Source organism: Aureimonas sp. AU12, assembly GCF_001463705.1.
GTDB lineage: Bacteria > Pseudomonadota > Alphaproteobacteria > Rhizobiales > Rhizobiaceae > Aureimonas.
Genome location: NZ_BBWH01000040.1, coordinates 1 through 112,659, shown reverse-complemented (window position 1 = coordinate 112,659; position 112,659 = coordinate 1). Strand labels below are relative to the sequence as shown.

At 68.6% G+C, this 112,659-nt stretch carries 108 protein-coding genes (1 of these 108 only partly in view); 54 read left to right on the top strand and 54 right to left on the bottom strand.

Annotated elements, in window-relative coordinates:
• The 7 genes from ccmA to AUL33_RS16105 form a co-directional block, all read left to right on the top strand.
• On the top strand, positions 1–244 hold the 3' portion of the coding sequence (gene ccmA, locus AUL33_RS16130; protein ID WP_244492287.1) for a heme ABC exporter ATP-binding protein CcmA. 437 nt of this gene lie to the left of the window's left edge; only the last 244 of its 681 coding nucleotides appear in the window; its start codon lies off the left edge, out of view; its stop codon occupies positions 242–244.
• A complete protein-coding gene (gene ccmB / locus AUL33_RS16125; protein WP_062210381.1) occupies positions 244–903 on the top strand; it encodes a heme exporter protein CcmB in 660 nt (219 codons plus the stop codon). The genes ccmA and ccmB overlap by 1 nt, the downstream gene beginning before the upstream one ends.
• A 20-nt stretch (positions 904–923) precedes the next feature.
• Positions 924–1,364 carry a GNAT family N-acetyltransferase gene (locus tag AUL33_RS16120; RefSeq protein WP_062210376.1) on the top strand — a complete coding sequence of 147 codons (441 nt, stop codon included), beginning with the start codon at positions 924–926 and terminating at the stop codon, positions 1,362–1,364.
• An 87-nt stretch (positions 1,365–1,451) separates the two neighbouring features.
• Positions 1,452–2,204: a heme ABC transporter permease gene (locus tag AUL33_RS16115; RefSeq protein WP_062210372.1), complete on the top strand. Its 753-nt coding sequence runs from the start codon at positions 1,452–1,454 to the stop codon at positions 2,202–2,204.
• Complete coding sequence (gene ccmD, locus AUL33_RS21715) at positions 2,204–2,371, top strand: heme exporter protein CcmD (RefSeq protein ID WP_082652658.1); 168 nt, start codon at positions 2,204–2,206, stop codon at positions 2,369–2,371. Before AUL33_RS16115 ends, ccmD begins: the two co-directional genes overlap by 1 nt.
• A complete protein-coding gene (locus AUL33_RS16110; protein WP_062210369.1) occupies positions 2,368–3,003 on the top strand; it encodes a DsbE family thiol:disulfide interchange protein in 636 nt (211 codons plus the stop codon). The genes ccmD and AUL33_RS16110 overlap by 4 nt, the downstream gene beginning before the upstream one ends.
• A gap of 77 nt (positions 3,004–3,080) precedes the next feature.
• A complete protein-coding gene (locus tag AUL33_RS16105) occupies positions 3,081–3,647 on the top strand; it encodes an NUDIX hydrolase (RefSeq protein WP_062210367.1) in 567 nt (188 codons plus the stop codon).
• Positions 3,648–3,760: 113 nt separating this feature from the next.
• Here AUL33_RS16105 and AUL33_RS16100 read toward each other — a convergent pair whose 3' ends face one another.
• From AUL33_RS16100 to AUL33_RS16080, 5 genes are all read right to left on the bottom strand, one after another.
• Positions 3,761–4,309: a hypothetical protein gene (locus AUL33_RS16100; protein ID WP_062210364.1), complete on the bottom strand. Its 549-nt coding sequence runs from the start codon at positions 4,307–4,309 to the stop codon at positions 3,761–3,763.
• A complete protein-coding gene (locus AUL33_RS16095; RefSeq protein WP_062210361.1) occupies positions 4,306–4,524 on the bottom strand; it encodes a hypothetical protein in 219 nt (72 codons plus the stop codon). Before AUL33_RS16095 ends, AUL33_RS16100 begins: the two co-directional genes overlap by 4 nt.
• Before the next feature lie 98 nt (positions 4,525–4,622).
• Entirely contained in the window at positions 4,623–4,841 is a 219-nt protein-coding gene (locus tag AUL33_RS16090) for a hypothetical protein (protein ID WP_062210359.1), read from the bottom strand.
• Positions 4,842–5,121: 280 nt separating this feature from the next.
• Entirely contained in the window at positions 5,122–5,367 is a 246-nt protein-coding gene (locus tag AUL33_RS16085; protein WP_062210356.1) for a hypothetical protein, read from the bottom strand.
• Positions 5,368–5,549: 182 nt separating this feature from the next.
• A complete protein-coding gene (locus tag AUL33_RS16080; RefSeq protein ID WP_062210353.1) occupies positions 5,550–6,890 on the bottom strand; it encodes an MFS transporter in 1,341 nt (446 codons plus the stop codon).
• Between the two features lie 179 nt (positions 6,891–7,069).
• On the opposite strand from AUL33_RS16080, the gene cyoA reads away from it, so the two are divergent.
• Genes cyoA through AUL33_RS16045 form a run of 7 tightly spaced genes read left to right on the top strand, consistent with a single transcriptional unit; the run spans position 7,070 to position 14,174 of the window.
• Positions 7,070–8,323 (top strand): ubiquinol oxidase subunit II, encoded by a 1,254-nt coding sequence (gene cyoA / locus AUL33_RS16075; protein ID WP_062210350.1) that lies wholly within the window; start codon positions 7,070–7,072, stop codon positions 8,321–8,323.
• Between the two features lie 39 nt (positions 8,324–8,362).
• A complete protein-coding gene (cyoB, locus tag AUL33_RS16070; RefSeq protein WP_062210347.1) occupies positions 8,363–10,366 on the top strand; it encodes a cytochrome o ubiquinol oxidase subunit I in 2,004 nt (667 codons plus the stop codon).
• Between the two features lie 3 nt (positions 10,367–10,369).
• On the top strand, positions 10,370–11,005 hold the full coding sequence (gene cyoC, locus AUL33_RS16065) for a cytochrome o ubiquinol oxidase subunit III (protein WP_062210344.1): 636 nt from the start codon (positions 10,370–10,372) through the stop codon (positions 11,003–11,005).
• Complete coding sequence (gene cyoD, locus AUL33_RS16060; protein ID WP_082652657.1) at positions 11,002–11,460, top strand: cytochrome o ubiquinol oxidase subunit IV; 459 nt, start codon at positions 11,002–11,004, stop codon at positions 11,458–11,460. Before cyoC ends, cyoD begins: the two co-directional genes overlap by 4 nt.
• The gene (locus AUL33_RS16055) at positions 11,457–12,272 is read left to right on the top strand and encodes an SURF1 family protein (RefSeq protein ID WP_062210341.1); all 816 of its coding nucleotides are present in this window, start codon (positions 11,457–11,459) and stop codon (positions 12,270–12,272) included. The genes cyoD and AUL33_RS16055 overlap by 4 nt, the downstream gene beginning before the upstream one ends.
• Positions 12,269–13,651, top strand: coding sequence for an ATP-binding protein (locus AUL33_RS16050; protein ID WP_244492285.1), 1,383 nt, complete (start codon positions 12,269–12,271; stop codon positions 13,649–13,651). Before AUL33_RS16055 ends, AUL33_RS16050 begins: the two co-directional genes overlap by 4 nt.
• Positions 13,641–14,174, top strand: a complete 534-nt coding sequence (locus tag AUL33_RS16045; RefSeq protein ID WP_062210338.1) for a response regulator transcription factor — start codon at positions 13,641–13,643, stop codon at positions 14,172–14,174. Before AUL33_RS16050 ends, AUL33_RS16045 begins: the two co-directional genes overlap by 11 nt.
• 2 nt (positions 14,175–14,176) lie before the next feature.
• On the opposite strand, the gene AUL33_RS16040 is transcribed toward AUL33_RS16045, so the two are convergent.
• From AUL33_RS16040 to AUL33_RS22255, 4 genes are all read right to left on the bottom strand, one after another.
• A complete protein-coding gene (locus tag AUL33_RS16040; RefSeq protein ID WP_062210336.1) occupies positions 14,177–16,015 on the bottom strand; it encodes a PAS domain S-box protein in 1,839 nt (612 codons plus the stop codon).
• A gap of 107 nt (positions 16,016–16,122) precedes the next feature.
• A complete protein-coding gene (locus AUL33_RS16035; protein ID WP_062210332.1) occupies positions 16,123–16,662 on the bottom strand; it encodes a TadE/TadG family type IV pilus assembly protein in 540 nt (179 codons plus the stop codon).
• Positions 16,659–17,192, bottom strand: a complete 534-nt coding sequence (locus AUL33_RS22260; protein WP_062210328.1) for a TadE/TadG family type IV pilus assembly protein — start codon at positions 17,190–17,192, stop codon at positions 16,659–16,661. Before AUL33_RS22260 ends, AUL33_RS16035 begins: the two co-directional genes overlap by 4 nt.
• The gene (locus AUL33_RS22255; RefSeq protein WP_062210325.1) at positions 17,192–18,535 is read right to left on the bottom strand and encodes a TadE/TadG family type IV pilus assembly protein; all 1,344 of its coding nucleotides are present in this window, start codon (positions 18,533–18,535) and stop codon (positions 17,192–17,194) included. The genes AUL33_RS22260 and AUL33_RS22255 overlap by 1 nt, the downstream gene beginning before the upstream one ends.
• Before the next feature lie 189 nt (positions 18,536–18,724).
• Here AUL33_RS22255 and AUL33_RS16020 point away from each other — a divergent pair, with 189 nt between their 5' ends.
• Positions 18,725–19,246: a gamma carbonic anhydrase family protein gene (locus AUL33_RS16020; protein WP_062210322.1), complete on the top strand. Its 522-nt coding sequence runs from the start codon at positions 18,725–18,727 to the stop codon at positions 19,244–19,246.
• 53 nt (positions 19,247–19,299) lie between these two features.
• Here AUL33_RS16020 and AUL33_RS16015 read toward each other — a convergent pair whose 3' ends face one another.
• From AUL33_RS16015 to AUL33_RS15985, 7 genes are all read right to left on the bottom strand, one after another.
• Positions 19,300–20,082 (bottom strand): DeoR/GlpR family DNA-binding transcription regulator, encoded by a 783-nt coding sequence (locus AUL33_RS16015; protein ID WP_062210319.1) that lies wholly within the window; start codon positions 20,080–20,082, stop codon positions 19,300–19,302.
• 188 nt (positions 20,083–20,270) lie between these two features.
• Positions 20,271–21,044, bottom strand: coding sequence for an SDR family NAD(P)-dependent oxidoreductase (locus AUL33_RS16010; RefSeq protein ID WP_062210316.1), 774 nt, complete (start codon positions 21,042–21,044; stop codon positions 20,271–20,273).
• Complete coding sequence (locus AUL33_RS16005) at positions 21,044–22,171, bottom strand: ABC transporter ATP-binding protein (RefSeq protein WP_062210314.1); 1,128 nt, start codon at positions 22,169–22,171, stop codon at positions 21,044–21,046. Before AUL33_RS16005 ends, AUL33_RS16010 begins: the two co-directional genes overlap by 1 nt.
• Before the next feature lie 9 nt (positions 22,172–22,180).
• Positions 22,181–23,002 carry a carbohydrate ABC transporter permease gene (locus AUL33_RS16000; protein WP_062210311.1) on the bottom strand — a complete coding sequence of 274 codons (822 nt, stop codon included), beginning with the start codon at positions 23,000–23,002 and terminating at the stop codon, positions 22,181–22,183.
• Between the two features lie 3 nt (positions 23,003–23,005).
• Positions 23,006–23,902 carry a carbohydrate ABC transporter permease gene (locus AUL33_RS15995; RefSeq protein ID WP_062210308.1) on the bottom strand — a complete coding sequence of 299 codons (897 nt, stop codon included), beginning with the start codon at positions 23,900–23,902 and terminating at the stop codon, positions 23,006–23,008.
• A 118-nt stretch (positions 23,903–24,020) separates the two neighbouring features.
• Complete coding sequence (locus tag AUL33_RS15990; RefSeq protein WP_244492283.1) at positions 24,021–25,325, bottom strand: sugar ABC transporter substrate-binding protein; 1,305 nt, start codon at positions 25,323–25,325, stop codon at positions 24,021–24,023.
• A 92-nt stretch (positions 25,326–25,417) separates the two neighbouring features.
• A complete protein-coding gene (locus AUL33_RS15985; RefSeq protein WP_192843204.1) occupies positions 25,418–26,683 on the bottom strand; it encodes an ADP-dependent glucokinase/phosphofructokinase in 1,266 nt (421 codons plus the stop codon).
• 351 nt (positions 26,684–27,034) lie between these two features.
• On the opposite strand from AUL33_RS15985, the gene AUL33_RS15980 reads away from it, so the two are divergent.
• The 3 genes from AUL33_RS15980 to AUL33_RS15970 all read left to right on the top strand — a co-directional run bounded on the left by AUL33_RS15980 (position 27,035) and on the right by AUL33_RS15970 (position 31,104).
• Positions 27,035–28,078 (top strand): hypothetical protein, encoded by a 1,044-nt coding sequence (locus tag AUL33_RS15980; RefSeq protein ID WP_062210302.1) that lies wholly within the window; start codon positions 27,035–27,037, stop codon positions 28,076–28,078.
• A 517-nt stretch (positions 28,079–28,595) separates the two neighbouring features.
• Positions 28,596–29,774 carry an EAL domain-containing protein gene (locus AUL33_RS15975; protein ID WP_192843203.1) on the top strand — a complete coding sequence of 393 codons (1,179 nt, stop codon included), beginning with the start codon at positions 28,596–28,598 and terminating at the stop codon, positions 29,772–29,774.
• 97 nt (positions 29,775–29,871) lie between these two features.
• Positions 29,872–31,104 carry an adenylate/guanylate cyclase domain-containing protein gene (locus AUL33_RS15970; protein WP_062210296.1) on the top strand — a complete coding sequence of 411 codons (1,233 nt, stop codon included), beginning with the start codon at positions 29,872–29,874 and terminating at the stop codon, positions 31,102–31,104.
• 10 nt (positions 31,105–31,114) lie between these two features.
• Here AUL33_RS15970 and galE read toward each other — a convergent pair whose 3' ends face one another.
• From galE to AUL33_RS15905, 14 genes are all read right to left on the bottom strand, one after another.
• Positions 31,115–32,104 (bottom strand): UDP-glucose 4-epimerase GalE, encoded by a 990-nt coding sequence (galE, locus tag AUL33_RS15965; protein ID WP_062210558.1) that lies wholly within the window; start codon positions 32,102–32,104, stop codon positions 31,115–31,117.
• A 155-nt stretch (positions 32,105–32,259) separates the two neighbouring features.
• A complete protein-coding gene (locus AUL33_RS15960; RefSeq protein WP_062210293.1) occupies positions 32,260–33,642 on the bottom strand; it encodes an HlyD family type I secretion periplasmic adaptor subunit in 1,383 nt (460 codons plus the stop codon).
• On the bottom strand, positions 33,639–35,381 hold the full coding sequence (locus AUL33_RS15955; RefSeq protein ID WP_192843202.1) for a type I secretion system permease/ATPase: 1,743 nt from the start codon (positions 35,379–35,381) through the stop codon (positions 33,639–33,641). Before AUL33_RS15955 ends, AUL33_RS15960 begins: the two co-directional genes overlap by 4 nt.
• A gap of 240 nt (positions 35,382–35,621) precedes the next feature.
• The gene (locus AUL33_RS15950; RefSeq protein WP_062210287.1) at positions 35,622–37,037 is read right to left on the bottom strand and encodes a phosphomannomutase; all 1,416 of its coding nucleotides are present in this window, start codon (positions 37,035–37,037) and stop codon (positions 35,622–35,624) included.
• 102 nt (positions 37,038–37,139) lie between these two features.
• Positions 37,140–37,376, bottom strand: coding sequence for a hypothetical protein (locus AUL33_RS15945; RefSeq protein ID WP_062210284.1), 237 nt, complete (start codon positions 37,374–37,376; stop codon positions 37,140–37,142).
• Positions 37,377–37,538: 162 nt separating this feature from the next.
• Positions 37,539–37,661, bottom strand: coding sequence for an oxalate:formate antiporter (locus AUL33_RS22950; RefSeq protein ID WP_192843201.1), 123 nt, complete (start codon positions 37,659–37,661; stop codon positions 37,539–37,541).
• 26 nt (positions 37,662–37,687) lie between these two features.
• The gene (locus AUL33_RS15940; RefSeq protein ID WP_374754444.1) at positions 37,688–39,064 is read right to left on the bottom strand and encodes an OFA family MFS transporter; all 1,377 of its coding nucleotides are present in this window, start codon (positions 39,062–39,064) and stop codon (positions 37,688–37,690) included.
• A gap of 173 nt (positions 39,065–39,237) precedes the next feature.
• Positions 39,238–41,097 carry a glucans biosynthesis glucosyltransferase MdoH gene (mdoH, locus tag AUL33_RS15935; protein WP_082652654.1) on the bottom strand — a complete coding sequence of 620 codons (1,860 nt, stop codon included), beginning with the start codon at positions 41,095–41,097 and terminating at the stop codon, positions 39,238–39,240.
• A 31-nt stretch (positions 41,098–41,128) separates the two neighbouring features.
• On the bottom strand, positions 41,129–41,443 hold the full coding sequence (locus AUL33_RS15930; RefSeq protein ID WP_156419443.1) for a hypothetical protein: 315 nt from the start codon (positions 41,441–41,443) through the stop codon (positions 41,129–41,131).
• Positions 41,444–41,481: 38 nt separating this feature from the next.
• Positions 41,482–43,125 carry a glucan biosynthesis protein gene (locus tag AUL33_RS15925; protein ID WP_244492282.1) on the bottom strand — a complete coding sequence of 548 codons (1,644 nt, stop codon included), beginning with the start codon at positions 43,123–43,125 and terminating at the stop codon, positions 41,482–41,484.
• Between the two features lie 280 nt (positions 43,126–43,405).
• A complete protein-coding gene (locus AUL33_RS15920; protein ID WP_082652653.1) occupies positions 43,406–43,912 on the bottom strand; it encodes a MarR family winged helix-turn-helix transcriptional regulator in 507 nt (168 codons plus the stop codon).
• A 426-nt stretch (positions 43,913–44,338) separates the two neighbouring features.
• A complete protein-coding gene (locus AUL33_RS15915) occupies positions 44,339–44,947 on the bottom strand; it encodes an aminodeoxychorismate/anthranilate synthase component II (RefSeq protein ID WP_062210276.1) in 609 nt (202 codons plus the stop codon).
• Entirely contained in the window at positions 44,944–46,353 is a 1,410-nt protein-coding gene (locus AUL33_RS15910; protein WP_062210547.1) for an anthranilate synthase component I family protein, read from the bottom strand. The genes AUL33_RS15915 and AUL33_RS15910 overlap by 4 nt, the downstream gene beginning before the upstream one ends.
• A gap of 92 nt (positions 46,354–46,445) precedes the next feature.
• On the bottom strand, positions 46,446–48,074 hold the full coding sequence (locus AUL33_RS15905; protein WP_062210273.1) for a hybrid sensor histidine kinase/response regulator: 1,629 nt from the start codon (positions 48,072–48,074) through the stop codon (positions 46,446–46,448).
• Positions 48,075–48,196: 122 nt separating this feature from the next.
• Here AUL33_RS15905 and AUL33_RS15900 point away from each other — a divergent pair, with 122 nt between their 5' ends.
• The gene (locus AUL33_RS15900) at positions 48,197–48,595 is read left to right on the top strand and encodes a response regulator transcription factor (protein ID WP_082652652.1); all 399 of its coding nucleotides are present in this window, start codon (positions 48,197–48,199) and stop codon (positions 48,593–48,595) included.
• A gap of 70 nt (positions 48,596–48,665) precedes the next feature.
• Here AUL33_RS15900 and AUL33_RS15895 read toward each other — a convergent pair whose 3' ends face one another.
• From AUL33_RS15895 to AUL33_RS15885, 3 genes are read right to left on the bottom strand one after another with little or no spacing between them, the layout of a single operon-like run.
• The gene (locus AUL33_RS15895; protein WP_062210267.1) at positions 48,666–49,304 is read right to left on the bottom strand and encodes an LUD domain-containing protein; all 639 of its coding nucleotides are present in this window, start codon (positions 49,302–49,304) and stop codon (positions 48,666–48,668) included.
• Positions 49,301–50,782 (bottom strand): lactate utilization protein B, encoded by a 1,482-nt coding sequence (locus AUL33_RS15890; protein ID WP_062210264.1) that lies wholly within the window; start codon positions 50,780–50,782, stop codon positions 49,301–49,303. The genes AUL33_RS15895 and AUL33_RS15890 overlap by 4 nt, the downstream gene beginning before the upstream one ends.
• A 5-nt stretch (positions 50,783–50,787) precedes the next feature.
• Entirely contained in the window at positions 50,788–51,561 is a 774-nt protein-coding gene (locus tag AUL33_RS15885) for a (Fe-S)-binding protein (protein WP_062210261.1), read from the bottom strand.
• A 285-nt stretch (positions 51,562–51,846) separates the two neighbouring features.
• On the opposite strand from AUL33_RS15885, the gene AUL33_RS15880 reads away from it, so the two are divergent.
• Together AUL33_RS15880 and AUL33_RS15875 are read left to right on the top strand one after the other, a co-directional pair.
• On the top strand, positions 51,847–53,115 hold the full coding sequence (locus AUL33_RS15880; protein ID WP_062210259.1) for an MFS transporter: 1,269 nt from the start codon (positions 51,847–51,849) through the stop codon (positions 53,113–53,115).
• Positions 53,116–53,149: 34 nt separating this feature from the next.
• Entirely contained in the window at positions 53,150–54,511 is a 1,362-nt protein-coding gene (locus tag AUL33_RS15875) for an anion transporter (RefSeq protein WP_082652651.1), read from the top strand.
• Between the two features lie 91 nt (positions 54,512–54,602).
• On the opposite strand, the gene AUL33_RS15870 is transcribed toward AUL33_RS15875, so the two are convergent.
• Positions 54,603–56,126: a HAMP domain-containing sensor histidine kinase gene (locus tag AUL33_RS15870; RefSeq protein ID WP_062210256.1), complete on the bottom strand. Its 1,524-nt coding sequence runs from the start codon at positions 56,124–56,126 to the stop codon at positions 54,603–54,605.
• On the bottom strand, positions 56,123–56,794 hold the full coding sequence (locus tag AUL33_RS15865; RefSeq protein ID WP_062210252.1) for a response regulator transcription factor: 672 nt from the start codon (positions 56,792–56,794) through the stop codon (positions 56,123–56,125). Before AUL33_RS15865 ends, AUL33_RS15870 begins: the two co-directional genes overlap by 4 nt.
• A 250-nt stretch (positions 56,795–57,044) precedes the next feature.
• On the opposite strand from AUL33_RS15865, the gene AUL33_RS15860 reads away from it, so the two are divergent.
• The 3 genes from AUL33_RS15860 (at position 57,045) to AUL33_RS22250 (ending at position 58,953) form a co-directional block, all read left to right on the top strand.
• Complete coding sequence (locus AUL33_RS15860) at positions 57,045–58,049, top strand: hypothetical protein (RefSeq protein ID WP_156419442.1); 1,005 nt, start codon at positions 57,045–57,047, stop codon at positions 58,047–58,049.
• Between the two features lie 297 nt (positions 58,050–58,346).
• Positions 58,347–58,613, top strand: coding sequence for a hypothetical protein (locus tag AUL33_RS15855; RefSeq protein WP_062210249.1), 267 nt, complete (start codon positions 58,347–58,349; stop codon positions 58,611–58,613).
• Positions 58,614–58,764: 151 nt separating this feature from the next.
• Positions 58,765–58,953, top strand: coding sequence for an Rmf/CrpP family protein (locus AUL33_RS22250; protein WP_156419441.1), 189 nt, complete (start codon positions 58,765–58,767; stop codon positions 58,951–58,953).
• A 387-nt stretch (positions 58,954–59,340) separates the two neighbouring features.
• Here AUL33_RS22250 and AUL33_RS15850 read toward each other — a convergent pair whose 3' ends face one another.
• From AUL33_RS15850 to ggt, 8 genes are all read right to left on the bottom strand, one after another.
• Positions 59,341–60,012 carry a DUF2076 family protein gene (locus AUL33_RS15850; RefSeq protein WP_062210247.1) on the bottom strand — a complete coding sequence of 224 codons (672 nt, stop codon included), beginning with the start codon at positions 60,010–60,012 and terminating at the stop codon, positions 59,341–59,343.
• 53 nt (positions 60,013–60,065) lie between these two features.
• The gene (locus AUL33_RS15845) at positions 60,066–60,782 is read right to left on the bottom strand and encodes a Bax inhibitor-1/YccA family protein (protein WP_062210245.1); all 717 of its coding nucleotides are present in this window, start codon (positions 60,780–60,782) and stop codon (positions 60,066–60,068) included.
• 61 nt (positions 60,783–60,843) lie between these two features.
• Positions 60,844–61,620 carry an anti-sigma factor gene (locus AUL33_RS15840; protein ID WP_062210244.1) on the bottom strand — a complete coding sequence of 259 codons (777 nt, stop codon included), beginning with the start codon at positions 61,618–61,620 and terminating at the stop codon, positions 60,844–60,846.
• Positions 61,610–62,155, bottom strand: a complete 546-nt coding sequence (locus tag AUL33_RS15835) for a sigma-70 family RNA polymerase sigma factor (protein WP_062210241.1) — start codon at positions 62,153–62,155, stop codon at positions 61,610–61,612. The genes AUL33_RS15840 and AUL33_RS15835 overlap by 11 nt, the downstream gene beginning before the upstream one ends.
• A 97-nt stretch (positions 62,156–62,252) precedes the next feature.
• Positions 62,253–62,855 (bottom strand): ferritin-like domain-containing protein, encoded by a 603-nt coding sequence (locus AUL33_RS15830; RefSeq protein ID WP_062210238.1) that lies wholly within the window; start codon positions 62,853–62,855, stop codon positions 62,253–62,255.
• A 157-nt stretch (positions 62,856–63,012) separates the two neighbouring features.
• Positions 63,013–63,678 (bottom strand): DUF2161 domain-containing phosphodiesterase, encoded by a 666-nt coding sequence (locus AUL33_RS15825; protein WP_062210235.1) that lies wholly within the window; start codon positions 63,676–63,678, stop codon positions 63,013–63,015.
• A gap of 58 nt (positions 63,679–63,736) precedes the next feature.
• Positions 63,737–64,675, bottom strand: a complete 939-nt coding sequence (locus AUL33_RS15820; RefSeq protein ID WP_062210232.1) for a cyclase family protein — start codon at positions 64,673–64,675, stop codon at positions 63,737–63,739.
• A 129-nt stretch (positions 64,676–64,804) separates the two neighbouring features.
• Complete coding sequence (gene ggt, locus AUL33_RS15815) at positions 64,805–66,535, bottom strand: gamma-glutamyltransferase (protein WP_156419449.1); 1,731 nt, start codon at positions 66,533–66,535, stop codon at positions 64,805–64,807.
• A gap of 267 nt (positions 66,536–66,802) precedes the next feature.
• On the opposite strand from ggt, the gene AUL33_RS15810 reads away from it, so the two are divergent.
• Positions 66,803–66,991, top strand: a complete 189-nt coding sequence (locus tag AUL33_RS15810) for a DUF1127 domain-containing protein (RefSeq protein ID WP_062210226.1) — start codon at positions 66,803–66,805, stop codon at positions 66,989–66,991.
• A gap of 10 nt (positions 66,992–67,001) precedes the next feature.
• Here AUL33_RS15810 and AUL33_RS15805 read toward each other — a convergent pair whose 3' ends face one another.
• Entirely contained in the window at positions 67,002–68,018 is a 1,017-nt protein-coding gene (locus AUL33_RS15805) for a M23 family metallopeptidase (RefSeq protein WP_062210223.1), read from the bottom strand.
• Positions 68,019–68,359: 341 nt separating this feature from the next.
• On the opposite strand from AUL33_RS15805, the gene pncB reads away from it, so the two are divergent.
• From pncB to AUL33_RS15770, 7 genes are all read left to right on the top strand, one after another.
• The gene (pncB, locus tag AUL33_RS15800) at positions 68,360–69,664 is read left to right on the top strand and encodes a nicotinate phosphoribosyltransferase (RefSeq protein WP_062210220.1); all 1,305 of its coding nucleotides are present in this window, start codon (positions 68,360–68,362) and stop codon (positions 69,662–69,664) included.
• A 145-nt stretch (positions 69,665–69,809) separates the two neighbouring features.
• Positions 69,810–70,655, top strand: a complete 846-nt coding sequence (locus AUL33_RS15795) for a ferredoxin--NADP reductase (protein WP_082652649.1) — start codon at positions 69,810–69,812, stop codon at positions 70,653–70,655.
• Between the two features lie 211 nt (positions 70,656–70,866).
• Positions 70,867–71,115, top strand: coding sequence for an Lrp/AsnC ligand binding domain-containing protein (locus AUL33_RS15790; RefSeq protein WP_062210217.1), 249 nt, complete (start codon positions 70,867–70,869; stop codon positions 71,113–71,115).
• A gap of 30 nt (positions 71,116–71,145) precedes the next feature.
• On the top strand, positions 71,146–72,018 hold the full coding sequence (locus AUL33_RS15785; RefSeq protein ID WP_062210214.1) for a dihydroneopterin aldolase: 873 nt from the start codon (positions 71,146–71,148) through the stop codon (positions 72,016–72,018).
• Between the two features lie 126 nt (positions 72,019–72,144).
• Positions 72,145–72,792: an amino acid kinase gene (locus AUL33_RS15780; RefSeq protein ID WP_062210211.1), complete on the top strand. Its 648-nt coding sequence runs from the start codon at positions 72,145–72,147 to the stop codon at positions 72,790–72,792.
• Between the two features lie 42 nt (positions 72,793–72,834).
• Positions 72,835–73,749: an urease accessory protein UreD gene (locus AUL33_RS15775; protein ID WP_244492280.1), complete on the top strand. Its 915-nt coding sequence runs from the start codon at positions 72,835–72,837 to the stop codon at positions 73,747–73,749.
• 31 nt (positions 73,750–73,780) lie between these two features.
• Positions 73,781–74,083 (top strand): urease subunit gamma, encoded by a 303-nt coding sequence (locus tag AUL33_RS15770; protein WP_062210207.1) that lies wholly within the window; start codon positions 73,781–73,783, stop codon positions 74,081–74,083.
• A gap of 35 nt (positions 74,084–74,118) precedes the next feature.
• Here AUL33_RS15770 and AUL33_RS15765 read toward each other — a convergent pair whose 3' ends face one another.
• Entirely contained in the window at positions 74,119–74,322 is a 204-nt protein-coding gene (locus tag AUL33_RS15765) for a hypothetical protein (RefSeq protein WP_062210204.1), read from the bottom strand.
• A gap of 309 nt (positions 74,323–74,631) precedes the next feature.
• On the opposite strand from AUL33_RS15765, the gene AUL33_RS15760 reads away from it, so the two are divergent.
• Complete coding sequence (locus AUL33_RS15760) at positions 74,632–75,225, top strand: HupE/UreJ family protein (RefSeq protein WP_062210201.1); 594 nt, start codon at positions 74,632–74,634, stop codon at positions 75,223–75,225.
• Positions 75,226–75,228: 3 nt separating this feature from the next.
• On the top strand, positions 75,229–75,534 hold the full coding sequence (locus tag AUL33_RS15755) for an urease subunit beta (RefSeq protein WP_062210197.1): 306 nt from the start codon (positions 75,229–75,231) through the stop codon (positions 75,532–75,534).
• 102 nt (positions 75,535–75,636) lie between these two features.
• On the opposite strand, the gene AUL33_RS15750 is transcribed toward AUL33_RS15755, so the two are convergent.
• On the bottom strand, positions 75,637–76,107 hold the full coding sequence (locus AUL33_RS15750; protein ID WP_062210195.1) for a hypothetical protein: 471 nt from the start codon (positions 76,105–76,107) through the stop codon (positions 75,637–75,639).
• A gap of 188 nt (positions 76,108–76,295) precedes the next feature.
• Positions 76,296–76,742, bottom strand: a complete 447-nt coding sequence (locus tag AUL33_RS15745; protein ID WP_062210191.1) for a hypothetical protein — start codon at positions 76,740–76,742, stop codon at positions 76,296–76,298.
• Between the two features lie 161 nt (positions 76,743–76,903).
• On the opposite strand from AUL33_RS15745, the gene ureC reads away from it, so the two are divergent.
• The 5 genes from ureC to ureG all read left to right on the top strand — a co-directional run bounded on the left by ureC (position 76,904) and on the right by ureG (position 81,275).
• Positions 76,904–78,616, top strand: a complete 1,713-nt coding sequence (gene ureC / locus AUL33_RS15740) for an urease subunit alpha (protein ID WP_062210188.1) — start codon at positions 76,904–76,906, stop codon at positions 78,614–78,616.
• A 39-nt stretch (positions 78,617–78,655) separates the two neighbouring features.
• Positions 78,656–79,141, top strand: coding sequence for a DUF29 domain-containing protein (locus AUL33_RS15735; RefSeq protein ID WP_244492278.1), 486 nt, complete (start codon positions 78,656–78,658; stop codon positions 79,139–79,141).
• Between the two features lie 271 nt (positions 79,142–79,412).
• Positions 79,413–79,916: an urease accessory protein UreE gene (locus AUL33_RS15730; protein ID WP_062210185.1), complete on the top strand. Its 504-nt coding sequence runs from the start codon at positions 79,413–79,415 to the stop codon at positions 79,914–79,916.
• Complete coding sequence (locus AUL33_RS15725) at positions 79,867–80,613, top strand: urease accessory protein UreF (RefSeq protein ID WP_374754443.1); 747 nt, start codon at positions 79,867–79,869, stop codon at positions 80,611–80,613. Before AUL33_RS15730 ends, AUL33_RS15725 begins: the two co-directional genes overlap by 50 nt.
• Positions 80,610–81,275, top strand: a complete 666-nt coding sequence (gene ureG / locus AUL33_RS15720; RefSeq protein WP_192843200.1) for an urease accessory protein UreG — start codon at positions 80,610–80,612, stop codon at positions 81,273–81,275. Before AUL33_RS15725 ends, ureG begins: the two co-directional genes overlap by 4 nt.
• 6 nt (positions 81,276–81,281) lie before the next feature.
• On the opposite strand, the gene AUL33_RS15715 is transcribed toward ureG, so the two are convergent.
• Both AUL33_RS15715 and AUL33_RS15710 read right to left on the bottom strand, forming a co-directional pair.
• Positions 81,282–82,061, bottom strand: coding sequence for a class I SAM-dependent methyltransferase (locus AUL33_RS15715; protein ID WP_062210182.1), 780 nt, complete (start codon positions 82,059–82,061; stop codon positions 81,282–81,284).
• Positions 82,062–82,114: 53 nt separating this feature from the next.
• A complete protein-coding gene (locus AUL33_RS15710) occupies positions 82,115–84,679 on the bottom strand; it encodes a glucose/quinate/shikimate family membrane-bound PQQ-dependent dehydrogenase (RefSeq protein WP_156419440.1) in 2,565 nt (854 codons plus the stop codon).
• 268 nt (positions 84,680–84,947) lie between these two features.
• Here AUL33_RS15710 and AUL33_RS15705 point away from each other — a divergent pair, with 268 nt between their 5' ends.
• Complete coding sequence (locus tag AUL33_RS15705; protein ID WP_062210178.1) at positions 84,948–86,171, top strand: diguanylate cyclase; 1,224 nt, start codon at positions 84,948–84,950, stop codon at positions 86,169–86,171.
• A gap of 29 nt (positions 86,172–86,200) precedes the next feature.
• Here the strand turns inward: AUL33_RS15705 and AUL33_RS15700 are convergent, their stop codons facing one another.
• The 4 genes from AUL33_RS15700 to AUL33_RS15685 form a co-directional block, all read right to left on the bottom strand.
• Positions 86,201–86,704: an ureidoglycolate lyase gene (locus AUL33_RS15700; RefSeq protein WP_062210175.1), complete on the bottom strand. Its 504-nt coding sequence runs from the start codon at positions 86,702–86,704 to the stop codon at positions 86,201–86,203.
• Positions 86,705–86,792: 88 nt separating this feature from the next.
• Complete coding sequence (puuE, locus tag AUL33_RS15695) at positions 86,793–88,232, bottom strand: allantoinase PuuE (protein ID WP_062210172.1); 1,440 nt, start codon at positions 88,230–88,232, stop codon at positions 86,793–86,795.
• 66 nt (positions 88,233–88,298) lie between these two features.
• The gene (locus AUL33_RS15690) at positions 88,299–88,649 is read right to left on the bottom strand and encodes a type II toxin-antitoxin system PemK/MazF family toxin (RefSeq protein ID WP_062210169.1); all 351 of its coding nucleotides are present in this window, start codon (positions 88,647–88,649) and stop codon (positions 88,299–88,301) included.
• Positions 88,642–88,860, bottom strand: coding sequence for a type II toxin-antitoxin system PrlF family antitoxin (locus tag AUL33_RS15685; protein ID WP_062210167.1), 219 nt, complete (start codon positions 88,858–88,860; stop codon positions 88,642–88,644). Before AUL33_RS15685 ends, AUL33_RS15690 begins: the two co-directional genes overlap by 8 nt.
• A gap of 155 nt (positions 88,861–89,015) precedes the next feature.
• Here AUL33_RS15685 and uraH point away from each other — a divergent pair, with 155 nt between their 5' ends.
• The 14 genes from uraH (at position 89,016) to glgB (ending at position 111,267) form a co-directional block, all read left to right on the top strand.
• Entirely contained in the window at positions 89,016–89,387 is a 372-nt protein-coding gene (gene uraH, locus AUL33_RS15680; protein ID WP_062210163.1) for a hydroxyisourate hydrolase, read from the top strand.
• Positions 89,388–89,390: 3 nt separating this feature from the next.
• Positions 89,391–90,833, top strand: a complete 1,443-nt coding sequence (xdhA, locus tag AUL33_RS15675) for a xanthine dehydrogenase small subunit (protein WP_062210160.1) — start codon at positions 89,391–89,393, stop codon at positions 90,831–90,833.
• Positions 90,833–93,235 carry a xanthine dehydrogenase molybdopterin binding subunit gene (xdhB, locus tag AUL33_RS15670; protein ID WP_082652646.1) on the top strand — a complete coding sequence of 801 codons (2,403 nt, stop codon included), beginning with the start codon at positions 90,833–90,835 and terminating at the stop codon, positions 93,233–93,235. Before xdhA ends, xdhB begins: the two co-directional genes overlap by 1 nt.
• 187 nt (positions 93,236–93,422) lie before the next feature.
• The gene (xdhC, locus tag AUL33_RS15665) at positions 93,423–94,322 is read left to right on the top strand and encodes a xanthine dehydrogenase accessory protein XdhC (RefSeq protein ID WP_062210157.1); all 900 of its coding nucleotides are present in this window, start codon (positions 93,423–93,425) and stop codon (positions 94,320–94,322) included.
• A complete protein-coding gene (locus AUL33_RS15660) occupies positions 94,306–95,832 on the top strand; it encodes an ABC transporter ATP-binding protein (RefSeq protein WP_062210154.1) in 1,527 nt (508 codons plus the stop codon). Before xdhC ends, AUL33_RS15660 begins: the two co-directional genes overlap by 17 nt.
• Entirely contained in the window at positions 95,832–96,968 is a 1,137-nt protein-coding gene (locus AUL33_RS15655) for an ABC transporter permease (protein WP_062210151.1), read from the top strand. The genes AUL33_RS15660 and AUL33_RS15655 overlap by 1 nt, the downstream gene beginning before the upstream one ends.
• Positions 96,965–97,888, top strand: coding sequence for an ABC transporter permease (locus tag AUL33_RS15650; protein ID WP_062210147.1), 924 nt, complete (start codon positions 96,965–96,967; stop codon positions 97,886–97,888). Before AUL33_RS15655 ends, AUL33_RS15650 begins: the two co-directional genes overlap by 4 nt.
• 29 nt (positions 97,889–97,917) lie before the next feature.
• Positions 97,918–99,018 carry a BMP family ABC transporter substrate-binding protein gene (locus AUL33_RS15645; protein WP_082652645.1) on the top strand — a complete coding sequence of 367 codons (1,101 nt, stop codon included), beginning with the start codon at positions 97,918–97,920 and terminating at the stop codon, positions 99,016–99,018.
• A 652-nt stretch (positions 99,019–99,670) separates the two neighbouring features.
• A complete protein-coding gene (locus AUL33_RS15640) occupies positions 99,671–100,936 on the top strand; it encodes a urate hydroxylase PuuD (protein ID WP_062210144.1) in 1,266 nt (421 codons plus the stop codon).
• Between the two features lie 24 nt (positions 100,937–100,960).
• Positions 100,961–102,388 carry a guanine deaminase gene (gene guaD / locus AUL33_RS15635; RefSeq protein ID WP_062210141.1) on the top strand — a complete coding sequence of 476 codons (1,428 nt, stop codon included), beginning with the start codon at positions 100,961–100,963 and terminating at the stop codon, positions 102,386–102,388.
• A 129-nt stretch (positions 102,389–102,517) separates the two neighbouring features.
• A complete protein-coding gene (locus tag AUL33_RS15630) occupies positions 102,518–103,366 on the top strand; it encodes a fumarylacetoacetate hydrolase family protein (RefSeq protein WP_062210138.1) in 849 nt (282 codons plus the stop codon).
• 163 nt (positions 103,367–103,529) lie between these two features.
• Positions 103,530–105,584 (top strand): alpha-1,4-glucan--maltose-1-phosphate maltosyltransferase, encoded by a 2,055-nt coding sequence (locus AUL33_RS15625; protein WP_082652644.1) that lies wholly within the window; start codon positions 103,530–103,532, stop codon positions 105,582–105,584.
• Between the two features lie 80 nt (positions 105,585–105,664).
• On the top strand, positions 105,665–108,997 hold the full coding sequence (gene treS / locus AUL33_RS15620) for a maltose alpha-D-glucosyltransferase (RefSeq protein ID WP_062210135.1): 3,333 nt from the start codon (positions 105,665–105,667) through the stop codon (positions 108,995–108,997).
• Positions 108,994–111,267, top strand: a complete 2,274-nt coding sequence (gene glgB, locus AUL33_RS15615) for a 1,4-alpha-glucan branching protein GlgB (protein ID WP_082652643.1) — start codon at positions 108,994–108,996, stop codon at positions 111,265–111,267. Before treS ends, glgB begins: the two co-directional genes overlap by 4 nt.
• A 54-nt stretch (positions 111,268–111,321) precedes the next feature.
• On the opposite strand, the gene AUL33_RS15610 is transcribed toward glgB, so the two are convergent.
• Positions 111,322–112,482 (bottom strand): diguanylate cyclase, encoded by a 1,161-nt coding sequence (locus AUL33_RS15610; RefSeq protein WP_062210132.1) that lies wholly within the window; start codon positions 112,480–112,482, stop codon positions 111,322–111,324.
• Positions 112,483–112,659: the final 177 nt, after the last annotated feature.

The following is a 112,659-nucleotide window of genomic DNA, read 5'->3' as shown; positions in this document are numbered from 1 at the left end:
GCTGGTGAGCGACCGGCCGGTCTGGATCCTCGACGAACCGACGGCGGCGCTCGATGGGGCGGCGCAGGCGCGGTTCTCTTCGCTCTGCCGCGAGCGCCAGCGATCGGGGGGCATCGTGATCGCCGCGACGCACCAGCCGCTGGAACTCGACGCGCCGGTGGAACTGCGGCTGGAGGCGATCGCGCCGAACGCTTTCGCGAGTTCCGCACCCGGCGAACCCGGATCGTGGGACGAGATCGGGTGATGCGGGCCTTGTTCCTGCGCGATCTCAGGCTGCAGCTGTCGGGTTCGGGCGGCGGCATGGCGGGCATCGTGTTCTTTCTGGCCGTGGTCGCGACGATCCCCTTCGGCGTCGGCCCGGATCTGGCGCTTCTGACGCGCATCGGCCCGGCGATCCTCTGGATCGGGGCGCTGCTGGCGACGCTGCTGACGCTCGACCGGCTGTTCCAGGCCGACCGCGAGGACGGCACGCTCGATCTCTATCTCGCCGGGCCGCTGCCGCTGCCGCTCGTGGTGCTCGCGAAGGCGGGCGCGCTCTGGTGCGCGGCCTGCCTGCCGCTGGTGCTGGCCTCGCCGCTCCTCGGCCTTCTCCTGGCGATCGAGCCACGCGCGCTGTTGGCCACGGCGCTGACGCTTCTCGTCGGCACGCCGGCGATCGTCCTCATCGGTGCGGTCGGCGCCGCGGTGGCGGCGGCGCTGCCGCGCGGCGGCGTGCTGGTCTCGGTGCTGGTGCTGCCGCTGGTGCTGCCGGTGCTGATCTTCGGCGTCGCCGCGACCTATGGTGCGGTGAACGACGCCGAGCCGTTTCGCGCGCCGTTCCTCATTCTCCTGGCGCTGACGCTTCTCTACGGCGTCCTCGGCACGATCGCCGCCGCCGCCGCGCTCCGCCTTTCCGCCGACTGACCTGACGGACCCGACAGCCCATGCCCTTCGATCCCGCGCTTTACACATTCACCGCCGAGACGCCCCCGGTCGACGACTATCGCCGCCTTCGCGCCGTGTCCGGCCTCAGCCCGAAGACGCAGGACGCCGCGCTTCGCGGCCTGCCGGGCACCTGCCACGGCGTCGTCGTGCGCTTCGAGGGCCGCGCGGTGGCGATGGGCCGGGTGATCGGCGACGGCGGCTGCTTCTTCCAGGTGGTCGACATGGCGGTGGAGCCGGCGCACCAGGGCCACGGCCTCGGCAAGCGGATCTTCGGCGACCTCATGGCGTGGCTGCACGAGAACGCCCCCGAAAGCGCCTATGTCAGCCTCGTCGCCGACGGCGAGGCGCGCCATCTCTATGCGAAGTTCGGCTTCGAGCCGGTGATGCCGGCCTCGATCGGCATGGCGCTGCGAATCGGCGGTCGGGCCGGCGAGGGCTAAGCCGACGCAAAGTTGAGCGCCGCCGTCATGGACGCTGGGCTCGAGTCGTTCTAAACCGCTGGGATACGGACCTCAGCCGAAGCCCCCATGAGCGACCTCGCCGCACGCCCCTCCCGTTTCGCCCTCCTCGCCAACCCGACGCGCTTCCTGGAGCTGACGGGTAAGCTGGTGCCGTGGGTCTATGCCCTGGCGATCGCGTGCCTGGGCTTCGGGCTCCTCTACGCGCTGCAGGCGCCGGAAGACTACCAGCAGGGCATCACGGTTCGCATCCTCTTCATCCACGTGCCCTTCGCCTGGCTGTCGATGATGGTGTGGACGGTGATGAGCGTCTCGGCGCTCGGCCTCCTCGTCTGGCGTCATCCGATCGCGGAAGTCGCCATCCGCACGGCGGCGCCGATCGGCGCGGTCTTCACCTTTCTCTGCCTCTTCACCGGCTCGATCTGGGGCCGGCCGATGTGGGGCACCTGGTGGGTCTGGGACGCGCGGCTGACCTCGGTCTTCGTGCTCTTCCTGATGTATCTCGGGCTGATCGCGCTGACGCGCGCCTTCGAGGAGCCGCAGCGCGGCGGGCGGATGGCCGCCGTCTTCGTCGTGGTCGGCTTCGTTGTCATCCCCATCATCAAGTTCTCGGTGGACTGGTGGAACACGCTGCATCAGCCCGCCAGCGTGCTGCGCATGGGCGGGCCTTCGATGCCCGCCACCTATCTTTGGCCGCTGTTTCTCTGCGCCGCCGGCTTCACCGCGCTGTTCTTCGCCCTGCACCTGACGGCGATGCGCACCGAGATCCGCCGTCGCCGCTGCCTGTCGCTGGCGCGCCGGCAGGCGTTGAGCGTCGTCTGATGGCGGCCGACTACGCCGCCTTCGTCGCCGCCGCCTACGGCATGTCGGCCCTCGCGCTCGTCGGGCTCGTCGCCTGGATCGCCCGCGACGCGCGGCGCACGAAGGCGCGGCTGGCCGAGCTGGAGGCGTCCAGCCCGCGCAAGCGCCCGGCGGCGCCGCTTCCGTGAGCGCGCCGGACGAGACCGCCTCGCCGCTGCGCCGTCGCCGGCCCTGGATCGCCTTCGCGCCGGTCGCGATCTTTGCGGCGCTCGCCGGGCTGTTCCTCTACCAGCTGGCCTCCGGCCACGATCCGCAGACGCTGCCCTCGGCGCTGATCGGCCAGCCCGCGCCGGCCACCGTGCTGCCGCCGCTGGCCGGCCTGACGGGTGCGAACGGGATGCCGGTGCCGGGCCTCGCGATCGCGGCGGGCGGCGACGGGCGGCCGCGCCTCGTCAATGTCTTCGCGTCCTGGTGCGTGCCCTGCCGCGAGGAGCATCCGCTGCTGCTCCAGCTGTCGCGCGATCCCGCGCTCGAGGCCACGGGGCTGGAGATTTCGGCGATCAACTACAAGGACAAGCCGGAAAACGCCGCCGGCTTCCTGCGCGATCTCGGCAATCCCTTTGATGCCGTGGGGGTCGACGATGCCGGGCGCTCGACGATCGACTGGGGGGTCTACGGCGTGCCGGAAACCTTCCTCGTCTCGCCGGGAGGCACCATCCTCTGGAAGCAGACGGGGCCGCTGACGCCTCGGGCGGTGGCGGACGGACTGCTGCCGGCCCTGCGCGCGGCGAGCGCCGGGAACGCGGCGCCCCCGAACTGACGGGCGGGCCTTCGCGGCCCCGGCGATTTTACGCCGCCGACGTCGCCGACCCACACGGCTGCGCCATCTAGAGACTCATGGACACGACCCCCTCCTTCTCGCTCCGCATTCCCGAAGGCGACGGCCTGCCCCGCAAGGTCTGCGACCATTGCGGCTTCGTCGCCTACGACAATCCCAAGATCGTCGTAGGCTCGGTGGTGCGGTTTGGGGGCCAAGTGCTGCTGTGCCGGCGCGCCATCGACCCGCGCTCGGGGTTCTGGACGATCCCTGCCGGCTACATGGAACTGAACGAGACGCCGGAGGAGGGCGCCCGTCGCGAGGCGCGCGAGGAGGCTGGCGCCGACCTTCGCATCGAGCGGCTGCTGGCGGTCTATTCGGTGCCGCGCATCAGCCAGGTCCAGCTGATCTTCCGGGCCGAACTCGCCGATCCCCGTATCGAAGCGGGCATCGAGAGCCTCGAAGTGAGGCTCTTTGGCTGGGACGAGATCCCCTGGGAGGATCTGGCCTTTCCCTCCGTCCACTGGGCGCTGAACCATGAACGCGAGGCGCAAGGCGGCGCGTCGCCCGTGCCCTTCGGCAATCCCGGCGACGCGTCGGGCGACCGGATGCCCGACGGTCGACGGCTGGCGACGGAGGAGTTCTAAGCGCCGCGGGAGGAGCTACGCCCTACCGGACGAGGTCGTGCGGCCGGTCACGCGTGCGCTGATCGGGTTGGTCGCAAAACGGAAGCGACGGGCTGAAGCCCGCCGATCCCGTTTCAGGGGCCCATGGCCAGCATGTCCTGCCGGTCGGGCCCGTTGAGGGCACGGGCCATGTTCCCGGCCTCGACGAGCCCCATGCGGGTCATCAGGACACCGTTGATGATGACGGCCTCGCCGGTGCGAACCTCGTAGACGGTCCAGGTGCCCCGCTCTTCGTGGCGCAGGTCGTAGGCGGTGGCCGCCACGATCGCTGCGACGCGCGGACCGGTCGCCTTCAAGCCGGCGGGAAAATCGTCGCGCCCGTAGAGGGCTTCGATCGCATCGTCCTCGTAGCGGTCGTCGGCGGTATCCACGGCGCAGCGGAAGCGCTGTTCGCTCTTGTCGTCGATCACGAAGCGCACGGCCTCCGACAGCGTGTCGAAGCTCTTGAAGCGCATCGACCCCTGCCGCGTCAGGCGGCGGGCGGAGGACGACCAGAAGACGTCGGCGGGAACGGTGAAGTCGACCAGGATCGGGACCGCCTCACCGTCGCCGGGCAGGGGGCTGAGATCGAGCGCGGCGGGCGCGGCTGCGGTCGGGGCGAGCGTGCGGGGGGAGGCGGTCATCGGTCGTTCGTCTCCGGGAGGGCTGGTCCGACAGGGGGCGGAGCGGGGAGCCGGATCGCGCTCGCCTGATCCTCGACGGCCATGCGCAGCGTTCGAAGCCGCATGTTGCGGGCGCGGATCGCGGCAGCGCCCGTGACGACGCTGGCAAAGGCGGAAGTTGCGGGCGCGGCGGCGGGCTTGGCGCGCGAGGCGAGGATCGGCGTCGACTTAATCATGGCAGGTCCTTCCGGGGATGGTCGTCAGCGCTTGGGCTGGAGCTTCAGCGCAGCGTTCTCCTGGTGTCAGCCGCGGCGAGCGGCGCGAGCACGGCGTCTCAGAAGGTCTTGCCTCTCGTCCATTCATGAACTTCGGCATCGGCGGCGGTGCGCGACAGGTGCAGGCGGTCGCGGACCATCGTGGCGAGCTGCTGCTCGTTGTGGATGGTGGTGACGTCGAACTTGGTCAGGAAGGGCCAGCGGATCCGGGCTTCGCCCATGTAGACGCGCTTGCGGGCGACCGTCTCGTCGCTTTCGCCACCTTGATATCCGAACATGATGTTGGTCCTGGCGAGCGGTCGGCCGGAGGCCCTGCGACCGAGGCGGCCTCGATCCGGCCGCTTCGGCGTAAATTCGCTCACATCATGAATATGGGACAGTTGCGCAAAAATACAAGAAAATCATAATATTCGGTTTGAAACCAGAAAAACTGATGGATGCGCAGTCGATCGAAGTCTTTCGCAATCGATTAAAGTCGGTTTCGAAGAATGACTTGCGTTCTTTCGGCCATCGACGAAGCGCGGCGTTCCAGGCCGCGCGGCTCTCGCCTCGGCGCGATCAGGCCTCGCTGAACTCGGCCGGCAATTCGCCGTGACGGGCGAGAACCGCGGGCTCCTCCAGCACCTCGCCCGTGTCGGTGTCCACGGTCTGCTGGATGGCGACGACACCCACCACCCGCGAGGCGTCCCGGTCGGCGCGTGCGGCGGCCTCGCCCGGCGTCTTGAAGCTCATCTGGCGTCCCGCGACGAGCCGCTTTCCCATCTTCTCGAACTGCTGGACGATGTAGAGGGTCTGGACGGGCATCGCGCGTGTTCCTTGAAGTTGCCCGGCCCATAAGCGCGAAGCGGCGGCCGCTGGAAAGGGGCGATCGTGCGCATGGCTCGGCCATCGGCACGAAAACGCCGCGGGCCCGGCGGGCGATGCGGATCGCTCGGGAGCAGGCGGCGCGTTGGCGTCGGCGAATATCGCCGGGGGGAACGGCGCCGTCAGGCGGCGCCGCTGTCCTTCAGACCCATGCGCTTGTTGTAAGCCAGCGCCGCCAGCGTGCAGGCGGCGCCCGAGAAGAGGTAGACGCCCACCGCCACGAGGCCGAACCGCGAGGAGAAGCCGAGCGCCACGAGCGGCGCGAAGCCGGCGCCGATCAGCCAGGCGAGGTCGGTGGTCAGTGCCGAGCCGGTGTAGCGGTTCTGGTTCGAGAAGTTCGACGCGACCGAGCCCGCCGCCTGTCCGTGCGCGAAGCCCAGCAGCGCGAAGCCGACGAAGACGAAGGTGGTCTGTCCGGCGGTGCCGCCGCCAAGCAGGAAGGGCGTGACGATCGAGAAGACGCCGATCCCCACGGCGCAGATGCCGAGCAGCTTCCGGCGTCCGATCCGGTCGGCGATCGTGCCCGACAGCGCGGTGCAGACGAGGCAGAGAACCGCGCCGGCCATCTGGGTAAGCAGGAACTCGCCGGGCGAGCGGTCGGAATAGATGTCGATGTAGGAGAGCGGGAAGATCGTCACGAGATGGAAGAGCGCGAAGCTCGCCAGCGGCACGAAGGCGCCCAGCAGGATGGCGCGCCCCTGTTCACGCAGGAGCTCGAAGACCCGCACCGGCACGAGGTCGCGGCGCTCGAAGAGCTGCACGAACTCCTCCGTCGCGATCAGGCGCAGCCGCGCGAAGAGCGCCACGACGTTGATGGTGAAGGCGACGAAGAAGGGATAGCGCCAGCCCCAGCCGATGAAGTCCTCGGTCGAGAGGTTGAGCACGAAGAAGGCGAAGAGCCCGCTGGCGATGATGAAGCCGATGGGGCCGCCGAGCTGGGGCACCATGGCGTACCAGCCGCGCCGGTTCTCCGGCACGTTGAGCGCCAGCAGCGAGGCGAGGCCGTCCCAGGCGCCGCCGAGCGCGAAGCCCTGGCCGGCGCGGAAGACGATGAGCGAGACGATGGCCCAGGAGCCGATCGTCTCGTAGCCCGGCAGGAAGGCGATGGCCGCCGTCGAGCCGCCGAGAAGGAAGAGCGCGATCGTCAGCTTGACGCCGCGCCCGTGACGGCGATCCACTTCCATGAAGAGGATCGAACCGACCGGGCGCACCACGAAGGCGAGGCCGAAGATGGCGAAGGAATAGAGCGTTCCCGTCAGGTGGTCGGCGAAGGGAAAGATCAGCGCCGGGAAGACGAGGATGCAGGCGAGGCCGAAGACGAAGAAGTCGAAGGCTTCCGAGGCGCGACCGATCACCACGCCGATGGCGATCTCGGTGGGCGAGACGTGGCCGTCGGACGAGACCTGTCTTGCGTCGTCCTCCAGGCCGGTCGACGAGGCCATCCCTTGAGTTGTCGCCGCCATGGCCGCATCCTCCTGCCGTTCCGACGCGCCGCGCCGGACGGCGCCGGCTGCGGCATCTTGTAGTGGTTTCGAATAGGGCCGCGGGCGGGCCCTCGTCAAACGATCCGGGGTGGACAAAACGTCCAATCCCATTCCATGCCTCGTGCCAGTAGATGGCAGTCTATCGCATTGGAGGTGAGATGGTCGTTTTGCGCGCGAAAATTCTGCGCATCCTCGGGATGCTTCCGCTTCTCGGCTTGCTGGGCGGCTGCAACATGGTGGTGATGAGCCCGTCGGGCGACGTCGCCTCGCAGCAGCGCGACCTCATCGTCGTCTCCACCATCCTGATGCTGCTCATCATCGTGCCGGTGATCGCGGCCACGCTGCTGTTCGCCTGGCGCTACCGCGCCTCGAACAAGACGGCGACCTACGATCCCGACTGGCACCACTCGACCGGCCTGGAAGTGCTGATCTGGACGGCGCCGCTGATGATCATCATCGCGCTCGGCGCGCTGACCTGGATCTCGACCCATCTCCTCGACCCCTACCGGCCGATCGGGCGCATCGACGCCGCGCGCCCGGTGACGGCCGAGATGGAGCCGCTGACGGTCGAGGTCGTGGCGCTCGACTGGAAGTGGATGTTCTTCTACCCGGAATACGGCATCGCCACGGTCAACGAGCTCGCCGCACCGGTGGATCGCCCCATCGCCTTCAAGCTGACCTCGGCGGCGATCATGAACTCGTTCTTCGTGCCCGCGCTCGCCGGCCAGATCTACGCCATGCCGGGCATGCAGACGCAGCTCCACGCCGTCATCAACAAGCCCGGCATCTACGACGGGTTCTCGGCCAACTACAGCGGCTCGGGCTTCTCGCGCATGCGCTTCAAGTTCCACGGGCTCGACACCGCGGGCTTCGACGCCTGGGTGGCGAAGGTGAAGGCCGACGGCCAGACGCTCGACCGCGCCCGCTATCTCGAGGTCGAGAAGCCGAGCGAAGCCGAGCCTGTACATTACTACGCCTCGGTCGAGAACGGGCTCTACGACGCCATTCTCGGTCTCTGCGTCGAGCCCGGCAAGATGTGCATGGCCGAGATGATGCAGATCGACGCGGCCGGCGGCGGCGTCGAAAATCATGAAGGCAACCGCGAGCGGCTGGTGCATGATCGCTCCGGTTCGCACGAGGGCTTCGGCCACGGTCTGGCGCATGGCGAAGGGTCGGAGGCGCCGGGCGCCACGTTCCCGGCCTCGGGCCGCACGCCGAAGTCCGAGGTCCAGCCCGAGGGCATGCAGCCGGCCGCGGCCTCTCCGGCTGCTGCCGGATCGTCCGCGGCGCCGGCCGGACAGGGCCATGAAGGCCACGCGATGCCGGGCATGTCGCACGACAGGCCGATGCCGGATGCCGGGTCCGGCGAGACGGGGTCGTCCTCGCCCGCTCCCGCGCAGCTGAACCAGTAAGTCCGCCCGAAACGGCAACGATCGAAGAACGGGTCCACCATGTTTGCCAACACGGATCTCCAGCAGCTGATCTTCGGGCGCCTGACGCTCGAGGCGATCCCCTATCACGAGCCGATCCTGCTCATCACCTTCGCGGTGGTGGCGCTCGGCGGGCTCGCGCTCGTCGGCGCGCTGACTTACTTCAAACTCTGGGGCTATCTCTGGGCCGAGTGGTTCACGAGCGTCGATCACAAGAAGATCGGCATCATGTACATCATCCTCGCGCTCATCATGCTGATGCGCGGCTTTGCCGACGCGCTGATGATGCGCGCGCAGCAGGCGATGGCCTTCGGTCAGGTCGAGGGCTACCTGCCGCCGCATCACTACGACCAAGTCTTCACCGCTCACGGCGTCATCATGATCTTCTTCGTGGCGATGCCCTTCGTCACCGGCCTGATGAACTTCGTGGTGCCGCTGCAGATCGGCGCGCGTGACGTCGCCTTCCCCTTCCTGAACAACTTCTCCTTCTGGATGACGGCGGCCGGCGCCGTGACCGTGATGATGTCGCTCTTCGTCGGCGAGTTCGCGCGCACCGGCTGGCTCGCCTATCCGCCGCTGTCGGGCGCGGCCTACTCGCCGGGCGTCGGCGTCGACTACTACATCTGGGCGCTGCAGATCGCGGGCATCGGCACGCTGCTCTCGGGTATCAATCTCGTCGTCACCATCGTCAAGATGCGCGCGCCGGGCATGTCGATGATGAAGATGCCGGTCTTCACCTGGACCTCGCTCTGCACCAACGTCCTCATCGTCGCCGCCTTCCCGGTGCTGACGGCGGTGCTCGCGCTGCTGACGCTCGACCGCTATGTCGGCACCAACTTCTTCACGAACGATCTCGGCGGCAACCCGATGATGTACGTGAACCTCATCTGGATCTGGGGCCACCCGGAGGTCTACATCCTCATCCTGCCGGCCTTCGGCGTGTTCTCCGAGGTCGTCTCGACCTTCTCGGGCAAGCGCCTCTTCGGCTATGCCTCGATGGTCTACGCCACCGTCGTCATCACCATCCTCTCCTACCTCGTCTGGCTGCACCACTTCTTCACGATGGGCTCGGGCGCGTCGGTGAACTCGTTCTTCGGCATCACCACGATGATCATCTCGATCCCGACGGGCGCGAAGATCTTCAACTGGCTGTTCACCATGTATCGGGGCCGCATCCGCTTCGAGGTGCCGATGCTGTGGACGCTCGGCTTCATGGTGACGTTCACGATCGGCGGCATGACCGGCGTGCTCCTCGCCGTGCCGCCGGCCGACTTCGTGCTCCACAACTCGCTCTTCCTCGTCGCCCACTTCCACAACGTCATCATCGGCGGCGTGCTGTTCGGCATGTTCGCGGGCACCACCTACTGGTTCCCCAAGGCCTTCGGCTTCAAGCTAGATCCCTTCTGGGGCAAGACGAGCTTCTGGTTCTGGTTGACGGGCTTCTGGTTCGCCTTCATGCCGCTCTACATCCTCGGCCTGATGGGCGTGACGCGCCGGGTGCAGCATTTCGAGGATCCCTCGCTGCAGATCTGGTTCATCATCGCCGCCTTCGGCGCCTTCCTCATCCTGCTCGGCATCCTGTCCTTCCTGATGTCGATCGTGATGGCGTTCCTGCGCCGCGACCAACTGGCCGACCACACCGGCGATCCCTGGGACGGCCGGACCCTCGAATGGTCCACCGCCTCGCCGCCGCCGGTCTACAACTTCGCGTTCACCCCGATGATCCACGACCACGACGCCTTCTCGGACATGAAGCGTCGCGGCTACAAGCGGCCTCTCGAAGGCTTCAAGGCGATCCACATGCCGAAGAACACGGGCGCGGGCGTCGTCCTCGCCGGCCTCAGCGTCGTCTTCGGCTTCGCGGTCATCTGGTACATCTGGTGGCTGGCGGCGCTCTCCTTCGCCTCCCTCATCGCGGTGGCGATCGGCCACTCCTTCAACTACGACCGGGACTTCCACATTCCCGCCGAGGACGTGGTGCGGGCGGAGAACGAGCGCACCAGCATGCTCGCGGCGAGGGTCTGAACCATGGCGAACGCGATCACCACGGGCGTGCCCGCAGCCGAGGAAGACCTGAAATTCTACGTGGCCGAGGAAGACGGCCATGCCGAAGGCGGCACGCTGCTCGGCTTCTGGATCTACCTGATGAGCGACTGTCTCATCTTTGCGGTGCTCTTCGCCTGCTACGGCGTCTACGGGCGCTCCTATGCCGCCGGCCCGACGCCGGCGGATCTCTTCGACCTGCCGCTCGTCGCCATCAACACGGCGATGCTGCTGTTCTCGTCCATCACCTATGGCTTCGCCATGCTGGCGATGGAGAAGGAGAACAAGCGGGGGACGCTCGTCTGGCTGGCGGTCACCGGCCTGTTCGGCCTCGCCTTCCTGTCGCTCGAACTCTACGAGTTCGCCCATCTCATCCATGAGGGCGCGGGCCCGCAGCGCTCGGCCTTCCTCTCGGCCTTCTTCACGCTGGTCGGCACCCACGGACTGCACGTCACCTTCGGCGTGATCTGGCTGGTGGTGCTGATGGTGCAGGTGGCCCAGCGCGGCCTGCTTCCGGAAAACCGCCGCCGCCTCATGTGCCTGTCGCTGTTCTGGCACTTCCTCGACGTCATCTGGATCGGCGTCTTCTCCTTCGTCTACCTCCTGGGGGTGCTGCAATGAGCGCCAAGACCGCCACCACGGCCAGCGGCAGCGCCGAGGTCCACGTCCTGCACGACGAGCATCAGGTCGGCCACGGCACGATGAAGGGCTACATCACCGGCTTCGTGCTGGCGGTGATCCTCACCGTCATGCCGTTCGCGCTGGTGATGGGAGACGTGTTCGCCAATCCCCGCGTCACCGCCTTCCTCGTGATGGGCTTCGCGGTGGTGCAGATCGTCGTCCACATGGTCTACTTCCTCCACATGAACACGAAGTCGGAGGGCGGCTGGAACATGCTGGCGCTGATCTTCACGCTCGTTCTCGTGGTGATCACCATCGCGGGCTCGCTCTGGGTCATGTACCACCTCAACACCAACATGATGCAGATGCCCGGCCATGAGATGAACGAGGGCGGCATGATGACGGGCCAGGGCATGGACGCCATGCCCGGCCACGACATGAGCCAGATGCCGTGACCACCGCGCGGGCGCCAGGCGGAGGTTCGGCGCCCCGCCGCAGCTCGCGCGGCGCCCTTCTGGCGCTGGGACTTGTCGCCCTTGCGGTCTTCGCTGGCCTCGTCTCGCTCGGCACCTGGCAGGTCGAGCGCCTCGCCTGGAAGATGGATCTCATCGCCCGCGTCGACGCGCGTCTGGCCGCCGCGCCCGTCGAGGCGCCAGGTCCCGCCGACTGGGCCGGCGTTACCGCGGAGGCCGACGCCTATCGCCGCGTCGAACTCGCCGGCTCCTTTCTCCACGACCGCGAGACCCTGGTTCAGGCCGTCACCGAGCGCGGCGCCGGCTTCTGGGTGCTGACGCCGCTGCTCCGTGCCGACGGCTCGTTCACCCTCGTCAATCGCGGCTTCGTGCCGACGGAGCGCCGCGACCCCGCCAACCGCAGCGCCGGGCAGGGGGGCGGCCCCGTGGACGTCGTCGGACTGCTCCGCCTGAGCGAACCCGGCGGCGGCTTCCTGCGCGCCAATGATCCCGCAGGCGGTCGCTGGTACTCGCGCGACGTCGCGGCCATCGCCGCCGCCAAGCTGCCGGGCGAGGCGGTCGCGCCCTTCTTCGTCGATGCCGATGCCACGCCCAATCCCGGCGGATGGCCGGTGGGCGGGCTCACCGTCGTCGCCTTCCGCAACCACCATCTCGTCTACGCGCTCACCTGGTATGGTCTCGCCGCGATGCTGGCCGGCGCGATGGTCTGGGTGATCCGCGACGAGCGACGGCGCCGAAGCGCGCCGGGCCGGCCCTCGGTACCGCCTGCGTCCGGCGCCGGGCGGGCGCGGTGAGCGCCGCCGATCCGGCGCCGGCCCCGTGGCGCGAGGCGCTGGCACGCGTCTTCGCGGACGCTTCCCAGCGCCGCTCCGCCCCCGTCGTCACCTCGGCGATCGACCACACCGGGCGCAAGAACCTCCTGCTGCTGATCCAGCTTCGCTGGATCGCGGTGGCCGGCCAGATCCTCAGCATCCTCGTGGTGCGATACGGCTTCGGCACCGAACTGCCGATGGCGCCGATGGCGGCGGTGATCGGGGCGCTGATCTCCCTCAATCTCGCCAGCCTCCTGCGCCTCTACCGGCGCACCCGCGTCACCCCGCTCGAACTCTTCGCCGCGCTCCTCTTCGACGTCGCCGGGCTCACCGTGCAGCTCTATCTCAGCGGCGGCACCGACAACCCGTTCACGCCCCTCTACCTCCTCCAGGTGACGCTCGGGGCGGTGCTGCTCGAAGCCTGGTCGATGGGGGCGCTCGTCGGCTTCGCCATCCTCTGCTTTGCTGCCCTGTCGCGCTTCCACCGGCCGCTCGACCTGCTCGAGGCGCAGGGCTACGGTCTCCTCAGCCCGCACACCTTGGGCATGCTCATCTGCTTCGTCATCAATTCGGTGCTGCTCGTGGTGTTCGTCACCCGCATCAACCGCAATGCGCGCGAGCGCGACGAGCGTCTCGCCTACCTGCGACAGCGCGCCGCCGAGGAGGATCACATCGTGCGTATGGGGCTTCTGGCGTCTGGCGCCGCGCACGAACTGGGCACGCCGCTCTCGACGCTCTCGATCATTCTCGGCGACTGGCAGCGCATGCCCCAGCTCACCGCCGATCCCGAACTCGCCGGCGAGATCGAGGCGATGCGCGCCGAGGTCGCGCGCTGCAAGTCGATCGTGACGGGGGTGCTGCTGGCGGCGGGCGAGGCGCGCGGCGAGTCGGCAGCCGTCACCACCATGTTCGCCTTTCTCGACGGGCTGGCCGCCGACTGGGGGGCGACGCGCCCGCAGGCGCGGCTCGTCTACGAGAACGGCTTCGACGAAGACCTGCCGATCGTCTCGGAATCGACGCTCCGCCAGGGCGTCTTCAACGTCCTCGACAACGCGTTCGAGGTCTCGCCGGACTGGCTGTGCTTCGCCGCCTCGCGCGACGGCGAGACCCTGGTCCTGCGCGTGACCGACCGGGGACCGGGCTTCGCGCCCGAGATCCTTTCGCAGATCGGCCGACCCTATCAGTCGACGAAAGACCGGCGCGCCGCAGGCCTCGGCCTGTTCCTCGTCTTCAACGTCGTGCGCAAGCTCGGCGGCGTCGTCGCCGCGCGCAACCGCGAGAGCGGCGGGGCCGAGATCGAGATGCGACTGCCGCTCGCCGCGCTCGTGATCGAGGATGAGGAGGACGGCGATGACGCGTGAACGCTTTCTCGTGGTGGTGGACGACGATGCGGTCTTCGCTGCCTCGCTCAAGCGCTCCTTCGAGCGCCGCGGCTACGAGGTGGAGGTGGCGGCAACGCCCGACGATCTCGCGGCGCTTCTCGCCCGCCGCACGCCCGGCTATGCCGTGGTGGACCTCAAGCTCGCGACGTCCTCGGGTCTCGCCTGCGTGCGAACGCTCCACGCCCACGATCCCGCGACGCTCATCGTGGTGCTCACCGGTTTCGCCTCGATCGCCACCGCCGTCGAGGCGATCAAGCTCGGTGCCTGCCACTATCTCGCCAAGCCTTCCAACACCGACGACATCGAGGCGGCCTTCTCGAAGGCGGAAGGGGACGTGCGCGTGCCTCTCACCGAGCGCCCGACCTCAATCAAGACGCTCGAGTGGGAGCATATCCACGAGGTTCTGGTGGAGACCGAGTTCAACATCTCGGAGGCCGCGCGCCGGCTCGGCATGCATCGGCGCACGCTGGCGCGAAAGCTCGAGAAGCGGCAGGTGAAGTAGGCTCAGCCCTGCGACAGCGTCGCCACGAGACGGCAGCGCAGGCCGTCCGGCTCGTAATCCAGCGTCGACGATCCCGCCGAGAGCCCAGCGCGGATCAGGCGGCTGCCGAAGCCTTGGCGCGAGGGGGTCTCGACCGGAGGACCGCCGGTTTCCTTCCAGTCGATCTGCAGCACCGGTTGTGCGGCCTCTCCCGAGCCGATCATGGCCCACTCGATGAGCACGCGTCCGTCGGGGTTCGACAGCGCGCCGTATTTCAGGGCGTTCGTGGCGAGCTCGTGGACGACGAGTGCCAGCGACAGGGAGTCCTGCGCGCCGAGCGCCACGTCGGGACCCTTCATGTCGATCTGCCCGGCAATGTCGTGGAGCGACACCGCGCCCTCCAGAACGTTGCGGATGGCGGCAGCGTCGCGATGGCCCGACAGCAGGATGTCGTGCGCGGTCGACAGCGCCTGGATGCGGCGGTTGAGCGCGAGGCGTCCGACCTCGGTGTCGGTGGCGAGGCGCAGGGTCTGGTTGGCGATCGACTGCACGATGGCGAGCGTGTTCTTCAGGCGATGCGCGAGCTCGGCATTGAGGAAGAGGCGCTGGTCCTCGGCGAGCACGCGGTCGGTCACGTCGCGCACCGCGCCGACCAGCCGCACCGCTTGGCCGGCCGCGTCCTTCACGACCCGGCCCTTGATGTAGACGTGGCGCAGCACGCCGTCGTCGACGCCGATCACCCGGTACTGCGCGTCGATCTCGTCGAGGCGTCCGGCCTTGAGGTCGAGCACCAGCCGGTCGATCATCGGCCGGTCGGCGGGATGGGCGGCGGTCACGGCTATCGCCATGTCCAGCGTGCGGCCCGGCGCCACCCCGTAGAAGCGGCGGACCTGCTCGTCCCAGAACAAAGACCGCTTCACGAGGTCGATGTCGAAGATGCCGACGTCGCCGACCGCCACCGCGAGGTTTCGCCGGTTCTGCAATTCCTGGAGATCGGCCTCGGCCCGCTTGCGGTCGGTGATGTCGAGGGAGACGCCGACGAGGGACCCCGCCGTCCCGTCCTCGGCAAAGCTCGTCTGGCCGCGCATCTCGACCCAGCGGATCTCGCCGCCGGGCAAGGGCACCCGGAACTCGACCTCCAGTTCGCCCGGCGGCATCAGCGAGGTCGCCACCGCAAGCTCCCAGACCTGCAGGTCGCCGGGATGGATGATGTGCAGCAGGTCCTCGTAGGTCAGGACGGCGTCGTCCTGCCGGCCGAAATTGCGCTTGCACAGCGCCGAGGCTTCCAGCCGGTGGGTTGCGAGATCGAGCGTCCAGGCGCCGAGCCGTCCGGCCTTCAGCGTGAAGCGCAAGCGGTCTTCGCTGCGGGTCAACTCGTCCATGCGGCGTGCGATCTCGCTCGCCAGTTGTGCGCGGCCGGCCTGCGCCTCGCTCAGCTGCTCGCGCTCGCGCGTCACGTCGAACTGCGATGCGAAGAAATAGGCGAGCTTGCCGGCCTCGTCGAAGACCGGCGAGACGAGGACGCGGTTCCAGAACGTGGTGCCGTCCTTGCGGTAGTTCAGGATCTCCGTCTCGATCGGCTCGCGCCGCGCCGTCGCCGAACGGATGGAGGCGATCACGTCCGGATCGGTGTCGGGTCCCTGCAGGAAACGGCAATTGTGGCCGAGAACCTCCTCGCGGGCATAGCCCGTGAGCTTGGTGAACGCGTCGTTGATGAAGACGATCGGGTTGTCGGTCTTGGCCGGGTCGGTGATGACCATCGGCATGCGCGTCGCCCGCACGGCGGAGGCGAACGGATCGGTCGAAGGCCCGCTCTGGTGGATCTCGTCTTCGATGCGGCGTTCGTCGTGGGTGCCGTGCAAGATGGATCTCGTCGAGGATAAGCGGGCGATGGCCCTTCTCTACAGGACATTTCGGCCGTGCGCGACCGATCTCTTGCGGGTTCTCGCAACCCGCGCGAAGACGGGCGCTAGTCCGACTTGGCGATCGAGGCGGTGAAGCGCGGCCGGTTGGCGGCGAGGTTGCGATGCTCGCCGCCCGACACGCCCGCCACCGCGAAGATCGGCGCGAAGGGCACGCGGGTCTCCACCAGCACGAGCGAGTCGCCGTCGGCGACGAGCGGCAACTGGGCGAGCGGAATATCCGCCGCCTGCAACGGGTTGAGCGGCGCCACCGCGTAGGACCAGGCCACGGTGAAGCCGGTGCCGACCCGCCGGATGCTGCTGATGCGAAACCCCTTGTCGGTCGAGCCGTCCGAGAGCATGCGCTGGAACAGGGCGTGCTGGGTATCGAGGAAGGCGGTGCTCACGCTGGTCTGGCGCGACACGATGTCGGCGACGGTGAAGGTCGCCTTCTCGGCGTCCTGCGAGCCGCGGAATAGCGCGAAGAGCGTGACGCAGCCAAGGAGGAGGGCGACGACCACCGGCCCGATGATCGCGAACTCGATGCCCGCCACGGCTCGCCTGTCGTGCCAGACGCGCGTGGCGAGGCGGAGAAGCGGCACGATCACGTGCTGGGTTCCGCAACGAAGGCGCCCGAGGACTCGAGGCGGTAGCCGCCGCGCGAGTCCTTCGGCAGGTGCAAGGCCAGTCCCAGAAGCGGGGTCAGCGGATCGGAGACGACGCAGGCGCGGATGAACACGGTCGCGGACCGTTGCGCCGCCCGGAAGTTCACCACCGGCTGCACCGCGGCGCCTCGATCGATGCAGGTCGCGGCGGTGGAAGGAAAGTCGGCCGCCGTCGTGACCGGATTCATCTCGATCGTCAGCGACTTCGCGCAATCGAGAAAGACGAGAGCTTCGGCGCACACGGCGTCGCGAATCTCGCTCTGCGTCTGCGGCGCCCCGGTGCCGCCGATGCGAATGTCGCGCACGGTCACGTCGAGGGCCCGATCGAGCAGGGTCGCCTTCGTCATCATCCAGCCGGCCTCGAAGGTTGAGAAGACGAGACCGAGGAAGAGCGGGGCGACGAGCGCGAATTCGAGGGCGGTGACCCCGGAACGGTCGCCCAGCGCGGTTCGGACCGTGAAGCAGCCGCGCATCAGTTCACCAGCCGGATCTTCTGCATCGTCGTGGCGATGGACTGGAAGGCCGAACCCATGTCGAGCCCGTCGACCTTGTAGGCGTAGGACGGATCGCTGGCGCAGGTGGCGATGTTGGCGGCAATCTCCGGCGTCACCTTGAAGGCGATGGTGAAGATGACGATCCCCTCCTTCTTGGCGTAGGTGCAGACCCGCTTGTAGAAGGCGATCGCCTGCGTATCGCTGTAGAGGTCGGGGACGCGGTGGTAGCCGCTGTCCTTGGCGTTGCGGTCGGTGAGGACGTAGGTCCCGACATTGGTCCGCGGCTGGAAGCCGATCTGCCCGTCGGTCATGAGCACGATGAACTTCAGCGTGTCCTTGTCGTCGAAGGCGGCCGGGCGGCTCCGGAAGGCCGAGGGGATCGGGGCGAGGTTCTTGTCGCCGATCGTCTTCATCGACTCCCGCATCGAGGGATTGAGCAGGAGTTCGGCCCATTTCATCCCGTAGGCCGTACCGGTTCCGTCGAAGGGCCGCAGCGCCTCGATCTGCGCCTTGAGATAGGTGAGATCGTTCGTCGGATAGGTGATCGCAGCGTCGTCGGTCGGGCACCACCACGGCTGCTTTCCCGCGACGTTGTAGTTGTAATAGGTGAAGTGCGGCACCTGATCGCGCAGCGCGAAGGCCGGCGTCCCCGGCGAGAAGTCGGCGTCGAGCATCTCGAAGCAGGACGAGTAGCCGTGCTTGCGCAGGTAGGCGGGCCCGGCGAAGAGGTCGAAGACACCCTTGCGCAGGTTCACAGTTCCCGCGAACGGAACGATGGACACCGAGGTGACCGGTCGCACCTCCTCCTTCAGGACGATGTCGAGAAAGCTCTTGGCCGCCGGCCTCAGCTGGTAGATGCCGCCATTGTCGAGCATCGACCCGGAAATATCGAGGACCATCGACATCTCAATGTTCTGCCGCGCCTCCTGGGCGGTAGCGTTGGCTGCGACGTTCAGGGCCTGCAACTTGGCCAGTCTCAGGAACGTCGTCTCGTAGGGGATCGAGACGCTGGCCGAGATCTTGCGGAAGTTGGTGCGCCGCTCTTCACTGATGGTGAGAACCGCCCTGGCGCTTCCGGGAACCGATTTGAGATAGCTGGTGATCAGCGCCTTGGGGTCCTCGGTCTGCGTCAACGAGGCGGCAGCGAGGACGCCCCGGTCGAGCGCATCCTGCAGCGCGACGCGGATCTTCTCGTGGGCGACGAAATCCACCGCCCCGCCGGCGGCGAGCGTCATCGGGATCATGAGGAGCGCGGTCATCACGGGAATGCTGGCGCGCGTTCCCTTGGCAAACCTCCTCATCATGCGATGCAACTGGATCATTCGACGTTCGTCTCCCCGACCATCAGCTTTGCTGACAAAGCTTGTGATCCACTTAAAGCTTTGGAGGAGACTGGATCGGACGCGATGGAATCGAGCGGTTCTCCGGCGTCGGCTGCCGCTTCGATCCTTGAGGAACGCGCACCGGCATGCGTCTATGCGGGCGAAGACGAGAGAGAAGAGGGAAGCGCCATGGGCATCTATCGGCTGGGCGACGCGGCGCCGCAGATCGGCGAAGGCGGCTGGATCGCGCCGAGCGCCGACGTGATCGGGCAGGTCGTGCTCGGCGCCGAGGTCGGTGTCTGGTTCGGCGCGGTGCTGCGCGGCGACAACGAGCCGATCACGGTGGGCGCGCGCACCAACATCCAGGAGATGGTGATGATCCACACCGATCCCGGCCACCCCGTCGCGATCGGCGAGGGCTGCACGATCGGCCACCGCGCCATCGTCCACGGCTGCAGCATCGGCGACAACACGCTGATCGGCATGGGCGCCACCATTCTCAACGGCGCGCGCATCGGGCGCGACTGCCTCATCGGCGCCGGGGCACTCGTCACCGAGGGTAAGGCGATCCCGGACGGCAGCCTCGTGGTCGGCGTGCCCGCCAAGATCGTGCGCGCGCTCGACGCCGAGGCGATCGAGGGCCTCAGGCGCTCGGCCCGCACCTATGTCGCGAACGCTCGACGCTTCGCGGCTGGTTTGCGGCCGGCCTAGTTCGACGCATTGTCCGGGCGTGAAAGCCGACACGGACTTTCACTGCTAATGCTCTAGCCCCTGTCGCGCGGCAACGATCCCGCCGCCGGGACATCCGCGATCGACAGGATCGTGCCGCCGGCGCGAAGACTCGCCGCCACGTCCGCGTCGATGCCGTCGTCGGTGATCACCTCCGCGATCTGCGAGAGCGTGGCGAAGGTGCAGAAGGCCGGCGCCTGGAACTTGGCGCTGTCGGCGAGCACGATCGTGCGCCGCGCCGAGCGGATCATCGCGCGCTTGATCGAGGCGACCTCCATCGAGGCGTCCGTCAGGATCGTGCCGGTCACGGCATAGGTGCCGGTGAAGCAGATGTCGGCATGGATCGTCTCGAAGAAGGATTCGCCGGGTTCGCCGAGCATGATGTCGGAGCCCGGCCGCACCGTGCCGCCGGTGCACACGACCCGCCAGCGCGGGACGCTCGATCCGATCCGCGCGATCTCGAGGTTGTTCGTCACCACCGTCAGCGTCAGGTCGCGCAGCGCCGCCGCCTTCACCGCCTCGATCACGGTGGAGCTGGAATCGAAGATGACGCTCTCGCCGCCCTTCAGCCGCGAGGCGGCGAGCCCCCCGATGGCGGCCTTCTGGGCATGCTGGAAATGGGCGTTGAGCGAGGGCTCGCGCTCGAACGTGGCGCGCGCGAGGGGCACGAGCAGCGCGCCGCCATGGGTGCGTTCGAGATAGCCGCCCTCCGTCAGGTGCTCGAGGTCGCGCCGGATGGTCGATTGCGAGCCGCCGATCGCGTCGGTCAGTTCCTGGATCGAGGCGGTGCCGCTGACGCGCAGATATTCGAGGATCATCGCCCGGCGCTTGGCCGGGATGATCTCGATCCGTCGCGTGGCGACCGGACCGGTGGCCGCGTTCGCCGGCTCGGCAGGGGGCTCGGCCTCGGGGTCCGGGTTGGCGTCGATGGGATGCTCCTCGCCTTGAATGGAAGCGGTCTGCCACCCCGCCGGGAAGCCTCACGCGTAACGGAGAAGAAGCGGCGCTACCAGATCGTGTAGCCGCAATCCACCACCACCACGGAGCCGGTCATGGCGCTGGAGGCGTCGACGGCGAGGAAGAGGATGGCCGAGGCGATCTCGTCGGCCCGCGCCACGCGCCGCATCGGGGTGCTGTCCATCCAGACCGGGAACAACGCGTCGTCGGTGAAGCCGCCGCGCGACATGGCGGTGTCGACATAGGTCGGCGCGATGGCGTTGACGCGCACGCCGCGATCGGCCCATTCGCCGGCGAGCGAGCGGGTCATGTGGTGCACCCCGGCCTTGGCGGCGTTGTAGTGGACCTGGCGCTGGGGCTTGTTGGAGATGAGGCCCGACATCGAGCCGATCGTGACGATCGAGCCGCGCCCGCGCGCCAGCATGGCGCGGCCAAACTCGCGGCACGACCAGTAGCAGCCGTTGAGATCGACATCGACCACCTTGTGCCAGATCTCGTCCGACATGCTTTCGCCGGGCGTATCGGGCCAGGCGATGCCGGCATTGGCGACGAGGATGTCGATCGCCCCGTGGCGCTCGTTGGCCGCGGCCGCCGCGCGGGCCACGGCGGCGGAATCGGTGACGTCGAGCGGCACGGTGTCCACCCGCCAGCCCTTGGCCTCCAGCTCGGCCCGGCCGGCTTCGAGCACGGCGGGGTCGCGGTCGGAGAGAACGACGGTCGCGCCGCATTCGAGCAGGGCCTCGGCGGCCGAGAGCCCGATGCCGCGGCCGCCGCCGGTGATGAAGGCGGCGCGGCCGGTGAGGTCGTATTTGTCCTTGTACATCAGTCGTGCTTCCGTGTGCGAAGGGGGATCGCGGCGCCGGATGCCGCGGGGCTGTGGAGGGGAACGGCGCGCCCGTCCGGACCGAAGAGATGCAGGCGGGCCGGGTCGAAGGCGAGGCGCACGGCCTCGCCGACGCCGGCCGGCGCGGTCTCGGCGGTCTTGACGGTGACGAGCCGGTTGCCGGCGATCTCGACATGGGTCAGCGTCTCGCCGCCCAGATGCTCGACCACCGTGACGCGGCCGGGAAGCGGGCCGGCGGCCGAGACGCTCACCGCCTCGGGGCGCACGCCGAGCGTCACCGCCTCGCCCTCGGCCAGCGGGGGCGCGAGCGGCAGCGGGATCGTGGTGCCGTCTTCGAGAAGCACCGCGGCGCCGCCGGCGAGGCGCAGCAGCCGCCCGGCGAGAAGGTTCATCTTCGGAGCGCCGATGAAGCCGGCGACGAAGGCGGTGGCGGGGGAGGCGTAGATCTCCATCGGCGCGCCCACCTGCTCGATGCGCCCGCCATTGACCACGACGATGCGGTCGGCGAGCGTCATCGCCTCGACCTGATCGTGGGTGACGTAGATCATCGTGGCATCGAGCTCGCGGTGCAGCCGGGCGAGTTCGATGCGCATCTGCATGCGCAGCGCCGCGTCAAGATTGGACAGGGGCTCGTCGAAGAGGAAGACCTTGGGCGAGCGCACGATGGCGCGCCCGATGGCCACGCGCTGACGCTGACCGCCCGACAGCTGGCCGGGCTTGCGCTCGAGATAGGGTTCGAGCTGGAGGATGCGGGCGGCGTCCCCCACCTTGCGCGCCCGTTCGGCCTTGCCGACCCCGGCCATGCGCAGCGCGAAGCCCATGTTGTCGGCGACGCTCATGTGAGGATAGAGCGCGTAGGACTGGAACACCATGGCAAGGCCCCGCGCGTCCGGTTCCACCTCGTTGACGCGCCGCCCGTCGATCGAAAGCTCGCCCGAGGTGATCGTCTCCAGCCCCGCGATCATGCGCAGGAGCGTGGTCTTGCCGCAGCCCGAGGGGCCGACGAGCACGATGAACTCGCGGTCGGCGATCGTCAGGTCGACGCCCTTCACGACCTCGAGCGCGCCGTAGCTCTTGCGGATGTCGGCGAGGGTGACGGTGGCCATGGCGGGATCCTATTTCACGGCGCCGAAGGTCAGGCCGCGCACGAGCTGGCGCTGCGTGAGCCAGCCGAAGACGAGGATCGGCCCGATGGCGAGAAGCGAGGCGGCCGAGAGCTTCGACCAGAACAGTCCCTGCGGACTGGAGAAGGAGGCGATGAAGGCGGTCAGCGGGGTCGCCTGCGACACCGTCAGGTTGATGCTCCAGAAGGCCTCGTTCCAGGCGAGGATGATCGAGAGCAGCGCGGTGGAGGCGATGCCGGGCGCCGTCAGCGGCAGGAGGAGATAGAGGAACTGGCGCAACGGCTTGGCGCCGTCGAGCCGCGCGGCCTCGAGGATCTCCTTCGGCACGTCGCGAAAGAAGGTGAAGAGCATCCAGACGATGATCGGCAGGTTCGACAGCATGTAGAGGAGGATCAGCCCGAGCCGGCTGTCGATGAGGCCGCCGGCCTTGTACATCAGGTAGATCGGCACGAGGACGCCGACCGCCGGCATCATCTTCGTCGACAGCATCCAGACGAGGATGTCCTTCGTGCGCTGGCCCGGAAAGAAGGCCAGCGCATAGGCCGCGGGCAGGCCGACCGCGAGGCCGAGCAGCGTCGAGCCGACCGAGACGATCACGCTGTTGAGGAAGAAGTGCGGGTAGTTCGCCCGGTCGAGCACGACCTGGAAGTTGCGCAGCGTCGGCTCGAAGAAGAGCACGGGGGGCGTCGCCACCGCCAGCGGCTCGGGCTTGAAGGCGGTGAGCGCCATCCAGAAGATCGGAAAGAACATGACGAGCGCCACGCCCCATCCGGCGAAGGCGGCGAGAAGGCGCTGGCGCAGGGGTTTTTCCATGGGTCAGCGATCCAGATTGTGGGCGATGGTGCGCACGAGGAAGAACGCCACGATGTTGGCCAGGACGATCGCCAGCACGCCGCCCGCCGAGGCGCCGCCGACGTCGTAGTCGAGGAGCGCGGTCTTGTAGATGAGGAAGGGCAGCGTCGTGGAGGCGTTGCCGGGCCCGCCCGCGGTGGTCACGAGGATCTCGGCGAAGACCGAGAGGAGGAAGATCGTCTCGATCATCACCACGATGGTGATGGAGCGGGCGAGATGCGGCAGCGTGATGAAGGCGAAGAGGCGCAGGCCCCGCGCCCCGTCCATGCGCGCCGCCTCGATCTGGTCGCGGTCGAGCGACTGGAGCGAGGTGAGAAGAATGAGCGTCGCGAAGGGGATCCACTGCCAGGCGACGATGATGCCGACCGAGAAGAGCGGCCACTGCGCGAACCAGTCGATCACCGGCAGGCCGAGGCTGCGCGAGACATAGGCGAAGAGCCCGTTCACCGGGTGCATCAGGAGGTTCTTCCAGATCAGCGCGCTCACCGTCGGCATCACGAAGAAGGGCGCGATGCAGAGAAGCCGGGCGATGCCCTGGCCGGGAAAGGACTGGTCGAGCGCCACCGCGCAGGCGAGGCCGAACACGACCGAGGCGACGAGGACGCCGCCCACCAGCAGCACCGTGTTGAGGAGCGCGTTGCCGAGATTGGGGTCGGAGAAGAGAAAGGCGTAGTTGCCCCAGCCGACGAAGCCGCCGACGGACGAGTCGAGAAGGTTGTAGCGCTGCACCGAGAACCACAGGGTCAGCACCAGCGGCACGATCGACCAGACGAGCAGCAGGCCGACGGCGGGCGCGAGCAGCGGGCGCGTCGAGACGGCGGGGCCGAGGCCGTCCTTGGGTCCGGGCGGGGGAGGGGGCATGGCGGGTGTTTTCCGGGACGGCGGTGATGGCCTCGGCAGCCTCGGCCAGGGGCCGGGGACGAAAGCCAGGGGCGATGGGGCGCGGCGGCCCGCCGAGGGCCGGCCGCCGCGCTCGGCGCTACTTCTTCGGGTAGCCGGCCTGGCTCATGGCGCGCACGGTGAGGTCCTGCGAGGCCTTCAGCGCATCGTCGACCGACTTCTGGCCGGCGATGGCGGCGGCGAATTCCTGGCCGACCGAGGTGCCGATCGACTGGAACTCGGGAATGCCGACGAAGGAGATGCCGGCATAGGGCACCTTCTCCTGCGTGGCGTCGGTCATGTCGGCGGTGTTGATCATGTCGAGCGTCAGCTTGGCGAAGGGCGCGGCCGCCGTGTACTCGGCATTGTCGTAGGTGGACTTGCGGGTGCCCGGAGGCACGGTGGCCCAGCCGGTGTCCTTGGCGACGAGCTCGATATAGTCCTTCGACGTCGCCCAGTAGATGAACGCCTTGGCGGCCTCCTGCGACTTCGACGAGGCGGGCACGGCGAGCGCCCACGACCAGAGCGAATGGTTGCCCTTCTCGAACTTGCCGACCGGGGGGTGGGTGTAGCCGACCTTGTCGATCACCGTGCTCTGCTCGGGATCGGCGAGGAAGCCGGCCGAAACGGTGGCGTCCACCCAGATGCCGCATTTGCCGCTGGCGAAGAGCGCGAGGTTCTCGTTGTAGCCGTTCGAGGAGGCGCCGGGAGGCCCGTAATTCTTCAGGAGGTCGACATAGGTCGTCAGAGCCTCCTTCCATTGCGGGCTGTCGAGCTGAGCCTTCCAGTCCATGTCGAACCAGCGCGCGCCGTAGCTGTTGGCGACGGGCGTGACCTGGCCGACATTCTCGCCCCAGCCCGGCTTGCCGCGCAGGCACACGCCGTAGACCCCGTTCGCCGGGTCGTGGATCTTGGCGCCGATCTCGCCGATATCCTTCCAGGTCGGCTGGTCGGGCATGGTGACGCCGGCCTTCTCCATCAGATCCTTGCGGTAGAAGGTCATCTGGCTTTCGGCATAGAAGGGCAGGGCGAAGAGCTTGCCGCCGCTCGACAGGCCGTCGCGCACCGACTGGAACACGTCCTGAAGGTCGTAGTCCGCCGGCACGGTGTCGAAGGCGGAAAGCCAGCCGCGCTCGCCCCACATCGGCGCCTCGAAGAGGCCGATCGTCATCACGTCGTACTGGCCGCCGCTCGTCGAGATGTCGGTGGTCAGGCGCTGGCGCAGGGTGTTCTCCTCCAAGACCACCCAGTTCAGCTTGATGTCGGGATGGGCCTCCTCGAACGTGTCGGAGAGGCGCTGCATCACCACCATGTCGTTGTTGTTGACGGTGGCGATCGTCAGCGTCGTCTCGGCCAGCGCCGGCATCGACACGGCCGCCAGGAGCCCGGTCATCAGGGTTCGCATCACTCTCATCGTTTCCTCCGGTTTGCACCGTCCGGTCGGACGGCGGTTGCGCGGATCTTGAGCGTCCGCCTTGTTCGAACGGTTGGCCGGTCTCAGGCCGACCTGCGTACGGGCATCGCCGCGCGCGACGCCGCGGCACCGAGGATGAGGAGGCAGCCGCCGGTGAAGCTGTCGCCGAGGCCGAGCGTCGTCGCCGGCTGCGCCAGATAGGGAGAGGGGCAGGAGACGAGGTGCCAGCGGCCCAGCCTCTCGCCGGGCTCGAAGGGCGAGGGGTGGAACCGCGCGCCCTCCGGCACGCCGTGCGGCATGACGGGAACGCCCGCGGCCGAGCGCGCGCTGGCAACGAGGCATCCGGTCATCAGCGCTTCGTGCTCGGTGCCGGGATCGCCGAGCGTCGCGCTGGCGGCCCAGTGATCGGCGTGGACGCAGACGCGCCCGCATTCGAGCCGTTCGCCGAGCGCGGCGAGTGCCCGCCCGAAGGCCACCGATCCGCTCCAGGGACCGGCGAGATCGTCGAACTCCGACAGGCTCATGCCGATCGAACTGACGGCGCCGCGGGCCGCCGCCAGCACCGTGTCGCGCGAAGTTGGATCGGCGAAGCCGCTCATCTCCAGATGGACGGTTCGAAGGCCCGCCGCCTGCCAGCGGCGCGTCAGGGCGAAGATCCGTGCGGTCTCGCCGCCGAGCTCGGCCGGCGGGACGCCGTTGAAGCCGGCCACCAGTCCGGCGCCGGCGGTGGCCGCCGCGCGCTCGCTCAGCGCCTCGAACGCCTCGTCCCGGTCGAGGCCGGGATCGCCGAAGCGCACGATGATGCGCGAGGAGCGCGCCGGCACGACCGGGCCGACCGGGACGCCCGCCGTGTATTCGAAGATGAAGATGTCGGGCCGGCGCTCGCCATGGGGTATGACCCCATCGGCGCGCACGGCCTCGCCGGCTTCCGCCAGGAGCAGGCGCGGCGGCAGATGCGCCAGCATGTGAGCGCTGCGGTCCTCGAGATTGACCAGCGCGGCGGCGCCGAGCGTCGCGAGCACCCAGCCGGCCTGTGGCCCGACGCCGCCGAGCGCGGTGCGCGGCGCCAGTCGCTCGGTGAGCCAGGCCGGTCCCTCCGGCCAGTCGACCCGGACCTCGCCGCCGACGCCGCTCGCGGCGCGCTCGAGAAGCAGCCGCGCCAGCGCCGCGGCTTCGGGAGGTTCCTGCGCTTCGAGAAGGGGCCCGATCGAGCTCATGTCGAGCCGGGCATCGATGCAGGCGCTCATGCCGCACAGCGTCACGGGAGCCGTCCGGGCGAGATCCGGCAACCGCCCGGCCAGCGCTTCGTAGCGGAGTTTCATGTCGGGAAGCAGGGGCTGCGAGGACATGGTGGTCTTCCGAGACGAGGCCTCAATGCGTCTCATGTGTTTGCAAGATGATCCAAGCGTCAATCAAAAACGTTCATCGTCCTGCAACATGGCGTGGTGCGTCGCACTCTGCGCGCCTTATGGAAAACCCATGCAGTAAAGTGCTTTGAGGCGGAACGGTACGGATTGCGCGCATTCGCATCGTCGGCCATCTCCGCAACCCGTTCGAGATAATGTGCCTATCTTTTGGAATATTTTGGAATTATAGGGTTCGGGCCGCAGCGCCTCGTCGGGTCGCCGCCGGATGGGAAAGGGCAGGACCGTCGGCCGTCGCCGCGCCGCCCCGTCCCGCAACCGCCAGGGAGAGATGCCGTGTTGAGGCTGGACCAGAAACTCGCCAACATCCGGTCGGGGCGCTACACGCGCTCGGACTTCATCATCGCCGACGCCAAGGACAGCGACATGGGGTCGGGCGTCAGCGGCACCGGCTTCCTGCGCGGCGCCGACGGGCGCCCCGGCCGCCGCCGGACCCGCGACGAGTTCATCGAGGCCATCGAGGCCGTGGTGAAACAGGACATCGTCGACATCATGCTGCTGTCGGCCTCCAACCTCGACCTCCTGCACGAGCGCGGCACCTTCAAGGGAAGCGCGGTCAAGCCCGCCATCCGCGCCAACGAGACGACGGACTGCTGGGGCGGCGTGCGCCACAATCGCTATGTCCAGACGATGTCGCTGCCCTTCCGCACCGCCTATCTGCCCCAGGTCATGTACGGCACCGAGACGCCGCAGCCGGGCGCCCCGATCACCGGCACCGATCTCGGCCTCTACTCCGTCACCTTCAACAACGATCTCGACGCCGACGTGCGCTCGCTCGAGGCCTTCGCCGACTTCCGGCGCGACGCGGCGGCCAACGGCTTCAAGTATTTCTACGAGGTGTTCAATCCGAACGTGCCGACCGATCTCGCACCCGAAGCCCTCGGCGAGTTCATGAACGACTGCATCCTGCGCTCGCTCGCCGGCGTCTCGAAGGCCAACCGGCCGGAATTCCTCAAGATCGTCTACAACGGCCCGAAGGCGCTGGAGGAACTGGCCGGCTTCGACTCGACGCTCGTCGTCGGCGTGCTCGGCGGCGGCGTCGGCACCACCCGCGATACGTTCGAACTGGTGGCGCAGGCCGAACGCTATGGCGCCCGCGTCGCGCTGTTCGGACGCAAGATCAACCTCGCCGAGGATCCGCTGGCGATGGTCTCGCTCATGCGCCAGGTCGCCGACGGCGCGGTGACGCCGGAAGAGGGCGTGCGCGCCTATCACGGCGAGCTGCAGAAGGGCGGTTTCGTGCCGACCCGCTCGCTTGACGAGGACCGTGCGATCACCGAGGCGCCGCTGAAGTCGGCGGGGATGCTCAAGGCCGCCTGACGACATTTCGCCCGACATCGGACCCGAACGCCCGGCGACGCGTTGCGTGCGCCGGGCGTTCGGGCTGGGATCGGCGCGTTGCATCCCGTGTGGTCGATGATGACGGGGAACAGGCAAAGCTCATGCGGAGCCGGAAGCGGGCAAGCCGGCTCGGCCGCGAGCGTATGATTCTGCACGCCGGGTCGACCGGATGCACGCGTTCAGCTGCCCGCAGCGATAGGCCGGACTTGCTGCCGGACGTGAACCCGACGGGCGGCCGATGCGCTCCGGTACGCGACAGTCGCCAACGGGACTGATGGTCGGCGAACGCCGCATCGTTGCCTTGCAACGGATATTTTCCCGCGCCGCTTGAAAACACTCTCGATTTTAAAGGGCTTGCATATAACCTGAAGTTATTAGCATGGCTTGCGTGGCATTCTCGACGAAACCGCCTCATCAGCCGGATCACGCAAAGGTCGGGTTTTTTTTGGAACGCGCTCGCTTCCCTTCGTCTGATGCGTTCGGGACCGGTCGCATCGTGCGCCACGATGTCGACGAGACCCTCAGCAGTCTTCGGCGCCATCTCGGCATGGACGTCGCCTTCGTCTCCAACGTCGTCGGCGAGCCGTGGATTGCCGGGCCTGTCGATGCCGGGTCGCCTGTCGCACTCGTTCAAACCGGCGACGGCGTCCTTCTCGACGATGACGATCCTGTGCGTGTTCCCGACAGAACGCTGCCGCAGGCGGGCCGCGACACCACCGGGGTCACCGAGGCTGTCGCCCTTCCTTCCATGTCGGAGGGGGTGGTCGGATCGCGTCTCAGCGTGCCCCTCGTCCTGTCGGACGGCAGCCTCTACGGAACGTTCTGTTACGTTGGACACCGGCAAGACGGGTCTGTGGCGAACCGCGATCTGGATACGCTGCGGGTGGTCGCGGACCTGATGATCCGCCATGTCGAGGCCGAGGATGCCGAGCGGCGCCTGCTTCTGTCGAAGACCGCGCGCATCCGCGCGGTGCTCGACGCCGGCGGTCCCGACATCCTGTTCCAGCCGGTCGTGCTGCTGGCGGACGGGCGGGTCGCGGGCGTCGAGGCGCTCGCACGGTTCGCCGCCGAGCCGAAACGCACGCCCGACCTCTGGTTCGCCGAAGCCGCGGAGATCGGCCTCGGCGTCGAGCTCGAGCTTGCAGCGCTGCAAAATGCGATCGCGCTCTGGAAGCCGATCTGGCAGCATCATCGTCTGCAACTCGGCCTCAACTGCTCGGCGCAGACCGTGGTCTCGGGTGCCTTGGACGATCTCTTCGACGACGATTTCGCCGACCGCATCGTTCTCGAACTCACCGAGCACGAACTCGTCGAGGATTACGGCGAGCTGGAACGGGCACTGGCGCCGCTGCGCGCGCGCGGCGTCAAGGTGGCGATCGACGATGTCGGCTCGGGCTATGCGAGCATGCGCCATATCCTCTTCACCAAGCCCGACATCATCAAGCTCGACATCAGCCTGACGCATGACATCGACACCGATCTCATGCGCCGTTCGCTCGCGGCGGCCATCGTGCAGTTCGCGGAGGGCTTCGCCGGGCGCGTCGTGGCGGAAGGCGTCGAGCGCGGGGGCGAACTCGAGACGCTGCGCCGGCTCGGCGTCCAGGCCGCGCAGGGCTATCACATCGCGCGGCCGCTCAGTGTCGCCGAGTTCCGCCGCTTCCTCGCCAGTCGCTGAGCCGCGCCCCTTCGGCTTCCCCGCGGGGGGTGGGGGGCTCGCCTCGCCCGGCGCGATCGGCCATGATCGGCATAGCGTCCATCCGGGGAGGTTCTCGATGTCGACACCCGCACCCGGCGCCGCCGCGCATCCGTCGGCGCCCGCGCCTCCGCAGGACGCGCTTCTCGACTGGATCCTGCGCGAGGCGATGGCGGGCTGCGAGCTGACGGCCCTCATGGCGGGGATCGGCGAGGCGCTGGTGCGCGAGGGCCTCGCGTTGGCCCGCCTGTCGCTCGCCATGCCCGCCGTCGATCCGACCATCCGCTCGCAATCGGTGGTCTGGCGACGCGGACAGGCGGCGCGGATCGAGACGACCGATCACGGCGAGAGTGCGATCGCCCTCTTCGAACGATCGCCGGTTTTTCATCTCCTGGAGACCGGCCTCAAGGAGAGCCGCTGGGTGCTCGCCGACCGCGAGGGGGTGGATAATTTCGCGCTCCTGGCCGATCTCGCGGCGCAAGGGTGCACCGACTACCGGCTGACGCTGCTCGGCTTTCCCGCGGGAACCGCGATCAGTGGCGCGGCGGTCTCGGTGGCGAGCGACGCGGCGGGCGGCTTCGCACCGCAGGAGCTCGCGCGCATCGACGCGCTGCTGCCGGCGCTGGGCCTTGCAGCCTATGCGATCGCCGTCGTGCGCTCGGCGTCGGAAGCGCTGCGGATCTATGTCGGGGCGCGGCCGGCCGAGCGCATTTTGGCAGGCGAGATCCTGCGCGGCACCGGCCACCCGATCCGGGCGGCGATCCTCCTCGCGGACCTTCGCGCCTTCACCGCCCTGAACGAAGCCCATCCCGCCGAGAGCATCATCGGCTGGCTGAACGAGCATTTCGAGGTGCTGGGCGAGGCCGTCGCGGCGGAGGGCGGCGAAATCCTGAAGTTCATGGGCGACAGCGTGCTGGCGATCTTCCCGGTGGAGGAAGGGGTCGGGGATGCGGACGGCCCCGCTGCGGCCGCTGCGCTTCGCGCCGCCGAGCGCGCGCTCGCCGGCACCGCGGCGCTGAACGGGCGGCGCGGCGATCTCGGCCATCCCGCGATCGCCGTCGACATCGTCCTGCATCTCGGCGAGGTCTATTACGGCAATGTCGGCGCGGCGCGGCGGCTCGACTTCACCGTGATCGGCTCGGCGGTGAACGAGGCGGCGCGGATCGAGGCCCTGTGCGACCGGCTCGGCCGGTCGCTGCTTCTCTCGGAGCGCTTCGTCGGCGCCTGCGAGGGCCGGTTCGAGGCGCTCGGGGAGCATCCGCTGCGCGGCGTGTCACGGCCGCACCGGATCTTCGGCCTGGCGCTCCCGTAGGGCTCGGCCGTCAGCGCGCGTTGCGACGCGCGAGATGGGCTTCCCAGGCGAAAGCATGCTCGACGATGCGCTCGAGATCGTCGTGGACCGGCTCCCAGCCGAGCGTGCCGCGGGCGAGCGAGGCGTCGGCGACGATGGCGGAGGCATCGCCCGCCCGCCGTCCGGCGACCCGCACGTCGAAATCGTGACCGACGACCTTGCGCACGGTATCCAACACTTCGAGCACCGAATAGCCGTGGCCATAGCCGCAATTGGCGATCAGCGAGGCCCCGCCCTCGCGCAGGTAGCGCAGGGCTTGGCGATGCGCGGCCGCGAGATCGGAGACGTGGATGTAGTCGCGCACGCAGGTGCCGTCGGCCGTGTCGTAGTCGGTGCCGTAGACTTCGAGGAAAGGCCGCTTGCCGAGCGCCGTCTCGCTGGCGACCTTGATCAGGTGCGTCGCGCCCTTCGTCGACTGGCCGGTGCGGCCCTTCGGGTCGGCGCCCGCGACATTGAAGTAGCGCAGCACCGCGAAGGTCAGCGGATGGGCCGCCGCCGTGTCGCACAGCATCAGCTCCGTCATCCACTTCGAAGTGCCGTAGGGCGATTCCGGCGCGGGGGTCTGCGTCTCGTCCACCGGCATCTGTCGCGGCGAGCCGTAGACGGCGGCGGTCGAGGAGAAGATGAAGTGCTTCACGCCGGTGCGCACGGCCGACTCGATCAGCGCCCGCGAGGCGACGGTGTTGTTGAGATAGTAGCCGAGCGGGTCGGCGACGGATTCCGGCACCACGATCGATCCCGCGAAATGGATGATCTCGTGGACGCCGTGCTCTTGGATGATGCGCTCGACGAGCGGCTGGTCGGAGATTTCGCCGACCACCAGCTTGGCCTCCGGCGCCACGGCCCAGTCGAAGCCGGTCGACAGTCGGTCGAGGACGACGACCTCCTCGCCCGCGTCGAGGAGATCCCACACCATGTGGCTGCCGATATAGCCTGCGCCGCCCGTCACCAGAACCGTCATCGCCTGTCCTTCCTCGCCGCCGTTCACCGGCGGATCGGGCGACGCTCGCCCGGGGATCTCCGGCCGAGTCTTATGCAGGATGCCGCAATGCGGCAAGGCGGACGACGAGGGTCCCGTCGCCCGCCCTGCGGTCGTCCAGCTGGATGCGAGGCCGCCTACTTCTCGCGGAAGGCGCGAGAGAAGGAGTCCTCGAGGGGCTTCAGCAGATACTCGAAGAAGGTTCGGTCACCCGTGCGGATGTAGGTTTCGACGGGCATGCCGGGATAGATCTGGGCCCGGTCGATCGAGGCGGGCAGGGCATCGGTGATGCGAAGCCGGGCGAGGTAGTAGGGCTGGTCGGTGCGCTGGTCCATCAGCCGGTCGGGCGACACGTAGGTCACGGTCGCGTCGACCGTTGGCGTCAGGCGGTTGAGGGCGGTGAAGCGCAACTCGGCCGCCTGGTTCATGTGGACGGAATCGATGTCCTGCGGCGTCAGCCGCGTCTCGACGATGAGGCTTTCGCTCGTCGGCAGGATCTCGGCGAGCGACTGGCCGGAGGAGACCACGGATCCCGGCGCGTTGTAGTTCAGCTTGACCACCACGCCGTCGCTCGGCGCGCGAACTTCGCTGCGGGCCAGCACCTCCTGCGCGGCGGCGAGCTGCTCGTCGATGTCGGAGATCTTGGTGCGAACGTCGTTGAGCTCGGCCGCGGCCTCCTCGACACGGCGGCTTTCGAGCCGGGCGACCTGTTCGGCCTTTTCGGCGATCTGCGTGCGCGAAGAGAGGATGCCGGCGCTGAGCTGGCCGATCTGGCCGGTCAGCTGCGACTGCGACAGGAGGAAGTCGGTGTAGTCGCGCCGGTTGGCGAGGCCCTTGTCGAGCAGCGACTTGCGGCGCCCGAGCTCGTCGGTGACCACCGCGATCTGGTTCTCGGCGGCGGCCTTCTGGTCGGACGTGCCGGTGATCTGCTCGTTGAGCGAGGCGATCTGCTGGCCGAGGATAGCGAGCTCGCGGCGGTGGCCCTCGAGCTTGGTGGTGAACTCCTTGCGCTGCTCCTCCAGGATGCTGGCGAAGACCGGATCCTCGGCACGGCTCAGAAGCGAGGCCGAGAAGGCCAGCGCGCCGTTGCCGTCGCGTTCGGCCTCGAGGCGGGCTGCGCGGGACTGGAGCGCGAAGAGCTGGTTGGACAGGCGGTTGCGCAGCGCCGTCGCGGCGGTGGGGTCGAAGTCGAACAGCGTCTGGCCCGCCTTCACGGCGTCGCCTTCCTTGACGTGGATGGCGCGGATGATGCCGCCTTCGAGATGCTGGATCTGCAGGTTGCGGCCCGAGGCGGCGACGTAGCCGTGCGAGATCGACGCGCCGGCGAGCGGAACCGTGCCGGCCCAGATGCCGAAGCCACCGACGAAGGCGAGGCTGGCGATCATGCCGATGAGGGTGATCTTCGAGGAGCTGGTCTGGACCGTGTCGGCCCAGTGCCGGCGCGGACCCTTGCGCACGACGGTCGCCGGCATGCCGACGGCGGTGGAGGCGTTGATCGGTGTCAGTGTGGTCGAGCTCATCCGATGGCCCCCTGCGGTTCGATCTGGGCTGTGGCGCCGAACTTGCCCTGCACGACGGCGCCGTCGGCGGGACGCGCGGCTGCTGCGGCGGCGGCCGCGGCCTGCCGGGCATCGTCCTCGGCCTTCTTGCGAGCGGCCTGGCGGCCGTAGACCTCGGACTTGCTGCCGAAATCCTCGATCATGCCGTCACGCAGGATCATGATCGAATCCGCGAACTCGGCGACGTTGCGGCGCTGCGTGACGATCACCACCGTCACCTGCTGCGACTTGGCGAGGAGCAGCGCGCTTTCGAGCGCCATGTCGCCTTCAGAGTCGAGATGGGCGTTGGGCTCGTCGAGGACGAGAAGGCGCGGCGAGCCGTAAAAGGCACGGGCGAGACCCACGCGCTGGCGCTGGCCGCCCGAGAGCTGGTGGCCGGCGGGGCCGAGCTGCGTGTCGTAGCCCTTGGGCAGGCGCTGGATCAGTTCGTGGACCTGCGCCTTGCGGGCGGCCTCGACGATCTCGGCGTCGCTCGCCTGCGGATCGAAGCGGGCGATGTTCTGCGCCACCGTGCCGGGGAGGAGCTCGACGTCCTGCGACAGGTAGCCGATGCGCCGTCCCAACTGCTCGGGATCCCAGTTGCGGATATCGGCGCCGTCGACGCGGATCGAGCCGGCGCGGATCGGTACGGCGCCGACCACGGTGCGCACCAGCGTCGACTTGCCCGCGCCCGAGGGTCCGATGAGCGCCATGCAGGTGCCGGCCTTTACATAGGCCGAGATCTTCTTGATCAGCGGATCGCCGTTGGGATTGTGCGGCGGCATGACCACGAGCTGGTGGAAGGACAGGGTCCCGACGGGATCGGGCAGCTCGGTCGCCTTCGGGCGGTCGGCGACGAAGGCGAGGGCGCGCTGCAAGCGCTCCCAGGACTTGCGCGTCTCGACGAAGCCCTTCCAGCCGCCGATCACCTGGTCGATCGGCTGCAGGCCGCGACCGGAGATGAGCGAGGAGGCGAAGATCATGCCGCCGGTCATCTCGCGCTGGAGCACGAGATAGCCGCCGACGCCGAGAATGGCGATCTGGAGGCCCATGCGCAGCGTCTTCGAGATGCCGGAGAACCAGGAATTGATGCGGTTCATGCGGTCCTGCGCCGCCAGCGAGCGCGCTTCCGACGCGCCCCAGGCGTCGATCGCATTCTCCATCATGCCCATGGCGCGGATGCTCTCGGCATTGCGCACGAAGGACTGGGCCGACAGCATCGCGGTCACCGTATGCTCGCTCGCCTCCTGCGCCACGCGGTTGCTGGCCCACTGGTTGAGCAGGGCGAGGATGGTGAGGACGATGGCGCCGACCAGCGTCAGGGCGAAGAGCACCGGGTGGATGAACCAGAGGATGGCGATGAAGAGCGGCGCGAAGGGCAGGTCGAGATAGGCGAAGATGGCGCGGTTGCCGACGAAGCCGCGCACCGTCTGCAGGTCGCGCAGCGGCTGCACGTCGCCGATCGAGGCGCGCTGGCCGAGCATGGCGGCGATCAGCGTGTCGTTGCCGGCCTCCACCTCCATGCGCGAGGCGATGCGCCCGGCGATGATGTTGCGCACCGCGTCGAGAATACCGAGGAGGAGCAGAGCCGCGCCGGCGAGCAGCGAGACGTAGAGCAGCGTGTCGAGCGAGCCCGAGGAGAGCACGCGGTCGTACACCTGCAGCATGTAGACGGGCTGGACGAGGAGCAGCAGGTTCACCACGAAGGTGAAGACCATCAAGCTGAGGACCCCGCTCCAGACGACGTTCCGAACCCGCTCTATCGCATTCATTCCAGCCACCCGTCTTCGCCAGGCGAGACACCCGACATCGTATCTGTTCTTAGAATGCAGAGCGTCAGCGCACCCTTAAGGGCACCCTATCGAAGCCAATCATGGTTTCTCCGTGCCTAAAAAGCGCGGCGACACTCTAAATTTGCAGCCGGACGTCCGATGATGGACAACCGCAAGCAGAATTGCCAGTCAGAGATGCGCTTCCGCTAGGGAAAGCCCCCGCCGGACCAGCTCCGCCGCCTCGATTTCGCCGGGCGCCTCGGCATAGCAGCGCAACTCCGGCGCGTTGCCGGAGGCCCGGAAATGCACGACGTCGCCGCCCGCCAGCGTCACCCGCACACCGTCGAGCGCGTCCACTGCCATAGGGGCGCCGAGCGGCAGGAGGAAGGTGCGACGGAAAGCCTCGTCGCCGGCCAGACTCGCCAGGAACGCGGCCGAGCGCTCCGCCGGCACGTTCTGCAGGCGATGCGAGGCGGAGGCGCGGATGCCGAGCCCGGCGACGAGCGCGGAAATGCTGATCCCCGCCCGCCGCGCGGCCGCCGCGACGCAGAGCAGCGGCAGCAGCGCGTCGCGCGTCGCCAGCGCCGGCAGCGTGCGCCCGTCGATGATGGCGTCGGTGCCCTGGATGAAGCCGCCATTGGCCTCGAACCCCGCAACGCCCAGCGCACCGCTCTCGATCGCGGCCTCGATGCCGGCGATCACGAAGGGCGAGCCGACGCGGGTGCGGCGGACCTCGCCGACGAGCCCGCTCGTCTCGATCGCCGAGGAGGAGGTGACCGGCGTCACCAGCGTGTCGACGCCGAGAAACGCGCTGGCAAGAAGGCCGATTACATCGCCGCGCACGATCTCGCCGCGCTCGTCGGCCAGCAGCGGACGGTCGGCGTCGCCATCGGCCGAGAAGACGGCGTCGAATCCGTCCGACGCCTGCTTGCGCAGCAGCGCGCGGTCCTCGTCGCGATAGGCTTCGGTGTCGACGGGCACGAAAGAGCGGGACCGGGCGAAGGGCAGGGCGGTGCCGCCGAGCGCCTCGACGACCTCGGCGAGGAGATCGCGCGCCACGGTGCTGTGTTCGTAGATGCCGATCCGCAGGCCCGCCAGCGCCTCGTCGCCGAAGGCCGAGACGTAACGCTCGCGGTAGCGGGCAAGGGCCGCGCCATTGGCGTTGGCGGGATCGAGCGGCGGGACGTCGGCCGCGATCGGCGCATCCGCGACTAGGTCCAGCGCCGCGAGGATCGCGGCCTCGTCCGCCTTGGTGATCTCACCGCCGGGGGCATAGAATTTAAGGCCGTTGCGGTCTTCGGGAATGTGGCTGCCGGTGACCATCACCGCCGCGACGCCTTCGCGCAGCGACTCAAGCGCCAAAGCCGGGGTCGGCAGGGCGCCGCAGTCGGTGGACTCGAAACCCGCCTCGCGCGCGGCGGCCAGCACTTGCGCGGCGATGGCCGGACTGCTGGCGCGAAGATCGCGGCCGACGAGAAGCCGGGCCGGCGCGCCGCGTTCGCGCATCACCGCGAGGAAGGCCACCGTGTAGCTTCGGCTGGGCGCTCCCTCGAGATCCCCGACCAGACCGCGAAGGCCACTCGTCCCGAACTTCAGGCTCGTCATGGCCACCGATCCCCCTGCAGGCCCGATCGGCCGCGTGGCGAGAGCGATAGCGCGCGCCGCCAGCGCGCGGAAGGGCCCGGCGGCATCAAGCGTTCGGCAGAGTTAAGGCGCGGGTCGCTCCGAAGGCGGCACCGGCGAGACGGCCTCGTTTGCGGGCTCAGGCGCGGGATCGTAGCGCAGGAGAAAGGTCCAGGCGCTGTAGGCGGCGATGCCGAGCGTGAGGAAGCTCCAGGTCGGATCGCCGCCGAACCATTCGACGCCCGCCCATACGAGGCACACCACGACGATGGCGATCCGCCGCCAGAGCGGACGGAAGAACGGATGGTTTCGATCCTTCATGGCGGCGACCTTCGGCAAAGCAGCAAGGACCCCTGGACGCCAGCGGCCGGTGCGATCGCCCCTTATAGCCTGCGCCCGCCCGCCTGCACCATCGGGCGAGCCAATGCGCGCAATCGTGAAGGGCCGGGCGGCGAGCGTGACGCGGCCCGCCGCCCGGAGCCTCTACTGGAAGAGCTGCAGGGCGTTGCGCAGCGTCATCACGACGCCCCAAAGCAGCGGGATGCCGACGAAGCCCCAGGCGAGGGCGATCTTCAGGGGGCTGGTGGTGTTCGTCTCGGGCGCCATGGTCTCTCTCCGGTTCGCGGCGGGCATCAGGCGCGCACCGGTTCGGCGGGCAGGTGGTGCCTGGCATCCACCGGCGTCATCATCAGGTTGAGCACAAGGCCGACCGCGAGGAGGCCGGCCATGATGTACATGGTGACCGTGTAGGCGTCGGCCTTCGCGACGCCCTGGTCGATCTGGTACTGGCGGATGTAGTTGACGAGCACCGGCCCGGCGACGCCGGCCACCGACCAGGCGGTGAGAAGACGTCCGTGGATGGCGCCGACATAGCGGACCCCGAAGATGTCCTTGAGATAGGCCGGGATCGTCGCGAAGCCGCCGCCATACATCGACATGATCACGGCGTAGAAGGCGACGAAGAGGGCCACCGAGCCCATCCGGCCCGACGACGGCACGAGCGCATAGAGCACGACGCCGAGGGCGAAGAAGATCATGTAGGTGGCGCGCCGGCCGATATAGTCGGAGGTCGAGGCCCAGACGAAGCGTCCGCCCATGTTGAAGAGCGACAGGAGGCCGACGAAGCCGGCCGCGGCCGCCGCCGTGATGACGCCCGGAAACATCTCCTGGATCATCGCCGAGGCCTGGCCGAGCACGCCGATGCCGGCGGTCACGTTGAGGCAGAGAATGCCCCAGAGGAGCCAGAACTGGCGCGTCTTCATCGCCTCGTCGACGTGGACGTTGGCGGCGGTGACGAGGCCCGACGAGGTCGTCTTCGGCACGTAGCCTGCCGGCGCCCAGCCGGGACGCGGCACGCGCACGATGGTGGCGCCGACCATCATGAACAGGAAGTAGACGATGCCGAGCGTCACGAAGGTCTCGAAGACGCCGACGCTGCTGGGCGAGGCAAACCGGCCCATCAGCCAGACCGACAGCGGCGAGGCGATGAAGGCGCCGCCGCCGAAACCCATGATCGCCATCCCCGTCGCCATGCCCGGCCGATCGGGAAACCACGTCATCAGCGTCTTCACCGGCGAGATGTAGCCGAGCCCGAGGCCGGTTCCGCCGAGCACCCCGTAGCCGAGGAAGACGAGCCAGAGCTGGTGCGTGGAAATGCCGATCGCGGCGACGAGGAATCCGCCTCCGAAGAAGGCCGCGGCCGTCGCCATCGTGCGGCGCGGGCCGACCCGCTCGACCCAGGCGCCGCCGAAGGCCGCCGAGAGCCCGAGAAAGACGATGGCGATCGAGAAGATCCAGCCGATGTCGGTCAGCGCCCAGTCGCCCGGTGCCGGCTCGGTGATCCCGAGAAGCTTCGTCATCGGCAGGTTGAAGACGCTGAAGGCGTAGGCCTGCCCGATGCAGAGATGGACGCAGAGCGCGGCCGGGGGAACCATCCAGCGATTGAAGCCGGGCTCCGCGACGGTTCTCTCGCGCGACAGCCAGCCGGCGCGTGTTCCGTCCTGTGTGATCGATGCCAAGATGTAGGTCCTCCCGTTTGGCCGGGACGGTTTCATCTCGGGCGGGAGGTCTCAATGGCGAAACCGGGTCCTGCACATCGACGTGATCGCTTCTCGGCGGAAAAGATCGCGTGCGTGACGGTCTCGCACCGCAGTTCGTGCTGCGGTGCGAGAGGAGTTCGATCTCAGCTGGCGGGAACGGCCACGCGCGACGGCGCGGATGGGGCCTCGCGGGCCGGCGTCTCGCGCGCGGCGACCTCGGCCCCAAGCCGGCGGCGCCAGGCCTCGGAAGCGCGGATCACCGGCTCGGGATCGATCTCGAACGGCGTCGAGAGCAGGCGGCTGGCGCGCACGCGGTCGCCGAGCTTCGGGTCGCCGGTCAGCGAGATGAAGAGAGGCGCCACGAGCAGCGGGATGGCGATCGGGCAGACCCAGAAGAACAGTTCGAAGGCGTAGAAGAAGGTGGTGAACAGGAGCGCCGCACCGGCGATCACCATCCACCACGAGCTCTGGAAGGCCGGCCCGAGCGGCAGGCCCTCGTCGTCGCGGTCGGTCGAGGGCCAGCCGCTGTCGAGGCCGAGCAGGATCTCGGCCACCGCCTTCGACTGGAACATCATCATGATCGGCGCCAGCGCGCTGGTCATCGCCAGTTCCAGCGTCGCGCCCATCAGCACCGTCACCACACCGCCGAAGGTCTGCCCGCGCCGCGAGAAGGCGGTGGAGAAGGCGATGAGGGTCTTGGGCAGGAGGAGCAAAAGGAAGATGCCGAGCAGCAGCAGCAGCGCCTTGCCGGTTTCGGGCTGCGGAAACACCGGAAACAGCGAATCGGCCGGGAAGTAGTTCGGCTGCGGTCCCATGATCGGATCGAGCAGCGAGACGATGAGGAACATCAGCCAGATCGGCGAGGCCGCATAGGCCATGATGCCGGAGATCATCGAGATCCGGCTCCAGAGCTGGATGCGGGGCGCGGGGATCAGCCGTCCGTGCTGCAGATTGCCCTGGCACCAGCGCCGGTCGCGCTTGGCGTATTCGATGAGGTTGGTCGGGGCCTCCTCGAAGGAACCCTGCAGGTCGGGATCGACGCGCACCCGGAAGCCGGAGCGGGCGAGGAGCGCGGCCTCGACGAAGTCGTGCGAGAGGATGTGGCCGCCGAAGGGCGCCTTGCCCGACAGGTTCGGCAGGCCGCAATGATCGGCGAACGCCTTGGTGCGGATGATGGCGTTGTGGCCCCAGAAGGGGCCTTCGCGGCCCTGCAGAGAGGCGATGCCGCGCGAGAAGATCGGCGAGTAGAGCGCCGCCGAGAACTGCAGCGCGCGGCCGAACAGGGTGCGGCGGCCGATGATGAGCGGCTGGGTCTGGAGGAGGGCGAGTTCGGGATCGGCATCCATGCGCGCGACCATTTCGAGCATCGTCTCGGGCCGCATCAGCGAGTCGGCGTCGAGGATCAGCATGTACTCGTAGGCGCCGCCGCTGTTGGTGACGAAGTCGGCGATGTTGCCGGCCTTGCGGCCGGTGTTCTTCGTACGGTTGCGATAGAAGATCTGGCCACCGCATTCGAGCGCTGACGCGACGAGGAAGGTGGCGCGCCGCTCGGCGACGACGCATTCGGGTTTGGTGGAATCCGACAGGACATGGACGTCGAAATTCGACAGGCGGCGGATCGACTGCAGCCCCTCGATCATCGCCGCGACACGGGCCAGCACGGCCTCAGCGTCCTCGTTGTAGACGGGCATCAGGATCGCGGTGCGGCTGGTCGAGCGGCGCGCGGCGGGCTCGGCGGTCCAGCGCACGCCGCGACGCGAGAAGATGCCGACCACCGCGGTGTTGAAGCCCCAGGCGAGCCAGAGACAGCAGACGATGAGGAGAAGCACCTGCACGACATGCAGCCATGTCGTGCCGTTGGCGGTGATCACCACGGCGAAGAGCACGCCGGCGACGACGGCCAGAATGACGGCGGCGATGGCGAAGAACAGTCTACCCAGTGCAATCACGGCCGGTCTCGCTCGGTGGGTCTCATGTCGCCCGCGCCGGTCGGGGCGGGCGATGGCTTGGAAAGGGTCGCGGTCGCCAGCGCGATCAATGCGCGCCGCCGGTTCCGTTCGTCAGGTGCTCGCGCAGGATCGGCTGCACCGGCATCTCGAGCCGCGAGCGCGGCGGCGGCAGCACCAGCTTGCGCAGGAAGGCCAGCGCCTTGCGCTTGCCGAGGCGTGCCGCCTCGATCACCACCTGCGGCTCCGGCCCGGTGCGACCGTCGAAGGCGAGCCGTTCGGCGATCGCCGCCAGCACGTCCTCTTCCGACAGATCCGGGCGTCCGACGAGGGCGCCGACCGGCCGCGTGTCGAAGAACCGGTCCACCGCGTGGCCCGGCTCGGCCGGTTCGGCGAGCGCCACGGAGGCGCCCGGTCCCTGAGGCGGTAGAGTGCGGACCATCACGGGCGGCCGGTCCACTGGTAGAGCCAGGTTTCGCTGACGATGCGCTGGTTGAACGACAGCTTGGCGCGCAGCTCGACCGGCGTCGCGTCGAGCTTCTCGAGTTCGATCGACAGGCGCCAGCCGCCACCCGGCAGGCGCGCGATGCCGCTGTGGACGAGACGCGCCGTCTCCGGCACGTCGACGATCGGCGTGATCACCGCATCGGCGGGCAGGTTGGCGGCGGTACCTCCGGCGAAGTTGATCTCGAAGCGGCGCAGCGCCGTGTCGGCGGTGTCGGCGCCATTGCCGCCGACCCCCGCATAGGTGCCGGCGACGATCGCCTGATGCGTCTGCGCCTCCTCGAGGAAGCCCCAGTGCATCCGGTAGCGGAACTCGAACTGCGAGCCGGCCTTCGGCTTCTCCTCGGGCACCCAGAAGGCGACGATGTTGTCGTTGACCTCCGACTCCGTCGGGATCTCGACGAGCTGCACAAGGCCACGGCCCCAGTCGCCCATCGGCTCGATCATCAGCGAGGGGCGAAGCTCGTAATGGGCCTCGACGTCCTCGTAATGTGAGAAGTCGCGGTCGCGCTGGAGAAGGCCGAACATCTTCGGCGAGGTCTCGCCGAAATAGGATAGGGCGAGCTCGTCCGGGTTCTTCAGGGGGCGCCAGAGCCGCTCGCCGTTGGGGCGCAGCAGGAACAGGCCGTCGCTGTCGTGGACCTCGGGGCGGAAGTCCTCGCGCCCGTTATGGTCGTTCTCGCCGAAATGATACATGCTCGTCAGCGGCGCGACGCCGAGCCGCTCGACCTCGTTGCGGAAGAACAGGCGCGCCACGACGTCGATGATCGTCTGCGTGCCCGGCTTCAGCGTGAAGGAGTAGGCGCCGGCCAGACTCGGGCTGTCGAGCTCGGCGAAGATCTGGATCGTCTCCTCGCCCGGCTGCGGCTTCACGATGTAGAACGAGGTGAAGCGCGGGAACTCCTCGGCCGCGGCAGTGGCGGTGTTGAGGGCAAGGCCCCGGGCGGAAAGCCCGTAGCGGTTGTCCATGCCGAGCGCACGGAAATACGAGGCGCCGAGGAACGAGACGAGCTCGTCGTAGAGGTCGGGCCGGTCGAGCGGAAAGTTCAGGCGGAACCCGGCGACGCCCGGCAGCTGCAGCGACTGGTAGTTCGACGGGTCGAGCGGCGCCAGGAACTCGAAATTCGCGCCCGAGAAGACCTGCGGCTGGAACTGCGTGCCGTTGCCGATGAAGAGCTGCGTCGTGTCCTTGTAGAGGAAGCCCGGGAAATAGGCCTGCATCTGGAAGTTCAGCGCTTCGTTGGCCCAGATCGTCTGGTCGCGGCGATAGAGGATGCGGCGATAGCCGTCGTAGTCGAGATCCTCGATCGGCTGGGGCAGCGTGTCGGTCGGCGGCTGGTAGGCGACCGCGGCGCGGTTGCGCATCGCCGCCGACAGCGCGTCGAAGCTGAAGGCGTTGAGATCGACCGACGTCGGAGGCGGTGCGGCCGGTGGCGGGGCGGCCGGCGCATCGGGCGCCGGCACTGCCGGCGCCGGCGCTGCGGCCGGCTCCTGGGCGCGGGCCTGCGACCACAGGAGCGCAAGGGTCCCGCTCAGGCCGTATTTCAACAGGGTGCGTCGCGAGGGAGGCGATGATCTCATCACGGAAATGGCAGTCTTCTTCCTGTTCGTCGGCGCGCGACCGTGAGCATATGCGAGATGGCCGGACCTGCCTAGCATGCCCGTTCGACCCACCGTGATCGCTCCGGCCGCATCCTTGGAGCGCCGGGAACCCTTCGCCGCTCCCGTGTCGCCTGTCAAAGGTCTTAAGCCGCAGGGAGGCAGCAGAAATGTGACGATCCACCGTCATTTACGGATGGTGCGTCTCCAGTCTGTTGGCTCGAAGCGCGTACGCGCTCTCAAGCGAGCCCACGACGATGCTTTAGCGAAGGCGTCGAAGCTTCGTGGCGAGAAGCCCGTCGGCCTGCTGCAACGCCGCCATCATGCGCTGGTAGTCGTCGGCGACCATCGATGCGGACAGTTCGCCCTCGAGCTTGCTCCAGATGCTGCGGATCTGGAGTTTCATCGCCTCGCCCCCCGGCGTCAGCGACACCATCGTGCGCCGCGCGTCGGCGCTGTTGGAGGCGCGCTGTACGAGGTTCTTCTCGATGAGGCGGTCGAGCATCTTCGAAACGGTGGACGGGCGCACCGCAAGAAGCTCGGCCAGCGCCGAGACGCTGACGGCCTCACCCGGCTCCAGTCGCACGATCAGCTGATCCTGGCCGGGGTGAAGATCGATCTCCACGAGAAGCAGCGCCAGATAGGCGCGCGTGGACTTCGAGATGGAGAGAAGCGAGGGCACGAGACCCCCGCCCGTGTCCGCTGGCGACGCGGAAGCGGTGGCGATATTCTGCACGGCGATGTCCGAGGGGCTGAGGCGTTCGTTCATTCTCATTCTATGCCCGACGCCAGCCGGCATGCGCATTAAACCATTTATAAGCTGGCCAACGATTCTACCTCCAAGCCCTTTGGCGCCAGTGGTTACAGCCTGCGCGGGTGGGTTGCGCGGGGCGTCTCGCTGGCGTCCGCCAGCTTTCAAGCGGGTGCCAGTCTGTGGAACCGTCATAGGTGAGAGCGGCGCGAACCTGAATGCTGAGCGAGGAAGTTGCTACGCGCCGTCGCCCATAGTTTCGAGCACTGACGGCAATCGGGTTCGATGGGTGGAAGGAGCGATGCTTCGCCGTGACCCCGGCCGGACTGTCGGCGGCTCATGATGGAGCACTGTATTCGAAGCGTTGCTGGAAGAGGATGCCCAAAACCGGTCTCGGCTAAGACCTGTGCTGTGGATAAGGGGTTCGCCGCCTCGGCGGCCGCGTCACGGAATATGACGTGCCTCATCCGATTCCGACGCCGTGGCAACTTGCCGCAGGAAGGCCGCAAGCAGGCGATCGCCATCAGGCGTCAGGATCGATTCCGGATGGAATTGGACGCCGAAGGTCGAATGCTGGCGGTGGCGCAGCGCCATGATCTCGCCCTCTCTCGATCGGGCATCCACATGGAGCGCGTTCGCCATCGCCGCCGTCTCGCGAACGATCAGCGAGTGGTAGCGCCCGGCCACCATCGGCTGGGCGAGGCCGGCGAACAGCCCGGCGCCGTCATGGCGAATGTCCGACGCCCGGCCGTGCATCGGCTGGACGGCGCGTTCCACGGAGCCGCCGAAGGCCGCGCCGATGACCTGATGCCCGAGGCAGACGCCGAGGATCGGGAGAACGCCCGAAAAACGCCTGACGACGTCGAGCGAGATGCCGGCTTCAGTGGGGCCGCAGGGGCCGGGCGAGATGACGATCGCCTGCGGGGCCAAAGCGGCGACAGCGTCGCAATCGATCGCGTCGCTGCGCACGACATGGGGCTCGGCGCCGAGCCGCTCCAGGTAGCGCGCGAGGTTGAAGACGAAGCTGTCGTAATTGTCGAGGACGAGAATCATCGACCGGCGGGCACCGGCGGGCGGAAGGCGGCGAGAATCCGCTCGGCCTTCGTCTGCGTCTCCCGGTACTCCGCCGCGCCCTCCGACAGGACCGTGACGCCGCCGCCCGCGGCGAACCGCACGGTTCCCGCCTCGAACGTCACGGTGCGGATGGCGATCGACAGGTCGGCATTCCCCGTCGCCGAGAAGGCGGCGACCGAGCCGCAATAGAGGCCGCGCAGGCGTCCTTCCTCGCGCGCGATCACCATCATCGCCTCGATCTTCGGTGCGCCGGTGATGGAGCCGCCGGGAAAGGTCGCCGCCACGAGCGCGCCCGGCCCGAGATCGGCTTTCAGCCGGCCGGTCACGACGGAGACGAGATGATGGACGCCGGCAAAGCTTTCGAGGCCGCAGAGCGTCGGCACCTCGATGCTGTCGCCCTCGCAGACGCGCGAAAGGTCGTTGCGCGAGAGATCGACGATCATCACGTTCTCGGCGCGGTCCTTCTCCGACACTGCCAGCGCGCGGCCTAGCGCCTCGTCCTCCCGCGGGTCGGCGGATCGGCGCAGCGTGCCCTTGATCGGCCGGGTCTCGACGGCGCGGCCGCGCAGACGCAGGAAGAGTTCGGGCGAACTCGACGCGATCGTGCACCCGGGGCGTTCGAGATAGGCGGCATAGGGCGCCGGGTTCTCGGTTCGCAGGCGCCGGTAGAAGGCGAAGGGGTCGAGGCCGGGCGGGCAGGGGGCCGCGATCTCGCGCGAGACGTTGGCCTGGAAGATGTCGCCGCGCAGGATCGCCTCGCGTACCCGCTCCACCATCGCGGCATAGGCGGGTTCGTCGCGGTCGCTGCGCCAGTCCGGCTCGGGTGTGACTTGCGGGGCGTGCGCCGGCGCCGGGCGCGCCAGTGCCTCGCGGAAGAGGGCAAGGCGCTCCTGCGCCCGGTCGCGGCGATCGCTCCGCGGCGAGGCGGCGTCGAGCGTCGCCGAGAAGCCGGTGGCGACGAGCCGCGCCGATCCGTCCGTGTGGTCGAGGACGAGCGCGGTGTCGTAGAGGCCGAGCGAGACGAGGGTGCGCGTGGGATCGAAGCCGGGGGCCTGCGTCCGCGGTTCGGCCCAATGGCCGGCCTCGTAGTCGATCACGCCGAGAAAGCCGCCGGCGAACGATGGCCAGCCGGGTTCGGGCGCCAGGCGGTAACGGGCGAGGAGCGCGTCGAGGGCTTCGAAGGGAGCGCCCGCCAGCGGTTTGCCGGCAAAGCGCGCGCCGTGTCCGTCGGCCGTGAATTCGGCGCAGGGCGCGGCTGCGAGAATGCTCATACGCCCGTTCGCGCCGCCGGGCACGGCGCTGTCGAGAAAGGCCAGCCCGCCGAGCGCGCGAAGGCGCGCGGCGGCTTCGATCGGATCGGGGCATTCGACGGGTTCGGACCACATGGCCGATCCCATGCCCCAGCCGGGATCGTTCGTCAAAGCGGCGCCGCGGCGCACGGCAGCCCGTGTGCCTGCGGCGACCGGCCTTGCCAGGCTCAGCCGACGCCGGTGGGTCCGTCGATGACGATGCGCACGCGCCGGATGAGGTCCTGGCGGCTGTAGGGCTTGTTGAGGAGTTCGAACTCGCTGCCGCCCGCATCGGAGCGCTCCAGAGACGCCTCGGCATAGCCTGTCGTCAGCAGCACCTTCAGCTTCGGCAGGCGGCGCCGCGCCTCGCGCGCCAGCACCACGCCGTTCATGCCGCCGGGCATCACGAGGTCGGAGAAGAGGAGATCGATCGGCGTGCCCGCATCGATGCGGTTCAGCGCGCCGCCCGGCGTGTTCTCGACGAAGACCGTGTAGCCGTACTCCTCTAGCATGTCGCGGGCGAGCTCGGCGACGTCCTCGCGGTCGTCCACCACGAGCACCGTCTCGGTGCCCGGCCGCTCGCTGGCGCGAACGCGCTGCAGCGACTTGACCTCGTCGCCGAAGGCCATCGGGAACAGGAGCTCGACGCGGGTGCCGCGTCCCTCCTCGGATTCGATCCGCACCGTGCCGCCCGACTGCTTGGCGAAGCCGTAGACCATCGAGAGGCCGAGGCCGGTGCCCTTGCCCTCCTCCTTCGTGGTGAAGAACGGGTCGAGGACGCGCGCCAGCACCTCGCGCGGCATGCCGCTGCCATTGTCGGTGACGGAAACCGAGACGTACCGCCCCGGCGGAAGATGGGCGGCATTGTCGCGGTCGGTGGCGGTGATCTCGGTGTCGCCGGTGCGGATCACCACGGTGCCCCCGCCCGCCGCCGCCATCGCGTCGCGGGCGTTGATGAGGATGTTCAGGAGGGCGACCTCGGCCTGCGTCGGGTCGATCCGGCAGTTGGGCAGGGTCTCGTCGAGTTCGGTGACCACGGTCACCTGCTCGCCGAGCGTTCGCGTCGCCATGTCGCTCATGCCCGAGACGAGCGTGTTGAGATTGACGAGCCGGCCCTGCAGGCGCTGCTTGCGAGCAAACGCCAGGAGTTGCTGCGTCAGCGTCACGGCGCGGCCCGCCGCCGTGCGGACGTTGCCGACGGCCCGGTCGAGCCGGTTGCGGTCGATCTCGGGCTTTTCGAGCCCGTTGGCGATGACCTCCAGATAGCCGGTGACGACCTGTAGCAGGTTGTTGAAGTCGTGGGCGATGCCGCCCGTCAGCTGGCCGAGCGCCTCCATCTTCTGGGCCTGGCGCAGCGCGTCCTCGGCGTCGCGTCGGCGCGAGACGTCGAGCTGCGAGCCGAAGAAATAGACGAGGTTGCCCTGCGGGTCGTAGACCGGCGAGATGAACAGCGCATTCCAGAAGGAGGTGCCGTCCTTGCGGTAGTTCAGGATCTCCGTCGCCATCTCGCGCCGGTGCTTGATCGCCTCGCGCACCTCGTCGACGGTTGCCGGGTCGGTGTCCACGCCCTGCAGGAACCGGCAATTGTGCCCGACGATCTCCTCGCGCGTGTAGCCGGTCATCTGGAGAAACGCCTTGTTGGCGAAGACGATCGGGTTGTCGCTCTGGCGCGGATCGGTGACCGTCATCGGCATGCGCGTCGTCTCGACCGCGGCGAAGAAGATGTCGCTCTGCGTGTCGATCTGCGAAGGCGAGTCCTTCGAAACCGTCGGCCGGGGGCCCTCGAAGGGGATGTTGTCGTCTCGCGCGTCGCTCATGAAAGCCTTGTGATGTCGTTTACTTCCCCGCCGGGAAAGGCCTATGCCTCACCGACACACGAAGGTCCCGAGGAAACCGGGCGTCCTCGCGGACGGCTTCTAGATATGGATGGCATGCGGCGATGACAGGGTCCGAACAAGAGCCGACGCGTTTGGGCAAGGTGCTTCTCGTCGAGGACGATCCGATGATCCGCGCGCTCACCGCCGAATGGATCGAGGACGCCGGCTTCGAGGTGCGCGACGTCGGCGATGGCCAGGAAGCGCTGGGCTGCGTCGAAGAGGGCGAGCACTTCCACGCCGCGATCCTCGACGTCAGCCTGCCGGATATGGACGGATCGGCGCTCGCTGGGCGGTTGCGGGCGGTCCTGCCGGCCTTGCCGGTGCTGTTCGCCACCGGAAACCCTAATCTCCTCGACGGCACCGATGGCCCGCCGACGGGAACCGAGATCCTGCGCAAGCCCTATTCCGCGACCGATCTGCACGCCGCGCTGAAGGGGCTGCTCGCCCCGTCCAGCCTTTAGCCATCTATGGAAAAACTCGGCGAGAAGCGCCGGGTTCGCCGCTCGGCTGCGCCCGCGAAGCCGTTGCGCGTCAGCCGACCACGAGAATGTGCAGCGTCGCCGGGCCGTGGACGCCGATCACCAGGCTTCCCTCGATGTCGGTGGTGCCGCTCGGGCCGGTGACCACCACGAGGTTGCGCGTGCTGGCCAGATCCGCCTCGGCCACCGCGTCCTCGAGATAGGGCACGATCCGCGCGGCGCGCACCGCGACGAGGTGATGCAGCGGCAGGAACGCGTCGAGGATCCCCATCCGCGGCCCCGAGCGCAGGACGAGACTGCCGGTCTCGGCGATGGCGGTCTCGGCGAGCGAGATCGACACGCAGTCGTCCACCGCCTCCACCGGCTGCAGGCCGGAAGCCGCCCAGTCGAGATCCGCGAGATCGGGCACCGGCTGGATCTTCAGCGACGGCGGCAGGCTCAGGCCGGCGAGATGCCGTGCGACGGCCGCCGGCAGGTCGGACAGGTCCGCGATCCGCTCGCTCGAGGCGCCCGGCGGCAGGCGCGTCACCGCGGCGGCGAAGAGATCGGGCAGGTCGCCCGCGGGCAGGACGGGGCGCACGCGCTGGGGTTCGGCGAGAAGTGCAAGCGCCTCGGCCCGGATCGCGGCGGGATCGCCCGCCGGGCCGATCGCCGCCTCGATCGCCGCGAAGATCGTGGCGCGCGCGCTCATCGGCTTTTCTCTCCTCGACCGGCGATCCGCTGGCGCGCCGCTTCGGCCTCCAGGAAGGTCGGGCCGGGCGGGGGCTCGGGCATGTCGCGGTAGCGCGTCCAGCCGGCGCCGAGCGCCGGCAAGGCGTGGATGCGCCCGCGCCCGCGCCCGAGCAGCCGCAGCGCCGTGGCCCCCGACCCCAGGGCCAGCCGGAAGAGGCGCGGCCGCAGCGCGAGGAAGCGCCAGAGCCCGAGCCCGGATCGCATCGCGCGCGGCTCCAGTCCCTCGCGCCAGGATCGTGTGCGCCAGCCCTTGATCAGGGTCGGCAGGGGAATGTCGACCGGGCAGACCTCGCGGCAGCGTCCGTTGAGGGTGCAGGCATGGGCGAGGTCGCGCGTCTGCATCGTCAACCCGTCGAAGACGGGGGTGAGCACCGCGCCCATCGGGCCGGGATAGGTGCCGCCATAGGCGTGGCCGCCGATATGGTTGAAGACCGGGCAGTGGTTCATGCAGGCGCCGCAGCGGATGCAGCGCAGCATCTCGCGCATCTCCTCGCCGGCCAGCATCTCGGTGCGGCCGTTGTCGACGAGGACGATGTGGAACGCGTCGGGCCCGTCGAGGTCCCCGGCGCGTTTCGGCCCGGTGTGGAAGGTCGTGTACTGCGTCAGCGCTGCCCCGGTGGCCGAGCGCACGAGGAGGCGCAGCATCATCGCGGCATGCCCCACCGAGGGCACCAGCTTCTCGATGCCGGCCGTGACGATGTGGACGCGCGGCGGCGTCGTCGTCATCTCGGCATTGCCCTCGTTCGTCACGGTGCAGACCGAGCCGGTGTCGGCGACGAGGAAGTTGGCGCCGGAAATCCCGACATCGGCATCGAGAAAGCGCTGGCGCAGGTGCCGCCGCGCCGAGGTCGCCATGGCCTCGGGCGTCTCGACGGTGTGCGGCGTCGCGTGATGGGCCTTGAACAGCACCGAGATCTGCTCGCGCGTCTTGTGCATGGCGGGCCAGATGATGTGGCTGGGGCGCTCGCCCGCGAGCTGCACGATATGCTCGGCGAGATCGGTCTCGGTGCGCCCGATGCCGGCCTCCTCCAGCGCGTGCGGCAGGCCGATCTCCTCGCCGAGCATGGATTTCGAGCGCGTCACCTCGCGCGCCCCCACGGACCGGCAGATGTCGACGACGATCCGGCAGGCTTCGTCGGCGGTCGAGGCGTAATGCACCACCGCACCGTTCGCCGCCGCATTGCGCTCGAACTCGGCGAGGTAATGGCTGAGATGGGCGACGACATGGTCCTTGATCGCCTTGCCGCGTTCGCGGGCCACCGCGAAATCCGGCCATTGCCCGACGATCGCGGCGCGCTTGGTGCGAGCGGTGCCGGTGGTGCGGTCGATGGCGGTCTTCAGCCAGGCGTCGGCGAGCGCGTCCGTGGTGCGCGCCGTGAAGTCGGGAGCGCCTGCGCCGGGGCGCGGCGGCGCGGTATGGGCGGCGGGGGTCGGCATCGCGCTCACGCCTTTTCGCCGATCGCCGCGCCCGCCAGCCGGCCGGCGATCGCCTCCACCGTGTGGAAGGCGCGCACACGCGAGCCGCGCCGCTGCAGCTTGCCCGACATGTTCATCAGGCAGCCGAGATCGCCGCCCAGCAGAATGTCGGCGCCCGTCGCCTCGATCGTGCGCGCCTTCTCGTCGACGATGGCGTTGGCGATGGCGGGATACTTAACGCAGAACGTGCCGCCGAAGCCGCAGCAGACGTTGGCGTCGGGCAGTGGCACCAGGCTCAACCCCTCGACGCTGCGCATCAGGCGGCGCGGCTGGTCGTGGACGCCGAGTTCCCGAAGGCCCGAGCAGGTGTCGTGATAGGTCGCCGATCCCTCGAAACGCGTCGCGGCGGGCGTGAAGCCCATCACGTCGACGAGGAAGGAGGTGATCTCGTGCGTTCGCGCCGCCAGCGCCTCCGCACGCGCGGCCCATTGCGGATCATGGCGGAACGTCTCGGGATATTCGTGGCGGATCGTGCCGGCGCAGGAGCCGGACGGGGCGACGACGTAGTCGTAGCCCTCCAGCGCCGCGATCTGGTGGCGCGCCATCGCGCGCCCGCCGTCCGCATCGCCGGAATTGAAGGCCGGCTGGCCGCAGCAGGTCTGCGCCAGCGGCACCGACACCTCGCAGCCGGCCTGGATCAGGAGATCGCGCGAGGCCTCGGCGATCGCCGGGCGCATGACGTTGACGAGGCAGGTGACGAACAGCGCGACGCGCGGCGGCGTCCTCGTCTCGGCTTCCATCGCTCGTCCTTCCGAACTCTTGGCTCATGCGGTCGCCCGTTCTGGAACGTGCCGCCGCAGGGCGCAAGGGCGGCCAGCCGCCGCGGCGGGAACGCGCCTGACGGCGATGTCACCGCCGGATTAAATTCGTTCACGAACGATTGAACAGCGCAAGCTCGCATCTACAATCCATCGCAACGCAGGAACCCGCGGCGAATTCGCTGCAATATCATAATGATACCTTATGGTCTGCAACCCATCACGGTCGCGGGTCAGGGGTGTCGTTCGGCCGAAAGTCGACCTTCGATGAGCAGCGAGACCGCGCGGCGTCCCCTGGACGCGCTGAACTTCTTTCTGGCCGACGTGCGGGACGGGCTCGGGCCCTACCTCGCGATCTACCTGATCTCGCAGCAGAACTGGGACGAGGCGAGCATCGGCCTCGTGCTGACGATCGGCGGCATCGCCGGCCTTCTGGCGCAGACGCCGGCCGGCGCCCTCGTCGATCGCACCAAGGCCAAGCGCACGATCCTGGTGGTCGCCGCCATTCTCGTGACCCTGTCGTCGATCGCCCTGCCGCTGCTGCCGAACTTCTCCTTCGTCGCGATCACGCAGGCGATCTCGGGCGGCGCCGGCGCCATCTTCGCGCCGGCCATCGCCGCCGTGACGCTCGGGATCGTCGGCCCGAAGGCCTTCGCCAAGCGGGTCGGCCGCAACGAGGCGTTCAACCATGCGGGCAATGCGGTGGCCGCGACGCTTGCAGGCGTCCTCGCCTATTTCTTCGGACCGATCGTCGTCTTCTGGCTGATGGCGGGTCTCGCCCTCCTCTCGATCCTCGCGACCCTGAAGATCCCCGCCGACGCGATCGACCACGGCGTCGCGCGCGGCCTGAAGAAGGGCGAGGAGGACACGGGGCCGGATGCCGACGCGCCCTCGGGCTTCGCCATGCTGCTGAAATCTCGCCCGCTCCTCATCTTCGCGGCCTGCTGCACGCTCTTCCACTTCGCCAATGCCGCGATGCTGCCGCTCGTCGGCCAGAATCTGGCGCTGCAGCTGCCGGGTCTCGGCACGACGCTGGTGGCCGCCTGCATCGTCGCCGCCCAGCTCGTCATGGTGCCGGTGGCGATGATCGTCGGCGCCAAGGCCGACGTCTGGGGCCGCAAGCCGATCTTCCTCGTCGGCTTCGCCATCCTGCCGCTGCGCGGCTTCCTCTTCACCCTCTCCGACAACGCCTACTGGCTCGTCGGCGTCCAGGTGCTCGACGGCATCGGCGCCGGCATCTTCGGGGCGCTGTTCCCGCTCGTGGTGGCCGATCTCACCCGCGGCACCGGCCGGTTCAACGTCACGCAGGGCGCCATTTCGACGGCGCAGGGCGTCGGCGCCTCGCTGTCGACGGCGGTCGCCGGCTTCATCGTCGTGCAGCTCGGCTACAGCCCGGCCTTCCTGTTTCTCGCCGCGGCGGCCGGCGTCGGCCTTCTCGTCTTCGTCTTCGCCATGCCCGAGACCGCGCATCTCGGCGTCAATGCCAAGGACGGCCCGTCCGCCGGCCGGGACGTGGCGACGCCGGGCGCCGCTTGAAGCCTTCGAGACCTTGAGCGGGACATCGACCATCATGACCGAGCCCTCTACACCCGCTTCGGCCTTGCCCCGCCGCGGTCCTTCCCTCGGTGCGATCCTCGCCGTCGCCGTGCCGCTCGTGCTCCTCGCCGCGCTCGGCCTGGTCTTCCGCGAACCGATCACGAGCGTTCTCGCGGTGACCCCGTGGAGCACGGACGCCGCCGTCGTGATCTTCATCGCGACCTATGCGGTGATCGCCATCGGCAAGCTGCCGGGCACCCGTCTCGACCGCGCCGGGGCGGCGCTGCTCGGCGCCGGCCTGATGGTCGGCGTCGGCGCGATGACGATGGAGGAGGCCTTCGCCGCCATCGACCTCGACACGATCGCGCTGCTGCTCGGCATGATGATCGTGGTGGCGAACCTGCGCATTTCCGGCGTCTTCCGCCTCGTCAACGCCTATGCGGTGTCGAAGGCCCATTCGCCCGCCGTGGTGCTCGTCGCCGTGGTCCTGGCGACGGGGGTGCTCTCGGCCTTTCTCGTCAACGACGCGATCTGCCTCGTGATGACGCCGCTGGTGATCGAGCTGACGAAGGCGCTCGATCGCAATCCCGTTCCCTACCTCCTCGGCGTCGCGCTCGCCGCCAATGTCGGCTCCACCGCGACGATCACCGGCAATCCGCAGAACATGATCATCGGCACGGTGTCGGGCATTCCCTACGGCTCGTTCGCTGCCTCGCTGACGCCGGTCGCGATCGTCGGCCTCGCGATCATCGTCGTGATCGTCGGCATCGCCTACCGCTCGGAATTCCTGACGAAGACGACGCTGCCCGACGTGCGGCTGAAGGCCCATGTCAACAAGCCGCTGGCGATCAAGGCGACGCTTCTGACGCTCGGCATGATCGTCCTGTTCTTTCTCGGCCAGCCGGTGGCCAAGGTCGCGATCATCTGCGGCGGCCTCTTGATGCTGACGCGCCGGGTGAAGCCCTCGCGGGTTTATGCCGAAATCGACGGGGCGCTGCTCATCATGTTCGCCGGGCTCTTCGTCGTGGTCGCCGCGATCGAGCACACGGTGCTGACGCCCGACATCATCCGGCGCGTCTCGTCCTTCAGCCTCGACGACGTCTGGGTGCTGACCGGCGTCACGGCCGTCCTGTCGAACATCGTCTCGAACGTGCCGGCGGTGCTGATCCTGCGGCCCTTCGTCGAGGTGCTGGCCGATCCCACCAAGGCCTGGATCACGGTCGCGATGGCCTCGACGCTGGCCGGCAACTTCACGCTGCTCGGCTCCGTCGCCAACCTCATCGTCGCCGAGCGCGCGGCCGCGAGCAACATCCAGATCGGCTTCTGGACCTATTTCGCGGTGGGCGCGCCCGTCACCCTCCTCACCCTCGCCTTCGGCGCGTGGTTCCTCAGCTGAATTCGTCGCTAGGCGACGGGTTCAGCTGAAAGCCGCAGCCAAAGCGCCAGCTTTGGTGGAGGCCGACCTATCCAAAGCCCGCCACGTCCTCTCACTCCGCCGGCATCGGCAGCGTCAACACCGCCGACAGCCCGCCCTCCGTGGCCCGCCCGAGCACCAGCCGGCCGCCGTAGAGCTCCACGATCTCGGCCGTGATCGGCAGGCCGAAGCCGTGCCCCGCCGTGGTCTCGTCCAGCCGCCGGCCCGGCTGCAGCACGGCCTCGATCTCTGCGGGGGAGAGGCCGGCGCCGTCGTCCCGGATTTCGGCCCGCGCCTCGCGCCCCTCGCGCCGCGTCTCGATGACGACGCGGCCTTTCGCATGGCGGCAGGCATTGTCGAGGAGATTGCCGAGCATCTCGTCGAGATCCTCCGGGTCCACCGCGACGACGAGGCCGGGCGCCAGACCCGTCGCGATCGCCAGCCCCGCGCCGCCGTGGAACTTGGCGAGCATCGCGGCGAGATCCCCGGCATGGGCGGCGAGATCCGTGCGCTGGCGGGCCGGGCCGCCGAGCGCCGCGGAGCGGGCACGGCGCAGGTGATGGCGCACGCGCCGGTCCATCAGGCCGGTGAGGCCCAGAAGCTCGGTGCGCGTGGCGGCGTCCGGCATCCGCTCGGCCGCCGCGGAGAGGGTGGCGAGCGGCGTCTTCAGCCCATGCGCGAGATTGGCGACGTGGAGCCGGGCCTGGCGCAGCGTCGCGGCATCCTGTTCGATCAAGGCGTTCAATTCGTCGGCGAGCGGCGCGAGTTCGGCCGGTTGCGGGCCCTCGATCCGCTCGGTCCGGCCGCTGCGAACGCTCGCCAGCGAGCGGCGCAGGTGCTCGATCGGCAGAAGGCCGAAGCGCACCTGCACGACGATCGCCGCAACGAGCGCGGCGCCGAGCAGCGCCAGCGTTCCGGCGACGGTGAGGGTCGCGTCGCGCAACGGATCGGAGATGGCGGCGCGCGGCGCGCTGACGAGAACGCGCGCCTCGCCGCCGCGGATCGGCACGCTCGCGCTGCGCGTCACCAGCGGCTCGCCCGAAGGGCCGGTGGCGGTGCCGAGCGCATGCGGTGGACCCTCTTCGGGCGGATCCTCGATCGCGCTCAGGGTCCCCTCGCTTAGCGAGCGCGACGCGGCGAGGACGGTGCCGTCGCGCTCCACCTGCCAGTACCAGCCCGAGCGCCGCCGGTCGAAGGGCGGCCCGTCGAGATCGCCGAGGCCGGCGAGCCAGGGCGGCGTGTCGCGCCGGCGCTCGCGCGGGGCCCGCCGGTCGTCGCCGCGTGTCTCGGCCTCGTCGAACCGGCCGCCGCGGCGCCGCTCGTTCATCGGGCGCGCCCCCGGGGGAAGGGGCGGCGCGGCGAGGACGCCGGCGATCGTGGCCACCTGCAGGTCGAGGCGGCTCGTCACCTCGCCGCGCACGAACCGCTCGAGCAAGGTGCCGATGACGAGGCCGGTGACGACGATGGCGGCGAGCACGAACAAGGCGGCCGACAGGACGAGCCGGGCGCGCAGCGAGCGAAAGCGCAGGCGCGGCGGCGGAACATGGGGTGACGGCCCATCGGATGGGGGCACTGTCGGCGGGGCGGGGCGGGTCATCGCGGTGTGCCCTCGGCTGTCAGCCGATAGCCGAGGCCCCGCGAGGTCTCGATCATGGCGTGGCCGATCTTGCGGCGCAGCCGCGCGATGATGACCTCGATCGAGTTGCTGTCGACGTCGGCGTCGCCCTCGTAGACGCGCTCGATGAGATCGGCGCGGGGCACCACGATCTCCTTGCGCAGCATCAGGCAGGACAGCACCCGCCATTCGAGCGCGGTGAGCTTCAGCGGCAGGCCGTCGCGCTCGAACGTGCCGACCTGCGCGTCGAAGCGGATGGGCCCGCAGACGATGTGGGCGTCGCCGTGGCCGCGGGAGCGACGCACGAGCGCGCGCAGCCGCATCACCAGCTCCTCCACCCGGAAGGGCTTGACGAGATAGTCGTCCGCGCCGGCCTTGAAGCCCTCGACCTTGTCGCTCCAGCCGTCGCGCGCGGTGAGGATGAGGACGGGCATGTTGCGCCCTGCCGCGCGCCAGCCCTTCAGCACCTGGATGCCGCCGAGCTTGGGCAGGCCGAGATCGAGGACGGCGGCGTCGAAGAGTTCGGTGTCGCCGAGATGCAGCCCGTCCTCGCCGTCGGCGGCACGGTCCACGGCGAAATGCTCGGCCCGCAGCGCCTGCGCGATCTCGCCGGCAAGGGCGGTGTCGTCTTCGACGAGGAGTACGCGCATGGAGGTTTTCGCTTTCGGTGAGGCGGGCGAGGACGAAAGGTGGCGCTGGGGTGCGCTCTGCCAAGGCGGACGCGGGCCGTTGTCTCGACGTCCGGTCATCCGCCACGGCCGGACGAGATCAGGCGCGCGTCCTGCCCGGCGGACCTAGGCCCGGCGCCTGAACTCAACCTGAACCGCCTCGTTCAGGAGAGGTTCTGGAGGGTCCGCTAGAAGTCCGGTCACCAACGCAAACGACAAGGACACCATTGCGATGACGACCCCCAAGACTTCCACGAAGCGTCGCCTGATGGCGGCCTCCCTCATGGCCCCGCTGCTTCTCTCCTCAGCCTTCGCCTTCGCCCAGGCACCCGCCGCGGCGCCGGCTCCGGCGCCCACCGCCATTGCGGCCCAGCCGGGCCCGGCCGGCGCCCCCCAACTGGAAACCGTGACCGTGAACCAGCTGCGCGACATGAACGCCATCCGCCTCGAGGGCCGCGTCGCCGAGGTCTTCGGCAACCGCTTCGTGCTCGAGGACGCCACCGGCCGCACGCTGGTGACGACCGGTCCGCAGGGCGATCGCGAGGCGCTCGTGAAGGTCGGCGATCAGGTCTCGGTCGAGGGCCGCTACGGCCGCTCCGAGGTTCGCGCCATGGCGCTGACCGTGGCCGGCACCGAGCGCGTGGCGCTGCGCGACATGGATGGTCCCGGCCGCGACGGCCCCGGTCGTGATGGGCCGCGCGGTCCCGGTCGCGATGGTCCGGACGGCGAGCGCGGTCCCCGGGCCGAGCGTGGCCCGGATGGTGAGCGCGGCCCCGGCGGTCCCGGCCGTCACCATGGCCCGCGCGGCGACGAGGAGCGCGGCTCCGGCCCCGACGGCGAGCGCGCCGAGGATCGCGGCGGCTGGAACGGCTGGTTCTCGGGCGGCGTCGACAAGGACGCCGCGGCCAAGACGTTGACCGATGCCGGCTACGCCGACGTGCAGCTGGTCGACACGCTGAAGCATCATGCCGAGTTCACCGCGAAGGACGCGGCCGGCGCGGTCTGGCTCGTCAAGGTCGGCGAGGACAATGCGGTCACCGAGCGCGAGCCCTATCGGGCGCCGATGAGCGAGGAGGCGGCGAAGGCCGCGATCGAGAAACTCGGCTACACCTATGGCGGCGACTTCGACGTTCGCAAGAATCATGTCGAGGCCGATGCCAAAACCGCGGCCGGCCAGTCGGTGCGGGTCGAGATCAATCTCGACGGCACGCTGCGCAAGGAGCGTTTCGACAGCTGAACTCGGCGTCAACCGTTCGGGTCTTGAGAAGGGAAGGCGGGCCGCCAGCGGCCCGCCTTTTCTCGTGGTCGGGGTGGACCGCCGAAGGCCTGCGAAGCGTCCAGCCCGGCTCATGCGCTGTCCGTGGAGCGCCCCATGAGATCCGGCCGACACGCGCGCTGCGGCGTCGGAGCGGATCGACTGGTGGAAGGGAGGTCGGGCGGACGCGAGCGCCCGAAGCGATTCACGGACGGGATGTCTTGGCAACGTCACGAACGCATGCTTAACTTTTCCACAATTCGAACGGAGGCCTAAGAAATGTTCGTCGTGAGAATCGATGGCGGCGATGCCCGCGAGTTTCGTGCCTTTCGCCGGGTCCGCGAGGCGCGGTCCTACGTTCGCGAGGCGCAGCTTGCCGCCTATGGCGAAAGCGACACCCTGATCTTCGACGTGGCCGATACCGACGACGCGGAGATTGCCGTCATCGCGGTGCGCGACGGCCTCGGCGTTCCCGTTCCCGACATGGAGCCCGACGCCGCCGTGATGCTCGCCTCGATGGGCCTCGGGACGGGTCTTCGCATCTAATTCAAAGGGCCGGCTCGCGGGCGTCCGACGGCCAGCGAGACTGGTGGCCGAGGTTTCGTTCGGCACCGCAACACGGCGCGGCGCGGCGTTCGAAGGAACGGCTGCTGCGCTTTCTCGTTTTCATTGGAGGAAACGAGGAAGGAGCCGCATCATGGCAACCGACGCATTCCAGCAAGGCAAACTGGCCTTCGAGCACAACGTCCCGAAATCGGGCTGCGAATATCCCACGGGTTCGACCCTTCGAACCGAGTGGATGGAGGGCTGGACACAGGCCCTGAACGGCCGTCCGTCTCACGACAGCCCTGAAAATCGTGAGACGGCACCGGGCACCCGTCATTGACGGGACTGGCCTCGTCGATCTGAGATTTCCCGCATGATCGCCGCCGCTCGCAATTGCCGGCGGCGGTTTTGCGTGACCTGCGATGGAGCACCGGCCGGCGATCCCGCTTGGAGCGGCGCAGACACAGCAGCCCGTCGCATCGACCAAGGAGTCCGAAAATCGTCCGAGGCCTTTGCGGCCGGATCATCGTTCGCATGCCGCTATGGCACCCCGTCGATGAAACGCGTTCGCGTCGCATCACGAGTGTTGGCCCTAGCGGTTTCGCCGGGGGTTCGATGATTTTCGCGACCCTCGCGTGAGACAGGCAACACATCGTTGCCATGCACCAACGAAAACGGCGGCCACCGCTGGGGTCGCCGCCGCCGTTCGCAAGCGTTCAGTCGGAGGTCAGATCTCCTCGTCGAACCCGCCGCCATCGAAGAAGCCGCCGCCTTCGTCCTCGGCCGCCGTCTCCTCGATCCCGCCTTCCTCGGCCGGGGTCTCGGCCGGTGCTTCCGCCGCCTGCGCGTCGCCCGCGAACATCGAGCCCAGCGCGTTGCCGAGGAGGACGCCGCCCGCGACGCCCATCGCCGTCTGCGCCGCGCCGGCGAGGAAACCGCCGCCGCCGCCACGACCGCCCATCATGCCGCCCGCGCCGCCCATCGGCATCCCGCCGGGCTGGCCATGGGCCGAAGGCTGACCGGGGCGCGCGCCCCAGGCGCCGCCCGCGGCCGCACCGCTCGTCGCTGCCGCCGTGCCGTAGGGCGCCGACGACGGAGCGGCCGGACGAGCGGCGGGCGTGTCGCCGCCGAACATGCGCGAGAGGAACCCGCCGCCGCCCGAGAACGCCTGCGGCCGGGAGGCCTGCTCGCGCAGGGCCTCGATCTCGCGCTGCTGGTTCTCCAGCGCCATTTCCTGCATCACGATGGTCTGCGCCATGAAGTAGGGCGCGCCGGGCTGCTGGCGCACGCGGTCCGAGATGAAGCGCTCGGCGTCCGGGTCACGCTGCGCGCCCTGGCGCTCGACCGTATCGAGCTTGGTGAAGAGGCCTTCGATGGCCTGTCGGTCGTTCGTATCCATTGCCGGATCTCTTTTTCTGATGGGGGATCGCTGGTGCGGGCCGAAGCCCGTCGCTACTCGCGCTCGCCCGTGAAGTTCAGGAGAAGCTGGAAGATGTTGACGAAGTTCAGGAACAGCGAGAACGCCCCGAACACGGCCATCTTCTGGCGCGACTCGGCCGTGAAGTTCTCGGCATACTGTTCCTTGATCGTCTGCGTGTCCCAGGCGGTCAGGCCGACGAAGACGATGATGCCGATCACCGAGACGGCGAACTGCAGCGCCGAGGAGCCGATGAAGATGTTGGCGATCGAGGCGATCACGACGCCGATGAGGCCCATGATCAGGAGCGAGCCCATCTTCGTGAGATCGCGCTTCGTCGTGTAGCCGTAGAGGCTGGTGGCGCCGAACATCGCGGCGGCGATGAAGAACGTGTTGGCGATGCTCGTGCCCGTGAAGACGAGGAACACCGAGGCGAGCGACAGGCCCATGACCGCGCAGAACGCCCAGAACGCCATCTGTGCGGCGCCGGCCGACATCGTCTGGATCTTGAACGAGAAGACCAGCACGAAGGCGAGCGGCGCCAGCATCACCACCCACTTGAGCGGCGAGGAGAAGATCGGCACGTAGAGCGCCGGCGTCGTGCCGACCACGAAGGCGACGAGGCCCGTGACCACGAGGCCGAGGCCCATGTAGTTGAAGACGCGCAGCATGTGCTGGCGCAGGCCCTCGTCGAAGAGGGCGCCGTCGACCGGTGCGGCGCGAACGCCCCAGCCCTGGTGCGGTGTGTTCATCTGGATAACTCCATCTCGTGTGGGGTTGGGAGAGACGAGGCGAACGGGAAAGCCGGTCGCCTTAATAGAGCGAGCGGGCCAGCGTCTCGGCCGTGCGTTCGAGGTCGCGGCGCTCCGCGCCCTCCGTGATGAGCGCATAGGCGACGTCGCCGATCTGCCAGTAGGCGGCGGTGGCGCCGCCCGTGGCGGTGACGCCCGGTGCCGTCACGTCGAAGCGGCCGGGCCGCACGGCAAAGAGCGACAGCGCACCGAAATCGCCGGTCTCCACCGCCATCTCGACGCTCGGGCCGAAGGGCGAGGGGAAGATCTGCACGTCGCGCACCTGCCAGTCATCCGGCAGCGCCGGCATGGCGATGGCGGTGGCCGCGAGGATCTCCGTCGGGTCGAAGCGGGCGACCTCGGGCTGCGAGGTCATCCCGGCGCGAACTTCCGCCGTGCGATGGGCGGCGAGCGCCTCCTCGACGAAGGCCGGGGCGGGCGCGGAGGCGACGCTCTGGCGAATGCCGAGCGGGCCGATCTCGGCATGGGCGAACCAGCCGATCGCGATGAGCGAGGCGAGCGCCGCCGCATGGCGGACGCGGCGCAGGACCGGGCGTCGGCGAAGCCGGCCGTCCAGGCGGCGCGCCGCCTGCGCCGTCGCGGCGCGTCCGAGAAAGGGCGAACCACCGAGCGCGAGGCGCAGGCCATCGCGGTGGCCGAGATCGGCCATCACCCGCGCCGCCTCGTCGGGACGCGCGGCGAGATGGGCGGCGACGGCGACGCGGCGCTCCGGCGTCAACTGGTCGTCGACGAAGGCGACGAGATCGGACTCGAGGATCGGATCGGGTTCAAGAGACATCCGGGCCTCCTCTCGTTTTCAAGGCGATGACGTTGGAGGCGGTGTCTACCTCGCCGTTCTCCGCGGCGCGCAACCGGGCGCGGGCGCGCGACAGGCGCGAGACGAGCGTGCCCTGCGGAATGGCGAGCGCCTCGGCGGCCTCTTCGTAGGACAGTCCCTCGACCACCACGAGATGAAGCGCGGCGCGCTGCTCCTCGGGCAGGGACTCGAACGAGCGGCGAAGCTCGGCGAGCCGCAGCGCGTCTTCCTGGCCACCCGGCATCGAGGTGATCGCGGTGCGGGCGAAGTGGGCGTCGCGCTCGGCTTCCGTGCGCCGGGCGCGCAGGCCGTCGACGAAGCGGTTGTGCAGGATCGACATCAGCCAAGTCCGCAGATTGCGGCCGGGCCGGAACTGGTCCTCGCGCTCGATGGCGCGCAGCAGCGTGTCGTGGACGAGGTCTTCGGCATCCTCGCGGTTGCGCGTCAGCGACAGCGCATAGCGGCGCAACGGACCAAGCTGCGACAGGACATCGGGACGGGGCGAAGACACGCTCATGCCCCGTATACGAATGGCGGCGGATTTCCATCCACCGCCACACCATGTTTTTTCGTCGATCAGCGTCGGCCGCGCTTCGAGCCGCGCGGCCGGGCGGTCAGGCCGCCTTCGTCTTCGGCGATGCCGCCTTCTTCGTCGAACGCGCGGACTTCGCGGCGTCGTCCTCGTCTTCGGCGTCGATATCGAGATCGGCGTCGGCCTCCGCATCGTCGTCGCTCATTGCATCGCCGAGACCTTCGGCGATCTCGGTGAGGCGGGCGTCGGCCGCCTTCTCCTCGGCCAGCGTCTCGGCGAAGAGCGCCGCCGCCTCGTCATGGCCGAGCTTCGTCGCCCAGGTCTTCAGGAGGCCGTAACGGGCGATCTCGTAGTGCTCCACCGCCTGCGCGCAGCCGATGAGAACCTGATCGGCGGCGTCCGTCCCGCCGAACTCCTCCAGATCCTCCTCCATCTCCGAGACGATCCCGGTCATCGCCTCGCAGGTCTTGGCGCGGGCCGGCTTGCCGATGAGTTCGAAGACCTGCGTCAGGCGCTCGACCTGCGTCGCGCTCTCCTCGGCGTGGTCGGTGAAAGCCTGTTTCAGCTCGTCGTCCTGCGCCGTCTTGGCTGCCTTCTTCAGCGCCTTCACCGACTGCTTCTCGGCATAGTAGACGTCCTTCAGGGTCTCGTAGAAGGCGTCCGCGAGGGTCTTTTCCTTGGCCATGTCCGTCGATCTCCAACCCTTGGCGCCACGATCATCCGAGGCGCCGTGATGGGAATGGAAGCCGGCGGGCCTGTGGAGCGTTCCGGGTCTGGACGGCTGGATTTCCATCCACGGCTATCGGTCGCGCGCGATGGGGTTCGACGCGTCGAGGCGGGCGTCAGTCCTCTCCCGGCGTGGCCGGCCAGCGCACCAGCGCCTCGTGCCCGGCGGGCGTCAACTCGTAGAGCCCGCGCGCCGGATTGGCGAACCAGCCGTAGACGTTGCGCTTGAGGATCGCCTGGGCGCGCGCCGACTGTGCCTTGAGGTCGCGTGGCCGGGTCGGTCCGCCCACCATCGCGCGGGCGCAGGCGAGCGCCTCCTGGCGGTAGACGGTCATGATCGGCGCCCGCGTCGAGCCGCCGAGCGCCGGATCGCCCTTGCGGCGGCGATGCTCGTCGACGAGGCGAGAGCGCCGGCGCGGATCGCGGCGCGGGGCCGGCGCGGCGGGGGAGAGAAGAAGATGCACGGCATCGTCCGCGCCCACCGCCAGCAGGCCGAAGCCGAGGCGCCGGCAGAGATTGCGAAAGCGCGGATCGCCCTCGCGGCCCTTGCCTTTCAGCGAAAGCCGCGCGGCCAGCCACACCTCGTCGGCCACGGCCGCCCGCTCGACGCCCTGCAGCACGAGTTCGAGATTGAACTGCAGCTTCAACTCGCAGACCACCGCCACCGGCGACTCGCCTGCGCTCAGCGCCAGAAGATCGCAGCCGCCGATCTCGCCCTTCACCTCGTATCCGAGCCCTTCGAGAAAGCGCTTCACGGGGAGGTAGAGGCTGGTTTCATGCATGGGCGGTTGGGTCCGGCGACGAACGGTTCGCCGGACCTACGGCATTTGGGCGGAGAAGTCAGCGAATGCGCATCCCCGCGCTCGCGTCGTAATGCAGCGGCTTGTCGGATTTCGGCAGCGGCGCGTCGGCGGCGCCGATCGTCACCCCGTTCGGCCAGTCCGGCGGGCAGATCGCGACATAGCGCGCATAGCCGCCGAGCCCGCCGCCGAACTTCGGATACCCGATGGCGATCAGCGCCCCGGTTTCGGGGACCTGGTCCAAGTTGGCGACACCCTCGGCCTGTGCATAGCCGTTGTGCATCAGCCAGTACTCACCCTCGAGCGTCGGCGTGGAATCGGTGTCGAGCGGCTCGTGACCGTGGAAGAGAATCTTGCGCTCCTCGTGCAGGAATTTCAGCGCCGCCAGCGAGACGCCCGGGAAACGCTTCATCTTGGCGAGTTCGGGATCGGGCCAGCGCTTCGACCAGTCGGAGCGCACCATGACCACCGAGCCCTCGGGAATGCGTCCATGCGCCGTCTCCCACGCCTCGATGTCGGCGACCTGCAGGTGATGATTGTCGTCGGCCTTCAACTGCTCGACGATGGAAATGACCACGAGCGGGCGCACCGCATAGGTGGCGGGAAGTTCGTCGATCGCCGGATATTCCGGCGCCCAGTGCGCGGGCGGATCGAGTTGGGTGCCGAGCTGGTCGGTCCTCAGCGTGTACTCGGTCGCCTCGAAGCCATGCTTCTCGTAGGTGTAGGGCTCGCCAGCCTTGGCGTAGCCCTCGATGTCCGAGCCGGCCTTGGCGGGGCCGAACGTTGCCTCGGCAAAGCCCGACCAGACGGGGATGGCGGGCGTGATCGTGTGCGTGAGGTCGACGTATTTGGCCGATTTGAGCGCCGAATTGTAGACGGCCCAGAGCCCGTCGTTCTCGCCCGCCCGGGCTGCGCCCGCGAGCCACGTCCATGCCGCGAGCGCCACCAGCGCTCCCGCCGAAACCCGTGATCCCCTCATCGTCGTTCCCCGTTCGCGAGACGCCCGGTGGCACCGGGCCGATCCCGTCAGAGTTTCGCGAATGCAGGCCGAAGTCGAGGCGGGATCGTCACGGCGGCGAACTTGTCCCAAGGCTTCGGCGGCACCCCCTCAGTAGCCGATCGCCGCGCCCGCCGTGGCGCGGCTGTCGATGGCGCCGAAATAGCGGTCGGTGCCGTTTGGTGAGGGCGTCTTGAGGCTCGGGCCCCCGACGAGGATGCCCGCCGCTTCGCCCCAGATCGGCCAGTCGGGATCCTCGCGCACATCGTAGCCCATGCCTGCGAGAAGGCGGATCGTGTCGGGCGAGAGGGCGCGCGGCTCGATCGTCACGCGGTCGGGCTGCCATTGATGGTGGATGCGCGGCGCGTCGATCGCCTCCTGGATCGTCATTCCGTGCTCGACGACATTGAGGATGGCCTCCAGCGTGATGGTGATGATGCGCGAGCCGCCGGGGCTGCCGATCACCATCACCGGCGCGCCATCCTTCGAGAGGATGGTCGGGCTCATCGAGGAGAGCGGGGTCTTTCGAGGTGCGATCGCGTTCGCCTCGCCCTGCACGAGGCCGTAGAGATTGGGAACGCCGGGCTTCTGCGTGAAATCGTCCATCTCGTTGTTGAGAAGGACGCCCGTGCCCGGCGCCATGACGCGCGCGCCGAAGGAGCCGTTCAGCGTGTAGGTGACGGCCACCGCGTTGCCGTCGCGGTCGATGATCGAATAATGCGTCGTCTCGGTGCTCTCGCCCATGCCGGCGGGCTTGAGGGCGGCCGAGACGCCGGCGCGGTAGGGCGCGATCTTGGCGCGGATCGAGGCGGCGTAGTCGTCCGAGAGAAGCTTTTCGACCGGGTTCTTCACGAAGTCGGGGTCGCCGAGCGCCGAGTTGCGGTCGACGAAGGCGTAGCGCATCGCCTCCACCATCCAGTGGACGGTCTCGGCCGAGCCGAAGCCGGTATAGGCGAGCGGATAGCCTTCGAGGATGTTGAGGATCTCGCAGATGATGACGCCGCCCGAACTCGGCGGGGGCGAACTATCGATGCGGTATCCCTTGTAGTCGCAGGTGACGGGGGCGAGTTCGCGCACCTTGTAGTCGGCAAAATCCTGCGCCTCCAGGATGCCGCCATGGGCGGCGCTCGCCTGGGTGATCGCCGAGGCGGCGGGGCCGCGATAGAAGCCGTCCGCGCCGCGATCGGAGATCGTCTGGAGCGTGCTGGCCAGATCGGTCTGCACCAGCCGCTCGCCGACCCGGTAAGGCTCGCTGCCGTTCTTCAGGAACACGGCGGCCGCGGCCGGGTCCCTGGCCAGATCCGCGTTGCCCGACAGGAAGCTCTCGACGTCGCCGGGCGAAAGCGCGAACCCGTCCCGTGCCAAGGCGATCGCGGGCGCGATCAGTGCCGGACGCTCCTTCGAACCGTAGTGCTCGCGGGCATATTCCAGCCCCGCCACCGAGCCGGGCACGCCGACCGCGAGATAGCCGTCGGTGGAGAGGCCGTCGACCGGATTGCCGTCGGGGCCGAGATACATGTCTTTCGTGGCGCGGCCGGGCGCGCGCTCGCGAAAGTCGAGGAAGGTGGTGCGGCCGTCCTTCAGGCGGATCGTCATGAAGCCGCCGCCGCCGAGATTGCCGGCGGTGGGATAGACGACGGCGAGCGCGTAGCCGACCGCCACCGCCGCATCGACCGCGTTGCCGCCGGACTTCAGGATGTCGACGCCGACCTGGCTCGCCAGCCTCTGCGCCGTCACCACCATGCCGTTCTCGGCGGCCACCGGTGCGGGCGAGGCGGCGAATGCCTGGATCGGCAGCGCGAGCGCGACCGCGACGAGACCGGCCGTGAACCGGGCCGCCATGCGCCGCGTGGTGAGGGATCGGTGGGCCATGGCATCCTCCCGTGGCGCCCGGCCCGAACGTGGGTGGTGCCGGCGCTTGACGCCGAGACTGCGACAGCGGGCGGCGCTTGTCACCCCGTCATGACGAGCGCCGGGACGCGAAACCTCGTTTCAGCCAGACGAAACACGATCGTCCCGGCGCGACATCGCAGCGTAACGGCGGAGGGCGACAAGACCGCCGCATCGAGGGCGGCCGATCCGCCGCCTCGCCCCGAAGGAGAACTCGTCATGATCCGCCCCTTCATCCGCATCCCGATCCTTGCCCGCCTGTCACAAATGCTGCGCCGCACTGAGGACAAGCCGGCCGCGCGCCGCTCGGCGTCGTTGCAGACCCTGAGCAACCACCAGCTCGACGATATCGGCTTGGTGCGCGTTCGCTGCGGTCGGCGCATCGTGCGCACCACCGACTTCGGCTGAGCCCGCCCGGTCAGGCCGCGATGTCGATTGCCCGTTCGCCGCGCACGGCCGCGACGCCGTCGCGGATCACCTCGATCGAAACGGTCCAGCGGCCGGGCGTCAGCGGACGCTTGCGCCCCGCGAAGGCCGAATAGGCCGCCTTGTTGCCGGGCAGCGGCTCGCTCGATCCTTCATAAAAGACCTCGCCCGTCGGTCCGGTCATGCGGAAGGCGATCGTGTCGCCGGCCCGCAGGTTGGCGAACCAGCCCCAGACGATCGACGACGCGCCGCCCGCCTTCGGCGCCGCAGGGCCGCCCTCGACCACGAGGCGGTCATAGTCGACGGCCGCGTCCGACAGGCCGAGATCGAGGATCGCCGTGGTGGAGCGGGCGAGCACCGCCGCCGCGTCCGGCGCGAACAGCGTCGCGGCCTCCGTGGTGTCGGCCACGCACCCCGAGCCGACCGCATGACCGGTGACGGGATCGAGCTTCTCGCCGTTGCGGCGCACCGACAGGTGGACATGGGGGAATTCGGCCATGCCGGAGGCGCCGATCTCGCCGAGCTTCGTGCCTGTCTCGACGCGGTCGCCCGTCTTTACCGCGACGCTGCCGCGGCGCATGTGGCAGTACTGCGTCTCCCAGCCGTTGCCGTGGTCGATCACGACGCCGTTGCCGCATTCGACCTTGGCGACGGCGGCGCGAGCCTCGGGCGTCGAGGCCAGCCGGTCGGGCATGGCGTCGCGCCCGCCCTTCACGGTGCCCGGCGCCGAGGCGACCACCGGCACGCCGCCTGCGACGTCGCGCATCGAGCGCACGCGGATGTCGATTCCGTCATGCCCGTCATAGGTGGCGCCGCCGCAGAACGGGTCGGCGGTCTCGGGGCCGGCGGCCATGTCCGGCAGCTGCTGGACGAAACAGTCGGTGCCGACCGCGCAGGTCACCGGCAGCTCGAATTTCGGGCTCTCCTGCGCCATCGCCGGGGAGGCGAGACCCGCGAGAAGCCCGGCGGCGGCCAGTGCGAGGCGGCGATGATGGGGGCGATGCGTCATGGCGGCGGTCTCCGGCGTCGGTCCTGCCCTGCCGCCTTCCCCCGCGAACCCGCCTTCTTCAAGGCAGGCGGTCATTGACGCGCTCTGTTGCGGTGTGGGGGTCGGTTTCGGCGGGGCGTCGTGGAGGGCACCCTTCCGGTCTCGAAATGTCGATGAAGGGGAACGGACTGCAACCGTTGCGAAGACCGATGCCATCGAGAAGGGCCTGCGCGTGTTTTGTGCAGACGTGAAACGTGAAGCATGCCTGCGACGGATCCGCGCGCCGGCCCCTGTCATGCCCCTCGCTCTTCGGCTAAGCATCCGTCCGCGCTTCCAGAACCGGGATGCGAAAGGGACGGGACATGGTCGCCACCGATATCGCCACGCGGGTCTGGAACCACACGTTCAAGCTCGACCCGATCGTGCGCTCGCTGCTCGACACCGATTTCTACAAGCTCCTGATGCTGCAGATGATCTGGGGCCTACATCGCGAGACGGCGGTGACGTTCCGGCTGATCAACCGCACCAGGACGGTGCGCATCGCCGACGAGATCGACGAAGGAGAGCTGCGCGCCCAGCTCGACCACGCCCGCACGATCCGGTTTTCCAAGCGGGAGATGATCTGGCTCGCCGGCAACAGCTTCTATGGCGAGCGGCAGATCTTTCGCCCCGCCTTTCTCGACTGGCTGCGCGACTTCCAGCTGCCGCCCTACGAACTCAGCCGCCGCGACGGCCAGTACGAGCTGATGTTCTTCGGCCGCTGGACCGACACGATGATGTGGGAGATCCCCGCGCTCGCCATCATCAACGAGCTGCGCTCGCGCTCGGCGATGAAGGATTGCGGCCGCTTCGAACTCGACGTGCTCTATGCCCGTGCCAAGGCCAAGATGTGGGAGAAGGTCGAGCGGCTCGACAAGCTGCCGGCCATCCGCATCTCGGATTTCGGCACCCGCCGGCGCCACTCCTTCCTGTGGCAGCGCTGGTGCGTGGAGGCGCTGAAGGAAAAGCTCGGCAGCCGCTTCCTCGGCTCCTCCAACGTGCTTCTGGCCATGGAGACCGACCTCGAGGCGATCGGCACGAACGCGCACGAACTGCCGATGGTCGCCGCCGCGCTCGCCCGCACCGAGGAGGAGCTGCGCCGCGCACCCTACGAGGTGTTGAAGGAATGGCAGAGCTGGTACGGCGGCAACCTCCTCGTGGTGCTGCCCGACACGTTCGGCACGGCGTCCTTCCTCGAGAACGCCCCGGCCTGGGTCGGCGACTGGACCGGTTTCCGCCCCGATTCGGCGCCCCCGATCGAGGGCGGCGAGGCGATCATGGCGTGGTGGCGCTCCCAGGGCATCGACCCGCGCGAGAAGCTGCTCGTCTTTTCCGACGGCATGGATGTCGGCACCATCGAGGAGACCTACCGCCATTTCGACGGGCGGGTGCGCATGAGCTTCGGCTGGGGCACCAACCTGACGAACGACTTTCGCGGCGTCGCTCCCGAGGAGCGGCCGGGCCTCCATCCGATCTCGCTCGTCTGCAAGGTGATGGATGCCGACGGGCGCCCGGCGGTGAAGCTGTCGGACAATCCGGCCAAGGCGACGGGGACGGCGGCCGAGATCGAACGCTATCGCCGCATCTTCGGCGCCGCGGCGGATATTCCCCGCGACGTCGCGGTTTGAGAAATTCCGACCTTCAAAACCGAGCCGTGATGCGGCAAACCGCTGCGATGAACCCGAGCGGCGTCTTTTGCGACGTCGCATCGTCCCCATCTGACGGGGCGAACCGATCCTCCCCGAAAGGGCCTCCCCCGAAAAGGGCCGCATCATGAACGCCATCGTCCAGCCCGCCGCGATCGATCCCGCCGCGACCGAAAAGGGCGACGCGCCCGCCTTCCCGATCCCCGCCAACGTCTTCGCCGAGACGGTGACGGAGGTGAAGCATTACACCGACTCGCTCTTTAAGTTCCGCATGACGCGGCCGGCGAGCTTCCGCTTCCGCACCGGCGAGTTCGCCATGATCGGCCTGCCCAACGCCGAGAAGCCGGTGTTCCGCGCCTATTCGATCGCCAGCCCGTCCTGGGACGAGGAACTGGAATTCTTCTCGATCAAGGTGCCGAACGGCCCGCTGACCGAGCACCTGCAGAAGATCCAGCCGGGCGACACCGTGCTGATGCGCAAGAAGCCGACGGGCACGCTCGTGCTCGATGCGCTCATTCCAGGTCGCCGCCTCTATCTCTTCTCGACCGGCACCGGCGTCGCGCCCTTCGCCGGCGTCATCCGCGATCCCGAGACCTACGAGAAGTTCGAGCAGGTCATCCTTACCCATACGACCCGCACGCTCGCCGAGCTTCACTATGGCGAGGAGCTGGTCGAGGGGATCCGGACCGACGAGATCCTGTCGGAGATCGTCGGCGACAAGCTGCTCTATCACGGCTCGGCGACGCGCGAGGGCGACCACAAGGGCGAGCGCATCACGACGCTGCTGGAGACCGGCAAGCTCTTCGCCGATCTCGGCCTGCCGCCGATCGACCCGGCCGTCGACCGCGCGATGATCTGCGGCTCGATGGACATGCTGAAGGACACGGCCGCGCTTTGCGAGAAGTTCGGCCTGGAGGAGGGCGCCAACTCCAAGCCCGGCACCTATGTCGTGGAGCGCGCTTTCGTCGATTGATCGAGGCGTTCGCAGCCGCCGGCGCGGCGTCTCGGCCGGTCCGGCGTGCGGGTGGTCTCTGCGATGCGCCTGCTTGTCGCCGCGCTGGCTTTGACGGCGGGCGTGTCCCTCTGATACCTCGGCGGCCAGGGGAACATCCCCGGCGTGTGTCGCCCCAACCGTCGTCCTGCCGGTTCGGCGATCCGCGAGGCCCAAGTCGAGGAGCCCCCGGTTGCAAGCGATCTTCGTCCAGTTCAAGTGCCGCGCCGGCCGGGCCTATGCGGTGGCCGACGCGCTCGTCGAGACCGTCGAGGAGATCTCCGAGGTCTGGTCCACCTCCGGCCATTACGACCTCATCGCCAAGTTCTATCTGCCGGCCGACCGCGACATCGGACATTTCGTCACCGAGCGGCTGCAGACGGTGGACGGGGTGTCCGACACGTTCACCACCGTCGCGTTCAAGGCCTTCGGCCGTGCGTGAGCGCCCGGCCTCGCGCGGGGGTTTTCGCGCATGAGCGCGCGGTGTCGTCTGGCGGCGGCCGTCGCCTCGCCGATCGAGGCGCGCAGCGCACTCGAAGCCGGGGCCGACTATGTTCTGGCACCCGCCCGGCGCGAACGCCCGCAATTCGGCATTCCCGACCGGCTGCGCGACGGCGGCGAGGTCGATCTCCTGTTCGCGGTGGCCGGCGACGAGGCGATGCCCGCCGAGCCGTTGCGGGTGGCGCGCATCCGCAGTGCCGGCGATCTGGCGGTGCTGCGCGGCGGCGACTATGCGGCGGCGTTCCTCGATCCCGAGCGGGCGCTGCTGCGTGCCGTGTCGCTGGAGACGGTGGCGCAGTTCGCGCGGGCCTGCCGCGAGGCGCGCCTCGAATGCTGGCTCGGCGGCTCGCTCGAACTCCCCGACATCCCGCGCCTTCTGGTGGTGCGCCCCGATGCGCTCGTCTTCGAGCGCCTCGACCCCGACGGGCTGGCGGCCGCCCGGCGCATGCTGCATGCCGACCGGCGCTTCGATCCCGCGGCCCCGACCGACCGGATCGTCATGCGCAACTTCGTCCTGCCGCTGATCGTCGGCGCCTATGATTTCGAGCGCGACCGGCCGCAGCGCGTGCGCTTTTCGGTGGATGCCGACGTGCGCCGCGCCCCGCCGGGCGCGCGGGGCGTCGGCGACATCTACTCCTACGATCTTGTGATGGACGCCGTCAGGCGTCTGACCGAGCGCGGTCACACCGACCTCGTGGAGACGCTGGCTGAAGACCTCGCCGCCGATCTCCTCGGCGACGGCCGCGTCGCCCGCGTCATGGTGCGAGTCGAGAAGCTGGATCTCGGGCCGGAATCGGTCGGCATCGAGATCCGACGAGACCGAAACGAGACGCTAATCGATTGAAACTCCTCGCTGTTGCCGCAGTGCAGCGACGTTTCACGGGAACTTTGCAAACCGGCGAAAACTTGTCCAAACTAGGGCTGGCCGTGCGGGATCGCGCTGCCGGCATGCGTTGAGGAGAGCGGACCCATGAAGGACATGCTGATCGTCAAGTTCGGCGGAAGCTCGATCGCGTCGCCGGATCTGCGCAAATGGGTCCAGGCGATCGAGAAGAGCGCGCGGCCGCTGGTGATCGTGCCCGGCGGCGGCCCCTTCGCCAACACGGTGCGCCAGTTCCAGACCCGCATCGGCTACGACAACGACACCGCGCACCGCATGGCGATCCTCGCCATCGAGCAGTTCGGCCACGCGCTCGTCAGCCTCGGCGAGAAGCTCGTCGCCGCCTCGACGCTCGACGCCATCGCGTCGGCGCAGGAGCGCGGTCTCATTCCCGTCTGGATGCCCGCCAAGCTCGTCTTCCGCGCCGAAGAGATCGAGCACACCTGGAGCGTGACGTCCGACAGCCTCGCGGCCTGGCTCGCCAGCCGGATCCCCGGCTCGACCCTCTGCCTCATCAAGCAGATCGACCTTCCCGCCGGCTCCAGCCTGCAGGCGATTTCGGCCGCCGGCGTCGTCGACAGTTCCTTCTCGGCGCTGCTGCATCCCGCGACGCGCGTCTATGTCGCCGGCCCCTCGGATCTGGCGCTCGCGGCACGCCGCCTCGGCGAGGGTGTCGCGCCCGGCCGTGAAGTCGCGTCCGAAGCCCGCAGTCCCGGCTTCGTCGAGGCCGCGCAGTGAGGCCACGGGGCGCTTCCGCCGCATGCTGACGCCGAACGCGCGTTGCCGCTCAGTCCCGTCATGACCGAACTCCTGCGCGAGTTCGACGCGCTATCGAACAACCGCTCGCTCGCCGTGCCGCAGGAGCGGGTGATCGGTCGCCATCAGCGCGCCGACGGAGAGACCGCCGTCGTCTTCGGCCCGGTGGCGCTGCCGTCGGGATCGGCGACGCGCATCCGCCGCCTGCATCAGGCCGGCTCGCTCAAGCTGCGCTTTCCACGCCTGCCGAAACCCGGCGCCGAGGCCATCCTCGTCAATACCTCGGGCGGCCTCACCGGTGGCGATCGCCTGCGCCAGCGCTTCGAGGTCGAACCGGACGGCGATCTGACGGTGACGACGCAGGCCTGCGAGCGCGTCTACCGCTCGCTCGGCGGCGACGCCGAGGTCGCGACGGTGCTCAGGGTGGGGGAGGGCGCGACGCTGCGCTACCTGCCGCAGGAGACCATCCTCTTCGACGGCGGGCGTCTTCGCCGCTCGCTCGATCTGGAGGCTTGCGCCTCCAGCCGCTTCCTTCTCGTGGAGAGCGTCATCCTCGGCCGCGAGGCGATGGGCGAGAGCGTGCGCACGGGCCGCCTTCGCGATCGCTGGCGCATCCGCCGAGATGGCGCCCTCGTCTTCGCCGACGATCTCGACATCGACGCCGACGAGGCGGGTCTCGTCGATGCGCCTTCCGCGCTCGGCCGGCACCGCGCCTTCGCGACGATCGTCTGGCAGAACGGCACACCGGAAGCCGATCTCCCGGCGCTGCGCGCGATCCTCGAAGACCCCGATGGCCGGGTGACGGGCGGCGCCAGTACGGTCGCGCGCCTCGGCGTCGCGCGTCTGGCGGCGCCGAGTTTCCATCTCCTGCGACGCCGTCTCGTTCCCGCGCTCGCGCTTCTAGCGCGGGACGGGCTTCCGCTTGTATGGTCGCTGTGACCCGATTCGGCCCGGACAAGGACGCTTCCCGATGAACCTCACTCCGCGCGAGAAGGACAAGCTGCTCGTCTCCATGGCGGCGATGGTCGCGAGGCGGCGTCTGGAGCGCGGCGTCAAGCTCAACCACCCGGAAGCCATCGCGCTCATCACCGACTTCGTGGTCGAGGGCGCGCGCGACGGGCACTCGGTGGCCCATCTGATGGAGGCCGGCGCGCATGTCGTCGGGCGTCATCAGGTGATGGAAGGCATCGCCGAGATGATCCACGACATCCAGGTCGAGGCGACCTTTCCCGACGGCACCAAGCTGGTGACGGTGCACGAACCGATCCGCTGATCGTCCGAACTTGGCCGGATCCCGGGTCGGTCGCGTCAGTGCGTGACCGCCGCGAGTTCCTCGTTCGAAACCGGCGCAATGAAGCGGAAGGTCCGCGAGGTGCTGGAATAGTAGGCCTGTCCGCTGCGCCCCTCCATCGTCACGTGGCGCGTGAAGAACGGATCGGGCGTGCCGGCGGGCGTTGCGGCCGCGGCCAGCGCGCCGATGGTGATCATCGCTCCCGTCCAGATCGGCTTCATCGCGTGCCCGTGTCCCTGCGTCCGGCCGAACCCGCGATCCCTCATGGGCGACCGGGCGGCTCGTCAGAGCTTCGCTTCTAGCAGGGCAAGGTTTCGTCCGCGTGTCGCGCTGCGGCAGGATTTGTATCGAATTGAATCCGGGGTCGATCGCCGTCGGTCGCGGGCGATGGCGCGGCCTTTGACAGGGGCGCTCCGAGCTTTCATGATCGGGCTCGCGACCCGCATGTTGCCAGGGTCGCAGGACCCATGCGAAGTGCGCTTCGGCGCGACCGATCTCCGGGCGCCTGTCGACCTGAACGAGGGACAACCATGCTGAAACGACTTGCCGCCGCCGCCGCCATCCTCATCGCCGCGACGGCTCCGGCTCTCGCCCATCTCGATCCGGCCGCGCACGGCTCCTTCATGGCGGGTGTCACCCATCCCGTCTTCGGCATGGACCATGTTCTCGCGATGGTCGCGGTCGGTCTCTGGGCCGCCATGATCGGCGGTCGCGCGGTGATCGCCGTTCCCGCAGCCTTCGTCGCTGTCATGCTGGCCGGCTTCGCGCTGGCGCTGACCGGCGTCTCTCTGCCCTTCGTCGAGCCGGCGATCCTCGCCTCGGTGGTGGCGCTCGGCCTCCTCGTCGCGATGGCCGTCCGTCTTCCGGTCGCGGCCTCCGCCGGCATCGTCGGCGTCTTCGCTCTCTTCCACGGCTTTGCCCATGGCGGCGAACTTGGCGGCGCCGGCGCACTTTCCTTTGCGCTCGGTTTCGCCGTCGCGACCGCGATGCTGCATGCGGTCGGTGTCGCGCTCGGGCTGGCGCTCGGCTCGGGCCTCGGTCTCGGCGATAAGGCGGGCCGTCTCGTCTCGCGCCTTGCCGGCGGCGCCACGGCGCTGGCCGGCCTCGCGCTCATGGTGGGCTGAGCCATGATCCCCGGCGAAATCCTGGTGCGGGACGGCGAGATCCTCCTCAATGCCGACGCGCAAGCGATCACTCTCCATGTCGCCAATCGCGGGGACCGGCCGATCCAGGTCGGCTCGCACTATCATTTTGCCGAGACGAACCCGGCGCTCGACTTCGACCGCACGGTGGCGCGGGGCACCCGCCTCGACATCGCCGCCGGCACCGCGGTGCGCTTCGAGCCCGGTCAGTCGCGGGACGTGCGGCTTATTCCCCTCAGCGGCGACCGGATCGTCCACGGCTTCAACGCCAGGGTCTCTGGCGCGCTCTGAGGGCCGCCGCGCCACTCGTCAGACATGAGAAAGGCGCCCGCGAGGCGCCTTTCTCATGTCCCGTTCCTCGTCCTGAGAAGGCACTATGTGCCCTCTCGAACGTCAGTTGCCGTGCGCATCCGGTGTGGCGTTCGGGCCGGCCCGCAGCGCCGAGCGGATCGCGTCGAGATCGACGTTCACGCGGGCCCGCGGAATGTTGTAGAGCGCCGCCGGCCCCGAGCCTGAAATGCTCTGGAAACTCGAGCCCGTTCCCGTTCCGACGCTCGAACTGCCGGAGCTGCCGATCGTCGTGGCCGCGCCGACATTGCCCGAACGGGCTACGGCATCGGCATTGACCGAATCGATCGAGGTCGATCCGGCGGTGGCGCGCTGCTGGGTGGAGGTGGCGCTCGACCCGAGGGCGCCGCCGCTGGAGCCGATCGGGTTGGACGCTCCGCCGAGGCTCGGCGAGGACGAGGAGCCGCCGCCGCTGATGCCGCCGCCGGATGCGCCGCCGATCGACTGGGCGAGGGCCGGCACTGAGAGCACGGCGAAGCCGAGTGCGACGGCGGTGAAAACGGACTTCGTGCGCATTCGGATCTCCTGGAAACGGATCGACGACAATGAAGAGGGCGGTTCGATCTAAGCGATGAACCTTTCGAAACTCTATGGGATCAAACTCGGATCGACGCGTGCCGTTCCCACCGGCGGCAGGCCGGACGCTCGGCATCGATTTCGGCAGAGCCGAACCCGGCGTGCCCGACCGGTTCCGCCCCGGCTCGCTAGCGCCCAGGTGCAGCTTTGTTCGGCACGATCCGCGCTCGCCCGTTCGGCGAGATCGGCCGGGTCACGCCGCTGCGATTGATCACCGAAGGGTCGGAGCGCGCGAAGTCTCCCGCCGTATCGGCTTCGATCGTCGAGCGCCCCTCGGCCGCGCGTAGCCGCGTCTGCGATCCATCGGCATCGGGCCGGGGAATGCGGGGTTTCAGATAGGAGTTGTCGTAGTCGCGCCCGTAGGTCCGTTCTTCCACCGTGTCGCCGAAGACCGGGGCGTTCTGGATGACGAGCGGAGGGCGTGACGGCTTGGAGCCTCCGATCCGTGCGCCCGACATCGAGGAGCCGACCGGCGTTCCCATCGGGCCGGGGTCGAAAGCCTGCGCATTGGCCGCGCCCGCCGCAGCCAAGCTGGTGACGAGGGCCGGGAGGATCGAGCGGAGCATGGGCGTCATCGGGTCCGTCCTTCTCGTGACGATATCTCAGAGCGTAACGCACCGGAGCGCAAAACGTCGCGTCGAGGCGCCCGCGCGGGGGAGACAAGCTTTCGCGATCCGCCTAGTCTCGCCGCAACGCAATACCGACCGTTGCCGCGTCGACCCCGCCGGAGAGGCCCATGCCCGTCTCGATCGCCCGATCCTCCTATGCCGCGATGTACGGACCGACGGTGGGCGACCGCGTGCGGCTCGCCGACACCGACCTCCTGATCGAAGTCGAGCGCGACCTGACGACCTATGGCGAGGAGGTCAAGTTCGGCGGTGGCAAGGTGATCCGCGACGGAATGGGCCAGTCGCAGAAGAGCCGGGCGGAAGGCGCGGTCGACACCGTCATCACCAACGCGTTGATCGTCGATCACACCGGCATCTACAAGGCCGATGTCGGCCTGCGCGGCGGGCGCATCCACGCCATCGGCAAGGCCGGCAACCCCGACACGCAACCCGGCGTCACCATCGTGGTGGGCCCCGGCACCGAGGCGATCGCGGGCGAGGGCAAGATCCTCACCGCCGGCGGCATCGACAGCCACATCCACTTCATCTGCCCGCAGCAGATCGACGAGGCGCTCTATTCCGGCATCACCACGATGGTCGGCGGGGGCACTGGCCCGGCGCACGGCACGCTCGCCACCACCTGCACGCCCGGTCCCTGGCATCTGGCGCGGATGATCCAGTCGCTCGACGCCTTCCCGATGAACTTCGCGCTCTCGGGCAAGGGCAACGCCTCACAGCCGCAGGCGCTGGTCGAGATGGTGAAGGCGGGCGCCGCGGCGCTGAAGCTGCACGAGGACTGGGGCACGACGCCGGCCGCGATCGACTGCTGCCTGACGGTCGCCGACGAATACGACGTGCAGGTGATGATCCACACGGACACGCTGAACGAGTCGGGCTTCGTGGAAAACACCGTCGACGCCATTCGCGGGCGCACCATCCACGCCTTCCACACGGAAGGCGCGGGCGGCGGCCACGCGCCTGATATCATCAAGGTGTGCGGGCTGCCGAACGTCATTCCCGGCTCCACCAACCCGACGCGGCCCTACACGGTGAACACGCTGGAAGAGCATCTCGACATGCTCATGGTCTGCCACCATCTCGACGCCTCGATTCCCGAGGACATCGCGTTTGCCGAATCGCGCATCCGCAAGGAGACGATCGCGGCCGAGGACATCCTCCACGACATCGGCGCCTTCTCGATCATCTCCTCGGACTCGCAGGCCATGGGCCGCGTCGGCGAGGTGGTGATCCGCACCTGGCAGACCGCCGACAAGATGAAGAAGCAGCGCGGCAGCCTGCCCGGCGAACATGGCGACAACGACAATCTGCGGGTGCGCCGCTACGTCGCGAAATACACGATCAACCCCGCGATCGCGCAAGGCCTATCGCGCGAGGTCGGCTCGGTCGAGGTCGGCAAGCGCGCCGATCTCGTGCTCTGGGATCCCGCCTTCTTCGGCGTCAAGCCGGTGATGGTGCTCCTCGGCGGCACGATCGTCGCCGCCCCAATGGGCGATCCCAACGCCTCGATCCCGACCCCGCAGCCCATGCACTACCGGCCGATGTTCGGCGCCTTCGGCAAGGCGGTCGGCGCGTCGGGCATCACCTTCGTCTCGGGCGCGGCGATGGCCAACGGGCTGCGCGACAAACTCGGCGTTGAGAAGAGCTTCGTCGCCGTCGAGAATACTCGCAGCGGCATTTCCAAGGCTTCGATGATCCTCAACGACCTGACGCCGCACATCGAGGTCGATCCCGAAACCTACGAGGTACGCGCCGACGGCGAACTCCTGACCTGCGAGCCCGCCAAGGTCCTGCCGATGGCGCAGCGGTATTTCCTGTTCTAATCTGGCTTCGATGATCGATTCCGGCCGAGGAGAGGCGTGATGACGACCGTGAAATTGCGCATGGCCACCGGTCGCCGCGACGAACCGCCGACGTCTTCCGACGATCGGTATTTCTTCCGCTGGACCGAAGAGCAGGCCGATCTTCTGCGAGCGCGTCGCTTCGACGAGTTGGATACGCCGAACCTGATCGACGAGGTTGAAACATGGGGACGTTCGGTCAAGCGGGAGATTGAATCCCGCATGAAGGTGCTCGTCGTCCACCTGATGGAATGGCGCTTCCAGCCGGAGCGGCGTTCTCGGAGTTGGACGAGCACGATTGCCGAGCACTGCAGCCGGATCCGCCGGGAACTCCGGGACAGTCCGGGCCTGCGGGCTTACCCCGCGACGATCCTGGCAGAGGACTATGCCGTCACGCGTCTCTTGACTGCCGGAGAGACCGATCTGCCGGACGAGCGCTTCCCCGAGGTCTGTCCCTTCACGATCGAGGCGATCCTCGATCCGGGCTTCCAGCCGGACGCGGCATGAGTGATGAGGCCGCGGTCATGACTGGGTGTCGCGGATGCTGCGTCGATCCCATGGCGGTCTTCCTCTCGGATCGATGGATCCAAGATGTGACGCGGGCTGTGAGGGACGCGATGCTTCTGGACTTGTTGAAGCGCAACGCCTCAGACGTCGGGCCAGAGGCACCCAGGTCCTCGCGCTTGTGGCGGTTGAAGCGCTTCGGAACTTTGAATTCTCATCCTATGGGCGTCCCTGGCCCCCCGAGTGTCAGCAGCCCCACAACGGACGGATCGACGTGATCGACGCCCAGACCATCATCGAGCGCGGCGCGCGTGGGGGGGAGATCCCGGCCGACACGATCACGCTCGACGAGCAGCAGCGCCATCGCCGGCGCATGGCGATGGTGTCGGACGGCGGCATCGCCTTCCTGCTCGATCTCGCCGAAGCGCGGCTCCTCCAGCAGGGTGATGCCATCGTCCTGTCGGACGGGCGCCTCGTCGAGGTGCGCGCCAAGCCCGAGCCGCTCTATGGCGTGACCGGCCGGGATGCGGGCCATCTCCTCGCGCTCGCCTGGCATCTCGGCAATCGCCATCTCGCTGCCGATATCACCGAAGGCCGCCTGCTGATCCGGCGCGACCATGTCATCCGCGCGATGCTCGAGGGCCTCGGCGCCACCGTCGAGGAGATCGACGCTCCCTTCGATCCCGCCGGTGGCGCCTATGCCGGGCCGCAGGGGCACGACCACGCCCATGCCCACGCGGCGGATCACGGGACGCATCACCACCACGACCATGACTGAGGCCGACGACGCCCTGCCGGGCGTGTCAGCGAGCGCGGCGGCGCTTTCGACGGGCAGCCTCCTTCGGCTGATGAGCTGGCTCTCCCCGGCCTTTCCGGTCGGTGCCTTCGCCTATTCGCACGGGCTGGAGGCTGCGGTGGCCGACGGGTTGCTGCGAACCGGCGAGGATGTGCGTGGATGGATCGCCGCGCTGCTGCGGCGCGGCAGCGGCTGGAACGACCTCCTGCTCTTGGGCGAGGCGCATCGCGCCGTCGCAGCGGCAGACGAGGCCCGGTTGGCTGAGGCTGCGGACCTCGCCGAGGCGCTGGCGGGCTCGGCCGGGCGGCGCACCGAGACGATCGATCTCGGCGCCGCCTTTGTGCTGGCGTCGCAGCCGTGGCAGGGCGGCACCGCATCCGCCATGCCCTATCCCGTCGCCGTGGGCGCTCTCGCCGCTGCAAGCGGCATCGGGCGAGAGGCCGCGCTCGCCGCCTATGCCCATGCCTTCACCGCGACGCTGGTCAGTGCCGCGGTGCGGCTCGTGCCGCTCGGGCAACGCGATGCGGTCGGCCTTCTCCATGCGCTGGAGCCACTGATCGCGGCGACGGCACGTCGTGCCGCGGCGGGCTCGCTCGACGATCTCGGCTCGGCGGCGATCCTGTCCGAGATCGCCGCGATGCGTCACGAAACCCTCGTCACAAGGCTGTTCCGCACATGAGCGATCCCATGTCCCTCGCCTCGACACGCCGCCGCCACGGGCCCCTGCGGGTCGGCATCGGCGGCCCCGTCGGCTCGGGCAAGACGACCTTGTGCGAGAAGATCTGCGTCGCGGCACGCGCCAGCTGGTCGATCGGCGTCGTCACCAACGACATCTACACGGTGGAGGATGCCGAGGCGCTGGTGCGGCGCCAGGCGCTTGCCGCCGACCGGATCATCGGCGTCGAGACCGGCGGCTGCCCGCACACGGCGATCCGTGAGGACGCCACGCTCAACCTTCGCGCCATCGCCACGCTCAACGAACGCCATCCCGATCTCGATCTCATCCTCGTGGAATCGGGCGGCGACAATCTTGCGGCGACCTTCTCGCCCGATCTCGTGGATCTTTCGATCTACGTGATCTCCGTCTGCCAGGGCGACGACATTCCCCGCAAGGGCGGGCCGGCGATCACCCGGTCCGACCTTCTCGTCGTCAACAAGACGGATCTGGCCCCCTATGTCGGCGCCGATCTCGCACGGATGGCGGATGATGCCGAGCGCGGCCGCAAGGGCCTGCCGACGATCTTCGCCGACCTGTCGCGCCGCGAGGGGCTGGCTGCGATCCTGGAAACGCTGGTGCGTCTCGGCGGCCTGCCGCCCGTGACGCTGGACGCCGCCGCCTGACGGCGCTCAACCGGTGCGGATCGTCCGGTAGGCGACCGTCTCGTAGGGAAAGGTCACCTCGCGAGCGTCCCGCAGTTCAGGCGTCGCCGCGATGAGATCGCGCAGATCCGCCTCGAAGCGCGATCGCTGGAGCGACGGCAGGTTGGCGATGAAGCTGACGGACAGGGTGCGATCGACGATCACCCGCTCGGCCTCGCCGCGCTGGTGGTTGCGCAGGCGCGTCACCTCCAGTGGTCCGAACCCTTCCGCCGGGAAGACCGCGCGCCAGGCGCCGAAGTAGAATCGCGGCGCCGTGCCTTCGTGCGGGCGCATCAACTCGCTCAGCGCGGCGACCCACGGCACGCTCTCGTCGCGAACGTTCCAGACGAGGCCGAGCGAGCCGCCGGGCCTCAGGACGCGGCGGATCTCCGCCAACGCCTCGCGGGTGGCGAACCAGTGGAACGCCTGCGCGCAGACGATGGCATCGGCGCTCGCCTCGGGGAGCGGAATCGCCTGCGCCGAGCCTTCGAGGATGCGCAGGCCCGGATGACGCGCGTTCAGCTGCGCCCGCATCTCGGGGATCGGCTCGATCGCCACGACCTCCGCCCCGGTTTCCAGCAGGCGGCCGGTGAACTTGCCGGTGCCGGCGCCGAGATCCACGGCCAGATGTCCGCTGCCAAGCCCCAACTCATCGCGCAGCCAATCGACGATCCCTGCGGGATATTCGGGGCGCCCCCGCGCATAGGCCTCGGCCTCGGCCCCGAAGCCGATACGAGCCGCCTCGTGAAGATCGGCCGGCGTCGTCATGCCCGTTCCTCCAAAGTGCGGGGCGCGACCGCTCCCGGCCGCGCCCCGACCCGTTAATTCTCCTTCGGCAGGGCGTAGGCGATGACGCTGTCGCCGCGCTTGGTGCCGAGCGAGCCATGGCCGCCGGCGATGGCGAGGACATACTGCCGCCCGTCCGCGCCCTCGTAGCTCATCGGCGTCGCTTGGCCGCCGGCGGGAAGGCGCGCCTTCCAGAGTTCCTCCCCGGTCGTCACGTCATAGCCGCGGATGTAGTAGTCGAGCGTCCCCGACAGGAAGGCGACGCCGCCGGCGGTCATCATCGGGCCGCCGAGATTGGGCACGCCCATGCGGAAGGGCAGGGGAACGGGCGAGGAATCGCGCACCGTGCCGTTCTTGTGCTGCCACGCGACCTCGCCCGTGGTGAGGTCGACACCCGCCACGTAGCCCCAGGGTGGCGACTGGCAGGGCAGGCCGAGCGGCGAGACGAAGGGCTTCAGATCCACCGCGTAAGGCGCCCCGAAGTTCTCGTTGAGAGCCGGCAGGGCCCCCTCCGGCGGCTTGGTGTTGACCACGAGTTCGCTATCGTTGGAGCGCGGCTTCAACGTCGAGACGAAGGCCAGATAGGTGGGTGTCCCGAACATCACGCCGCGGGCGGGATCGACCGCGACCGAGCCCCAGTTGAAGACGCCGAAATTGCCGGGATAGATCAGCGATCCCTGAAGCGAGGGGGGCGTGAAGCGGCCCTCGTAGCGATAGCCATGATAGGCGATGCGGCAGGCGAGCTGGTCGAACATGGTGGCGCCCCACATGTCGCGCTCGCGAAGACGGGGCGGCTCGAAGGACAGGGCGGATTTCGGTTGCGTCGGCGCGGTCTTGTCGGGGCTGACGGCGCCGCCGGGCGCCGGGCGTTCGGTGACGGGCAGGACCGGGTTTCCGTTGCGCCGATCGAGGACGAAGACTTCGCCCTGCTTTGTCGGCTGCACAAGTGCGGGAATGCGCTCGCCGCCGACCACGAGGTCGACGAGGCTCGGCTGCGCCGGCACGTCGTAGTCCCAGAGGTCGTGATGCACGGTCTGGAACACCCAGCGCACCGAGCCGGTGGCGATGTCGAGTGCGACGACCGAGGACGAATAGCGCTCGACATTCTCGGAGCGGTTGGCGCCCCACTGGTCCGGAGGCTGGTTGCCGAGCGGCACGTAGACCATGCCGAGGCCGGTGTCGGCGCTCATGATCGACCAGGAGTTCGGCGAGTTCGGCGTGTAGGTCTGACCGGCCGGCAGGGGCGCCGTCTGCTCGGGATTGCCGGAATCCCAGTTCCAGACGAGCGCGCCGGTGGTGATGTCGAAGGCGCGGATGACGCCGGAGGCTTCCTTCGTCGAGACGTTGTCGAGGACGGTGCCGCCGACGATCGCGAGATTGCCGGAAATCACGGCCGGCGAAGTCGAATAGTACGAGCCGGGATTGACCACGGGCATCCGGTCCCAGAGGTCGATCTGCCCGTCGCCGCCGCCGAAATTGGAGCAGACCGAGCCGGTGGCCGGGTCGAGCGCGATCAGCCGCCCGTCCGCCGTCGGCATGAACAGCTTGGCATCGCAGACGGCACTGGCGGCGGTGGCGGTCGCGACCGGAAGGTTCGGGTCGGCGGGATCGGCTGGCGTCGCCTGTTGCAGGGCGGCAAGCGTGCCAGATGCCGAAAGCTCGGTGGCGGTGCCGGCCGGAGCCACCGGCGGGGCGACCGCAACGGCCGGCTGCGATGCAGACGCCGCAACGGGCTGAGCCGTTCCCCGTGGTGGCTGGTAGGAGAGGCCGCGGCAGGTCAGGTGCTGGAGGGCGAGTTCGCCCTGGATCTTGGGATCGTAGCGCCAGACTTCCTGCCCGGTGGTGGCGTCAAGCGCGATGACGTTCTGATGCGGCGTGCAGAGGTACAGACGCTCGCCGATCTTCAGCGGCGTCACCTCGAACGTTGTCTCGACGGGATCGCCGGGCTGCGGCTTGTCACCGGTTTCGAACTGCCAGGCGACGTCGAGTTGCGCGACATTGGCAGGGGTGATCTGGCCAAGCGGCGAATAGCGCTGGCCGAGTTCGGTGCGCCCGTAAGCGTGCCATTCGCCGGGCGGTACGCCCTCGCCGGTGCCGGGCGCCTGACGGGTGCCGGGCAGCGAGCCCTCGACCCGGTGAAGATCGACGAACCAAGAGGTGAGCGCCACCGCCAGCGCTACGACGAGCGAGCCCGCCAGGATCGCGCCATAGCCGCGCAACGGCGTCGGCGAGACCTCGCGCCCGTCGAGCGCGTCGGCCACCGAGCGACGCCCGAGGGGCCGCGTGACCCAGGGGAGAAGGAGCAGGCCGCCGAGAACGAAGACCACATCGCCGCGTGCGGCGAGCGGCCACCAGTCGAAGCCGACCTCGTAGAGCGCCCAGATCAGCGTGCCGACAACGAGCGCGGCATAGACCGCCAGCGCTTCCGGCTTGCGGCGATAGAGCAGGATCGCGGTGACGAGGAAGAGCACGGACGCGACGATGTAGTAGCGTGAGCCGCCAACGGCTGCGAGCCAGAGACCGCCGACGAGAAGGGCGATGCCGATCACCGCGAGAAGCGCGGCCATGATCAGGGTGGGAAGCCGCTGCTGTCGCGTCATGGCTGTTCCTTCTGTCCGCACGAGCGGTCGATCGGGACACGGGCCGCGACGCCATGCGGCGATGCGGCCTCCTGTCTTCGTGAAGGGAGATGCTGCACCGCGCGGTCTCTTCAACCCGTCGTGAGCGAAGTGCCGCGCCAAAACGTCGCGCAAGCTCTGACGACCCCGGCGGGCAAGGGTTGCTGGTCTTGGGGACGGGCCTTTATTGCGCGGTCCTTAAGACAATCGGGCGCAAACCAATCTCGGGCTCGGATGACGGCGAGGCGGCGTGGGTTCGATCGACGGCAAGACGACGGCGGGAATGACGTCGCCCGATCCGCGCGTTCGGCTCGGTCCGTTCCTCGGCTTCCCGCCTGCCATCGGGGCGCTCTACGAGGTGCAGACCGGAGCGCAGCGGATCCGGATGCTGCGGGCGGTGATCCCGCTCGGGCTCGTCTTCTACAACGCCTACGACGCGACGAACTTCGTCATCGCACGCGACGTGTTCTGGTGGGCCGTCTGGCTGCGGCTCGGGGCGACGGTGGCTGGGCTTGCGATCGTCTGGACGCTGGCGCGCATGACGCCCCGCACTCGCGAGACGATCCTGACGCTGGCGATGGTCGGTGTCTCGGCGATCCCCCTCTTCCTCTTCTGGCTGTCGCGCGAGCCGCTCGGCTCCTATTCCTTCAGCGACTTCTTCCTGACCGTGGTGTTCGGCGCCGTTCTGCTCCAGCTCCGGTTTCCGGCGGCGCTTTTCTACATCGCGCTGTGCCTGGCGATGGCTCTCGCGGCCATCTGGCTGCATCGCGAACTGGAGCCGAACCTTCGCCTCGCCTTCTCGCTGCAGACCGTTTCGGTCTGCTCGTTCCTGCTCGTCGGCAACTGGCTGATGGAGCGAACGCAGCGCAAATCCTTCCTTGAGATCCATGCCCGCACGCTGCAGTCGGACGCGCTGGAAATGGCTCGCCGCGATTTCGCGGCCCTGTCGATGACGGATGCCCTGACCGGGATCGCCAACCGGCGTCAACTCGATCAGGCGCTGGCCGAGGCCGTCGCCGATCTGCAGCAGGGCCGCGCGGACGCGGCGCTCCTGATGATCGATGTCGACCATTTCAAGCGCTACAACGATGCCTACGGGCATCAGGCGGGGGATGCGTGCCTGCGCGAGGTGGCGACGGTGTTGGGTGCGGCGGTCGCCGGCCAGCCCGGCCTCGTCTTCGCCCGCTATGGCGGCGAGGAGTTCGCGGTGCTTCTGCGCGGCCGGCGGACCGGCGAAGCGCTGGCCATGGCCGACGCGCTCCAGTCGGCGCTGGCGGGACGGATGCTGGCGCATGCGCATCGGCCGGACGACAAGGCAGTGGTGACCGCCAGCATCGGCGTCGCCGCGTTCGAGGCGGGCGCGGAGCGATCGGCAGCCGATCTGGTGGCCGCGGCCGATGCCGCGCTCTACGACGCCAAGCGGCTCGGCCGCGATCGTTTCGTCCTCTTCGATCTCGGCGGTGCCGGCGAGTAACGGAGGTCAGGCCGGCAGCGTGATCTCGATCACGTCGCGAACGTGATCTCGATCTCCTCCTCGAACATCACCTCGACGAGGTTGCTGCCCGACCCGCCCCGGTCGACCACGAGAAAATCGGAGCGCTCCTCCAGCGCGACGAGTGGATGATGCCAGGTGCCGCGGTGGTAGGAGACCCCTTGCGCCCCGCTCGCGAGGAAGGCGACGGGGGCGCCCGGCCGGCCGTCCTCGTCGGGCGCCACGACCACGAGATAGGGCCGGCCCTCGAGCGGCATGAAGGCCTGACTGCCGAGCGGATGGCGCTCCAGCATCGCGATCCGTAGCGGCAGTGCGAAGGGCTTGCCCCGAAAGATCGAGATCAGCGCATGGCCGCCGCCCGCCGCGACGTCGACCGGGGCGATGTCGTGGAAGCGCGTGGTGGTGCCGTTGTTGATGAGGCGGATTTCCGAGCAGTTGTCGGGCTCGATCACCTCGCCAAAAGCTCGGAACGCCTCGGCGGTCAGCGGCCGGGCTGCGATCGAGGCGGCGGTCATGGCCGGCGCCCGTTTGGGCGGGAGGAACCGAGCCCGAGCCCGACGAGGGCAACCGGCCCTGTGGCGAAGATCGTCGCCGTGTGACGGCTCATGCGTTGTCTCCGAGAATGGCGGCGATGCGCAGCCGGGCGATCTTTTCCACCTCGCGCGTGGCGGCGGCGAGTTCGGTGGCGGGCTCGTTGTCGATGCGGCGCTCGAAGGCGGCGAGGATAGCCTGCTGGTCGAGGCCGCGCACGGCGATGATGAAGGGAATATCGAAGCGGGCCTGATAGCGGGCGTTGAGATCGGTGAAGCGCGCGAGCTCCTCGGGGGTGAGCTGGTCGAGCCCGGCCGAGCGCTGTTCCGCGTGCGAATCCTGCGTCAGTCCGCCGGCGAGCGCGAGGCGTCCGGCGAGATCGGGATGGGCCTTGAGGATGGCAAGCCGCTCCTGCGCGCTCGCTCGTCGGAACGTCGCCGTCATCGCGCTGGCAAGGCCCGCGGCGGTGTCGTGCGCGGGGCCGAGTTCCCCGTCGAAGGCGCGTTCGGCGATGACCGGCGAGTGCTCGAAGACGCCGCCGAAGAGGTCGAGGAAGACCGCGCGCTCCAGCCGGCTCGGCTGGATCCGCGGGCGATAGGGAAACTCGGCGCGCCAATGGCGGGCGATGTCGGCGCGCGTCGCCACCCAGACGTCGGGCTTGGAACGGACGTAATCAAGGAAGCGCGCGAGCGACGCCGCGCGGCCGGGACGCCCGACGAGCCGGCAATGCAGGCCGACATTCAGCATCTTAGCGCGGCCGGCCTCGCCCTCGGCATAGAGCATGTCGAACGAGTCCTTCAGGTAGGCGAAGAACTGGTCGCCGGAGTTGAACCCCTGGGGTGTGGCGAAGCGCATGTCGTTGGTGTCGAGCGTATAGGGCAGCACGAGCAGCGGCTTGGTGCGCGTCTCCTGCCAGTAGGGCAGGTCGTCGGCATAGGCGTCGGAGGCGTAGAGGAAGTCGCGCTCGGCGGCGAGTTCCAGCGTGTGCTGCGAGGAGCGCCCGGTGTACCAGCCCTCGGGAGGCGCCCCCGTCACCGCCTCGTGGATGGCGATGGCGCGGTCCATGTCGGCGCGCTCGTCCTCGATCGCGTGGTCTCGGTAGTCGATCCATTTCAGCCCATGCGAGGCGATCTCCCAGCCGGCCTCGCCCATGGCCGCGACCTGCTCGGGCGAGCGCTCGAGCGCGGTGGCGACGCCGTAGACCGTGACCGGCATGGCGCGCTCGGTGAACAGGCGCCAGAGCCGCCAGAAGCCGGCGCGCGCGCCGTATTCGTAGATCGACTCCATGTTCATGTGGCGCTGCCCGACCCAGGGAGCGGCGCCGACGATCTCCGACAGGAAGGCCTCGGACGCCTTGTCGCCATGGATCACGGCGTTCTCGCCGCCCTCCTCGTAGTTCACCACGAACTGGACGCAGATCTTCGCCGAACCCGAACCGCCGGGGTTCGGCCAGCGCGGATCGGGCGCGTTGCGTCCATAGCCGAGGAGGTCGCGGGGGTAGGGCGTGGTCATGGGAGAGGCTCCATCGAAAGACTATCGACTTGGGCGCGGCGAGGGTTCGTCGCGCGGCCGAACACTTCAGGCGTTGCGATCCGACAGTCCGAGGATCGAGGCGAGGCGGTCCATCACCTGTTCCAGGATCTCGGCAGGCACCCGGCCGACCCGTTCGGCCTGACGCGCCTCGGCCGCCGTGATCTTGGCAACCCGGACGCGGGAAGGAATAGGCAGGCCGAATGCCAGATGCCGGGGGCCGATCTCGACATCGTCCGGCCAGGGCTCGTGCCCCGCGCCGGTGATCATGACGACCCACAGGAGTTGAAACCGGCCGCCGACCGCGCCGTCCGAGACGACGAGGCCAGGCCGATAGCGGCGTGTGTTCGTCTCGACGAAGGGGAATGGCACCCGGACGATATCGCCGCGCTCAAAGATTGGCGTAGCCCTTCTCGTCCTCTTCGCTGTTCCATTCGGTGAAGGTCACGAATGGATCGTCGAATATGCCTTCGGGAACGCGGGTGAGGACCACACGCCCCTCCTCGTCGATCAGGTACATCAGTTCGTCGCCTTCGCGCAGCTTCAGCGCCTTGCGCACGGCCTGCGGGATGGTGGTCTGTGATTTCGAGCTCAACCGGCTGGTGATCATCGCGCCGCTCCTTCCGCTCGAAGGTAAGAGACTTCCTTACCCCGGGCAAGGCGGCGTCGACCTTGGAACGCCCCCAAGCTTTCCGCTGGACGGGACGGGGCGCGGCGGTGCAATCTCCCTGACCGGATGGTCAAAACAAGTGCTGCGAGGGCCTGATGGCTGAGACGAGTTCCGGATCCGGCCGGCTGACGACGCATGTGCTCGATACCGCGCGGGGCCTGCCCGCCCGCGGCCTCGAACTCGTGCTGCATCGGCTGGTGGACGGGCGCCGCGAACTCGTGGCGCAGGCGCGCACCAATGCCGACGGGCGCTGCGACCGGCCGCTGCTCGACGACGGCGCCTTCCGCTTCGGCACCTACGAGATCCTGTTCCTCTGCGGTCCCTATTTCGACGCCTGCGGGCTTGATCTGCCCGAGCCCAAATTCCTCGACGAGGTGTCGATCCGCTTCGGCATCAGCGAGAACCGGCACTATCACGTGCCGCTGCTCGTCTCGCCCTTCGGCTATTCGACCTATCGGGGGAGCTGAGCCATGGCCCCGATCCGCTTCGTCCTCAACGGCTCCGAGCGCTCCGTCGACGGCTTCGCGCCGACCACCACGGTGCTGCAATATCTGCGCGGCACCGAGCGGCTCGTCGGCACGAAGGAGGGCTGCGCGGAGGGTGATTGCGGCGCCTGCACGGTGATCCTCGAGGAGCCCGATGCGGTTGGCAGCCTTCGCCGGCGCGCCGTCAACGCCTGCATCACCTTCCTGCCGGCGCTGCACGGGCGCGCCGTCGAGACGGTGGAGCATCTGTCGGCCGGCGGTGACCTCGCCCCGATCCAGCGCGAGATGGTGGATCGTCATGCCAGCCAGTGCGGCTTCTGCACGCCGGGTTTCGCGGTGCAGCTTCATGCGGCCTGGCGCGCGGGTTCGCTCACCGACCGGCAGTCGGTGAAGGACGAGATCGCCGGTAATCTCTGCCGCTGCACCGGCTACGGGCCGATCATCGAGGCCGGCGTCGCGGTCGCGGCCCTGCCACGGCCACAGACCCGCGCGGCGGATGCGACGATGGCGGCGCGGCTGACGGATCTGCGCGGATCCGGGACCTTCCGCTACGAGGCGGGGGGCAGGCTCTGGTTCTCGCCGGGCGACGTCGATGCGCTGGCCGATCTCTATGCCGAGCACCCGCAGGCGACGCTGGTGGCCGGGGCCACCGACGTCGGGCTCTGGGTGACGAAGGGGCACCGCGAGTTCGAGGTGATGATCGACGTCTCGCGCGTCGCCGATCTCGCCCATGTCGAGGAGGCGCCGGGTCGTCTCTTCCTCGGCGCGGCCGTGACGCATGCGCAGGCCACCCGGCATCTGGCCACGCTTCATCCCGACCTCGGCGAGGTGATGCGTCGCTTCGCCGGGCCGCAGGTGCGCAATGCCGGCACGGTCGGCGGCAACATCGCCAACGGCTCGCCGATCGGCGATCTGCCGCCCGTGCTCATCGCACTCGGCGCGACGCTCTATCTGCGGCGCGGCGACGAAGCGCGCAGCTTGGCTCTGGAGGATTTCTTCATCGAATACGGTCGGCAGGACCGCGCCCCCGGCGAGTTCGTCGCCGCCGTCGAGGTGCCGGTGATCGAGCCGAACGAGCGATTTGCCGCCTACAAGATCTCCAAGCGCACCGAGAGCGACATCTCGGCGGTACTCGCGGCCTTCAAGCTGCGCTTCGAGGGGCGAACGGTCGTGGCCGCGCGCCTCGCCTTCGGCGGCATGGCGGGCACGCCGAAGCGTGCGCTCAACGCGGAAGCCGCGCTTGTCGGCCGGCCCTTTGACGCCGAGGCCGCCGCGCGCGCGGCCGCCGCGCTGGAGGACGACTTCCAGCCGCTCGACGACCTGCGCGCCTCCGCCGACTACCGCCTGAAGACCGCCGCCAACCTCGTCGAGCGCTTCCGGCTGGAGCTTCTGGGCGGCGTGCCGACGCGCATCGCGGAGGTCGCGTGATGGACGAGACCCGGGTCCAGGATCGCGGCGAGGCCGGCACCGTCTCGCCCGCGAGCCTCGACGAGCGCCCGCCCGCGCGCCAGGCGCGGCTGAAGGGCGGCGTCGGGCAGGGGATACACCATGACAGCGGCGCCAAGCATGTCACCGGCGCGGCCCGCTACATCGACGACGAGCCCGAACTGCCGGGCACGCTGCAGGTCTTCATCGCCATGAGCGCGCACGCCCATGCGCGCATCCGCTCGATGGATCTTCAGTCCGTGCGCGCGGCACCGGGCGTCGCCTGCGTGCTGACGGCTGCCGACATTCCCGGCGTCAACGACTATTCGCCGGTCTTCGGCGACGATCCGATCTTCGCCGTGGATCTCGTCTCCTATGTCGGCCAGCCGCTCTTCGCCGTGGCCGCCGACGACGTGGCCACGGCCCGCAGGGCCGCCAAGCTGGCGACGGTCGACTACGAGGACCTGCCCGCCGCGATCACCATTCCCGAGGCGATCCGATTTGCCGACGACCTCGGCGAGGATCTTCTCAGCCCGCACGAGATGCGGCTCGGCGACGCCGAGGCCGCGCTGGTTGCCGCGCCCCATGTCGTGTCCGGTTCGGTCGAGACGGGGGGGCAGGATCATTTCTACCTCGAAGGGCAGATCGCCACCGCCACGCCCGGCGAGGACGGCGACATGCTGGTGCGCTCCTCGACGCAGCACCCGTCCGAGGTCCAGCACAATGTGGCCAAAGCCCTCGGGCTCGCCGACCATGCGGTGACGGTCGAGGTGCGGCGCATGGGCGGCGGCTTCGGCGGCAAGGAATCGCAGCCGGCGCTCTTCGCCTCGGTCTGCGCGCTCGTCGCGCGCGCCACGGGGCGCCCCGCCAAGTGCCGACTCGACCGCGACGACGACATGGAGATGACCGGCAAGCGCCACGAGATGCGGGCCGAGTACCGCGTCGGCCACGACTCCGCGGGGCGCATCCTCGGCGCCGAGTTCCGCCATGTCGTGCGCTGCGGCTATTCGAAGGATCTCTCGGGCGCCATCGCCGACCGCGCCATGTTCCATGCCGACAACGCCTATCACCTGAAGGCCGCGCGCATCCATTCGCGCCGGCTGAAGACGCACACGGTTTCCAACACCGCCTTTCGCGGCTTCGGCGGCCCGCAGGGCATGGTGGCGATCGAGCGGGCGATCGACCGCATCGCGTTCGACACGGGCCTCGATCCGCTTGACGTGCGCCGGCGCAACTTCTATCCGGCGATGGGATCGGGCAGCTTCGGCAAGACGCCCTATCACCAGTCGGTGGAGGACTGCGTCATCGCCGAGATCGTCGGGGAGCTCGAAACCTCCAGCGATTACCGCGCCCGGCGCGAGGCGGTTCGGGCCTTCAACGCGGAAAGCCCGATCCTCAAGAAGGGGCTGGCGCTGACGCCGGTGAAGTTCGGCATCTCCTTCACCACCAGCCATCTCAACCAGGCCGGCGCGCTCGTTCACGTCTACAAGGACGGCTCGGTCCACCTCAACCACGGCGGCACGGAGATGGGGCAGGGCCTCTTCACCAAGGTCGCGCAGGTGGTGGCCGAGGAGTTCCAGATCGACGTTTCCAACGTCAGGATCACGGCGACCACCACTGCCAAGGTGCCCAACACCTCGGCCACCGCCGCCTCGTCCGGCTCCGACCTCAACGGCATGGCGGCGCAGGCCGCGGCCCGCACCATCAAGACGCGGCTGATCGACTACGCCGTGCAGCGCTACCGGGTGCCGCGCGAGGAGGTCGTGTTCCTGCCCGGCCGGGTGCGGATCGGCGCGGAGGAGAAGCGCTTCTGCGACCTCGTCGGCGAAGCCTATCTCGCCCGCGTCTCGCTCTCCTCCACCGGCTTCTACGCGACGCCCGGCATCACCTACGACCGCGAGAGCGCGAGCGGCAAACCCTTCTACTACTTCGCCTACGGGGCGGCCTGCGCCGAGGTGGTGATCGACACGCTGACCGGCGAGAACCGGCTCCTGCGCGCCGACATCCTCCACGATGTCGGCCAGTCGCTGAACCCGGCGCTCGACCTCGGTCAGATCGAGGGCGGCTTCATCCAGGGTATGGGCTGGTTGACCACCGAAGAGCTCTGGTGGGACAAGGCGGGGCGCTTACGCACCCACGCCCCCTCGACCTACAAGATCCCCACCGCCAACGATCGGCCGGACGACCTGCGCGTGCACCTCTGGGAGAAGGGCCGCAACCCCGCCGCCACGATCTACCGCTCGAAGGCGGTCGGCGAGCCGCCCTTCATGCTGGCGCTCTCGGTCTTTTCAGCGCTGACCGACGCCGTCTGCGCGGCTGGCGACTACCGGCGCTTCCCCGATCTCGACGCGCCCGCCACGCCCGAGCGCCTGCTCGCAGCGGTGGACGCGGTGCGGGGCGGGTGAGGATGGAGACACACGCCCTCATCCCCCTGCCGGGACCTTCTCCCGCAAGCGGGCGAAGGGAACTGCCTCGACGCCGCGCGACCGCGATCGAACATCGCGGAACGCGGTGCGATCCCTCTCCCCCTCGAGGAGAAGGTGCCCGGAGGGCGGATGAGGGCGTCTCCCACCGACGCCCGAAGGCCAACGCGTGAACGCACTCGCCGCCCTTCGCGCCGCACTCGACGCGGGCGAGCCCGCTATCCTAGTCACGGTCGCCGAGGCACGCGGCTCAACACCCCGCGAAGCGGGAGCGTCGATGCTGGTGACCGCCCGGTGCGCCGCGGGAACGGTCGGCGGCGGCGCGCTGGAGATGGAGGGCATCGCCGAGGCGCGGCGCATGCTGGCGAGCGGCGAGGCGGCTTCAAGGCTCGACATCCCGCTCGGACCCGCCATCGGCCAGTGCTGCGGCGGGCGCGTCCTGCTCGATCTCGCGCGCGCCTCGCCGACGCTTCTCGCCACGATCGAAGCCGGCAAGGCCGAGGCGGAAGCCGCCTATCCGACCGTGCTGGTCTTCGGCGCCGGGCATACGGGGCAGGCGCTGGCCCGCGCCCTCGCGCCGCTGCCTCTACGCACCCTCGTGATCGACGGGCGTGCCGATCGCCTCGCGGACCTGCCGGAGGGCACCGCGCGCCGGCGCGCCGCGATCCCGGAAGCGGAAGTGGCCGCGGCGCCTCCCGGCTCGGCCTTCGTGGTGGCGACGCACGATCACGCGCTCGACTTCCTCATCGCGAGCGCAGCCCTTGCCCGGCGCGACGCCACCTATGTCGGGATGATCGGCTCGGCGACGAAGCGCGAAAGCTTCCGGCGGCATTTGGCGAGCGAAGGTCGGGCGGGCGAGATCGAACGGCTGGTGCTGCCGATCGGCGGCTCGGCGATCCGCGACAAGCGGCCCGAGGTGATCGCGGCGCTGGTCGCCGCCGAGCTTCTCGTCACGTTTGCACGCAAGCTTGAGGAAAACCGCTGCACAGGCTTTGCGCCTGTGCAATCTCAGTGCAATAAATCGATGCAGCACCCTCGCCGGACGGAGTCGCATGCCGCCACGTCTTGAACTTCTCCATGTCGGAAAGCGCTTTCCGGGCGTCGTCGCCAACGACGACATCTCGTTCTCCGTCGAGCCCGGCCGCATTCATGCGCTGCTCGGCGAGAACGGGGCCGGCAAGTCGACGCTGGTGAAGATCATCTACGGCGTGCAGTCGGCCGACGAGGGCGAGATCCGCTTCGACGGCGCGCCCGTGCGCATCGGCTCGCCGCGCGAGGCGCGCGCGCTCGGCATCGCCATGGTGTTCCAGCACTTCTGCCTGTTCGAGGCGATGACGGTGCTCGAGAACATCGCGCTCGGCATGGACGAGCCGCCGCCCCGGCGCGAGCTGGAGGCGCGCATCCGCGAGGTGATGACCCAGTACGACCTCGTGCTCGACCCGCATCGCGAGGTGCACACGCTCTCGGTCGGCGAGCGCCAGCGCATCGAGATCGTGCGCGCGCTGCTCGGTCGCCCGAAGCTCCTGATCATGGACGAGCCGACCTCAGTGCTGACGCCGCAGGAAGTGGACGGGCTCTTCGCCGTCCTGCGCAAACTTGCCGCCGACGGCTGCTCCATCCTCTACATCTCGCACAAGCTCGGCGAGATCAAAGCCCTGTGCTCCACCGCCACGATCCTGCGCGGCGGCCGGCTCGTTGGCACCTGCGACCCCGCCGCCGAGACGGCTCGCTCGATGGCCGAACGGATGATCGGCGGTTCGCTAAAGGACCTGTCGCACAAGGCCGGCGGCGCCCATGGCGGCGAGCGTTTCGCGGTGGCGGCCCTGTCGGCCGCGGGCGAGCCGCCCTTCGGCACCAGCCTTCGCGATGTCGCCTTCTCGGTGCGCTCGGGCGAGATCTTCGGTATTGCGGGCGTTGCCGGCAACGGGCAGAACGAGCTGCTGACGGTGCTCTCGGGCGAGAAGACCGCCGGGGTCTCGGGCCGCATCGCGATCGAGGGACACGCGGTGGAGCGTCTCGGCGTCTCCGCCCGGCGACGGCTCGGGCTCGCCTGCGTGCCCGAGGAGCGCAACGGCCACGCCGCCGTGCCGGCGCTCTCGCTCGCCGAGAACGCGATCCTCTCGGCCCGTGCTCGCAAGGGCTTGGCTTCGGGCGGGCTGATCCGCCTCGGCGCCGCTCGCCGTTACGCCGAGAGCGTCATCTCCGCCTTTTCCGTCAAGGCGACGGGCCCGAAGGCCACCGCCGGCAGCCTGTCGGGCGGCAACCTGCAGAAGTTCATCATGGGCCGCGAGATCGGACAGGAGCCGAGCGTCCTCGTCGTCTCGCAGCCGACCTGGGGCGTCGATGCCGGTGCCGCCGGCTTCATCCGGCAGGCGATGATCGATCTCGCTGCGCGCGGCGCGGCGATCGTCGTGGTCAGCCAGGATCTCGACGAACTCCTCGACCTGTGCGACCGCATCGCCGTCATCAACGAGGGCCGCCTGTCGGAAGCGATGGACGTGCAAGGCATCTCGATCGAGCGCGTGGGGCTGCTGATGGGCGGGGTCCACGGCGACGCACCGCACGAGGTTGCGGCCTGATGGCTTGGCGTTTCGAGCCCAGGCGCGAGCCCAGCCGCGCGATGCTCTTCGCGACGCCGGTTCTCGCCGTCGTGCTGACGCTGGTGGTCGGCGCCGTGGTCTTCACCCTCCTTGGTTACGACGGGTTCGGCGCGGTGCGCGAGATCTTCGTCACCCCACTCTTCGACTGGTATCGCTGGCAGGATCTTCTCGTGAAGGCCGCGCCGCTGGCGATCATCGCCGTCGGCCTGTCTGTCGGCTTTCGCGCCAATGTCTGGAACATCGGCGCCGAGGGGCAATACGTCTTCGGCGGCTTGGCGGGCACCGGCATCGCGCTCCTGACGATGGGCGGCGAGGGCGTCTGGATCCTGCCCGCGATGATCGCCGCCGGCGTTGTCGGCGGCATGGCCTGGGCCGCGATCCCCGCCATCCTGCGCACGCGGCTCGGGGTCTCCGAGATCCTTTCCAGCCTGATGCTCAACTACGTCGCGATCCAGACGCTCTACTATCTGATGCGCGGTCCCTGGAAGGATCCGGCCGGCTTCAACTTCCCGCAGACCGCCATGTTCACGATGTCGCAGACCCTGCCAATCGTGGTGCCGGAAACGCTGATCCATCTCGGCATTCCCGTGGCGCTCACGCTGGCGCTCGCCGCCTGGTTCCTCGTGGCGCGCACGGTTGCGGGGTTTCAGGTGCGGGTCGTCGGCCTCAGCCCGCAGGCGGCGCGCTATGGCGGCTTCCAGGAAAACCGCGTCGTCTGGATGGTGCTGCTCTTCGGCGGCGCCTGCGCGGGGCTCGCCGGCATCTTCGAGGCGGCCGGACCGTTCGGCCAGATGGTGCCGTCCTTCCCGACCGGCTACGGCTTCACCGCGATCATCGTCGCCTTTCTCGGCCGCCTGCATCCGCTCGGCATCGTACTCGCCGCACTGGTGCTGGCGCTGACCTATGTCGGCGGCGAGAGCGCGCAGACGACGATCGGCCTGCCCGCTGCCGCCATCGGCGTCTTTCAGGCGATGATGTTGTTCTTCCTGCTCGCGGTGGACATCCTTGTGCGCTACCGGCTTCGGGCCGGCGGGCGTCCGGCCTTGGCCTCGCCGTTGGTTCCCTATGGGCCGCCGACCGTTCCCGCCCATAAAGTCGGCGAGGCGACGGCATGAGCCCGGAATTCACCGTCGCCGTGATCGTCGCGATCGTCACCGCCGCGACGCCCATCCTCATCGCCGCGCTCGGCGAGCTCGTGGTGGAGAAGTCGGGCGTCCTCAATCTCGGCGTCGAGGGCATGATGCTCATCGGCGCCGTCACCGCCTTCGTGGTCTCGGTCACGACAGGCATTCCCGCGCTCGGCGCCATGGCCGCCATGGCGGCGGCGGCTGCCTCGTCGTTGATCTTCGGCTACCTGACGCTGACGCTGACGGCCAATCAGGTGGCGACGGGGCTGGCGCTGACGATCTTCGGTACCGGCGTCTCGGCGCTGGCCGGCGCCTCCTTCGTCGGGATCACCACGCCCGGCTTCACCTCGATCTTTCCGGCCGCACTGGCGAGCGATCCGCTCTGGCGCGTCCTCTTCGGCTATTCGCCGATCGTCTACGCCTCGCTGCTGCTGACGTTCGGGGTCTGGTGGTTCCTCAAGCATTCCAGGGCCGGGCTGATCCTGCGCGCGGTCGGCGAAAACGACGCCTCCGCTCATTCGATCGGCTATCCCGTGCTCAAGGTGCGCTATCTCGCCGTTCTCTTCGGCGGCGCGATGGCCGGTCTCGGCGGCTCGTTCTATTCGCTGGTGCTGACGCCGATGTGGGCCGAACGGCTGACGGCTGGGCGCGGCTGGATCGCCATCGCGCTCGTCGTCTTCGCCTCGTGGCGGCCCGGCCGGCTTCTCGCCGGCGCCTATCTCTTCGGCGCCGTCATCACGCTGGAACTGCAGGCCAAGGCCGCCGGCTGGTCCTTCCTGGCGCCCGAGTTCCTCACCGCTCTTCCCTATCTCGCGACGATCCTCGTGCTCGCCCTCATCTCCGGGCGCACCCGCACGAGGTCGGCGGCGCCGGCCTGCCTCGGCAAGCCCTTCCGCGCCACCGCCTGATCCCCGTTCTGTCGTTCAAGGAGCCATCAATGATCGAGATCACCCGCCGCCGCCTTCTCCTCGGAGCTGCCGCGATCGCCGGCGGCGCCATCCTGGCGTCGACGCCCTTCGGCCATCCGGCCTTCGCGCAGGCGCTCGACCGTCCGGTCAAGGCCGCCTTCGTTTATGTCGGTCCGGTCGGCGACTTCGGCTACTCCTTCGCCCACGACCAGGGCCGCAAGTTCCTCGCCGAGACGCTCGGCGACAAGGTCGTCACCACCTTCGTCGAGAACGTCGCCGAGGGGCCGGACGCCGAGCGCGTCATCCGCAAGCTCGCGCAGGACGGCAACGACATCATCTTCGCCACCTCCTTCGGCTTCATGAACCCGACGCTGAAGGTCGCCAAGCAGTTCCCGAAGGTGAAGTTCGAGCACGCCACCGGCTACCAGACGGCCCCCAACATGGGCATCTACAACGCCCGCTTCTACGAGGGCCGCGCCGTGCTCGGCACCATCGCCGGCCACATGTCGAAGTCCGGCAAGGCCGGCTACGTCGCCTCCTTCCCGATCCCAGAAGTGGTGATGGGCATCAACGCCTTCACGCTCGCCGCGCGCAAGGTGAACCCGGCCTTCGAGACGCAGGTCGTCTGGGTCAACTCCTGGTACGACCCGGCCAAGGAGGCGCAGGCGACCTCGGCGCTGCTCGACCAGGGCGCCGACGTCATCACCCAGCACACGGACTCGCCCGGCCCCCTGCAGGAGGCCGAGAAGCGCGGCGCCATCGCCTTCGGCCAGGCCTGGGACATGCAGAGCTTCGCGCCGAACGCCCACATGACCGCGATCGTCGACAATTGGGGTCCCTATTATGTCAGCCGCGTCGAGGCGGTGGCCGGCGGCTCCTGGAAACAGGACGACGTCTGGCTCGGCATGAAGGAGGGCGAGGTCAAGATGTCCCCCTTCAACGACAAGATGCCGGCCGACGTGAAGGCCGCTGCGCAGAAGGTGGTCGACGAGACGACGGCGGGCACCTACAGCGTCTTCACCGGTCCGATCAAGGATCAGGCCGGCGCCGAGAAGGTGGCGGCCGGCGCCGTCATCCCCGACGCGGACCTCCTGAAGATGGACTGGTACGTGGAAGGCGTGCGGAACTAGTCGGCTTCCGGCGGCTCCGGCTTCCAACTTCCGGCGGTTGGCTTCGGCGGCGGGCGGCGAGCAGTTTCTAGCGGCCGGCAGGCGATCGGCGGATAAGCGTCTCGCCGGTCGTCTGTCGGCACCGATCGATCAGCCGGCGTCGGCAGGGAGCAGGGCTCCGGCAACAACCGTCTCGCGTCAGGCGAGCGGCCTCTGCCCCCTCTCTCGTCATCCCGGGCCTGACCCGGGATCCATGCCGAGACCTTTCCGGTCCGGCACCGGTTCGGTTGACAACGGCGCCGGCGGCATGGATCCCGGCTCGGGGGCCGGGATGACGAAGCGGAGGGGGAGGACCCCTCTTCGGGTACGGATCGGCCGCGATCCCGTGATACGGCGTGGCCGTCCTCACGACGGCCGCTGCCGCCGGCATGGGATCGCCGCCTCCGCGGCGCTTCTGGATCAGTGTCCGCCGCGGAGCGCAGTCGCCTCTTCGGCGGGCACGGCGAACACGACGAAGACTGGGAGCACGTGCGGCGAACCGATGGTCGCCGGACGCACTCCCGGAACAGCCTGCCCTCCCCACCGTCTCCTGAACGGCGGAGGGCCATCGAAGGCGCATCGGATCAACGGCTAAGCGTTCCGCGACAAGGGGGCGGCGCTTCGGAGCACTCCCATGTGGACCTATTTTTCCGAGTGGCTGCAATTCGGCGTGCGCTGGGTGCACGTCATCACCGCGATCGCCTGGATCGGATCGTCCTTCTACTTCATCGCCCTCGATCTCGGGCTCCGCAAGCCGCACGGCACGCCTCTGGTGGGCGTCGGCGGCGAAGCCTGGCAGGTGCATGGCGGCGGCTTCTACCACATCCAGAAATACATGGTCGCCCCGCCGCACATGCCGGAGGACCTCACCTGGTTCAAGTGGGAGGCCTATTCCACCTGGCTCTCGGGCGCCGCGCTTCTCTTCCTCGTCTATTATCTCGGCGCCGATCTCTACCTGATCGACCCGTCCGTCGCGGACCTGCCGGCCTGGGGCGCGGTGCTGATCGGCGTCGCGGGCCTGGCGCTCGGCTGGGTGGTCTACGACGCCATCTGCAAGTCGCCGCTGAAGGGCAACGATTCGGCGCTGCTCGGCGTGCTCTTCCTCTATGTCGTCGCCGCGAGCTTCGTCTTCAGCCAACTCTTCTCAGGGCGCGGCGCGATGCTGCACACCGGCGCGATGATCGCGACGATCATGAGCGCCAACGTCGCCATGCTCATCATTCCCAACCAGAAGATCGTGGTGGCCGACCTCAAGGCCGGACGCACGCCCGACCCGCGCCTCGGCGCGGCCGCCAAGCAGCGTTCGCTGCACAACAACTACCTGACGCTTCCCGTCATCTTCCTCATGCTCTCGAACCACTATCCGCTGGCCTTCGCGACGCAATGGAACTGGGCGATCGCCGGGCTGGTGCTCCTCATCGGTGCCTTCGTGCGCCATTTCTTCAACACGATGCACAAGACCGGGCGCCAGCTCTGGTGGTGCTGGCTGGTGGCCGGCCTGCTGTTTGCCGCCGTCATCACGCTGTCGGGCGCGCCGGGCTGGCGCGCGGTGCCGGGTTCCGAGCCGGCCACGGCCGCCGCCACCGAAAGCCTCGACTTCCCTGCCGATCCGCAGCTGGCGCTGGCGCGCTCCGCGCTGTTCGCAGAAGCGTCCTCGATCGTCCAGTCGCGCTGCTCCATGTGCCATGCCCGCCAGCCGCTCTGGCCCGGCATCGCCCATGCGCCGAAGGCGGTGCTGCTCGAAACCGGCCGCGACATCGTTCTCAACGCCGCGCTCATCGACCGGCAGGCGGTGCGCTCGCACGCCATGCCGCCCGGCAACCTCACCGGGCTGGAGCCGGCCGAGCGGCTGGCGCTGGCGCGCTGGATCCGCTCCGGCGATGCCGTCTACCGTCCCTGACCGCTTCCCGCTAGAGTCCACGCCATGACCTCATCATCGACCGAAGCCGGCGGCACGCTGGCGATCCGCGCGCGCGTCCTCACCTACCACGCCCATCCGCTCAGCGCCGGCGAGGGCGGCTCGCACCGCTATATCGAGGACGGGCTCGTGATCGTGCGCGACGGCCTGATCGAAGCGGTCGGCGAGGCGCATGCCCTTCTGCCGGACCTCGCCGTAGACCTGACGGTCGCCGACTACCGGCCCTTCCTCCTCACCGCCGGCTTCATCGACCCGCATCTGCACCTGCCGCAGACGCAGGTGATCGGCTCCTACGGCACCGAGCTGATGGAATGGCTGGCGCGCTACACCTTCCCCGAAGAGACGCGATACGGCGACCCCGCGGTGGCCGACGCCGCTTCGCGCTTTCTCTTGCACGAGCTGCTGCGCAACGGCACGACCACGGCGGTCGCCTTCTGCACCTCGCATCCGCAATCGGTGGAGAGCTTCTTCACGGAAAGCCAGCGGATGGGCCTGCGGATGGTCGCGGGCAAGGTGATGATGGACCGCCACGCTCCCGAGGCGCTGCTCGACACGCCGCGCCGGGGCTACGACGAATCGAAGGATCTCATCGCCCGCTGGCATGGCAACGGCCGGCTCGCCTACGCGATCTCGCCGCGCTTCGCACCGACATCGAGCGAAGCGCAGCTGGAAGCGACGCAGGCGCTCGCCGCCGAGTATCCGGCGATGCACATCCAGACGCATCTCTCCGAGAATGCCGGCGAGATCGCTTTCGTCGCCGAGCTGTTTCCCTGGTCGAAGGACTACACGCACGTCTACGAGCGTTACGGGCTGGTGCGGCGCAAGGCGCTGTTCGGCCACTGCATCCACCTGTCGGAGCGCGAGCGCGGCGCCCTGGCCGAGGCGGGCGCGACGGCGGTGTTCTGCCCGACCTCCAACCTCTTCCTCGGCTCAGGTCTGTTCGACCGCGACGCGGCGCTGAAGGCCGGTCTTCGCACGGGGATCGCCACCGATATCGGCGGCGGGACGTCCTATTCGATGCTGACCACGGCCGCCGAGGGCTACAAGGTCCTGGCGCTGCGCCAGCAGGCGCTGCCGGGTCACGCGGCCTTCTACATGATGACGGCCGGCAATGCCGAGGCCATCGGCTACGGCGACCGGATCGGGCAGGTCGCGCCGCGCTTCGAGGCCGATTTCGTGGTGCTCGACACCCATGCGACCCCCGCGCTGCGCCAGCGCATGGAGCGCGTCGAAACGCTGGAGGAGGAACTCTTCGTGCTGATGACGATGGGCGACGATCGCTGCGTGGTCTCGACCTATGCGAGCGGGCGCAAGGTCCATGCGCGGGGCATGGGCGGCATTGACCTGCCGTCTCCCGCCCACGCGCCGACAAGCGTAGGCGGTGACTTCACGGGAGCGAGTGCGCCCGAGGTCGAGAGCGTGCAGGCGGCCTGATGGGCCCCGTTCGAGCCCGTGTTCCGCGTCAAAAAGGCGCGTCATGACGGAACGAAGCTTCGCTGCCCCGGCTTATTCCTCCGATGTGCAGGTGCGTCATGGGGGCCGCCGCGCGGGGGAGGGCAGACGATGCGGCTTGTGCGTTTTGGCGAACCGGGGGCTGAAAAGCCGGGATTGATCGACGACGAGTTCCGCCTGCGCGACCTCTCCGGCGAAATCGACGACATTGCCGGTGCCGTCCTGTCGCGAGCCGGCCTCGACAAGCTGCGCGCGCTCGACCCCAAGAGCCTGCCGAAGACAGATCCCAACCAGCGCCTCGGCGCGCCCGTCGGCGGCACGCGCAACTTCATCGCGGTCGGCCTCAACTACGAGGATCATGCGAGAGAGACCGGCGCCGAGCCGCCGAAGGAGCCCGTGCTCTTCTCGAAGGCGACGAGCTCGATCGCCGGCCCGCGCGACGGCATCGTCATCCCCCATGGCTCGACGCAGCTCGACTGGGAAGTCGAGATCGCCATCGTCATCGGTGAGCGCTGCTGGCAGGTCTCGAAGGAAACGGCGATGGATCATGTCGCCGGCTTCTCGCTCTGCCACGACGTCTCCGAGCGCTCCTGGCAGAAAGAGCGCGGCGGCCAGTGGCTGAAGGGCAAGAGCGCGCCGGGCTTCGGTCCGCTCGGCCCTTGGCTGGTGACAGCGGATTTCATCGCCGACGTGCAGAACCTCGATCTCTGGCTCGACGTGAACGGTCGCCGGATGCAGCAGGGCACCACCGCGAACATGATCTTCGACGTGAAGACCATCGTCGCCTACGTTTCCGAGTTCATGGCGCTGGAGCCCGGCGACATCATCACCACCGGCACCCCGGCCGGTGTCGGCGCCGGCATGAAGCCTCCGGTCTTCCTCAAGGACGGCGACATCGTCACGCTCGGCAACGAGCATCTGGGTGAGCAGCGACAGGTCGTTTCCGCCCAGCCCCGCTGATCGCGATCGGGCCGCGCGGGTCGCGAACGGTCGGCAGGTTCGAAACCCGAGCCCGCCGACTGGATAAAGCGATGCCGGCCCCTATTCCTTAAGCCTGCCGGACATGTCCCGTTCGGGGCTCCCCGTCTCGCCACTTGTCTCGATGATCGAAGAAGGTTCGCCCATGGCCCACTCCGAAGCCGCCGCGACCAAGCCGAAGAAGCGCGACTTGGCCGGTACCCCCGCCGTGTCCGAGGCTTCGCTGAAGAGCCTGCGCCAGCTCGCCGCCAACCGCGTCGCCATCGAAGGCGTCGCCCCGATGATCGACGGCGGGCGTTTCGCCGTGAAACGGTCCGAGAACGAGCCGCTGACCGTCGAGGCCGACATCTTCACAGATGGCCACGAGATCATCGCCGCAGCACTGATCACGCGCGGCGCGGGTGAAGAGGCGTGGCAGGAAACACCCTTCGCCTACCTGACGAACGACCGCTGGACGGCGACCGTCGCCTTCGCGCGCCCCGGCCCCTACCGCTATTCCATCATCGCCTGGCGCGACACGTTCGCGACTTGGGCGAGCGACACGAAGAAGAAGCGCGACGCGGGCGTCGACATCGCGCTCGAACTGCGCGAGGGCGCGACGCTCCTCGAAAAGGCCGGCGAGAGCGGTCGCGGCACGAAGGATCAGGGCAAGGCCCTGAAAGCCCTGCGCACCCGGATCGAGAAGCTGGCATCGAAGGGCGATGCGGCAGGCCTCTACGCGGCCTTCGAGGAGAAGGCGACGATCGACCTCCTGCGCGATGTCGGCGTCCGCGAGAATCTGTCGCGCTTCGAGATCGAGGTTCCCGTCTGGGTCGATCGCGAGGCGGCGGCCTTCTCGGCCTGGTACGAACTGGTGCCGCGCTCGCAGTCGGGCGACGTCAATCGCCACGGCACGTTCGACGACGTGATCGCGCGCCTGCCCGACATCCAGGAGATGGGCTTCGACGTCCTCTATTTCCCGCCGATCCACCCGATCGGCCAGTCCAACCGCAAGGGCAAGAACAACTCGGTGACCGCGGTCGCGGGCGAGCCCGGCAGCCCCTACGCGATCGGCTCGGTGGAGGGCGGCCATAAAGACCTGCATCCCGAACTGGGCTCGTTCGCCGACTTCCAGCGGCTGGTGACGCGCGCCGCCGACCACGGGCTGGAGATCGCCATCGACTTCGCCATCCAGTGCTCGCCCGATCACCCCTGGATCAAGCAGCACCCGAACTGGTTCGACTGGCGGCCGGACGGCACGATCAAATATGCCGAGAACCCGCCGAAAAAGTATCAGGATATCGTCAACGTCGACTTCTACCGCGACGGGGCGATCCCCTCGCTCTGGGTGGAGCTGCGCGACATCGTCCTGTTCTGGCTCGCCAAGGGCGTGCGCATCTTCCGCGTCGACAATCCGCACACCAAGCCCTTCCCGTTCTGGGAGTGGATGATCGCGGAAGTGCGCACTGTGGATCCCGGCGCGATCTTCCTCGCCGAAGCCTTCACCCGACCCAAGCTGATGAAGCGGCTCGCCAAGGTCGGCTACAACCAGTCCTATTCCTACTTCACGTGGCGCAACGTGAAATGGGAGCTGCGCCAGTATCTGGAGGAGCTGACGAAGGAGGAGTGCGGCGAGTTCATGCGCCCGAACTTCTTCGTCAACACGCCCGACATCAACCCGCTCTTCCTGCACACGAGCGGGCGCGCCGGCTTCCGCCTGCGCCTCGCGCTGGCGGCGACGCTGGCGGGTAATTACGGCGTCTATTCCGGGTTCGAACTCTGCGAGAGCGAGCCGCTCGTTACCGGCAAGGAAGAGTACAAGGATTCCGAGAAGTACGAGATCCGCGCCTTCGACTGGAAGCGCGAGGGCAATATCCGCGACGACATCGCCTTCTTCAACCGCATCCGCCGCTCCGAGCCGGCGCTGCGCGACTTCCGCAATCTGAAGTTCTTCGAGTTCTGGAACGACAACGTCCTCTACTACGCCAAGCGGACGGCAGACCTCTCTTCCTACATCCTCGTCATGGTGTCGCTCGACCCGCACAATCCACAGGGTGGGCATTTCGAGGTGCCGCTCTGGGAACTGGGCCTGCCCGACACCGGCACGGTGAAGGTTGAGGATCTCGTGTCCGGCCGCCAGTTCGTCTGGGCCGGCAAGGTCCAGCATTGGTGGTTCGAGCCGGACACCGTGCCCTACGCCGTGTTCCGCATTTCGGCTTGAGCCGCCTCGGGCCTCGACAATCCCTCGACACAAGCTTCGCCCGGTCCCCGCAGGGGATCCTCGACGCGAAAGAGACGATCATGAACGAACAGGTTTCCATCCAGTCCAGCGAGCCGACCGGCGGTCCCAACCGCGAGGCGCCGGACTGGTACAAGGACGCGATCATCTATCAGCTGCACGTCAAGACCTTCATGGACTCGAACGGTGACGGGATCGGCGACTTCGCCGGCCTCCTGTCGAAGCTCGACTACGTGAAGGAACTCGGCGTCACCGCGATCTGGATCATGCCGTTCTACCCCTCGCCGCTGCGCGACGACGGCTACGACATCTCCGACTACGAATCGATCAACCCGAACTTCGGCACGATGGAGGATTTCGAGCGGCTGGTGGACGAGGCTCACAAGCGCGGCCTTCGCATCATCACCGAACTCGTCATCAACCACACGTCGGACCAGCATCCCTGGTTCCAGGCGGCCCGCGTCGCGCCGAAGGGCTCGCCGGAGCGCGACTTCTACGTCTGGGCCGACGACGACAAGGGCTACGATCTCACCCGCATCATCTTCCTCGACACCGAGACGTCGAACTGGACGTGGGATCCTGTGGCCGGCCAGTATTTCTGGCATCGGTTCTATTCGCACCAGCCCGACCTCAACTTCGACAATCCAAAGGTGATGGACGAAGTCCTGAAGACGATGCGCTTCTGGCTCGACAAGGGCGTCGACGGGCTGCGGCTCGACGCGATTCCCTATCTCATCGAGCGCGAGGGCACGAACAACGAGAATCTGAAGGAGACGCACGACGTCCTCAAGACGATCCGTGCCGAGATCGATGCGCACTATCCCGACCGGATGCTGCTCGCAGAGGCCAACCAGTGGCCGGAGGACACGCGCCCCTATTTCGGCGAGGGCGACGAATGCCACATGGCGTTCCACTTCCCGCTGATGCCGCGCATGTACATGGCGCTGGCGCAGGAGGACCGGCATCCGATCACCGACATCCTGCGCCAGACGCCGGACATTCCCGCCAACTGCCAGTGGGCGATCTTCCTGCGCAACCATGACGAGCTGACGCTCGAAATGGTGACGGCCGAGGAGCGCGACTATCTCTGGTCGACCTATGCGGCCGACAAGCGCGCCCGCATCAATCTCGGCATCCGCCGGCGTCTCGCCCCGCTGATGGGCAACGACCGCCGCAAGGTCGAGCTTCTGAACGCGCTTCTGATGTCGATGCCCGGTACGCCCGTCGTCTATTACGGCGACGAGATCGGCATGGGCGACAACATCTATCTCGGCGACCGCGACGGCGTGCGCACGCCCATGCAGTGGTCGGCCGACCGCAACGGCGGCTTCTCGCGCGCCGATCCGCAGCGTCTCTACCTGCCCTCGATCCAAGATCCGATCTACGGTTTCCAGGCGATCAACGTCGAGGCGCAGTCGGCCAATCCGGCCTCGTATCTCGCCTGGATGCGGCGTCTGGTGCAGGTGCGCGCCACCCGCGAAACCTTCGGGCGCGGCACGATCTCGTTCCTCTATCCCTCGAACCGCAAGATCCTTGCTTATCTGCGCGAATACGAGGGTGAGCGCATCCTCTGCATCGCCAATCTCTCGGCCTCGGCGCAGGCGGTGGAACTCGATCTTTCGGCCTTCGCCGGCGCGGTGCCGGTGGAGATGCTGGGCCTGTCGGCCTTCCCGACGATCGGCACCAACCCCTACAATCTTTCGCTCCAGGCCTACGGCTTCTTCTGGTTCTCGCTGGGCACGGAAGACACGGTGCGCGAGCGCGCCAACATTCCGCAGCCGCTGCCGGAATTCTCGACGCTCGTCATCACCGGCGACCTGAAGGACACGATTCCCGGCCGCAACCGCCGCGAGATCGAGGCGGTGTTGCCGTCCTTCGTTGGACGCCAGCGCTGGTTCGCGGGCAAGAACGACATGCCGCAGGGCGCCAGCTACCAGATCGTCGGCGGCCCGACGCCGAACTCGCGCAAGCATCTTCTCGGCGAGACGATCATCCGCACCGCCAGCGGCGAACAGCGCTACTTCCTGCCGCTCGCGGCCAAGTGGGGCGAGGAGCATCTGCACTCGACCGCGCCGACGCTGCCCTTCACGCTTGCCAAGATCCGGCTGGGTTCGCAGATCGGCGCCGTGATGGATGCCGCCCGCGATCCTGAGTTCGACAAGCTGATGGTCGATCTCATCGCCAAGGGCGAAACGCTCGACTTCGGCGACCAGCGGATCGTGGTGGAACGCTCGTCGGCCCGGGCCGAGGCGCTGGCGGCCGCAGCCGCGGTGCCGGTGGAGGAGATCTCGCCGCTGAGCGGCGAGCAGTCGAACACCTCGATCACGATCGGCACCGCCGGCATCCTCAAGTTCTACCGGCAGCTGCGCGACGGCACGCAGCCCGAACTTGAGGTCACCAAGTTCCTGACCGAGAAGACGAGCTTCGAGGCCGCGCCCGCGCTGCTGGGCTCCATGGAACTGCACCGCGCCGATGGCAGCCGCTCGGCGGTGGCGGCGCTCTTCGAGCGCATCGAGAATCAGGGCGATGCGTGGACCCGCGTCACCGAGTCGCTTGCCCGCCACCTTCGCGACAACGCCTATGGCGAGGGGTCGGCGACCGCCGAGCCGGCGGAGGAGGGCGCCACGCTCGATCCGTTGCTCATCCTGCAGTTCGATCCCGGCGAGACGATCGGCCGGCGCACGGGCGAAATGCATGCCGCGCTCGCCACCGTCACCGGCGATGCCGACTTCGATCCCGAGGGCTTCGATGCGGCCTCGCTGAACGCGATCGTTGCCGAGGCGAAATCGGAAGCCGCCGCCGCGCTCAACGTCCTGCGTCAGGTCGGGGCCGGCGTCGATCCCCTGCTCGCGGACGACATCGCCGCGCTGACCGGGGCGGGCGAGGCGATCGACCGCTGGTTCGACGGGTTCGCGGCCACCAAACCGTCGAGACAGCGCACGCGCATCCACGGCGACTATCATCTCGGCCAGGTTCTGGTGTCGCGCAACGACGTGGTGATCCTCGACTTCGAGGGTGAGCCGGGCCGTCCGTTGGAGGAGCGCCGCGCCAAGACCTCGCCGTTGCGCGACGTCGCGGGCATGCTGCGCTCCTACGACTATGCCGCCTTCGCCGCGCGCGACAAGGTCGGCCCCGCCGACGAGGCGACGCTGACGCGCATCCGCGAGATGGCGGAAAGCTGGCGCGAGACGACCAGCGCCGGCTTCCTCGCCGCCTGGGAAGCGGCATCGGGCGTCGATCTGTCGGACGAGGGGAACTCGGCGCTTCTGGATCTCTTCCTCCTCCAGAAGGCGTTCTACGAACTGCGCTACGAGGCTGCGATGCGGCCGGCATGGCTGTCGATCCCGCTCCGGGGCATCGTCTCCCTCCTCCAGAAACGACAGGTCCTCGCATGAGCCAGACACCCTCCATCGCTTCCGTCGATCACCGGCTGCACGGGGACGAGGCGGCGGCGCTCAGTGGCGGCCGGCACGAGAACCCGTTCGGCGTTCTCGGCCGGCACCGTGCGGACGGCGGATCGATCGTCCGCGCGTTCCGTCCCGGTGCGGATCGCGCCGAGGTGATCGACGCGAAGGGCGCCGTGCTCGGCACGCTGGAGCCTGGTGGCGCCGAAGGCCTCTTCTCCGGTTTCATCGCCGGTGACATGCCCGTTCATCGCTTCCGCTTCTCCCATGGCGACGTGACCTGGGAAGAGGAGGACACCTACCGCTTCGGTCCGATCATCTCCGACCTCGACGCCTACCTGATGGCCGAGGGCACGCATTACCGGCTCTACGAGAAGCTTGGCGCCCATCCGCGCGAGATGGACGGGGTCGCGGGCGTCGCCTTCGCGGTCTGGGCGCCCGACGCGCGCCGCGTCGCCGTGGTCGGCAACTTCAATGCCTGGGACGGCCGTCGTCACGTGATGCGCAAGCGCATCGAGGCCGGCGTCTTCGAGCTTTTCGTGCCCTCGCTGCCGCGCGGCGAGGTCTACAAGTTCGAGATCATCGGTCCGCACGGCGAGATCCTGCCGCTCAAGGCCGATCCCGCCGGCTTCCGGCAGGAACTCGCGCCGTCCACGGCCTCGATCGTCGATGGTCTGGTCGAGCACGACTGGCAGGACGCCGCCTTCCGCGCCAAGCCCGCCGACTGGCAGGACGCTTCGAAGCCCGTTTCGGTCTACGAGATGCATCTGGGTTCCTGGAAGCGCGGCGACGGCGACAGCTTCCTCGACTACGACGCGCTGGCGCGCGAACTCGTCGCTTATGTCCATGAGATGGGCTTCACCCATGTCGAACTCATGCCGGTGTCCGAGCATCCGTTCTACGGATCCTGGGGCTATCAGCCGATCGGGCTCTTCGCCCCGACCGCGCGCTACGGCACGCCGGACGGGTTCGCGCGTCTGGTCGACGCGCTGCACCAGGCCGATATCGGCGTGCTCCTCGACTGGGTGCCGGGCCACTTCCCGACCGACGTCCACGGGCTCGGCCGCTTTGACGGGACGCCGCTCTACGAGCATGCCGATCCGCGCCGCGGCTTCCACAAGGACTGGAACACGCTGATCTACGACTATGGGCGGACCGAGGTGAAGAACTACCTCGTCGCCAACGGCCTCTACTGGCTCGACCGGTTCCACGTCGACGGTCTGCGCGTCGATGCCGTGGCTTCTATGCTCTATCTCGACTATTCGCGAAACCATGGCGAATGGGAGCCCAACATCCATGGCGGGCGCGAGAACTTGGAGGCGATGGCCTTCCTGAAGGAGACGAACGAGCAGGTCGGCTCGCAGTTTCCCAATGCCACGACCCATGCCGAGGAATCGACGTCCTTCCCGAACGTCTCGCGCCCGACCTATGCCGGGGGCCTCGGATTCCACTTCAAGTGGAACATGGGCTGGATGCACGACACGCTACATTTCATGCAGGAGGACCCGATCAATCGGAAATACCACCTGCACCACATGACGTTCGGAATGGTCTATGCCTATTCCGAGAACTTCATCCTGCCGCTGAGCCACGACGAGGTCGTCTACGGAAAGGGCTCGATCCTCGGCAAGATGCCGGGCGACTGGTGGCAGAAGTTCGCCAACCTTCGTTGCTACTACGGCTTCATGTGGACCCATCCCGGCAAGAAGCTGCTCTTCATGGGCGGCGAGTTCGGGCAGGCCGCAGAGTGGAACCACGACCAGTCCCTCGACTGGCACCTGCTCGATCACCCCGAGCACAAGGGCGTGCAACGCCTCGTGCGCGATCTCAACACGCTCTATCGCGGCGTTCCCGCGCTCTATGAAAACGATTGCGACCCGCAGGGCTTCGAGTGGGTGGACACGTCGAACGTCGATCAGTCGATCCTCGCCTACCTGCGCAAGGACAAGCATGGCGGCGCGGCGCTCGTGGTCTGCAACTTCACGCCCAACGTCCATCACGGCTACCGCATCGGCGTGCCGCATGGCGGGTTCTGGGAGGAGGCACTGAACACGGACGCCGAGATCTATGCCGGCTCGAACGTCGGCAACATGGGCGGCGTCGAGGCCGACGAGATCCACGCCAATGGCCGGTCCTTCTCGCTGTCGGTGACCCTGCCACCTCTGGCGACCGTGGTCTTCACGCCGCGCCGCGCGAAGGCGGAGGTTGTCGAACTCGCCGCTGCGACGAGCGAGAGCGCTCTGGCCGAAGGCGTCGTCTGAGACGTCGAACCTTCGACGCAAGACGGGTCGCCCTTCGGCGGCCCGGCTTGCGATTCAGGCCGCTTTGGCGATGAGAACCGGTTCAAGTTCGACCCGGTTGCGGCCGAGATGCTTGGCCCGGTAGAGCGCGCGGTCCGCGGCAGCCAGGAGAGTGTCGAGGTCCGCGGTGCCGGTGGTCGACTCCGCGACGCCGACGCTGGCGGTAACCGCGAGGTTCAGACCCTTGGAATCGCCGGCCGCCGACGAAAACCGTTGCGAGACTCGCCGCGCGACCGCCTTGGCCTCGTCGCGCCCGATGCCCGGCAGCAAAGCCGCGAATTCCTCGCCGCCCAGACGCGCGACCACGTCGACGGGTCGCAGTTCCGCCTCGGCGACAGCGGCGAACAGCTTGAGCACATCGTCGCCGGTCTGGTGGCCGTAGCGATCGTTGATCGTCTTGAAGTGGTCGAGGTCGAACACGAGCAAGGAAGCGGGTGCGCCGCGCGCCAGAAGCCGTTCCGCCTTGCGAAACAGGGCGCGGCGGTTGGCGAGGCCGGTGAGATAGTCGGTCTGCGACAGTTCGAGAAGGCGCCCCTCGCGCTCCTCCCGCACCAGCGCCATCAGCACCATCGGCGCCGCCACGGAGTAGAGGACGCCCTCGAACATCGTGGCCATCGCCGCGACGGCGAGGACGTCGTGCCCGAAAGCGGCGACCGCGAAGGGCAAGAGAACCGCTCGTGCGACATAGAACAGCCCATGGCCGGCGAAGATCGCGATGGCGACGGGGCACGAGCGCAGCGAGGCGCTCGCCGGGCTGCTCCACAGCAGCGCGGCGCTGAAAAGGCAGGGCAGCGCGACCGCCGCCGCTCCGACATGCAGCCAGAGAATGTCGGGGATCCACGTTCCCAGCACCGCCCAGAGCGCGGCGAGCATCATGATGGCGCCGATCGCCCATCCGGGGCGCTCGCGGCCGTCGAGACGCGCAATGCCGAGGGTCTGTAGCCAGTAGCCGGCGACCATCACGAGGTTCGTCACGGCGGCGCCGAACGGAGCCGGCAGGCTGGTTCGGTTCATCATGGCGAGGCAGCCGAGAGCCAGAACGCTGTAGCTGGCGGCCCAGAGATCGAGCTCCCGGGTGCGCGCCGGAAAGGACCGCCGCTCCCAGAGCGTCATCGCGGCGGCGACGGACAGGGTGCCGATCGCCAGATAGTAGAGGGTGGGAACGTCGATTCGCATCAGCCAGGTCGCTCTTCGGTCGTGCGAGATCGTACAGCTCGATCGCGAATGTTCCTTAAGGAAACCGGCGTTTCTAGCCCGATGGTGAAGAGGCGGCTAACGCCGTTCGGCCTCGCGCGCGACTTCCACCATGTCGACGGAATGGCGGTGCTTCTGCGGGCCGGAGGTGATGAGGAC

Coding starts and splice junctions, on each gene's coding strand:
- ccmB (WP_062210381.1), top strand. CDS start 244: ATGCGGGCCTTGTTCCTGCGCGATCTCAGGCTGCAGCTGTCGGGTTCG.
- AUL33_RS16120 (WP_062210376.1), top strand. CDS start 924: ATGCCCTTCGATCCCGCGCTTTACACATTCACCGCCGAGACGCCCCCG.
- AUL33_RS16115 (WP_062210372.1), top strand. CDS start 1,452: ATGAGCGACCTCGCCGCACGCCCCTCCCGTTTCGCCCTCCTCGCCAAC.
- ccmD (WP_082652658.1), top strand. CDS start 2,204: ATGGCGGCCGACTACGCCGCCTTCGTCGCCGCCGCCTACGGCATGTCG.
- AUL33_RS16105 (WP_062210367.1), top strand. CDS start 3,081: ATGGACACGACCCCCTCCTTCTCGCTCCGCATTCCCGAAGGCGACGGC.
- AUL33_RS16100 (WP_062210364.1), bottom strand. CDS start 4,309: ATGACCGCCTCCCCCCGCACGCTCGCCCCGACCGCAGCCGCGCCCGCC.
- AUL33_RS16095 (WP_062210361.1), bottom strand. CDS start 4,524: ATGATTAAGTCGACGCCGATCCTCGCCTCGCGCGCCAAGCCCGCCGCC.
- AUL33_RS16090 (WP_062210359.1), bottom strand. CDS start 4,841: ATGTTCGGATATCAAGGTGGCGAAAGCGACGAGACGGTCGCCCGCAAG.
- AUL33_RS16085 (WP_062210356.1), bottom strand. CDS start 5,367: ATGCCCGTCCAGACCCTCTACATCGTCCAGCAGTTCGAGAAGATGGGA.
- AUL33_RS16080 (WP_062210353.1), bottom strand. CDS start 6,890: ATGGCGGCGACAACTCAAGGGATGGCCTCGTCGACCGGCCTGGAGGAC.
- cyoA (WP_062210350.1), top strand. CDS start 7,070: ATGGTCGTTTTGCGCGCGAAAATTCTGCGCATCCTCGGGATGCTTCCG.
- cyoB (WP_062210347.1), top strand. CDS start 8,363: ATGTTTGCCAACACGGATCTCCAGCAGCTGATCTTCGGGCGCCTGACG.
- cyoC (WP_062210344.1), top strand. CDS start 10,370: ATGGCGAACGCGATCACCACGGGCGTGCCCGCAGCCGAGGAAGACCTG.
- cyoD (WP_082652657.1), top strand. CDS start 11,002: ATGAGCGCCAAGACCGCCACCACGGCCAGCGGCAGCGCCGAGGTCCAC.
- AUL33_RS16045 (WP_062210338.1), top strand. CDS start 13,641: ATGACGCGTGAACGCTTTCTCGTGGTGGTGGACGACGATGCGGTCTTC.
- AUL33_RS22260 (WP_062210328.1), bottom strand. CDS start 17,192: ATGCGCGGCTGCTTCACGGTCCGAACCGCGCTGGGCGACCGTTCCGGG.
- AUL33_RS22255 (WP_062210325.1), bottom strand. CDS start 18,535: ATGATCCAGTTGCATCGCATGATGAGGAGGTTTGCCAAGGGAACGCGC.
- AUL33_RS16020 (WP_062210322.1), top strand. CDS start 18,725: ATGGGCATCTATCGGCTGGGCGACGCGGCGCCGCAGATCGGCGAAGGC.
- AUL33_RS16015 (WP_062210319.1), bottom strand. CDS start 20,082: ATGATCCTCGAATATCTGCGCGTCAGCGGCACCGCCTCGATCCAGGAA.
- AUL33_RS16010 (WP_062210316.1), bottom strand. CDS start 21,044: ATGTACAAGGACAAATACGACCTCACCGGCCGCGCCGCCTTCATCACC.
- AUL33_RS16005 (WP_062210314.1), bottom strand. CDS start 22,171: ATGGCCACCGTCACCCTCGCCGACATCCGCAAGAGCTACGGCGCGCTC.
- AUL33_RS16000 (WP_062210311.1), bottom strand. CDS start 23,002: ATGGAAAAACCCCTGCGCCAGCGCCTTCTCGCCGCCTTCGCCGGATGG.
- AUL33_RS15995 (WP_062210308.1), bottom strand. CDS start 23,902: ATGCCCCCTCCCCCGCCCGGACCCAAGGACGGCCTCGGCCCCGCCGTC.
- AUL33_RS15990 (WP_244492283.1), bottom strand. CDS start 25,325: ATGCGAACCCTGATGACCGGGCTCCTGGCGGCCGTGTCGATGCCGGCG.
- AUL33_RS15985 (WP_192843204.1), bottom strand. CDS start 26,683: ATGTCCTCGCAGCCCCTGCTTCCCGACATGAAACTCCGCTACGAAGCG.
- AUL33_RS15970 (WP_062210296.1), top strand. CDS start 29,872: ATGTCGACACCCGCACCCGGCGCCGCCGCGCATCCGTCGGCGCCCGCG.
- galE (WP_062210558.1), bottom strand. CDS start 32,104: ATGACGGTTCTGGTGACGGGCGGCGCAGGCTATATCGGCAGCCACATG.
- AUL33_RS15960 (WP_062210293.1), bottom strand. CDS start 33,642: ATGAGCTCGACCACACTGACACCGATCAACGCCTCCACCGCCGTCGGC.
- AUL33_RS15950 (WP_062210287.1), bottom strand. CDS start 37,037: ATGACGAGCCTGAAGTTCGGGACGAGTGGCCTTCGCGGTCTGGTCGGG.
- AUL33_RS15945 (WP_062210284.1), bottom strand. CDS start 37,376: ATGAAGGATCGAAACCATCCGTTCTTCCGTCCGCTCTGGCGGCGGATC.
- AUL33_RS22950 (WP_192843201.1), bottom strand. CDS start 37,661: ATGGCGCCCGAGACGAACACCACCAGCCCCCTGAAGATCGCCCTCGCC.
- AUL33_RS15925 (WP_244492282.1), bottom strand. CDS start 43,125: ATGAGATCATCGCCTCCCTCGCGACGCACCCTGTTGAAATACGGCCTG.
- AUL33_RS15920 (WP_082652653.1), bottom strand. CDS start 43,912: ATGAACGAACGCCTCAGCCCCTCGGACATCGCCGTGCAGAATATCGCC.
- AUL33_RS15915 (WP_062210276.1), bottom strand. CDS start 44,947: ATGATTCTCGTCCTCGACAATTACGACAGCTTCGTCTTCAACCTCGCG.
- AUL33_RS15910 (WP_062210547.1), bottom strand. CDS start 46,353: ATGTGGTCCGAACCCGTCGAATGCCCCGATCCGATCGAAGCCGCCGCG.
- AUL33_RS15905 (WP_062210273.1), bottom strand. CDS start 48,074: ATGAGCGACGCGCGAGACGACAACATCCCCTTCGAGGGCCCCCGGCCG.
- AUL33_RS15900 (WP_082652652.1), top strand. CDS start 48,197: ATGACAGGGTCCGAACAAGAGCCGACGCGTTTGGGCAAGGTGCTTCTC.
- AUL33_RS15895 (WP_062210267.1), bottom strand. CDS start 49,304: ATGAGCGCGCGCGCCACGATCTTCGCGGCGATCGAGGCGGCGATCGGC.
- AUL33_RS15890 (WP_062210264.1), bottom strand. CDS start 50,782: ATGCCGACCCCCGCCGCCCATACCGCGCCGCCGCGCCCCGGCGCAGGC.
- AUL33_RS15885 (WP_062210261.1), bottom strand. CDS start 51,561: ATGGAAGCCGAGACGAGGACGCCGCCGCGCGTCGCGCTGTTCGTCACC.
- AUL33_RS15880 (WP_062210259.1), top strand. CDS start 51,847: ATGAGCAGCGAGACCGCGCGGCGTCCCCTGGACGCGCTGAACTTCTTT.
- AUL33_RS15875 (WP_082652651.1), top strand. CDS start 53,150: ATGACCGAGCCCTCTACACCCGCTTCGGCCTTGCCCCGCCGCGGTCCT.
- AUL33_RS15870 (WP_062210256.1), bottom strand. CDS start 56,126: ATGACCCGCCCCGCCCCGCCGACAGTGCCCCCATCCGATGGGCCGTCA.
- AUL33_RS15865 (WP_062210252.1), bottom strand. CDS start 56,794: ATGCGCGTACTCCTCGTCGAAGACGACACCGCCCTTGCCGGCGAGATC.
- AUL33_RS15860 (WP_156419442.1), top strand. CDS start 57,045: ATGACGACCCCCAAGACTTCCACGAAGCGTCGCCTGATGGCGGCCTCC.
- AUL33_RS15855 (WP_062210249.1), top strand. CDS start 58,347: ATGTTCGTCGTGAGAATCGATGGCGGCGATGCCCGCGAGTTTCGTGCC.
- AUL33_RS22250 (WP_156419441.1), top strand. CDS start 58,765: ATGGCAACCGACGCATTCCAGCAAGGCAAACTGGCCTTCGAGCACAAC.
- AUL33_RS15850 (WP_062210247.1), bottom strand. CDS start 60,012: ATGGATACGAACGACCGACAGGCCATCGAAGGCCTCTTCACCAAGCTC.
- AUL33_RS15845 (WP_062210245.1), bottom strand. CDS start 60,782: ATGAACACACCGCACCAGGGCTGGGGCGTTCGCGCCGCACCGGTCGAC.
- AUL33_RS15840 (WP_062210244.1), bottom strand. CDS start 61,620: ATGTCTCTTGAACCCGATCCGATCCTCGAGTCCGATCTCGTCGCCTTC.
- AUL33_RS15835 (WP_062210241.1), bottom strand. CDS start 62,155: ATGAGCGTGTCTTCGCCCCGTCCCGATGTCCTGTCGCAGCTTGGTCCG.
- AUL33_RS15830 (WP_062210238.1), bottom strand. CDS start 62,855: ATGGCCAAGGAAAAGACCCTCGCGGACGCCTTCTACGAGACCCTGAAG.
- AUL33_RS15825 (WP_062210235.1), bottom strand. CDS start 63,678: ATGCATGAAACCAGCCTCTACCTCCCCGTGAAGCGCTTTCTCGAAGGG.
- AUL33_RS15820 (WP_062210232.1), bottom strand. CDS start 64,675: ATGAGGGGATCACGGGTTTCGGCGGGAGCGCTGGTGGCGCTCGCGGCA.
- ggt (WP_156419449.1), bottom strand. CDS start 66,535: ATGGCGGCCCGGTTCACGGCCGGTCTCGTCGCGGTCGCGCTCGCGCTG.
- AUL33_RS15810 (WP_062210226.1), top strand. CDS start 66,803: ATGATCCGCCCCTTCATCCGCATCCCGATCCTTGCCCGCCTGTCACAA.
- AUL33_RS15805 (WP_062210223.1), bottom strand. CDS start 68,018: ATGACGCATCGCCCCCATCATCGCCGCCTCGCACTGGCCGCCGCCGGG.
- pncB (WP_062210220.1), top strand. CDS start 68,360: ATGGTCGCCACCGATATCGCCACGCGGGTCTGGAACCACACGTTCAAG.
- AUL33_RS15795 (WP_082652649.1), top strand. CDS start 69,810: ATGAACGCCATCGTCCAGCCCGCCGCGATCGATCCCGCCGCGACCGAA.
- AUL33_RS15785 (WP_062210214.1), top strand. CDS start 71,146: ATGAGCGCGCGGTGTCGTCTGGCGGCGGCCGTCGCCTCGCCGATCGAG.
- AUL33_RS15780 (WP_062210211.1), top strand. CDS start 72,145: ATGAAGGACATGCTGATCGTCAAGTTCGGCGGAAGCTCGATCGCGTCG.
- AUL33_RS15770 (WP_062210207.1), top strand. CDS start 73,781: ATGAACCTCACTCCGCGCGAGAAGGACAAGCTGCTCGTCTCCATGGCG.
- AUL33_RS15765 (WP_062210204.1), bottom strand. CDS start 74,322: ATGAAGCCGATCTGGACGGGAGCGATGATCACCATCGGCGCGCTGGCC.
- AUL33_RS15760 (WP_062210201.1), top strand. CDS start 74,632: ATGCTGAAACGACTTGCCGCCGCCGCCGCCATCCTCATCGCCGCGACG.
- AUL33_RS15755 (WP_062210197.1), top strand. CDS start 75,229: ATGATCCCCGGCGAAATCCTGGTGCGGGACGGCGAGATCCTCCTCAAT.
- AUL33_RS15750 (WP_062210195.1), bottom strand. CDS start 76,107: ATGCGCACGAAGTCCGTTTTCACCGCCGTCGCACTCGGCTTCGCCGTG.
- AUL33_RS15745 (WP_062210191.1), bottom strand. CDS start 76,742: ATGACGCCCATGCTCCGCTCGATCCTCCCGGCCCTCGTCACCAGCTTG.
- ureC (WP_062210188.1), top strand. CDS start 76,904: ATGCCCGTCTCGATCGCCCGATCCTCCTATGCCGCGATGTACGGACCG.
- AUL33_RS15735 (WP_244492278.1), top strand. CDS start 78,656: ATGACGACCGTGAAATTGCGCATGGCCACCGGTCGCCGCGACGAACCG.
- AUL33_RS15725 (WP_374754443.1), top strand. CDS start 79,867: ATGCCCACGCGGCGGATCACGGGACGCATCACCACCACGACCATGACT.
- ureG (WP_192843200.1), top strand. CDS start 80,610: ATGAGCGATCCCATGTCCCTCGCCTCGACACGCCGCCGCCACGGGCCC.
- AUL33_RS15715 (WP_062210182.1), bottom strand. CDS start 82,061: ATGACGACGCCGGCCGATCTTCACGAGGCGGCTCGTATCGGCTTCGGG.
- AUL33_RS15710 (WP_156419440.1), bottom strand. CDS start 84,679: ATGACGCGACAGCAGCGGCTTCCCACCCTGATCATGGCCGCGCTTCTC.
- AUL33_RS15700 (WP_062210175.1), bottom strand. CDS start 86,704: ATGACCGCCGCCTCGATCGCAGCCCGGCCGCTGACCGCCGAGGCGTTC.
- puuE (WP_062210172.1), bottom strand. CDS start 88,232: ATGACCACGCCCTACCCCCGCGACCTCCTCGGCTATGGACGCAACGCG.
- AUL33_RS15685 (WP_062210167.1), bottom strand. CDS start 88,860: ATGATCACCAGCCGGTTGAGCTCGAAATCACAGACCACCATCCCGCAG.
- uraH (WP_062210163.1), top strand. CDS start 89,016: ATGGCTGAGACGAGTTCCGGATCCGGCCGGCTGACGACGCATGTGCTC.
- xdhA (WP_062210160.1), top strand. CDS start 89,391: ATGGCCCCGATCCGCTTCGTCCTCAACGGCTCCGAGCGCTCCGTCGAC.
- xdhB (WP_082652646.1), top strand. CDS start 90,833: ATGGACGAGACCCGGGTCCAGGATCGCGGCGAGGCCGGCACCGTCTCG.
- AUL33_RS15660 (WP_062210154.1), top strand. CDS start 94,306: ATGCCGCCACGTCTTGAACTTCTCCATGTCGGAAAGCGCTTTCCGGGC.
- AUL33_RS15655 (WP_062210151.1), top strand. CDS start 95,832: ATGGCTTGGCGTTTCGAGCCCAGGCGCGAGCCCAGCCGCGCGATGCTC.
- AUL33_RS15650 (WP_062210147.1), top strand. CDS start 96,965: ATGAGCCCGGAATTCACCGTCGCCGTGATCGTCGCGATCGTCACCGCC.
- AUL33_RS15645 (WP_082652645.1), top strand. CDS start 97,918: ATGATCGAGATCACCCGCCGCCGCCTTCTCCTCGGAGCTGCCGCGATC.
- AUL33_RS15640 (WP_062210144.1), top strand. CDS start 99,671: ATGTGGACCTATTTTTCCGAGTGGCTGCAATTCGGCGTGCGCTGGGTG.
- guaD (WP_062210141.1), top strand. CDS start 100,961: ATGACCTCATCATCGACCGAAGCCGGCGGCACGCTGGCGATCCGCGCG.
- AUL33_RS15630 (WP_062210138.1), top strand. CDS start 102,518: ATGCGGCTTGTGCGTTTTGGCGAACCGGGGGCTGAAAAGCCGGGATTG.
- AUL33_RS15625 (WP_082652644.1), top strand. CDS start 103,530: ATGGCCCACTCCGAAGCCGCCGCGACCAAGCCGAAGAAGCGCGACTTG.
- treS (WP_062210135.1), top strand. CDS start 105,665: ATGAACGAACAGGTTTCCATCCAGTCCAGCGAGCCGACCGGCGGTCCC.
- glgB (WP_082652643.1), top strand. CDS start 108,994: ATGAGCCAGACACCCTCCATCGCTTCCGTCGATCACCGGCTGCACGGG.
- AUL33_RS15610 (WP_062210132.1), bottom strand. CDS start 112,482: ATGCGAATCGACGTTCCCACCCTCTACTATCTGGCGATCGGCACCCTG.